At 63.7% G+C, this 113,656-nt stretch carries 103 protein-coding genes, 2 tRNA genes and 2 pseudogenes (1 of these 107 cut by a window edge); 46 read left to right on the top strand and 61 right to left on the bottom strand.

The annotated features are described in order from the left end of the window. Together queG and BMW89_RS14830 are read right to left on the bottom strand one after the other, a co-directional pair. Positions 1-576: the beginning of a tRNA epoxyqueuosine(34) reductase QueG gene (gene queG / locus BMW89_RS14835; RefSeq protein ID WP_092027546.1), read on the bottom strand. 600 nt of this gene lie to the left of the window's left edge; 576 of the gene's 1,176 nt are visible here — the first part of the coding sequence; it begins with the start codon at positions 574-576; its stop codon lies beyond the left edge, outside the window. Continuing rightward, positions 525-1,217 (bottom strand): glutathione S-transferase family protein, encoded by a 693-nt coding sequence (locus BMW89_RS14830; RefSeq protein WP_092027543.1) that lies wholly within the window; start codon positions 1,215-1,217, stop codon positions 525-527. Before BMW89_RS14830 ends, queG begins: the two co-directional genes overlap by 52 nt. A 169-nt stretch (positions 1,218-1,386) precedes the next feature. On the opposite strand from BMW89_RS14830, the gene BMW89_RS14825 reads away from it, so the two are divergent. The 3 genes from BMW89_RS14825 to BMW89_RS14815 all read left to right on the top strand — a co-directional run bounded on the left by BMW89_RS14825 (position 1,387) and on the right by BMW89_RS14815 (position 4,364). Beyond that, entirely contained in the window at positions 1,387-2,193 is an 807-nt protein-coding gene (locus BMW89_RS14825) for an undecaprenyl-diphosphate phosphatase (RefSeq protein ID WP_092027541.1), read from the top strand. A 101-nt stretch (positions 2,194-2,294) separates the two neighbouring features. Beyond that, positions 2,295-3,620 (top strand): FAD-binding oxidoreductase, encoded by a 1,326-nt coding sequence (locus BMW89_RS14820; RefSeq protein ID WP_092027539.1) that lies wholly within the window; start codon positions 2,295-2,297, stop codon positions 3,618-3,620. A gap of 3 nt (positions 3,621-3,623) precedes the next feature. After that, the gene (locus tag BMW89_RS14815; RefSeq protein ID WP_092027537.1) at positions 3,624-4,364 is read left to right on the top strand and encodes an SDR family oxidoreductase; all 741 of its coding nucleotides are present in this window, start codon (positions 3,624-3,626) and stop codon (positions 4,362-4,364) included. Between the two features lie 207 nt (positions 4,365-4,571). On the opposite strand, the gene BMW89_RS14810 is transcribed toward BMW89_RS14815, so the two are convergent. Next, on the bottom strand, positions 4,572-5,537 hold the full coding sequence (locus BMW89_RS14810; RefSeq protein WP_092027535.1) for a complex I NDUFA9 subunit family protein: 966 nt from the start codon (positions 5,535-5,537) through the stop codon (positions 4,572-4,574). Between the two features lie 162 nt (positions 5,538-5,699). Between BMW89_RS14810 and BMW89_RS14805 the strand changes: the two genes are divergently transcribed. From BMW89_RS14805 to BMW89_RS14795, 3 genes are all read left to right on the top strand, one after another. Further along, positions 5,700-5,786: transfer RNA gene (locus BMW89_RS14805), tRNA-Leu, on the top strand. Positions 5,787-5,895: 109 nt separating this feature from the next. Beyond that, complete coding sequence (locus tag BMW89_RS14800) at positions 5,896-6,396, top strand: Panacea domain-containing protein (RefSeq protein WP_092027533.1); 501 nt, start codon at positions 5,896-5,898, stop codon at positions 6,394-6,396. Positions 6,397-6,405: 9 nt separating this feature from the next. Continuing rightward, positions 6,406-7,149 carry a hypothetical protein gene (locus tag BMW89_RS14795; RefSeq protein WP_092027531.1) on the top strand — a complete coding sequence of 248 codons (744 nt, stop codon included), beginning with the start codon at positions 6,406-6,408 and terminating at the stop codon, positions 7,147-7,149. A 36-nt stretch (positions 7,150-7,185) separates the two neighbouring features. On the opposite strand, the pseudogene BMW89_RS38695 reads toward BMW89_RS14795, so the two are convergent. The 6 genes and pseudogenes from BMW89_RS38695 to BMW89_RS14770 form a co-directional block, all read right to left on the bottom strand. Then, positions 7,186-7,458: pseudogene (locus BMW89_RS38695) on the bottom strand (type II toxin-antitoxin system ParD family antitoxin). 156 nt (positions 7,459-7,614) lie between these two features. Further along, positions 7,615-8,646: a hypothetical protein gene (locus BMW89_RS14785; RefSeq protein ID WP_143062767.1), complete on the bottom strand. Its 1,032-nt coding sequence runs from the start codon at positions 8,644-8,646 to the stop codon at positions 7,615-7,617. Positions 8,647-8,864: 218 nt separating this feature from the next. Continuing rightward, the gene (locus BMW89_RS37320; protein WP_143062766.1) at positions 8,865-9,050 is read right to left on the bottom strand and encodes a hypothetical protein; all 186 of its coding nucleotides are present in this window, start codon (positions 9,048-9,050) and stop codon (positions 8,865-8,867) included. Then, positions 9,050-10,093: a serine/threonine-protein kinase gene (locus BMW89_RS14780; RefSeq protein ID WP_092027527.1), complete on the bottom strand. Its 1,044-nt coding sequence runs from the start codon at positions 10,091-10,093 to the stop codon at positions 9,050-9,052. Before BMW89_RS14780 ends, BMW89_RS37320 begins: the two co-directional genes overlap by 1 nt. Then, complete coding sequence (locus tag BMW89_RS14775; protein ID WP_092027525.1) at positions 10,086-10,541, bottom strand: hypothetical protein; 456 nt, start codon at positions 10,539-10,541, stop codon at positions 10,086-10,088. Before BMW89_RS14775 ends, BMW89_RS14780 begins: the two co-directional genes overlap by 8 nt. 103 nt (positions 10,542-10,644) lie before the next feature. After that, the gene (locus tag BMW89_RS14770) at positions 10,645-11,916 is read right to left on the bottom strand and encodes an MFS transporter (protein ID WP_092028045.1); all 1,272 of its coding nucleotides are present in this window, start codon (positions 11,914-11,916) and stop codon (positions 10,645-10,647) included. A gap of 295 nt (positions 11,917-12,211) precedes the next feature. Between BMW89_RS14770 and BMW89_RS14765 the strand changes: the two genes are divergently transcribed. The 8 genes from BMW89_RS14765 to ptsN all read left to right on the top strand — a co-directional run bounded on the left by BMW89_RS14765 (position 12,212) and on the right by ptsN (position 20,404). Next, entirely contained in the window at positions 12,212-13,537 is a 1,326-nt protein-coding gene (locus tag BMW89_RS14765; protein ID WP_092027523.1) for a UbiA family prenyltransferase, read from the top strand. 116 nt (positions 13,538-13,653) lie between these two features. Next, entirely contained in the window at positions 13,654-14,268 is a 615-nt protein-coding gene (locus tag BMW89_RS14760; protein ID WP_092027521.1) for a ribonuclease D, read from the top strand. 144 nt (positions 14,269-14,412) lie between these two features. Then, the gene (lptC, locus tag BMW89_RS14755) at positions 14,413-15,129 is read left to right on the top strand and encodes an LPS export ABC transporter periplasmic protein LptC (protein WP_092027519.1); all 717 of its coding nucleotides are present in this window, start codon (positions 14,413-14,415) and stop codon (positions 15,127-15,129) included. A 5-nt stretch (positions 15,130-15,134) separates the two neighbouring features. After that, entirely contained in the window at positions 15,135-15,872 is a 738-nt protein-coding gene (locus BMW89_RS14750; protein WP_177196059.1) for an LptA/OstA family protein, read from the top strand. A gap of 236 nt (positions 15,873-16,108) precedes the next feature. Further along, positions 16,109-17,107: an LPS export ABC transporter ATP-binding protein gene (lptB, locus tag BMW89_RS14745; protein WP_092027515.1), complete on the top strand. Its 999-nt coding sequence runs from the start codon at positions 16,109-16,111 to the stop codon at positions 17,105-17,107. Positions 17,108-17,198: 91 nt separating this feature from the next. Beyond that, the gene (gene rpoN, locus BMW89_RS14740; protein WP_092027513.1) at positions 17,199-18,821 is read left to right on the top strand and encodes an RNA polymerase factor sigma-54; all 1,623 of its coding nucleotides are present in this window, start codon (positions 17,199-17,201) and stop codon (positions 18,819-18,821) included. 198 nt (positions 18,822-19,019) lie between these two features. Beyond that, positions 19,020-19,619, top strand: a complete 600-nt coding sequence (gene hpf / locus BMW89_RS14735; RefSeq protein WP_092027511.1) for a ribosome hibernation-promoting factor, HPF/YfiA family — start codon at positions 19,020-19,022, stop codon at positions 19,617-19,619. Between the two features lie 323 nt (positions 19,620-19,942). Then, on the top strand, positions 19,943-20,404 hold the full coding sequence (gene ptsN / locus BMW89_RS14730) for a PTS IIA-like nitrogen regulatory protein PtsN (RefSeq protein WP_092027509.1): 462 nt from the start codon (positions 19,943-19,945) through the stop codon (positions 20,402-20,404). A gap of 99 nt (positions 20,405-20,503) precedes the next feature. Here ptsN and BMW89_RS14725 read toward each other — a convergent pair whose 3' ends face one another. Continuing rightward, positions 20,504-21,004, bottom strand: coding sequence for a GNAT family N-acetyltransferase (locus BMW89_RS14725; RefSeq protein WP_244547603.1), 501 nt, complete (start codon positions 21,002-21,004; stop codon positions 20,504-20,506). Between the two features lie 376 nt (positions 21,005-21,380). On the opposite strand from BMW89_RS14725, the gene BMW89_RS14720 reads away from it, so the two are divergent. The 3 genes from BMW89_RS14720 (at position 21,381) to BMW89_RS14710 (ending at position 27,659) form a co-directional block, all read left to right on the top strand. Then, the gene (locus BMW89_RS14720; RefSeq protein ID WP_092027505.1) at positions 21,381-22,343 is read left to right on the top strand and encodes a helix-turn-helix transcriptional regulator; all 963 of its coding nucleotides are present in this window, start codon (positions 21,381-21,383) and stop codon (positions 22,341-22,343) included. Between the two features lie 128 nt (positions 22,344-22,471). Continuing rightward, positions 22,472-23,455 carry an AraC family transcriptional regulator gene (locus tag BMW89_RS14715; RefSeq protein ID WP_143062765.1) on the top strand — a complete coding sequence of 328 codons (984 nt, stop codon included), beginning with the start codon at positions 22,472-22,474 and terminating at the stop codon, positions 23,453-23,455. Between the two features lie 445 nt (positions 23,456-23,900). Continuing rightward, positions 23,901-27,659, top strand: coding sequence for an autotransporter domain-containing protein (locus BMW89_RS14710; protein ID WP_244547597.1), 3,759 nt, complete (start codon positions 23,901-23,903; stop codon positions 27,657-27,659). A gap of 157 nt (positions 27,660-27,816) precedes the next feature. On the opposite strand, the gene BMW89_RS14705 is transcribed toward BMW89_RS14710, so the two are convergent. From BMW89_RS14705 to BMW89_RS14670, 8 genes are all read right to left on the bottom strand, one after another. Further along, positions 27,817-28,089 (bottom strand): BQ00720 family protein, encoded by a 273-nt coding sequence (locus tag BMW89_RS14705; RefSeq protein ID WP_008141241.1) that lies wholly within the window; start codon positions 28,087-28,089, stop codon positions 27,817-27,819. A gap of 51 nt (positions 28,090-28,140) precedes the next feature. Continuing rightward, on the bottom strand, positions 28,141-28,566 hold the full coding sequence (locus tag BMW89_RS14700) for an Hsp20 family protein (RefSeq protein WP_014438749.1): 426 nt from the start codon (positions 28,564-28,566) through the stop codon (positions 28,141-28,143). Positions 28,567-28,900: 334 nt separating this feature from the next. After that, positions 28,901-29,983 carry a sn-glycerol-3-phosphate import ATP-binding protein UgpC gene (locus BMW89_RS14695; protein ID WP_092027501.1) on the bottom strand — a complete coding sequence of 361 codons (1,083 nt, stop codon included), beginning with the start codon at positions 29,981-29,983 and terminating at the stop codon, positions 28,901-28,903. Positions 29,984-29,989: 6 nt separating this feature from the next. Next, on the bottom strand, positions 29,990-30,838 hold the full coding sequence (gene ugpE / locus BMW89_RS14690) for a sn-glycerol-3-phosphate ABC transporter permease UgpE (RefSeq protein ID WP_092027499.1): 849 nt from the start codon (positions 30,836-30,838) through the stop codon (positions 29,990-29,992). After that, positions 30,838-31,719, bottom strand: a complete 882-nt coding sequence (gene ugpA / locus BMW89_RS14685; RefSeq protein WP_092027497.1) for a sn-glycerol-3-phosphate ABC transporter permease UgpA — start codon at positions 31,717-31,719, stop codon at positions 30,838-30,840. Before ugpA ends, ugpE begins: the two co-directional genes overlap by 1 nt. A gap of 45 nt (positions 31,720-31,764) precedes the next feature. Continuing rightward, positions 31,765-33,081: a sn-glycerol-3-phosphate ABC transporter substrate-binding protein UgpB gene (gene ugpB / locus BMW89_RS14680; RefSeq protein WP_092028043.1), complete on the bottom strand. Its 1,317-nt coding sequence runs from the start codon at positions 33,079-33,081 to the stop codon at positions 31,765-31,767. Between the two features lie 216 nt (positions 33,082-33,297). Continuing rightward, entirely contained in the window at positions 33,298-34,515 is a 1,218-nt protein-coding gene (locus BMW89_RS14675) for a CaiB/BaiF CoA transferase family protein (RefSeq protein ID WP_092027495.1), read from the bottom strand. A gap of 144 nt (positions 34,516-34,659) precedes the next feature. Beyond that, entirely contained in the window at positions 34,660-35,085 is a 426-nt protein-coding gene (locus tag BMW89_RS14670; protein ID WP_092027493.1) for an organic hydroperoxide resistance protein, read from the bottom strand. Between the two features lie 154 nt (positions 35,086-35,239). Here BMW89_RS14670 and BMW89_RS14665 point away from each other — a divergent pair, with 154 nt between their 5' ends. Further along, positions 35,240-35,698 carry a MarR family winged helix-turn-helix transcriptional regulator gene (locus BMW89_RS14665; RefSeq protein WP_092027491.1) on the top strand — a complete coding sequence of 153 codons (459 nt, stop codon included), beginning with the start codon at positions 35,240-35,242 and terminating at the stop codon, positions 35,696-35,698. A gap of 74 nt (positions 35,699-35,772) precedes the next feature. Here the strand turns inward: BMW89_RS14665 and BMW89_RS14660 are convergent. Beyond that, positions 35,773-35,848, bottom strand: a tRNA-Ala gene (locus BMW89_RS14660). A gap of 95 nt (positions 35,849-35,943) precedes the next feature. Then, on the bottom strand, positions 35,944-36,357 hold the full coding sequence (locus tag BMW89_RS14655) for a TIGR02300 family protein (RefSeq protein WP_092027488.1): 414 nt from the start codon (positions 36,355-36,357) through the stop codon (positions 35,944-35,946). A 112-nt stretch (positions 36,358-36,469) separates the two neighbouring features. Between BMW89_RS14655 and aroA the strand changes: the two genes are divergently transcribed. The 15 genes from aroA (at position 36,470) to BMW89_RS14580 (ending at position 50,154) form a co-directional block, all read left to right on the top strand. Continuing rightward, positions 36,470-37,855 carry a 3-phosphoshikimate 1-carboxyvinyltransferase gene (aroA, locus tag BMW89_RS14650; protein ID WP_143062764.1) on the top strand — a complete coding sequence of 462 codons (1,386 nt, stop codon included), beginning with the start codon at positions 36,470-36,472 and terminating at the stop codon, positions 37,853-37,855. A 10-nt stretch (positions 37,856-37,865) separates the two neighbouring features. After that, positions 37,866-38,471 (top strand): hypothetical protein, encoded by a 606-nt coding sequence (locus BMW89_RS14645; RefSeq protein WP_092027484.1) that lies wholly within the window; start codon positions 37,866-37,868, stop codon positions 38,469-38,471. Beyond that, a complete protein-coding gene (locus tag BMW89_RS14640) occupies positions 38,449-38,856 on the top strand; it encodes a hypothetical protein (protein ID WP_092027482.1) in 408 nt (135 codons plus the stop codon). Before BMW89_RS14645 ends, BMW89_RS14640 begins: the two co-directional genes overlap by 23 nt. 5 nt (positions 38,857-38,861) lie before the next feature. After that, positions 38,862-39,500, top strand: a complete 639-nt coding sequence (gene cmk, locus BMW89_RS14635; protein ID WP_092027480.1) for a (d)CMP kinase — start codon at positions 38,862-38,864, stop codon at positions 39,498-39,500. Positions 39,501-39,765: 265 nt separating this feature from the next. Further along, entirely contained in the window at positions 39,766-41,472 is a 1,707-nt protein-coding gene (gene rpsA / locus BMW89_RS14630) for a 30S ribosomal protein S1 (RefSeq protein WP_092027478.1), read from the top strand. 190 nt (positions 41,473-41,662) lie between these two features. Beyond that, complete coding sequence (gene sppA / locus BMW89_RS14625) at positions 41,663-42,643, top strand: signal peptide peptidase SppA (RefSeq protein ID WP_092027476.1); 981 nt, start codon at positions 41,663-41,665, stop codon at positions 42,641-42,643. A gap of 172 nt (positions 42,644-42,815) precedes the next feature. Then, positions 42,816-43,121 carry an integration host factor subunit beta gene (locus BMW89_RS14620; protein ID WP_007598410.1) on the top strand — a complete coding sequence of 102 codons (306 nt, stop codon included), beginning with the start codon at positions 42,816-42,818 and terminating at the stop codon, positions 43,119-43,121. Positions 43,122-43,193: 72 nt separating this feature from the next. Then, entirely contained in the window at positions 43,194-43,586 is a 393-nt protein-coding gene (locus BMW89_RS14615) for a lipopolysaccharide assembly protein LapA domain-containing protein (RefSeq protein WP_092027474.1), read from the top strand. Between the two features lie 65 nt (positions 43,587-43,651). After that, on the top strand, positions 43,652-44,311 hold the full coding sequence (locus BMW89_RS14610) for a phosphoribosylanthranilate isomerase (protein WP_092027472.1): 660 nt from the start codon (positions 43,652-43,654) through the stop codon (positions 44,309-44,311). Continuing rightward, complete coding sequence (gene trpB, locus BMW89_RS14605) at positions 44,308-45,525, top strand: tryptophan synthase subunit beta (RefSeq protein WP_092027470.1); 1,218 nt, start codon at positions 44,308-44,310, stop codon at positions 45,523-45,525. The genes BMW89_RS14610 and trpB overlap by 4 nt, the downstream gene beginning before the upstream one ends. Further along, positions 45,522-46,358, top strand: coding sequence for a tryptophan synthase subunit alpha (trpA, locus tag BMW89_RS14600; RefSeq protein WP_092027468.1), 837 nt, complete (start codon positions 45,522-45,524; stop codon positions 46,356-46,358). Before trpB ends, trpA begins: the two co-directional genes overlap by 4 nt. Before the next feature lie 171 nt (positions 46,359-46,529). After that, positions 46,530-47,471 carry an acetyl-CoA carboxylase, carboxyltransferase subunit beta gene (gene accD, locus BMW89_RS14595; protein ID WP_092027466.1) on the top strand — a complete coding sequence of 314 codons (942 nt, stop codon included), beginning with the start codon at positions 46,530-46,532 and terminating at the stop codon, positions 47,469-47,471. Continuing rightward, positions 47,468-48,811, top strand: coding sequence for a bifunctional folylpolyglutamate synthase/dihydrofolate synthase (locus BMW89_RS14590; protein WP_092027464.1), 1,344 nt, complete (start codon positions 47,468-47,470; stop codon positions 48,809-48,811). The genes accD and BMW89_RS14590 overlap by 4 nt, the downstream gene beginning before the upstream one ends. 136 nt (positions 48,812-48,947) lie before the next feature. Continuing rightward, positions 48,948-49,688: a metallophosphoesterase family protein gene (locus BMW89_RS14585; RefSeq protein WP_177196058.1), complete on the top strand. Its 741-nt coding sequence runs from the start codon at positions 48,948-48,950 to the stop codon at positions 49,686-49,688. Positions 49,689-49,719: 31 nt separating this feature from the next. Continuing rightward, complete coding sequence (locus tag BMW89_RS14580) at positions 49,720-50,154, top strand: SRPBCC family protein (RefSeq protein WP_092027460.1); 435 nt, start codon at positions 49,720-49,722, stop codon at positions 50,152-50,154. Between the two features lie 73 nt (positions 50,155-50,227). On the opposite strand, the gene trxA is transcribed toward BMW89_RS14580, so the two are convergent. The 11 genes from trxA to ubiE all read right to left on the bottom strand — a co-directional run bounded on the left by trxA (position 50,228) and on the right by ubiE (position 67,303). Next, positions 50,228-50,548 carry a thioredoxin gene (trxA, locus tag BMW89_RS14575; RefSeq protein WP_092027458.1) on the bottom strand — a complete coding sequence of 107 codons (321 nt, stop codon included), beginning with the start codon at positions 50,546-50,548 and terminating at the stop codon, positions 50,228-50,230. Between the two features lie 67 nt (positions 50,549-50,615). Next, positions 50,616-54,125, bottom strand: coding sequence for a double-strand break repair helicase AddA (gene addA / locus BMW89_RS14570; RefSeq protein WP_092027457.1), 3,510 nt, complete (start codon positions 54,123-54,125; stop codon positions 50,616-50,618). Beyond that, positions 54,119-57,265, bottom strand: coding sequence for a double-strand break repair protein AddB (gene addB, locus BMW89_RS14565; RefSeq protein WP_092027456.1), 3,147 nt, complete (start codon positions 57,263-57,265; stop codon positions 54,119-54,121). Before addB ends, addA begins: the two co-directional genes overlap by 7 nt. A gap of 245 nt (positions 57,266-57,510) precedes the next feature. After that, positions 57,511-58,233 carry a nucleotidyltransferase family protein gene (locus BMW89_RS14560; protein ID WP_092027454.1) on the bottom strand — a complete coding sequence of 241 codons (723 nt, stop codon included), beginning with the start codon at positions 58,231-58,233 and terminating at the stop codon, positions 57,511-57,513. A 139-nt stretch (positions 58,234-58,372) separates the two neighbouring features. Then, a complete protein-coding gene (locus tag BMW89_RS14555; RefSeq protein ID WP_092027453.1) occupies positions 58,373-58,690 on the bottom strand; it encodes a PilZ domain-containing protein in 318 nt (105 codons plus the stop codon). A gap of 77 nt (positions 58,691-58,767) precedes the next feature. Then, complete coding sequence (gene tsaE / locus BMW89_RS14550) at positions 58,768-60,294, bottom strand: tRNA (adenosine(37)-N6)-threonylcarbamoyltransferase complex ATPase subunit type 1 TsaE (RefSeq protein WP_092027452.1); 1,527 nt, start codon at positions 60,292-60,294, stop codon at positions 58,768-58,770. Further along, positions 60,291-62,795, bottom strand: coding sequence for a sensor histidine kinase (locus BMW89_RS14545; protein ID WP_092027450.1), 2,505 nt, complete (start codon positions 62,793-62,795; stop codon positions 60,291-60,293). Before BMW89_RS14545 ends, tsaE begins: the two co-directional genes overlap by 4 nt. A 193-nt stretch (positions 62,796-62,988) precedes the next feature. Continuing rightward, positions 62,989-63,447 carry a dUTP diphosphatase gene (dut, locus tag BMW89_RS14540; RefSeq protein WP_092027448.1) on the bottom strand — a complete coding sequence of 153 codons (459 nt, stop codon included), beginning with the start codon at positions 63,445-63,447 and terminating at the stop codon, positions 62,989-62,991. Then, positions 63,444-64,898: a bifunctional phosphopantothenoylcysteine decarboxylase/phosphopantothenate--cysteine ligase CoaBC gene (gene coaBC / locus BMW89_RS14535; RefSeq protein ID WP_092028042.1), complete on the bottom strand. Its 1,455-nt coding sequence runs from the start codon at positions 64,896-64,898 to the stop codon at positions 63,444-63,446. The genes dut and coaBC overlap by 4 nt, the downstream gene beginning before the upstream one ends. A 72-nt stretch (positions 64,899-64,970) precedes the next feature. Further along, positions 64,971-66,545 carry a 2-polyprenylphenol 6-hydroxylase gene (gene ubiB, locus BMW89_RS14530; protein WP_092027446.1) on the bottom strand — a complete coding sequence of 525 codons (1,575 nt, stop codon included), beginning with the start codon at positions 66,543-66,545 and terminating at the stop codon, positions 64,971-64,973. Then, positions 66,542-67,303 (bottom strand): bifunctional demethylmenaquinone methyltransferase/2-methoxy-6-polyprenyl-1,4-benzoquinol methylase UbiE, encoded by a 762-nt coding sequence (gene ubiE / locus BMW89_RS14525; RefSeq protein ID WP_092027444.1) that lies wholly within the window; start codon positions 67,301-67,303, stop codon positions 66,542-66,544. The genes ubiB and ubiE overlap by 4 nt, the downstream gene beginning before the upstream one ends. A gap of 81 nt (positions 67,304-67,384) precedes the next feature. On the opposite strand from ubiE, the gene mutM reads away from it, so the two are divergent. Next, complete coding sequence (gene mutM / locus BMW89_RS14520; RefSeq protein ID WP_092027442.1) at positions 67,385-68,266, top strand: bifunctional DNA-formamidopyrimidine glycosylase/DNA-(apurinic or apyrimidinic site) lyase; 882 nt, start codon at positions 67,385-67,387, stop codon at positions 68,264-68,266. Positions 68,267-68,525: 259 nt separating this feature from the next. Here the strand turns inward: mutM and BMW89_RS14515 are convergent, their stop codons facing one another. Beyond that, the gene (locus tag BMW89_RS14515; protein ID WP_092027440.1) at positions 68,526-69,263 is read right to left on the bottom strand and encodes a nucleotide-binding protein; all 738 of its coding nucleotides are present in this window, start codon (positions 69,261-69,263) and stop codon (positions 68,526-68,528) included. A 243-nt stretch (positions 69,264-69,506) separates the two neighbouring features. On the opposite strand from BMW89_RS14515, the gene ggt reads away from it, so the two are divergent. Further along, positions 69,507-71,186 (top strand): gamma-glutamyltransferase, encoded by a 1,680-nt coding sequence (gene ggt / locus BMW89_RS14510; protein ID WP_092028041.1) that lies wholly within the window; start codon positions 69,507-69,509, stop codon positions 71,184-71,186. 189 nt (positions 71,187-71,375) lie between these two features. Continuing rightward, entirely contained in the window at positions 71,376-72,473 is a 1,098-nt protein-coding gene (locus BMW89_RS14505; RefSeq protein ID WP_092027438.1) for a sensor histidine kinase, read from the top strand. Positions 72,474-72,560: 87 nt separating this feature from the next. Here BMW89_RS14505 and BMW89_RS14500 read toward each other — a convergent pair whose 3' ends face one another. After that, positions 72,561-73,919: a serine protease gene (locus tag BMW89_RS14500; protein ID WP_177196057.1), complete on the bottom strand. Its 1,359-nt coding sequence runs from the start codon at positions 73,917-73,919 to the stop codon at positions 72,561-72,563. A gap of 91 nt (positions 73,920-74,010) precedes the next feature. On the opposite strand from BMW89_RS14500, the gene BMW89_RS14495 reads away from it, so the two are divergent. Further along, positions 74,011-74,814 carry a HesA/MoeB/ThiF family protein gene (locus BMW89_RS14495; protein WP_092027436.1) on the top strand — a complete coding sequence of 268 codons (804 nt, stop codon included), beginning with the start codon at positions 74,011-74,013 and terminating at the stop codon, positions 74,812-74,814. A gap of 9 nt (positions 74,815-74,823) precedes the next feature. Here BMW89_RS14495 and BMW89_RS14490 read toward each other — a convergent pair whose 3' ends face one another. Continuing rightward, positions 74,824-75,831, bottom strand: a complete 1,008-nt coding sequence (locus BMW89_RS14490) for an aldo/keto reductase (protein WP_092027435.1) — start codon at positions 75,829-75,831, stop codon at positions 74,824-74,826. A 118-nt stretch (positions 75,832-75,949) separates the two neighbouring features. Between BMW89_RS14490 and BMW89_RS14485 the strand changes: the two genes are divergently transcribed. After that, the gene (locus BMW89_RS14485) at positions 75,950-76,861 is read left to right on the top strand and encodes a LysR family transcriptional regulator (RefSeq protein ID WP_092027433.1); all 912 of its coding nucleotides are present in this window, start codon (positions 75,950-75,952) and stop codon (positions 76,859-76,861) included. 139 nt (positions 76,862-77,000) lie between these two features. Here the strand turns inward: BMW89_RS14485 and BMW89_RS14480 are convergent, their stop codons facing one another. Further along, positions 77,001-78,002, bottom strand: a complete 1,002-nt coding sequence (locus BMW89_RS14480; RefSeq protein WP_092027431.1) for a 2-hydroxyacid dehydrogenase — start codon at positions 78,000-78,002, stop codon at positions 77,001-77,003. Positions 78,003-78,327: 325 nt separating this feature from the next. Here BMW89_RS14480 and BMW89_RS14475 point away from each other — a divergent pair, with 325 nt between their 5' ends. After that, the gene (locus BMW89_RS14475) at positions 78,328-78,858 is read left to right on the top strand and encodes an SH3 domain-containing protein (RefSeq protein ID WP_092027429.1); all 531 of its coding nucleotides are present in this window, start codon (positions 78,328-78,330) and stop codon (positions 78,856-78,858) included. A 65-nt stretch (positions 78,859-78,923) separates the two neighbouring features. Here the strand turns inward: BMW89_RS14475 and irrA are convergent, their stop codons facing one another. Further along, positions 78,924-79,415 (bottom strand): iron response transcriptional regulator IrrA, encoded by a 492-nt coding sequence (gene irrA, locus BMW89_RS14470; RefSeq protein WP_092027427.1) that lies wholly within the window; start codon positions 79,413-79,415, stop codon positions 78,924-78,926. Between the two features lie 357 nt (positions 79,416-79,772). Between irrA and fabA the strand changes: the two genes are divergently transcribed. From fabA to fabI, 3 genes are all read left to right on the top strand, one after another. Continuing rightward, the gene (gene fabA, locus BMW89_RS14465; RefSeq protein WP_092027425.1) at positions 79,773-80,294 is read left to right on the top strand and encodes a bifunctional 3-hydroxydecanoyl-ACP dehydratase/trans-2-decenoyl-ACP isomerase; all 522 of its coding nucleotides are present in this window, start codon (positions 79,773-79,775) and stop codon (positions 80,292-80,294) included. Positions 80,295-80,334: 40 nt separating this feature from the next. Continuing rightward, positions 80,335-81,558 (top strand): beta-ketoacyl-ACP synthase I, encoded by a 1,224-nt coding sequence (gene fabB, locus BMW89_RS14460; protein WP_092027423.1) that lies wholly within the window; start codon positions 80,335-80,337, stop codon positions 81,556-81,558. A 157-nt stretch (positions 81,559-81,715) separates the two neighbouring features. Beyond that, entirely contained in the window at positions 81,716-82,516 is an 801-nt protein-coding gene (gene fabI / locus BMW89_RS14455) for an enoyl-ACP reductase FabI (protein WP_092027421.1), read from the top strand. Positions 82,517-82,658: 142 nt separating this feature from the next. Here fabI and BMW89_RS14450 read toward each other — a convergent pair. The 5 genes and pseudogenes from BMW89_RS14450 to BMW89_RS14430 form a co-directional block, all read right to left on the bottom strand. Then, positions 82,659-82,871, bottom strand: a pseudogene (locus tag BMW89_RS14450) (glutathione S-transferase N-terminal domain-containing protein); the annotation flags it as partial. 146 nt (positions 82,872-83,017) lie between these two features. Then, positions 83,018-83,854, bottom strand: coding sequence for a hypothetical protein (locus BMW89_RS14445; protein WP_143062763.1), 837 nt, complete (start codon positions 83,852-83,854; stop codon positions 83,018-83,020). A gap of 9 nt (positions 83,855-83,863) precedes the next feature. After that, a complete protein-coding gene (locus BMW89_RS14440; protein ID WP_092027417.1) occupies positions 83,864-84,691 on the bottom strand; it encodes a hypothetical protein in 828 nt (275 codons plus the stop codon). 93 nt (positions 84,692-84,784) lie between these two features. Next, positions 84,785-85,249 carry a GNAT family N-acetyltransferase gene (locus BMW89_RS14435; RefSeq protein WP_092027415.1) on the bottom strand — a complete coding sequence of 155 codons (465 nt, stop codon included), beginning with the start codon at positions 85,247-85,249 and terminating at the stop codon, positions 84,785-84,787. A 7-nt stretch (positions 85,250-85,256) separates the two neighbouring features. Beyond that, positions 85,257-86,183 (bottom strand): hydrogen peroxide-inducible genes activator, encoded by a 927-nt coding sequence (locus tag BMW89_RS14430; RefSeq protein ID WP_092027413.1) that lies wholly within the window; start codon positions 86,181-86,183, stop codon positions 85,257-85,259. 114 nt (positions 86,184-86,297) lie between these two features. Between BMW89_RS14430 and katG the strand changes: the two genes are divergently transcribed. Then, the gene (gene katG / locus BMW89_RS14425) at positions 86,298-88,457 is read left to right on the top strand and encodes a catalase/peroxidase HPI (RefSeq protein WP_177196056.1); all 2,160 of its coding nucleotides are present in this window, start codon (positions 86,298-86,300) and stop codon (positions 88,455-88,457) included. 115 nt (positions 88,458-88,572) lie between these two features. Here the strand turns inward: katG and pnp are convergent, their stop codons facing one another. After that, positions 88,573-90,729, bottom strand: a complete 2,157-nt coding sequence (pnp, locus tag BMW89_RS14420; protein WP_092027409.1) for a polyribonucleotide nucleotidyltransferase — start codon at positions 90,727-90,729, stop codon at positions 88,573-88,575. A gap of 131 nt (positions 90,730-90,860) precedes the next feature. Between pnp and BMW89_RS14415 the strand changes: the two genes are divergently transcribed. Further along, positions 90,861-91,061, top strand: coding sequence for a hypothetical protein (locus BMW89_RS14415; RefSeq protein ID WP_092027407.1), 201 nt, complete (start codon positions 90,861-90,863; stop codon positions 91,059-91,061). A gap of 133 nt (positions 91,062-91,194) precedes the next feature. Here BMW89_RS14415 and rpsO read toward each other — a convergent pair whose 3' ends face one another. The 7 genes from rpsO to rimP form a co-directional block, all read right to left on the bottom strand. Then, a complete protein-coding gene (gene rpsO, locus BMW89_RS14410) occupies positions 91,195-91,464 on the bottom strand; it encodes a 30S ribosomal protein S15 (RefSeq protein ID WP_092027405.1) in 270 nt (89 codons plus the stop codon). Between the two features lie 2 nt (positions 91,465-91,466). Then, positions 91,467-92,588: a tRNA pseudouridine(55) synthase TruB gene (truB, locus tag BMW89_RS14405; protein WP_092027403.1), complete on the bottom strand. Its 1,122-nt coding sequence runs from the start codon at positions 92,586-92,588 to the stop codon at positions 91,467-91,469. Beyond that, entirely contained in the window at positions 92,585-93,031 is a 447-nt protein-coding gene (rbfA, locus tag BMW89_RS14400; RefSeq protein ID WP_092027401.1) for a 30S ribosome-binding factor RbfA, read from the bottom strand. The genes truB and rbfA overlap by 4 nt, the downstream gene beginning before the upstream one ends. Before the next feature lie 155 nt (positions 93,032-93,186). Continuing rightward, positions 93,187-95,895, bottom strand: coding sequence for a translation initiation factor IF-2 (infB, locus tag BMW89_RS14395; protein WP_092027399.1), 2,709 nt, complete (start codon positions 95,893-95,895; stop codon positions 93,187-93,189). A gap of 72 nt (positions 95,896-95,967) precedes the next feature. After that, entirely contained in the window at positions 95,968-96,651 is a 684-nt protein-coding gene (locus BMW89_RS14390; RefSeq protein ID WP_092027397.1) for an RNA-binding protein, read from the bottom strand. Positions 96,652-96,674: 23 nt separating this feature from the next. Then, the gene (gene nusA / locus BMW89_RS14385) at positions 96,675-98,285 is read right to left on the bottom strand and encodes a transcription termination factor NusA (RefSeq protein ID WP_092027395.1); all 1,611 of its coding nucleotides are present in this window, start codon (positions 98,283-98,285) and stop codon (positions 96,675-96,677) included. Between the two features lie 2 nt (positions 98,286-98,287). Beyond that, positions 98,288-99,043 (bottom strand): ribosome maturation factor RimP, encoded by a 756-nt coding sequence (rimP, locus tag BMW89_RS14380; protein ID WP_092027393.1) that lies wholly within the window; start codon positions 99,041-99,043, stop codon positions 98,288-98,290. Positions 99,044-99,418: 375 nt separating this feature from the next. Here rimP and BMW89_RS14375 point away from each other — a divergent pair, with 375 nt between their 5' ends. After that, a complete protein-coding gene (locus tag BMW89_RS14375) occupies positions 99,419-100,501 on the top strand; it encodes a DUF2336 domain-containing protein (RefSeq protein ID WP_092027391.1) in 1,083 nt (360 codons plus the stop codon). A gap of 27 nt (positions 100,502-100,528) precedes the next feature. Here the strand turns inward: BMW89_RS14375 and trmB are convergent, their stop codons facing one another. The 12 genes from trmB to tsaB form a co-directional block, all read right to left on the bottom strand. Beyond that, on the bottom strand, positions 100,529-101,242 hold the full coding sequence (gene trmB, locus BMW89_RS14370) for a tRNA (guanosine(46)-N7)-methyltransferase TrmB (protein WP_092027390.1): 714 nt from the start codon (positions 101,240-101,242) through the stop codon (positions 100,529-100,531). Beyond that, positions 101,239-102,396, bottom strand: a complete 1,158-nt coding sequence (locus BMW89_RS14365; protein ID WP_092027388.1) for a M20 family metallopeptidase — start codon at positions 102,394-102,396, stop codon at positions 101,239-101,241. The genes trmB and BMW89_RS14365 overlap by 4 nt, the downstream gene beginning before the upstream one ends. Positions 102,397-102,481: 85 nt before the next feature. Next, entirely contained in the window at positions 102,482-102,895 is a 414-nt protein-coding gene (locus BMW89_RS14360; protein WP_092027386.1) for a helix-turn-helix domain-containing protein, read from the bottom strand. A gap of 230 nt (positions 102,896-103,125) precedes the next feature. Then, on the bottom strand, positions 103,126-104,739 hold the full coding sequence (gene lnt / locus BMW89_RS14355; protein WP_092027384.1) for an apolipoprotein N-acyltransferase: 1,614 nt from the start codon (positions 104,737-104,739) through the stop codon (positions 103,126-103,128). After that, positions 104,736-105,854: a hemolysin family protein gene (locus BMW89_RS14350; protein ID WP_244547596.1), complete on the bottom strand. Its 1,119-nt coding sequence runs from the start codon at positions 105,852-105,854 to the stop codon at positions 104,736-104,738. The genes lnt and BMW89_RS14350 overlap by 4 nt, the downstream gene beginning before the upstream one ends. A 1-nt stretch (position 105,855) precedes the next feature. Beyond that, positions 105,856-106,344, bottom strand: a complete 489-nt coding sequence (gene ybeY, locus BMW89_RS14345) for an rRNA maturation RNase YbeY (RefSeq protein WP_244547595.1) — start codon at positions 106,342-106,344, stop codon at positions 105,856-105,858. Positions 106,345-106,427: 83 nt separating this feature from the next. Further along, the gene (locus tag BMW89_RS14340; protein ID WP_177196055.1) at positions 106,428-107,486 is read right to left on the bottom strand and encodes a PhoH family protein; all 1,059 of its coding nucleotides are present in this window, start codon (positions 107,484-107,486) and stop codon (positions 106,428-106,430) included. Between the two features lie 4 nt (positions 107,487-107,490). After that, a complete protein-coding gene (gene miaB / locus BMW89_RS14335; RefSeq protein WP_092027376.1) occupies positions 107,491-108,885 on the bottom strand; it encodes a tRNA (N6-isopentenyl adenosine(37)-C2)-methylthiotransferase MiaB in 1,395 nt (464 codons plus the stop codon). A gap of 195 nt (positions 108,886-109,080) precedes the next feature. Further along, positions 109,081-109,761, bottom strand: a complete 681-nt coding sequence (locus BMW89_RS14330) for an HAD family hydrolase (protein WP_092027374.1) — start codon at positions 109,759-109,761, stop codon at positions 109,081-109,083. Between the two features lie 52 nt (positions 109,762-109,813). Continuing rightward, complete coding sequence (locus tag BMW89_RS14325; protein WP_092027372.1) at positions 109,814-110,269, bottom strand: Fur family transcriptional regulator; 456 nt, start codon at positions 110,267-110,269, stop codon at positions 109,814-109,816. A 38-nt stretch (positions 110,270-110,307) separates the two neighbouring features. After that, positions 110,308-110,793, bottom strand: coding sequence for a ribosomal protein S18-alanine N-acetyltransferase (gene rimI, locus BMW89_RS14320; RefSeq protein ID WP_092027371.1), 486 nt, complete (start codon positions 110,791-110,793; stop codon positions 110,308-110,310). Then, entirely contained in the window at positions 110,790-111,485 is a 696-nt protein-coding gene (gene tsaB / locus BMW89_RS14315) for a tRNA (adenosine(37)-N6)-threonylcarbamoyltransferase complex dimerization subunit type 1 TsaB (RefSeq protein ID WP_092027369.1), read from the bottom strand. The genes rimI and tsaB overlap by 4 nt, the downstream gene beginning before the upstream one ends. Before the next feature lie 345 nt (positions 111,486-111,830). Between tsaB and BMW89_RS14310 the strand changes: the two genes are divergently transcribed. Next, on the top strand, positions 111,831-113,477 hold the full coding sequence (locus BMW89_RS14310) for a methyl-accepting chemotaxis protein (RefSeq protein WP_092027368.1): 1,647 nt from the start codon (positions 111,831-111,833) through the stop codon (positions 113,475-113,477). Positions 113,478-113,656 lie beyond the last annotated feature (179 nt).

Here is a 113,656-nt window from a genome sequence, read left to right as displayed (position 1 = left end):
GGTGTAGATCGCGCCGAGAAACAGCCACGAGCCGAACTCGCGCGAGACGAGATTGGTGTGCTTGCCCTGCCAGCCGAGACCTGCGGTCTGCGCCAGCGGCTTCTCCATGACCGCCGCTGTATCGACGAATACTTTCACTTCGGATGGCGCGGTCGCGACCAGCCAGCGCGCCAGCGCCTTCAGGCGCTTCTTGATGAGGTCGTGATAGTCGTCGCCCTGCGCATAGACCGAGATTGCCGCGTGCGTGTGCTGCTGCAGGATCGCGAGCGGATCGGAGTCGGGACCGTAATTGACGCCGAGCATGATCACCGAGCGCACGTCCTGCCATAGCCCGCGCGGATCGACCCGGCGCTCCGGCTGCGCGGCAAGCCAGTCCATGTCGCCATGGCCGCCGGAGGCGATGAATTCGAGGAAGTATTTGCCGGCGTTGTCGATCGTGCCGGGCTCGGTGATGCCGATGCAGTCGAAGCCGAGCGCGCGCGCCTCGCGTTCAAGCGCCGCCTTCAGTTCAGTCGGATCGGAGTTCAGAAATCCAGGTCCACGTAGGTCCGCGACGCCGGCACGCCGGCCAGCCATTCGCTCAGCAGCGGGCGGAACGACGGGCGGGATTTCACCCGCGCGTACCACGCCTTTGCTGCGTCGTCCTCGCTCCATGGCACGTCGCCCAGATAGTCGATCGCCGAGAGATGGGCCGCGGCGGCGAGGTCCGCGTAAGTGAGCCGGTCGCCGGCGAGGAAGTTACGCGTCTGCGCCAGCCAGCCGATATAGGCCAGATGATAGCGCACATTTGCTTTGGCGGCTCGCATCACGTCGGCCGAGGGCGCGCCACCGCCATTGTCCTCGCTCATGAAGCGTTTGTAGATGCGTTCGGTGACGAGAGGGTGGGAGACCTCCTCGAAGAATTTTTCGTTGAACCAGGCCATCAGCCGGCGCACTTCGACGCGCTCGGCGATCGTCTCCGGCATCAGGCGCTTGGGTCCCATCTCGGTGCCATGGGCCTCGTCGAGATATTCGGCGATGATGGAAGCGCCCGGAATCGGCGATTGCTCCTCGTCCACCAGGACGGGCGTGGTGCCGGCGGCATTGAGCAGCAGAAATGCCTCGCGCCGCTCCCAGCTGCGCTCTTCGACCAGCTTCAGGTCGAGCCCGTATTCGCCCGCGATCAGGCGGATGAAGCGCGAATGCGGACAGAACGGATGATGAAACAGCGTAAACATGAAGCCTTTGACTATTTGATGGCGCTTAAGAATCCATCAATGTTTGTGCAGCGCCACACTAGTCTTTCAAAACCGCGAAGCAAGGGCGTGATGCCGCATTTTGCGATTGCAGCAAAGAGGCGAATAGGCGAGAAGAGCCCCGCTTTTCCAGCGGAAATGGACCGTAAATATGTCAGATGCAATACGGGCAGTGATCCTCGGCATCATCGAGGGTGTGACCGAGTTCCTTCCCGTTTCCTCGACCGGGCATCTGCTGCTCGCGGAGCGTTTCTTCCATCTTGGTGAAGGCGCGTTCTGGGATTCGTTTACGGTTCTGATCCAGCTCGGCGCGATCCTCGCGATCGTCGTGCTGTACTTCAAGAAATTGTGGGACGTCGCGGTCGGCATGTTCACCGGCGACGCCGATGCGCGCCGCTTCGTGATCGGCGTGCTGGTGGCGTTCCTGCCCGCGGTCGTGGTCGGTCTCGTCGCCGGCAAATACATCAAGAGCATGCTGTTCAATCCGTGGGTGGTGTGCTTCTCGCTGATCGTCGGCGGCGCCATCCTGCTCTGGGTCGACAAGCTCGATCTCAAGGCGCGCGAGCATGACGCCACCAAATTTCCGCTGCTGATGTACCTCTATATCGGCATCGCGCAGTGCATTGCGATGATCCCGGGCGTGTCACGCTCCGGTGCCAGCATCGTCGCTGCGATGTTTTTGGGGGCCGACAAGCGCTCGGCGGCGGAGTTCTCGTTCTTCCTCGCCATCCCCACCATGATCGGCGCGTTTGCCTACGATTTTTACAAGAACCGCTCCGAGATGACGATGGACCACATGGGCATTGTCGCGATCGGCTTCGTGGTGTCGTTCATCACCGCGATCATCGTGGTGAAGGCATTCCTCGGATATGTCACCCGCCATGGCTTCGTGGTGTTCGCCTGGTGGCGCGTCATCGTCGGCACGCTCGGCCTGATCGCACTGGCGCTGGGACATTAACCTCTCGAAAACTCAACGACGCGCCTCAACGCAATATAAGCTTTTGATCGGTAGGCAGTTTCCAGAGCAGCGCGCGCGCGCCCCTGCGCAGGAGCTAAGCCATGACCCTCGTCAGCGGCTGGGGGCGTTTCCCGGTCGTCGATAGCGATGTGCTGCGTCCGCGGTCGTTCGAGGCCGTTTGCGAAGCCGTGGTGACCGGCTCCGTGGCGCGGGGTAACGGTCGCGCCTATGGCGATGCCGCGATCGGCGCTGTCAGGACGATCGGGATGACCGGGTTCGACCGGGTCAGGTCGTTCGATCCCGCGACCGGTCGCATCCGTCTCGAAGCCGGCGTCTTGCTGTCGGACCTGATCGACACGTTTGGCGCGCGCGGCTTCCTGCCTTTCGTCGTGCCCGGCACGCGCTTCGTGTCGGTCGGCGGCGCCATCGCAGCCGACGTGCATGGCAAGAACCATCATTGCGAAGGTGGCTTTGGCCGCTATGTCGACAGCATCTTGCTGCGCACTGGCGAGGGCGAGACCATCGAGATCTCGCGCGAGCAAAATTCCGATGCCTTCTTAGCGACCGTCGGCGGTATGGGCCTCACCGGAATCATTCTCGAAGCGACGATGCGGCTGCGGCCGGTCGAGACCGGCTGGATCCGCGAGCGGGTGATCTCCGCGTCGGATCTCGATGCCGCGATGCGCGCGCTCGACGCGGGCGATGCCGCGACCTATTCGGTGGCATGGATCGATTGTGCCGCGCGAGGGCGCGATCTCGGCCGCTCGCTGATCTATCTCGGTGAACACGCGGGCAAAGACGAGCTTGCCGATGGCGCTGCTACATTTCCCGCCGGAAAAAATCCCGAGCTGGCCGTGCCCGTTGACCTGCCGTCGATGACGCTGAATCGTTACAGCATCCGCGCCTTCAACGAGCTTTACTACCGCATGGGCGCACGACGCGCCGGCGGCGATCATGTGGTCTCGCTCTATCCATACTTCTTCCCGCTCGACAGTATCGCCGGCTGGAATCGCATCTATGGCCGGCGCGGCTTCCTCCAGCACCAATGCGTGATCCCGGAAGCGGGGGCGCGCGCCGTGCTCGGTGAGATCCTCGATCGCGTTTCCAGGCGCGGCGATGCCTCCTTCCTCGCGGTGCTGAAAAAACTCGGCCAGGGCGACGGCATTTTGTCGTTCCCGCTGCCCGGCTACACGCTGGCGCTGGATTTCCCGGTGAAGGGCGACATCCTGAATTTCCTCGACGAGATCGACCGTCTCGTCGTGGCGGCCGGCGGCCGGCTCTATCTCGCCAAGGACGCGCGTCAGTCGCGCGCGACGTTCGAGGCCGGCTATCCCGCTCTGTCGCGTTTCAACGCAATCCGCAAATCGCTCGATCCCGCGGGACACATCCGCTCAAAGCTATCACAACGCCTGTTCGATGAGGTTTAAGCCGTGATGTCACGCAAATCCGCAATTGTGCTCGGTGGCTCCTCCGACATCGGCCGCGCCACCGCGCGCGCCTTTGCCAAGGCCGGATACGATGTCGGCCTCGCCGGCCGCGACGTCGCCGCGCTGGAGCCTGACGCCGCGGATCTGCGCGCGCGCTACAACGTCGAAGTCGGTCTCAGCAAATTCGATGTGCTCGACACCGCCTCGTTCAACGGCTTTGTGAGCGGTCTTCCCGCGTTACCTGATGTCGTCATCTCGATCGTCGGCTTGCTGGGCACGCAGGACACCGCGCAGAGCGATCTCGCGCATGCCACCATGATCATGCGCACGAACTACGAAGGTCCGTCGCTGATCCTCGGCCTGTTCGCGGAAAAGTTTTTGGCCCGCGGCAGCGGTACGCTCGTCGGCGTGTCATCCGTCGCCGGCGATCGCGGCCGTGCCTCGAACTATGTCTACGGCTCGGCGAAAGCAGGCTTCTCTGCGTTCCTGTCAGGCCTGCGCGCGCGTGCGAGCCGCGGCGGTGTGCAAATCGTCACCGTAAAACCCGGCTTCGTCCGCACCAAGATGACGGAAGGCATGAAGCTGATCGGCCCGCTCACCGTTGACGCGCCGGTCGTCGGCGATGCGATTCTCAGCGCCGTCGAGAACAAGACCGACGTCGTCTATGTCAGCGGCAAATGGCGCCTCGTGATGCTGATCATCAAGACGCTGCCGGAAGCGGTGTTCAAGAAGCTGAAGTTTTGAGTTTGATGGGATTGCGTTGTCGCCGCAGCGGCAGTGCGCCCCCTCGCCCCGTTCTTACGGGGAGAGGGTTGGGGTGAGGGGCCTCTCTCCACACGTGAGATCGTAGAGAGACTTGTACCCCCTCACCCGGATCGCACCGGACGATGCTGCGCATCGCCGGGGGCGATCCGACCTCTCCCCGCAGGCGGGGAGAGGTAAGAGAAACCCTCACGCGCTCTTGCGCTGGAACTGGCCCTGCGGGCGGAAGCGCCAGAGATATTGCGGAGCGATCGCCTCCAGCGAATCCGCTGTGATGCCGAGCCCTTCCAGCGTGAGCCCTGCGGCCTTCGCCGTATCCGACACCACATTGTCGCGCGCGAGCAGCGTGACCTGGTCCGGCGTCAGCTTCAGCATGCCCGGCGCGAATTGCAGGAAGTTGGCCTGGAAGCGGGCGAGGCCGAACGACAGCGGCACCAGCGCGGGCTTGCGATCGGCGATGGCGACGATGGCCTCGATGATCTCGCGCATGGTCAGCACTTCCGCACCGCCGAGCTCGTAGGTCGCGCCCGCCTTGGCCTTGCCGTCGACAGCATCCGCGATCGCGGTGGCGACGTCGCCGACATAGACCGGCTGCATCTTCGTAGCGCCGCCGATCACCGGCAGCACCGGCGACATCCGCGCCAGCGCCGCAAAGCGGTTGGTGAACTGGTCCTCGGGGCCGAACATCACGGACGGGCGGAAGATCGTGGCCGAGGGGACCGCGGCCAGCACCGCCGCTTCGCCGGCCGCCTTGGCCTTGGCATAGCGCGAGGGCGATTCGGCGTCGGCGCCGATCGCCGAGACATGGATCAGGCGGCTGCCCGCCGCCGCGGCCGCCTTGGCGACGGTCTCGGCGCCCTTGGCCTGGACGGCGTCAAAGCTCTGCGCGCCGCCCTCGACCAAAATGCCGACCAGATTGATCACGACATCCGAATCACGCACCGCCGCCTCGATCGAGGCCGGGTAGCGCAGGTTAGCCTGCACCACGTGGACCTGCCCGACCTTGCCGGAGGGCTGGAGGTATCCGGCCAATTCAGGCCGCCGCACCGCCACCCGGACCCGGTAATCCCGCCGGCACAGCGCGCGGACGACATTCCGGCCCAAAAACCCCGATCCGCCGAAAACCGTGACGAGAGTTTCCGAATTCGATGCCATGGGATCTATTCCTAGGTCCGTTCCTGCGGGAAGAGTGCGTGTTATCAGGCTTGTATCGGGCCGGTGTGCGATGCGCAATCCGCATCCCCACGCACCCTCCAAGCATCATTTGACAACCGCGTCACCGAACCGTAGTAACCGCCTCCGTGCCCCAAACGGCATGCCCAGGTGGTGGAATTGGTAGACGCGCTGGCTTCAGGTGCCAGTGGCTTAACGGCCGTGAAGGTTCGAGTCCTTTCCTGGGCACCATCTTTTCCCGATGATGCTGCGATACTAAGTGTCGACCGCGTCGCCCCCGGCAAGGTTGCTGCCGTCTTCATAATTTTGTAGAACATAGTAGGAACGGCGGAGCGCTCAAATGGCTCATGACGGCCGCGTAATCGCGAACTTCGTTCTAGATGAGTGCGACAAGCGAGGGGTCGAAGTGACGAACCTCTCCCTTCAGAAGATTGTCTACTTCTGCCACGTCTGGTCCCTGATCGAATTAAAAGCTCCCCTGATCGCGCATAGATTCGAAGCATGGGAATTCGGTCCGGTACTTCCCTATCTGTACCGAGAGTTCAAAGCATTTGATCGCTCACCGATTCGGAGCCGAGCGACGCGAATCGACGCATACACCGGCCAGAGTCAAGTTGTAGGTTACACATTCGACAGCTCGACCTCAGATGTGCTCACAAAAATCGTTGAATTTTATTCGCGCCTTCGGGCAGGCGACCTCGTTGAGCTGACTCACGCGAAAGACGGTCCGTGGTATAATGTTTGGAATCACTCGGGTTCGGTGAACCCGGGCATGAAGATCGCAGATGAGGAAATTGTTCGCTTCTACTCCAAGCGCGTAGCGCCGTACAGTTTGCAATGAGAGGTCAACGTGGCAAAACTGAAAGTGCCGTCCGTTCAGCATCTCGCGCGGAATTGGCAGCCCACATCTGAGCGCACCTGCAAAAAGCTGGTAACGCTCGCGAACAGCCCACCAACGTTCAACTATAATTCTTTGTTCTTCGCCGCTCGCGATATGTTGGTGTTCAATCAGCCTTACGACGAGATCGTTGAAGGTATCAGGCGGGCTGTGAAACGTGCCGATGTCCGGCAGAATTTGCTCGGGGTGCTCCCGTTGATCCGGGATCACTTTGCCTCTGTGTCGCCCGACTTCGTACAGTCCATTGATCGTCGGTACTACTCCATTGGCCGCGGGCTGATGGTGCCTTTCGATCCGCCGCTCTTGTACGGAGTGGGGGGACAACTCACGTTCCCTTGGTTCAGCTTCTGGCGGCAGAATCCCCTCGCAAAGGAGCGTCTGTCGCTTTTCGTAACGCTCGTTGATGAGCTTCTGGCAGATGATCCTGATCTTGCAGGCGCCAAATTCCAGATTCTGGATTTCAGCGTGCCAAAGGTGAAAGGCCGTGAGCCGGAGCGCGAACTTCGCGTCATCGATGCCCGTGATATTCCGCGCGTCGACGACAAGACGAAGGTCGAAATGCTCAGGGTCTTCGCTGACGGATACTTCATGGCTGAGGCTCAGCTTGCCGGCCGCCCCACAGCGCCCGCAGAGGAACGCGAGCGGCACGATCCGAGGCAAAGTGATTTCTTCGATGATGACCCGCGGAAGCCCTGATTCCGGGGGGCGACATGTGAAGCGCTGTAGTCGGCTTCAGCTTCCGCGATGATAACGGCGATCACGCCGTCTTGCCGGCTCATTTCGTTCCAGCCGGTCAAAGACTTCGGGGCTGATCTCACCCGATTCGCATCAGCGTCATCGAGGCCACGTGCGATCGCGGCGTCCAATGCAGCTAACCGCGCTTCACGATTCTGAATGAGCCGCACACCCTCCCGCACCCCGCTCTTGGAGTGGTAGCGGCCCGACGCGACCGATTCTGTTATAAAGTTTTCAAGCGGCTTCGCCGAGATCTGCACTTACCGCCATGACCAATATTGGATGGCCTTTCTAGTAAGCGGAACTCCCCTTCAGTTCTTCAGATGGTGGACTTGGCGGACGAACTGGCTCCGGTGCCTGTGTCGCACGGCGGGATTCGCGGAGAGGGGCGGATTCGAAGCCGACAGATGCAAGCGGGGTATTCTACTACGAAGGCAAAAAAGGCTTCATCTCTTTCCGTACTTCGACATAGGAGCTCCATTTCATGTCGGAATGTTCAATCATGTGCCCGATGATTGGACGTAAGTACCCATCCAATTCGCGGAACAACTCTCGGCGAGAACCAGCATCAGGCAGGATCTCTCTCAATCTCTTTCCCAGGTGGACGATCAGGGTCCGATAACCTCTCTCAATTTCGGTTTGCGGATCCTTGTTGCCCGTCAATTCCTTAAAACGTGCAAGTAGATTATGATAATCTTCCGTTGTTTTGGCTACGTACCGCGCGACTGTTTTCTTTACGTCTACAAACTTCTGATAACGGTAAGGATCAGACAAAAATTCAAGTAGTGAAATCGCTTGAACGAACTTAAGCGACTGATCCTCTACCTCTAGCAACGCACCGTATAGCTTCAGGGCATGAGCAACCTGGTGTCCGACCTCTCCGTCCAGAGGCAAAAACGGGGCGTGAAAAGGGTCGACTACCAAGCCCAATCCCCTTGTTGGGAAATGAGTGAAGGCAGCGCCGCCTATAATGCAGCCTTGCTTTATGTCGTTATTGTAGAGCAAGACCCCAGCCATCATGTGATTGTTGTCGATTTGCCCCGCCTTGGCGGGAACGGTGTCGACAAGGTCCAAGCGGCAAAGCTGGAAACGTATGAAATCCAGCGCGAGAGAATCGGCCTTCTCGGAAAGCAACCCGATGAAATCCAGATGGCCTTGGTGGCTGTAGCCGTGCATTGCATCCCAGTCGAAGCTCAAAGGAAACGCTATCAACGTATGATCGACGAAGGTTTCAAGGTCGATGCCCGAAGCAGCGGATTGATACCATGCCAAGCTCCCTTCGGCGCCGTGTTGTTGAATGTTAAGTGAGGCAAACGAGACTTCTCCGCGCGGAAAGATGATTATTTCTTCTACGAATTCGATGGGTTCTTCGACGAGGGCGCGTGCCCACGGCAATACAACCAAATGCACGCCGGGCTTTAGCCAAGCCCCACAATGAGCAAGAATATCGTCGTCCATTATACTTCCACTATTTGGGTTGGCAGCGTGTTCTTCCAAGCGCCACGCGCACCTTGACTCAAGGTCAAACTCGAACGAGCCGACATGAGCTCGCGCGCTTAGCTGATATGCGCCTCATGGCGGGGGATGGGTTCGCCGCTCTTAGAGGCGCCAAGGGCGCGCAGTCCACAGGACACTTATGGCGTTGAACGAGCTTCGGAGGCGGGTGGTAAGACGCCCTAGCGGTTCTTTTGATCCGCGCCTTGGCAGAAGGTGAAATAGAAGTTTGCGTCTATCTCAACGGTCGCGAAATTGCGGTCTTTGGGTCTTCTCTCAGAACCGACTACGACCTTCTTTGCACGCAAAAGCCGCCCCGGCAGATCCGAGCGCTTCACGTACCTTCTTGGTCGATTCTTCAGTTTCATCAATGGCTCCCGAAGAGCTTTTTCAACTCTGGGTCGGTAATTTTTGTCTTGCAAGCATCGCCGACGCGCCTGGCCTTACCGCCATTCACGGATTTCAAACAAACCGAGCTTCCATCCGGGTTAACGGTCAAATCGTATTTTGTTCCATTTTTGTTCTTTGTCCAGAGCCTTGTGGTCCCTTGGGGTGCATAGCACCAATCCAAAGACGGGCCGTCGATGCCGGCCATGGCGTTAGCGACATCGATGGCGGAGCCATACCGGTCCTTCGGATCAACCTGCAGGCACTTCCTGATTACGTTGCGGAGGGTGCTCGGGATATGCGGCAAAAATGATGATCGATCCGGGAACTTGCCATTGCGAAGGTCATATCTAAACGCCGCCTTATCGAAGGTGGCCGGCGGCCCGTACTTCGCGAACTGCTGGTTGAAATGATCGTTTCCGTTAGCCATGCGATATAGCGTCAGGCCAACCTGGTAAATGTCGAATGACCGATCGAAATGATCGGTCACAGTGGCCTCTGGTGGTATCATTTTCCCATAGTGTCGATCCTGCGCGGCAATACCACTGAAGTTCATTTGCTTGGCCTGCCCGAAGTCCGAGACAAGGGCTTCGCCGCGAGGCGAGAGTAAGATGTTGTCCGGCTTTACATCAAAATGGACGAGGTCTTTCGAGTGGATGTTGTGCAGGCCGCTCAGAGTCTGCGTGCCCAGGATCACGATCTCACGGACCGTCAAAAATCTGGTAGCCATCAGCCCTTTGACTGAGCCCTTCTGATAATAGGGCATCGCAATGTAGACGTGGTCAGCATCGAAGCACGCGTAGTGCACCTGAACCACGTTAGGATGCGCGCTGGCATATAGTGCCTGGGACTCGGCAAAAAACTCGGTCGGGGAGTTCAGCTTCGATTTCAATATTTGCTTGGTAACGATCTCTGCGTCCAGCTGATGGTCGCGCGTGATATAGGTCTTTGAATTCTGTCCGTCCTGACCGATCTCCTTGATAATATCAAACGTGAGTTCGGCCTTCTGGTAAGGCTTAAGCATCCTTGGTTCCCATCGCGCAGAGGATTGCTTCTCGCGCTTCCTTCGTCATCTTCTCCCAGTTCTCTACGCCTGGACTATCTTCGCCGGCTACCATGGGCTTGAACCGAGCTCTGTCGAATCCGACTCGGGCCGAGATGGAAGCAATCTGGCCAACGTAGTAGGCTTTGAGGTCGGAGCTGGCGAACGCCTCTTGGATCACGCCCTCGATCTGAATGCGTTCAACGCTCGCACCGTCAGCGCTGGGCTCGGTTACGCGGATTCCTGCACGCTCAACTTCATACTCCCTCAGGATATCGAGCAGATTCGAGCGAACGTATTTTAAGGCGTCCGGCGTTTCGAAGGCGGCAGGAATTTTTATTCTTTCGACGTTGACGATAGAGTTCTGGTCGGTGTCGATGATAGCAAACGTCACAGCGCTCGGTGCCGCGCGAATCCCTATAGCTATCATTACTTCCTCCCGTCTCTAAGTCATCTTAACTGGAATGATTTGTCTAGTGTAAAGTTACAACGCAGTATCATACAATCTATAATTGTATAAGCCTGCTTCCCCCTCACACCACCCGTTTCCCCGCCCGATCCGCCACCGCCTTCTGCACAAAATACATCATCACCATCGTGACGATCGTCGTCGTGACGACGACGTAGCCGATCCGCTCGAAATGCAGCAGCGAACCATCCGGCTGCTGCGCGATGATCGCTGCGGCGAACACCGAGCCGAGGCCGCCGGAGAGTTGCTGGAGTGATGCGCTGACCGCGCTGAACGAGCCGCGCTGGCTCTGATCGGGGATCGCCGAGATCAGCGCCTGCGACGGGATCATGCGCGAGAAGATGCCGACGAACATCAGCACGTTGACGGTGATCGCGATCGCCAGCGAGACGTGGCCGAGATGGGTGTAGATCAGCACCATGATGACGGTCATCACGCAGCCGAACACGAAGGTCGGGTATTTGCCGAATGCGTCGCTGGCACGGCCGACCAGCGGCCCCGTGACGATGCTGAACAGGCCGGAGACGAGATAGATCGTCGGCAGATGCGCCATATCGATGCCGATATTGTTCACGGTGAAGGCGCTGGAATACGGCATCAGCATGTACCCGCCCGTCGCCAGCAGCGTCGTGACCGCGAAGGCCAGCGTGTAGCGCGGCTCTCCGATCGTCGCGATCAGATGATGGAACGGGTTTCTGTCCTGCTTCAGCTTCAGATGCGCATCCACCGGCTCCATCGCGAAGCCGATGACGGCGATCGTCACGATCGACAGGCCGACGATCGCGATGAAGCAGACATGCCAGCTCCAGTGGTTGGCGAGAAACAGTCCGGCGGGAATGCCGAGCACCTGGCTCGCGGCAAAAGCGGTCTGGATGAAGCCCATCACGCGGCCGCGCAGATGCAGCGCGAACAGGTCGGTGACGATGGCCAGCACGACGGAGCCGATCACGCCGCCGAACAATCCGGTCACGATCCGGCCGAGCAGCAGCACATGGTAAGTCTGCGCGGCGGCGCAGAGCAGGGTGCCGAGCGTGAAGCCGACATAGAAGAACAGCAGCAGGCGCTTGCGATCGAAGCGATCGGCAAAGCCGGCGGCGAGAATGCCCGAAAATCCCGCGCTGAACGCATAGGCCGACACCGCGATGCCGAATTGTCCGGTCGTGATGTCGAGCGCCGGCATCAGGATGGCGCCAAGCGGCGACATGATGATGAAGTCGAGGATGATCGTGAACTGCGTGAACGCGAGCAGCGCGATGAGGAGTGACTGGTAGCGCGAAAAGCCGCGCGGGCGTTCCTGTTGATCGTCGATCGGCACAGCTAGCGTCTGTTCGGTCATGACCACCTGATTCATGTTGGGCGCGAAACTGGCAGATAGGGTAGGCCGGGACGATTTCCACGGTGCGCATGCCACAAGGTCGGCTGGAATATGAAGCTCGCGGCGGGTTGTGGGATCCGGGCAACAGCCGGGGGCATCGATTGGACCGGGGCATCGCGTGGCGGCCGCCCCATCTCCGGTTGAATTAAGCCGCTTTTAGCGAATGCCCCCTAGGCTCCCGACCGTCCATTTCCCTGCTCCCCGGCCTCCCCCAGTCCTTGGGCCGGTCATGTTGCGGTCAATAGAGCGTTTTCGGATGGAGCAGCCTGCCCGGCAGTACGATTCTGGCGTCCCCACACCGTCGGCAAGTCCGGCGGCTGCGCGGGCGCTTGTGATCGATCTCGAAGGCGCCTTGCTGCGCTCCGAGCTGCTGATGGAAACGCTGTTCTCCAGGCCTGCCCTCATGCTTGGCCGCTTCGGTGCGGGCGGACGCCCGGGCATGGCGGCGCTCACGGATATTTTGGCGCGGGCCGAGATCGATTACGCCCATCTGCCCTATGATTCCGATGTTCTGAACCAGGCCCTGGCGGCACGGGCGCGGGGGGCAAAAATTTATCTCGTCGCGGGGCGCTTTGCGGGTCACGCGGCGGGCATCGCCGCGCATCTCGGCTTCGATGGCGTCGTGACGCCGGCCGATCTCGCGGCGGGCGAGAAGCTGCCGTTCGATCGCAGCTCGATAGATCGCATCGACAGCCAAAACCGCAGCCGCGCCAGTCTCAAAACCTGGGCGAAGGCGCTGCGGGTCTATCAATACGCCAAGAACACGCTGGTGTTCGTGCCTGTTATCACCGCGCATCAGCTGAATTTTGCCACGCTCGGCTATGCGCTGCTGGCGTTTTTGGCGTTCTCGGCCTGTGCGTCCGGCGCCTATCTGATGAACGATCTCCTGGATCTCGCCGCCGATCGGCAGCATCCGACCAAGCGCCATCGCGCGCTTGCGGCCGGTGATCTCAAGATCTCTTCGGCACTGCTTGCGATCCCCACGCTGTGGCTGTTCGCGGTTGCCGCCTCCCTCTGCATCTCGCCGCTGTTCCTCGGCGTGCTCGGCGGCTATCTCGCCACCACCATCGCCTATTCGCTCGTACTGAAGCGCAAGATGCTGGTCGATGTCGTGACGCTCGCCGGCCTCTACAGCTTGCGCATCATCGCCGGCGCCGTCGGTGTCGGCGTGGTGCTGTCGGAATGGCTGCTGATCTTCTCGCTGTTCGTGTTCACGTCGCTGGCGCTGATCAAGCGCTTCAGCGAGCTCAGCATGCGCGAGACGGCGGGCCTCGCCGATCCCTCCAACCGCGACTATCGCGTCACCGATCTGCACATCATCGGCGCCATGGCGGCGGCGAGCGCGATGAACGCGGTGACCGTGTTCTCGCTCTATGTGTCTTCCTCCGCAGTGATGCCGCTGTACAGCCGCCCCTGGATGCTATGGCTGCTGAACCCGCTGCTGCTGTACTGGTTCGGCCGCGCCCTGATGATGGCGCATCGCCGCGAGATGCCCGACGATCCCATCATCTATGCGTTCCGCGACGGCCCCAGCCGCACCACGGTCGCGGCGATGATCTGCATCATGCTGGCGGCGATCTGAGCTGGCTTTTAAGGGCATCTCGCGCTTGCGCCGCCCGGCTCCAATGGCTAAATCGCAACCCATCCGATTAGCTTATGATGCCGACAGACCGATTCGACCCAAGGTTTTGAAACGCCATGACCGTACGCCTGCACCGCGGCGATTTGCCCGACCTGTCCCGCTACACCTCGGCGGTGGCGATCGACACCGAAACCATGGGGTTGAACCCGCACCGTGACCGGCTCTGCGTGGTGCAGCTGTCGCCCGGCGACGGTAGCGCCGACGTGGTGCAGATCCCCAAGGGCCACACCGATGCGCCGAACCTGAAGGCGCTGCTGGCCAATCCTGAGATCACCAAGATCTTCCACTTCGCGCGGTTCGACGTTGCGGTGCTGTACCAGACCTTTGGCGTCATGACCGGCCCGATTTATTGCACCAAGATTGCCTCCCGCCTGATCCGCACCTACACCGACCGCCATGGCCTCAAGGACCTCGTGCGCGAGGTGCTCAATGTCGACCTCTCCAAGCAGCAGCAATCCAGCGATTGGGGTTCCGATAGCCTGACCGAGCCGCAGCTCGCCTACGCCGCCTCCGACGTGCTGCATCTGCACGCCCTACGCGAGCGGCTCGATGCCATGCTGGTCCGCGAAGGCCGCACGGCGCTGGCAAAAGCCTGTTTCGAGTTCCTGCCGACCCGCTGCCTGCTCGACCTCCAGGGTTGGGAAGAAGAGGACATTTTCGCGCATTCCTGAGCCCCCTAGCGGGAGTTCGGTTAGGGCTGCCGCCCCGTTTCAGACACTTTCATGCGGCCTCTCGCAGGCTGCATATTTTGGCGGTGCCGGGTTACAATGGCCCGCCCTCGAACCAGACAAGGCGAGCGACACCCTGGAGCAGCGGTGAATTCGGCCCACAATCCCACCTACGACGCCGCGCTTGCGGCGAGGTTTGCCAGCGCGGCGCGCCACAGCCGCCTGGTGCGGATTTTGCGCATCGCCGTGCCGGTGACGGTGGCTGCGTCCATGGCCGCGATCGTTGTCGTTTCGACCTTCCTCAATCCGTTCCAGATTCCCATAAAACTCGACTCTGGAAATCTCGTGGTGACGGGCACCAAGATCACGATGGAATCGCCGCACATGTCCGGCTTCACGCCGGATCAGCGGCCCTACGAGCTCTGGGCCAAGACCGCGACACAGGACATCACCGACCCCGATCATGTCGATCTCACCGATCTGCGCGCGAAGGTGCTGATGGAGGATCAATCGACCATGTTCCTCGACGCCCGCACCGGCCGTTTCGACAACAAGCAGCAGCAGCTCGACCTGCACAAGGATATCTTCCTGCGCACCTCGACCGGCTATGAGGCGCGGCTGAACTCCGCCTTCGTCGACATGAACAAGGGCACGGTCTCCTCGGACGAGCATGTCGACGTCAAGCTGACCAATGGCACACTGACCGCCGATCGGCTGCGGATCACGGAAGGTGGCGACGTCGTCCGCTTCGAGGGCAATGTGGTGATGCATCTGGACAAGCTGGATGATCCCGCCGCTCAGCCCGTCGAGCAACCCCCGCCGTCGCCGCCGAAGTCCAAGAACAAGTCTGCCAATTCAAAGTGATTTTCATGATCAGGTTTTTTCCGCGCAACGATGCCAAGTGGTGTGCCATCGCAAGCGCCGCCGCGCTGGCCTTCGGTCTTCTGATCTCAGCCGGTGCGGCCCACGCGCAGAGCTCAGCCAGCGTGCCGAACGCGATGCAAGGCTTCTCGCAAAACCGCGATCAGCCGATCCAGATCGACGCCGCCTCGCTCGAGATGCGCGACAAGAAGAAGGAGGCGACCTTCTCCGGCAATGTGAAGGTCGTGCAGGGCGATACCACCATGACCTCGAAGACGCTGGTGGTGTTCTACGAGTCGGGCGGCGACAAGCCGGCGACACCGCAGCCTGCGCCAGCCCAAAGCGCACCCGCAAAGGGCGCGAAGGCCGCGCCGATGCAGTCGTCGACGCCAGGTCCGGGCGGCAGCTCCTCGATCAAGCGGCTGGAGGCACGCGGCAATGTCGTCGTCACCCAGAAGGACCAGGTCGTGACTGGCGAGACCGCGGTGTTCGACACCAAGACCAACCTCATCACCATGCTCGGCGGGGCCGGGAGCCAGGTGGTGCTGACCCAGTGCCAGAACGTGCTGCGCGGTGACCGCCTGTTGGTCGATATGACCACCGGCGTCTCGCGGGTGGAGTCCGACAGCGGCAGGGTGCAAGGCCTGTTCATCCAGTCCCAGGGCGGACAGAACGGAAAATGCGGGACGCCGGTGGCTCCCGGCGCTGCCCCGCCTTTGCAACTGCCCGGTTCCGGCAAAAAGTAAATTCCAAGCGCGATTTCAACGGCTTGGGCCGGATGCTCCCGATCCGAGGTTGAAGCTTGCCCGGCGAGACTGTATCTAGCGCGCAGGGCTTTCGAAGCGGCGTCCGCCGCTTTTCGGGCGTGTTTCACTGGGCATGAGACATCCCTTCACTCATGCTGTGTCGGCGAATCGAAAAGCCGGCGCGGCAGATCGCGCGGATATCGCGCAGGATCAGCTTGGAAGGCTAGAAGGCGGGGATGGTCGATCTCTTCAGCATGTTCCGTCGGCGCCCCGCCAAGCGCGGCCGGCCAGGATTTGCGCGTCAGGACATCACCGCGCTCGGTGACGGCGTCGGAGGTCTCGTGCCCAGTCCTGTCAGGGACGCGCCGCCGATCGCCCGTGACCAGCCGATGCGTGCACCTGACCAGTTTGAGGCGGACTACCAAGCCGAGCCAGCGCGGGCGCAGGCGGTTCATCCGGTCAGGGCCGCCAGCCGGCCGAACGGCGCTGGCGGGCCGCAGCTTTTGAAGCGTCCGGGCTTCCTGGCTGTGCATAGCGTGGAAAAGAGCTTTGGCAGCCGCCAGGTCGTGCGCGGCGTCAGCATCTATGTGCGTCGCGGCGAAGCGGTCGGATTGCTCGGTCCGAACGGCGCCGGCAAGACCACCGTGTTCTACATGATCACCGGCCTGATCAAGCCCGATCGCGGCGCGATCGAGCTCGATGGTCACGACGTCACGAAACTCCCGATGTATCAGCGCGCGCGACTTGGCATCGGCTATCTGCCGCAGGAAGCATCGATCTTCCGCGGCCTCACCGTCGAGCAAAATATCCGCGCCGTGCTCGAAGTGGTTGAGCCCTCGCGCAAGAAGCGTGAGGCGCAGCTCGACTCGCTGCTCGACGAATTCAACATCACGCGCCTGCGTAAATCACCGTCGATCGCACTGTCAGGCGGTGAGCGTCGCCGCGTCGAAATCGCGCGTGCGCTGGCGACGCGTCCGAACTACATGCTGCTCGACGAGCCTTTCGCGGGCATCGATCCGATCGCGGTCGGCGACATTCAGGACCTCGTCCGCCATCTCACCAATCGCGGCATCGGCGTGCTCATCACCGACCATAACGTTCGCGAGACGCTCGGCCTCACCGATCGCGCCTATATCGTCTATGCCGGTGAAATCTTGACCGAGGGCAGCCCGGATGAGATCGTTGCTGATCCGGACGTCAGGCGCCTTTACCTTGGCGAGGAATTCCGCCTCTAGCCCTTTTTTCCAGTTCGTCAAGCCGTGTACATCGTGCCAAGACTAGGATAAGCAAAAATCGGACCAACTTTTTGGGATCGGTTCTTGCTTCATGGCGCTCACGCAGAGATTAGAGTTCCGGCAATCGCAGTCGCTGGTCATGACGCCGCAGCTGATGCAGGCGATCAAGCTGCTGCAATTGTCCAATCTCGATCTCACGACGTTCGTGGAAGAGGAACTCGAGCGCAACCCGCTGCTGGAGCGGGCCAACGACGAGCCCCCCGCGGGTGAAGCCCCGGCCGAGGCCGGCCAGTTCAGCGATGGCGACGATTTCGGCGGCAGCCACAGCGACGAGCCGGGCGGCGGTCCGGGCGAGGCGTTCGAGCCCGGCCAGGAAGAATGGATGAGCAAGGATCTCGGCACCCGCGCCGAGATCGAGCAGACCCTGGATACGGGCCTGGACAACGTCTTCTCCGAAGAGCCGGCCGAGGCTGCGGCGCGCAACGCCCAGGACGCGGCGCCGACCACCTACACCGAATGGGGCGGCGGCGCCTCCGGCGATGAGGACTACAATCTCGAGGCCTTCGTCGCCGCGGAGATGACGCTTGGCGACCATCTCGCCGAGCAGCTTTCGGTCGCCTTCACCGGCGCGGCGCAGCGCATGATCGGCCAGTACCTGATCGATCTCGTCGACGAGGCCGGCTACGTTCCGGCCGATCTCGGCCAGGCCGCAGAGCGTCTTGGCGCATCGCAAGCCGACGTCGAGGACGTCCTTGCCGTGCTGCAAAAGTTCGATCCGCCCGGCGTCTGCGCGCGCAATCTGAGCGAATGCCTGGCGATCCAGCTGCGCGAGCTCGACCGCTACGATCCGGCGATGCAGGCCCTCGTCGAGCATCTCGATCTCCTGGCCAAGCGCGACATCGGCGCCCTGCGCAAGCTCTGCGGCGTCGATGACGAGGACATCGCCGACATGATCGGCGAGATCCGCCGCCTCAATCCCAAGCCCGGCATGAAGTTCGGCTCGGCGCGGCTGCAGACCATGGTGCCTGACGTCTATGTCCGCCCGGGTCCCGACGGCGGCTGGCATGTCGAGCTCAACAGCGACACCTTGCCGCGCGTGCTGGTCAACCAGATCTATTATTCCCAGCTGTCGAAGAAGATCGGCAAGGATGGCGACAAATCCTACTTCACCGACGCGCTGCAGAACGCGACCTGGCTGGTGCGCGCGCTCGACCAGCGCGCCCGCACCATCCTGAAGGTCTCGACCGAGATCGTGCGTCAGCAGGACGGCTTTTTCACCCATGGCGTGGCGCATCTGCGGCCGCTGAATCTGAAGGCCGTCGCCGACGCCATCCAGATGCATGAATCCACGGTGTCGCGCGTCACCGCCAACAAATACATGGCGACAAATCGCGGCACATTCGAGTTGAAATATTTCTTCACGGCCTCGATCGCCTCGGCCGACGGCGGCGAGGCGCATTCGGCCGAAGCCGTGCGTCACCACATCAAGCAGCTGATCGATGCGGAAGCGCCGTCCGCGATCCTGTCGGATGATACCATCGTGGAACGCTTGCGCGCCTCGAGCATTGATATTGCCCGCCGCACGGTCGCGAAGTACCGCGAAGCCATGCGCATTCCGTCCTCGGTGCAACGCCGTCGTGACAAGCAGAGCGCTCTTGGTAACGTCCTTTCCACCGCAATGTCCGATCGCTCCCGCAACACCGAGCCGGCCTGATTGCACTGGCGCGAAATCGCGCTACTCTCATCCCCCCATTCGCGATCGATCCAAGCACGCGCATGATCCGGAAAAGTGCACAGTGGTTTCCCCTCCCGACAAACGCGGACGGCGTTTGCGGGGAGATCATGCGCAGGGAATAACCTTAGCTGCGATGATTCGTCATCGCAGCTGGGCGCAAACCAAGCGAGGTATCACATGACTCTTCGGATTTCGGGCAAGAGCGTCAGCGTCGGCGAGGCCCTGCGCGGCCGCGTCACCGAACGGACTGAAGAGGTCCTGCGCAAATATTTCGACGGCAATTATTCCGGCCACATCACGCTCAGCAAGGACGGCTTGGGTTTCCGCACCGACTGTGCGCTGCATCTTGATTCCGGCGTTTCGCTGGAGGCCGATTCGAACGCGCCCGACGCCTATGCCAGCGCCGACCAGGCGCTGCTGATGATCGAGAAACGGCTCAAGCGCTACAAGAGCCGGCTCAAGGACCGCTCGGCCCGCAAGGCCCATGTCGCCTCCGCCGCGCTCGCCGCCATGGATGCCACGGCTTACGTGCTGGAGGCGCCCGGCGAGGGTGAGGACGAGGACGAGGTCACCGGCTACAGCCCCGTGATCATCGCCGAGGCCACCACCTCCCTGAGGCAGCTCTCGGTCAGCGAGGCTGTCATGGAACTCGACCTCAGCGGGGCACCCTGCCTGGTATTCCAGCATGGCTCCTCGGGCCGGGTGAACATCATCTACCGCCGGGCCGACGGCAATGTCGGCTGGATCGATCCGCCAGGCGCCAAATCGGGCGGCTAGAGGGTTTTTCCGCGAAGTGGACGCCGGTTCGCGCCGGGAAAACGCGTCAAAACCAGAATCTGGAGCTTCTGCTCCGATTCCATCGGGACGGAAGCTCCAGGCTCGCGCAAGGGCGGCCCCGTATCAACCACAGCCCTTAACAATGACCGTGGCAAAGCCGCACGCGGGAGTTGGCACCGGGATTGCGTTGGAGTAGAAGCGCCCCACATCAGGATCGGGGCTAAGTCCGCCTCCTGCTTCACCTTCTTGACGCCGGCCGGGCTCGATCTGATCGAGCCGGCCAATTCGGAACCTGACGGTTTAATTCACCTCGGAAACCTTCCATGCCGATTACCGATCTGGTCGCGCCCGAGGCGATTCTCCCGGCATTGAAGGTCAACAGCAAGAAGCAGGCCCTGCAGGAACTCGCGGCCAAGGCCGCCGAGCTGACCGGGCAGAACGAGCGCGCCGTGTTCGAGGTGCTGCTCCAGCGTGAGAAGCTCGGCACCACCGCCGTGGGCTACGGCGTCGCCATTCCCCACGGCAAGCTGCCCAAGCTGGAAAAGATTTTTGGGCTGTTCGCCCGGCTCGATCGCCCGATCGATTTCGAGGCGATGGACGGCCAGCCGGTCGATCTCGTCTTCCTGCTGCTCGCCCCCGAAGGCGCCGGCGCCGACCACCTCAAGGCTCTCGCCCGTATCGCCCGCCTGCTCCGCGACCAGGACATCGCCAAGAAGCTCCGTGCTTCCCGCGATGCCCAGGCGATCTTTTCGGTGCTGGCGCTGCCGCCGGCGACTGCGGCGTAATCGGGCAAACCGGCGCGGAGCCTTCATCGCTCAAAATAAAAACGGACACGCCCTCCCCGGGCGATCAGTTCGTTCCTGGCTTGCAGCCCGAAGCGCCAATTACAGCGAGCGTGACAGATAGCGCACCGTCTTGCGTCCATCGTGGATGCTGGCGCTGCCGACTTCGACAAATCCCAACGCGGCATGAAAGGCATCCGACGACGGATTCGGTGGTTGCCGGTTGACCTCGCAAACGATTTGGTCGTGCCCAGCCGTCTCTGCGTAATCGAACAAGTCCGCATACAGCCGCCGCGCGCACCCCTTACCTCGTGCCGATGGCGCGACAACGATTCGGTCGACATAAACAAAGCGGTCGTAGCGGGCTCGAAACCACCGAAAGTTCGGATTGTCGTATTGTCCGTTTTGGTCAAGCGCGATCAGGAAAGCATCGAGATCGCCAATCCTCCGCGCGTAGAAGGCCTGCGCAACGAGATGTTTGATCTGCTCAGGCTCGAGCCACGACAACTCCTCCGCGTGGCTGTTGTTGAGTGCGAGGAGGGCGTCACCAAACGGTTCGCCGGGCGATATCTCGAAGCTGGTGATCGAGATGGGGGCCATCATGTTCATGCCGACGATTCTACCAACAGCAGGATAATAGTAAAACGAGCAAATCCTCGCGCGACGTGCAGGCAGCCTATTCCGCCGGCGCCGCCGCCCGCGACTGCGGCCTGATCTTCCTTGCCGGCTGTGAGAGAGCGTGTGCTGTCTCGTGCGTCCGGAACACGAGAGTTGAGCCCGCCGTAGTCTCACACTCCGTCATTGCGAGGAGCTCTTGCGACGAAGCAATCCAGACTGCCGCTTTCGTCGCGGCGAACGCTGCAACTGCTCAGGCACACATAAATTGTTGCGCCACCAGGAGATGTGAGCAACGATCCGGCTGGCTTGCTACTTCCGTCTTAAAGACCTGAGCCAGTGGAGTTGTCCTTGGAATTGCGCGATGGATAGTCTGCGAATTGATACGGAAGCCTTGCTGCCTGCCCAGCGTTTGGAGATTTTTCGCGAAACATTCGGGCGGCGACTCCTGAAAATCGAGATAGAGCCCGAGGCCGGCACGGATTTTCATGTCGACATGACATTGCAGGCCTTGCCGGGTCTTGGCATTGCCTCGGGATCGCTCTCCCCGATGCAAAATCGCCTCACCAGCGAGTTGATCAACAACGATGATCTCGTTCTCGTCATTCTGGAGAGAGGCGTCGGTACGGCGAGGCAACTCGGCAGAGAGGCGACCATTGGCAATGGTCAAGCGATCTTGACCAGGAATGACGAGGTCGGGAGTTTTGCCGGACATTCGCGCACGCAACTCATCAACCTTCGTTTCGAACGAAAAAGACTTTCTCCGCAGCTTGCAGATGCCGACCCTCTTGCCATTCGCCCGCTCTCGGCGAACAATCCGGCCCTGCGCCTGCTGACGTCCTATCTGCATGCCGTAACCGGCGAACTCGCGCGATCTCACCCAGCCCTGCAGCGAGCTGCCGCGGACCACGTCCACGACCTGGTCGCTCTCGCTCTCGGCGCGACCCGGGACGCCACCGAGATCGCGAAAGGGCGGGGGGTACGAATGGCGCGCCTTCATGCCATCAAGGCGGATACGGTCGCCAATGTTACGTCACGCTGGCTCTCCATAGACGCGCTCGCCGCGCGCCATGGCGTTTCTCCGCGATATGTCCGCTCGCTCTTCCAGAGCGAAGAGACGACGTTCACGGATTTCGTGCTGGGCCAGCGGTTGGCTCGCGCTCATGCGCTTCTCATCGATCCGACGCACAATGATCGCCAGATCAGCACCATCGCATTCGAGGCCGGCTTTGGCGATCTTTCCTACTTCAATCACCGCTTTCGCCAGCGATATGGCGCCACTCCGTCCGACATAAGAGCTGCGGGCCGCCGCAAGTTCGACGGCTAGATAGCAACCGAGAAGCTCGGCTCTGTTCCTCGCAGCCCAAGAAGTCATGCCGTTCAGCCCAAGCGGATGGCCCGCCTCCTCTCGATACTGCGCCCGATGTCGCCGACCAGGCGGCGCGGAGCGCTGCTGTGCAAGAGAATAACGGATTCTTCCGGTTTTCGACCAATGAGTTGCCTGAGCGGGATAGACTTTCAATCTGGCGAGAAGTGTTCGGCCGCAACGTCGTCAAGATGGATATGGAGTCCATCGGAAGCCAGCCGTTTCACAGCGAAGCGAACATCTATGCACTACCGAACCTGACCATTGCGTCGGTCTCAAGTTCTCCCAACCGGATTACAAGGACACGGGCGCTCGCTGCCGACGGCAGCGATGACCTCGTCCTCGGCGTTTTGCTCAGCGGAAGGTGCGTCACGCATCAGGGAAAGAAAGAGGTCGCGTTCCAGGCGCACGAAGGCGTTCTGTGGTCGAATGCATCGCCCGGAGGCGGATTGTACGACGCGTCGATCGATTTTCTGACCATCGCGGTGCCACGAACCGCTCTGACGCAGGCCGTCGCCAATATTGACGATGCCCTGATGCAGCTTATTCCGCAGGGCAACGACGCGATGCGGCTTTTGGTCCGCTACGTCAAAATACTGCAAAATGAATTCAGCCAGATGTCTCAGGAATTGAAGGCGGCCGCGGGTTCGCATGTGCAGGATCTCGTGGCGATGGCGCTTGGCGCAAGCCGGGATGCCGCCGAACTGGCCAAGGGGCGCGGCATCAGGGTCGCGAGGCTACTCGCGCTCAAGGCCGATATTCTTGCCAATCTGACGCGGCGAGATCTGTCGCTCGAAACCCTCGCGTCCCGGCACGGGATTTCGTCGCGCTATATTCGATCACTGTTCGAAGGCGAGCAACAGACATTCACCGATTTCGTATTGAGTCGTCGCCTGGAGCGCGCTCATCGTTGCCTCGTGGATCCGCGCTTTGCCGGCTACATGATCAACACCATCGCCTTTGAAGCGGGCTTTGGGGATCTGTCATATTTCAATCACGCGTTTCGACGGCGCTATGGCGCGACGCCATCCGATATTCGCGCCTCCGCACGAAGCAGCGAATCGGCGCCGTGATCGCGTTTCCTGTCGCCTGCGGACGTCTGTAGCGGCGCGATACGACAGTTGCCGATCCGCAACGTCGGCGCTTCGATGGCCGTTTCTGCCGTCTAGCCCAAATCATCGCGGCATCCAGCCCAAGCGCCGAGCCCAGTCGACCCGGTAATATTTCGCGGTCTGCTGCTCTCGACAGGGATCTTGGAATCCAGATGAACGCCGCACCTCAAAGCGATATCGCGACCAAAGCCCGGCGTCTCGCGCGTCCCAGGCGCGAGGTTGCAATGACCAGGGCAGCGTCGGGGGCCGAAGGCTCTCCCTGAACCGATCGATATCGGCCGCCCGCAAATCGCTGGTCGATGAGACCCGCGGCTCGCAGCCCCTGCTGCCAGACACGTCAATCGCCCGGCATGAGCGACGTCGCCCTGACCGCTCCGCATCCGGATCAATTTGAAAGCTGTTCGTCATGACCAAGCCGCACGCAAAATATCGCGCCCCGCAATCCGCCCGAGCGCGCGGCTATGCTGCGTTGCTGCTCGCCGGCACGGCTCTTGCCGGAATGCCGCTTTCTTCGCCAGCGCAAGCCCAAACGTGGAATGGAGCGGTCTCCACCGACTGGTTCACAACCGGCAACTGGAGCACGAATGCCGTCCCGACCTCCGCCACTATGGTCACCATTGATACAACCTCTCCGCATGCCACGGTTATCGGCACGTCCGCGGCCACCAGCGGATATGTCGACGTCGGGCAGAGCTTGACGGGCGCTTTGACGATCTCCGGCGGCGGCACGCTTAACGCGTCGGGTGGCGTTCATCTCGGCGTCAACGCGGGCGGCTCTGGAACGGTGACGGTGACAGGGGTGGGCTCCTCGCTGACCGAGTCAGGCACTTTAGAGGTCGGCTATTTTGGGACCGGCGTTTTGCAGGTGCAGAATGGCGGCGCTGTCCTTGCCGACAATGCGTCCATTGCTTCCTATGGCAATGGGTCGGTGACGGTCGACGGAGCCGGCTCTTCTCTGCATGTCATCAATGATTTCAGGATCGGCGACGGCGCTAGCGGCGCGTTGACAGTATCCAATAGTGGCACACTGGTGACGAGCTACGCCGCCCTCGGCTGGACTGCGACCGGGACAGGCTTCGCGACCGTGGATGGCGCGGGCTCCGCATGGAATAGCAGTCTTGATCTGGTGGTGGGCGACGCCGGCGGCGGTGTCTTGACAGTCTCGAATGGCGGCTCTGTTACCAACTACAACGGGGTCATCGGCAATCAGGCCGGCTCTATCGGAAACGTGACGGTCGACGGCGCCGGATCAACCTGGGCCAGTAGCCAGCTCCTCTCGGTGGGTAGCTCCGGCACCGGCGCGCTGACAGTTTCAAACGGTGGCGCGGTCAGCAGCACCGGCGCTTCGGTCGGCGATCTTGCCGGCTCCAATGGCAATCTCACCGTGACGGGCGCAGGTTCGACCCTGACCAGCACGGGCGTCGGCAATCAGGTCATCATCGGAAATTCCGGAACCGGCTCGCTGCAGATTGCAAACGGCGGCGTGATCAATGACGCGTACGGCATCGTGGGCAACAGTGTCGGCGGGGCCGGTACGGCGACCGTCGATGGCCTCGGGTCCCAATGGAATAATACCGGCTATCTGATTGTCGGCGCTGCGGGAGGCGGTTCGCTGACGATTGCGAATGGCGGCGTGGTTTCAGACGGCGCGGGTGGCTTTATCGGCACGGTTGCGGGCGGTACCGGATCGGTATCGGTCAGCGGCGCCAATTCGGCCTGGGCGAACGTGGGCGCTGTCATCGTTGGCAATTCCGGGACCGGTACGCTGACGGTCTCGAACGGCGGTACCGTCATGAGCAACGGCGGCACCGCCGGCAACTTTGCCGGCTCGAGCGGCAGCGTGACGGTCACAGGAGCAAATTCGGTCTGGGGCGGCGGCGCAGGTGATATCACCCTTGGTGCGTATGGCTCCGGATCGATGGTGGTTTCGAACGGTGGCAGGATCAGCAATGCCAATGCCGTGCTCGGCCAATTCGCGGGATCGACGGGCACCGCGACGGTGGACGGTGCGGGGTCGTCGTGGACGAATGCCGGTGCCTTTCAGGTCGGCATTGGTGGCAACGGCTCGGTGACAATTTCGAACGGCGGCGCAGTCGTTGCGGCTGACAGCTTTCTGGGCGGTTCGATCGGCACCGTCGGCACAGTCACCGTCACCGGTACCGGTTCGGCTTTTCTGAACAGCGGGAACATTCTGATCGCCAATGCCGGAACCGGCTCGTTGACGGTTGCGAACGGCGGCACTGTGTCCGCAGGCGGATCGATCACCATCGCATCGGCGGCCGGCTCGACCGGCGCGCTCAACATCGGAGCGGATGCGGCGAGCGCCGCTGCCGCACCGGGAACGGTGACCACACCAAGCATCGTGTTCGGGGCGGGCTCAGGGTCGATCAATTTCAATCACACCAGCACTGGCTATGCCTTCACGACGACCGTCAGCGGCGCGGGAACGATCAATCAAATCGCCGGCACTACGATTCTCGGCAACAATTTCAGCACCTTCACCGGCGTGACCAATGTGACGGGTGGCCGGCTGGCCGTGAACGGCTCGCTCGCGGGATCGACCGTGACCGTGTCAGGCGGCACGCTCGGGGGCACCGGGACAGTCGGCAGCACCATCGTCAATGGCGGTACGTTGGCGCCCGGAAACTCGATCGGGACGCTGACCGTGCAGGGCAACCTCGCGTTCACCTCGGCCGGGCACTACTCTGTCGAGCTCTCGCCGACAGCGGCCGATCTCACCAATGTCACGGGGACTGCGACGCTCGGTGGCGCCACGGTGAACGCTTCATTCGGGCCAGGCAGTTACGTCGCCAAGCAGTACACGATTGTGAACGCGACCGGCGGCGTCAGCGGCACCTTCGCTGCGATCGTCAACACCAATCTCCCGTCGGGCTTCATGTCGAGCCTGAGTTACGACGCCAACGATGTCTATCTCAATCTCGGGCTGGGGTTCACGCAATATAGCGGTCTCAACGTCAATCAGCAGAACGTCGCCAACGCACTGACAAACTTCTTCAATACGAACGGGGGCATTCAGGCGGTATTCGGGTCGCTGACGCCGGCCGGTCTGACGCAGGTCTCAGGCGAGACCGCGACCGGCACGCAGCAGACCACGTTCAACGCCATGAACATGTTCATGGGCGTGCTGACCGATCCGTTCGTGGCCGGCCGCGGCGATCCGCGTTCGTCCTTCGGTGCTGCGGGTTATGCGGCCGAGGACAGCGGCGCACTCGCTTATGCCGATCGCAAGCGCACGGGCGCCGAGCGCGACGCCTATGCCGCGATCTCTCGCAAGGCGCCGGTGCAAGCCTTCGAGCAGCGCTGGGCTGTGTGGGCCGCGGGTTTTGGCGGCGCGCAGACAACTGACGGCAACGCGTCGCTCGGCTCCAACACCGCCACCAGCCGCATCGCGGGTGCCGTGGCCGGCGCCGACTACTGGTTCTCACCCTCGACCGTGGCCGGCTTTGCGCTGGCCGGCGGCGGCACCAACTTCTCCGTGGCGAATGGCGGCACCGGCCGCTCCGATTTGTTTCAGGCCGGCGCCTTCGTGCGGCACAATGCCGGCGCGGCCTATGTCACCGGCGCGCTCGCCTATGGCTGGCAGGACATCACCACCGACCGCACGGTCACCGTCGCCGGCGCCGATCATCTGCAGGCGCGCTTCAATGCCAACGCGTATTCCGGCCGGCTGGAAGGCGGCTATCGCCTCATTGCGCCGTGGACCGGCGGTGTCGGCCTCACGCCTTACGCCGCAGCCCAGTTCACCACCTTCGACCTACCGGCCTATGCCGAGCAGGCGATCACCGGCAACAGCACCTTTGCTCTCAGCTACGCCTCGAAGAGCGTCACCGACACCCGCAGCGAGCTCGGCCTGCGTACAGACAAATCCTTTGCCATGGCCGATGGCGTCGCCACACTGCGCGGCCGCCTCGCCTGGGCCCACGATTTCAACCCCGACCGTTCGATCGGAGCGACCTTCCAGGCGCTCCCCGGCGCGAGCTTTGTTGTCAACGGCGCCGCGCAAGCCGCTGATGCCGCGCTCGTCACGGCGTCAGTGGAGAAGACATGGCTGAACGGCTGGTCCACTGCTGCGACCTTCGAAGGTGAGTTCTCGAACGTCACGCGCAGCTACGCCGGCAAGGGCACCGTGCGCTACGGGTGGTGAGATCGGCAGCAGCGGGGCTGCGCGGCTTTGATCGTGGCTTTGATCGTGTCATGGCTCCCGGTCGGAAACCGGGGTTGTTCCCTTGTCAAAGCAAAACGGGCACGCCTTCGTGCGAAGGCATGCCCGCTAAATTTCTATTCGTGCGACGTGCGCGCGCTCAGTGCACGCTTACCGCTTGCAGCTCGTTGCTCCAGGCGTTGGCCACCGCGGCTTCGCGGCTGTCGGTCAGCATGATCGGCGTGCCGTCGGCGGCGTGGAGCGCGAAGAGTTTTAGGCCCGGCGCGATCTTCGGCGCTTCGGGAAACAGGCCCGGAACGTCCTCGGAGCGGATCTGCTTCACATAGGCGATGTGACCTTCGCCGAGGTTTGCCAGCGTCTCGGGCGAGACGTTCTTGGCTTCGTATTCGAATACAACGTGACCTTCACTCATGGTCTCGACTCCTATCTCGAAACTAAGCGGTCGAGTCCGCTACTCGTTCCATTATTCGTGCTCATTGATAGCGATTGTCTTAACGATCCTCTCCGGTTCAGGCCGGGCAAGATCGACCGACAACAGCCCGTTCTTCAGATCCGCACCCAGCACCAGCATCCCCTCCGCCAGCACGAAAGTGCGCTGGAAGTGGCGCGCGGCGATGCCGCGATGGATGTATTGCCGGGTCTTGTCGTCCTGCTGCCGCCCTCGAATCACGAGCTGGTTTTCCTCAATGGTTACATCGAGTTGGTCGCGGGTGAATCCGGCGACCGCCAGCGTGATGCGCAAGCGCTCGGGCTGGCCGTCCGACCGGTCGCACCGCTCGATATTGTAGGGAGGGTAACCGTCGGCGCCTTTGACGACGCGGTCGAGCACGCGCTCGATCTCGTCGAAGCCCAAAAGGAACGGACTGGAAAGCGTGGGAACACGAGACATAGTTTACAAAGTCCTCTCGAAGCGACTTTGGCATTTCAGGGCCCGGAAGCGGCGCCCCTTGGTCAGCAATATGGGCATATCCCCGTGTCGGTTCAAGGACGTAGCGGGGCGCCTGTGGATGCGTCATTCCGCCGTCGTCAGGCCCAGGGATCGTCATGGCCGGGCTTGTCCCGGCCATCCACGACCTTACTCGCGGCTCCAAGAACGTGGATGCCCGGGACAAGCCCGGGCATGACGAAATCTGGGTGTGAATTTTCTCAATGAAAACAGACCCCCCTTCTACTGTGCATGGGGTTGTTTTCGCAGTTTTTGTTTCCCAGCCTGCCGGAACCGATCAGGCCTCGATCCGCGTCCGCCCGTCGCCGCTGAACAGATGAAGCTTTTGGCGCACCGCTGCGACGCGGATCTTTTGGCCGATCGGCGGCGCCTCGGAACCGGGAATGCGGACGATCACTTCGCCGGGCGGGAGTTCTCCGGGCGTGGCGGCGATGCGCTGCTCGTCCTGCTTGCGCGAGCCGTAAATAAAAGTTTCAGCGCCGACGCGTTCGATCGCTTCCACCGTCAGCGGCAATGCCACGCCACCGGCCGGCGTCTGGTCGGTGATGACAAAATCTTCCGGACGGATACCGAGGATGCCGGCGTCGCCTGCGTCACCGAGCTGCGACTTGATCTCATCGGCGCGGATCGACATCAAATTCATTGGCGGTGCGCCGATGAAGGAGGCGACGAAGGTCGTCGCCGGCTTCTCGTAGATCGCGAGGGGATTGCCGATTTGCTCGACCTGGCCGCCGTTCATCACAACGAGAACATCGGCGAGCGTCATCGCTTCGAGCTGATCGTGGGTGACATAGATCGACGTGGTGTTCAGCCGGCGCTGCAATTTGCGGATCTCGACGCGCATCGCGATGCGGAGTTTTGCATCGAGGTTCGACAGCGGCTCGTCGAACAGGAACACCTTCGGCTGACGCACGATGGCGCGGCCCATGGCGACGCGCTGGCGCTGACCGCCGGAGAGCTGGCGCGGCTTGCGCTCCAGCATGGCGGTGAGCTCGAGCACGCGCGCGGCTTCGTCGACGCGGGTCTTGACCTCGGCCTCCTTCATGCCGCGGTTGCGCAGGCCGTAGGCCATGTTGTTGAAGACGCTCATATGCGGATAGAGCGCGTAGTTCTGGAACACCATCGCGATGTCGCGATCGGCGGGCTCGACCTGGTTGACGATGCGGCCGCCGATGTCGATCTCGCCGCCGGTGACGGTCTCGAGGCCCGCGACCATGCGCAGCAGCGTCGACTTGCCGCAGCCGGAGGGGCCGACCAGCACGCAGAACTGGCCGTCGGCGACATCGACATTGACGCCCTTGATGGCCTCGAAGCCGCCGGGATAGGTCTTGCGGACGTTGCGCAGGGTGACGTTAGCCATAACTCTCTACTTCTCGGTCTCGACCAGACCGCGCACGAACAATTTCTGCATGACGACGACGACGAACACCGGCGGCAGCATCGCCAGCACGGCGGTGGCCATCACGATCGGCCATTCGGTCAGCGCGTCGGTGGTGGTGATCATCTTGCGGATGCCGACCTGGATGGTCTGCATGTCGTCGCGCGTGGTGATCAGCAGCGGCCAGAGATACTGATTCCAACCGAGAATGAAGAGGATCACGAACAGCGCCGCCATGTTGGTGCGCGACAGCGGCAGCAGCGTGTCCCAGAAGAAGCGCAAGGGGCCGGCGCCGTCGATGCGCGAAGCCTCGAGCAATTCGTCCGGCACGGTCATGAAGAACTGCCGGAACAGCAGCGTCGCGGTGGCCGAGGCGATCAGCGGCAGCGCCAGGCCCGCATAGCTGTCGAGCATGTGCAGATCGGCGACGATCTTGTAGGTCGGATAGATGCGGACCTCGACCGGCAGCATCAGCGTGATGAAGATGATCCAGAAGATCGGCATCCGGAACGGAAAGCGGAAATACACGATCGCATAGGCCGAGATGATCGAGATCGCGATCTTGCCGACCGCGATCAGCAGCGCCATCACCAGCGAGTTCAGCATCATGTTGCCGACCGGCTCGCGGGTCGAGCCGCTCGTGCCGACGAAGATGGTCTGGTAGTAGACCTCGAAGAAATGCCCGCCCGGCAGCAGCGACATCTGCCCGTTGGCAATCAGCGCGTTGTCCTGGGTGGAGGCGATGATGGCGATGTAGACCGGGAACGCGACGATCGCGATCCCGATCCACAGGATGGCGTGAGCGATATAGCGCCGAAAACCCTCTTCCTCGACCATCAGTAGGTCACCTTGCGTTCGACGAAGCGGAACTGGATTCCGGTCAGCACGATGACCATGACCATCAGGATCACCGATTGCGCCGCGGAGCTGCCGAGATTGCCGCCGAGCAGGCCATCCGAATAGACCTTGTAAACCAGCGTGACCGTCGACGTTCCCGGACCGCCGCGGGTCATGGTGTCGATGATGCCGAACGTGTCGAAGAAGGCGTAGACGATGTTGACGACCAGCAGGAAGAAGATGGTCGGCGACAGCAGAGGAAAGGTCACGGTCCAGAACCTGCGCATCGGACGCGCACCGTCGATCGCGGCGGCCTCGAACACGCTTTTCGGAATCGCTTGCAGACCGGCGAGGAAGAACAGGAAATTATAGGAGATCTGCTTCCACGCGGCGGCAAGGATGATCAGCGATGCGGCCTGGTCGCCATTGAGCAGCGGATTCCAGTCGATGCCCATGTTGCGAAGATAACGCGAGAGCACGCCGAGCGAGGGATGCAGCATGAAGATCCAGAGCACGCCGACGACGGGCGGGGCCACCGCATAGGGCCAGATCAGCAGCGTGCGATAGAGCATCGAGCCGCGCAGCGGCTTGTCGGCCATGACCGCGAGCAGCAGCGCGAAAGACAGCGACGACGCCGCGATGGCGAACGAGAAGACGAAGGTGCGGACGATCGCCTCGAAATAGGCAGCGTCCCTGAAGAGGTCGAGATAGTTCTCGAACCAGACGAAGGTTGTCGAAAGACCGAAGGCGTCCTGGAGCAGGAAGGACTGGATCACCGCCTGCAAGGCCGGCCAATAAAAGAAAATCAGGACGATCGCGAGCTGCGGCGCAACCAGCGCGTAAGGCAATAGTCTTGATTGGAAAATGGCTTGCTTTTGCATGATGGGCGACGCCGGCAGGCCGTGCGGCCTGCCGGCGCCTTCGCCTTATTTTACGGCGGTCTTTTCGAACTGACGCAGCATGGTGTTGCCGCGTTCGACGGCGGCATCGAGCGCCTGCTTGGCGGTCTTCTTGCCGGCCAGCGCCTGCTCGATCTCTTCCGACCAGACGTCACGCAGCTGAACCATGTTGCCGAGGCGCAAGCCGCGCGAATTCTCGGTCGGCTCCTTGTTGGTCAGCTCGAGCAGTGGGGTCTCCAGATAGGGCTGATCCTTGTAGAAACCTTCTTCCTTCGCCTTGGCGTAGGCCGCCTTGGTGATCGGCAGATAGCCCGAAGCCTTGTGGATGTAGACTTGGCGATCGGTGTCCGAGAGGAAGGTCAGGAATTTCGCGACGCCCTTGTATTCTTCGGCCGACTTGCCGCCCATCACCCAGAGCGAAGCGCCGCCGATGATCGAGTTCTGCGGTGCGCCCTTGGCATCCGGATAATAGGGCATCGGCACGGCGGTGAAGTTGAACTTGGCCTGCGCCTTGACGTTGCCGAAGAACGCCGACGAGGTCAGGTAGATCGGGCATTCGCCTGACGTGAAGCGGCCTTCGCCGGTGTTGGTGCGGCCGGCATAGTCATAGGTCTTGGTCTTCTGGAGCTCGACCAGGGTTTCGAGATGCTTGACCTGGAGCGGGCCGTTGAATTCCAGCACGGTGTCGAAGCCGTCGAGGCCGTTGGCCTTGCTGGCGAGCGGCACGTTGTGCCAGGCGGAGAGCTGCTCGAGATTGACCCAGGTGACCCAGGAGCCGGAGAAGCCGCAGGTGTCATGACCGGCAGCCTTCAGCTTCTTGGCGGCCTCGAATGTTTCGGGCCAAGTCTTCGGAATCTCGACGTTGGCCTTCTTCAGCTCATCGAGGTTGACCCACATCACGGTCGACGACGAGTTGAAGGGGAACGACAGCATCTCGCCCTTCGAGGTCGAGTAATAGCCGGTGATGGCAGGCAGGTAGATCTTCGGGTCGAACTTCTCGCCAGCCTCGGTCATCAGCTTGTAGACGGGCTTCACGGCGCCGGTCGCGGCCATCATGGTGGCGGTGCCGACTTCGAACACCTGCATGATGTGCGGGGCGTTGCCGGCGCGGAACGCCGCGATGCCGGCGTTCATCGTATCGGGATAGTTGCCCTTGTAGGTCGGGACCACCTTGTAGTCGGTCTGCGACGCGTTGAAGTCGGTGGCGAGCTTGACGATGACGTCGTTGTTGGCGCCGGTCATCGCGTGCCACCACTGGATCTCGGTCGCAGCCAGCGCCGGCGAAGCCGTCATGCCAACTGCGATTGCAACAGCGGCAGCCGCCCCAAAATGTCGAAGAGCCATCAAGTAACCTCCCTTGGCCGTCAAAAAGATCGCTTGCGCTAGCAGCGCCATATGACGTTCACATGACTGTGTAAGCGGCCGAAACGAAAGCGGCAAGCGCGGCAAAAGGGAAGCCGGCAAATAGGCGGAGACGGAGCACGCAGCCTCCTCCGTTCGCGGTGCACATGCGCGCCCACGCCGCAGTGCGGCATCACTCGTGTGAGGAGGTGCGGGCCCCTAGCGCTTGCGCTCGGGACCGCAGACGGTGCCCTTCTCGACCATCGCGTCGATCTCGGCCTTGGAGTACCCGAACTCGCCCAGCACCTCCTGGGCGTGCTCACTGAATTTCGGCGGCAGCCGGCGCAGGCTCGGCTTGCTGCGGTCGAGCCGGATCGGCGAGGCCACGCCCTTGTACCAATCCTTCTCGATAATATCGCCGCGGGCGATGGTGTGCGGGTTCTGCAACGCCTGGTCGATCTTCTGCACGGGACCTGCGGGCAGGCCTGCCGCGAGCAGGCGATTGCACAGCGGCTCGGCCTCGTGCTGGCTGAACACGGCGGCAAGCTCTGCGCGCAGGGCCTCGCGATTGGCGATGCGGTCCTTGTTGCGGGCGAAACGTGAATCGGTCCCGAGTTCGGGCTTGCCGATCTCCTTGGCAAGCTTGCGGAAGGTGCCGTCATTGCCGACGCCGATGAAGATGTTGTCGGTCTTGGTCGGAAAGATCGCGTAAGGAACGAGGTTCGGATGCTCGTTGCCGGTCAGCGACGGCGGCTTGCCATGCATGAAATAATTCGCGGTGTGCGGATGCATGATGGCGAGACCGGTTTCGTACAGCGTCGTCTCGAGGAACTGGCCTTTGCCGGAGCGCTGCCGCTCCGACAGCGCCATCAGGATGCCGATTGCTGCATAGAGGCCGGTGCCGATGTCGACCAAGGGCACGCCGATCCGCATCGGCCCGCTCTCCGGCGAGCCGGTCGCCGCGATCATGCCGGTCATGGCCTGGATGATGGCGTCATAGCCGGGATTGCCGCCGCGCGGACCGTCGGCGCCGAAGCCGCAGATCCGGCAATGCACGAGGCGCGGAAACTTCTTGCTCAGCACGTCATTGCCGATGCCCCATTTCTCCAGCGTGCCCGGCTTGAAATTCTCGATCAGGACGTCGGCTGTCTCCAGCATCTTCAGCAGCACCACGCGGCCGCCCTCGGAGGCGAGGTCGAGGCCGATTGAGCGCTTGTTGCGGTTGATGCCGATGAAATAGGCGGCGTCTTCGTCGTGGAAGGGAGGGCCCCAGTCGCGCACCTCGTCGCCGGCGGGCGGCTCGACCTTGATCACGTCGGCGCCGTGGTCGGCGAGGATCTGGGTGCAGTAGGGACCACCGAGCACGCGCGTGAGATCGATGACGCGCAGCCCGTTCATTGCGCCCAATGCTGCTCCAGAACTGGCGGCTTCAGTCATGCCTTCGCTTCCCCTGTGTCGATCATTTGATCACAGGCCTAGCGAGGTTTTTTTGCGCCCGCAATGGTCTGCCGGGTAGGGCCGCATGCACTGCGGAAGCGGCCGGCCCGAGGGGGATCCCGGGCCAGCCAATCCGCCGTTGGATCAGACGACCGTCAGGCGAACGTCGACATTGCCGCGCGTGGCATTGGAGTACGGACACACTTGGTGGGCCTTCTCGACCAGCGCCTCGGCTTCCGCACGGGCCAAGCCCGGCAGCGAGACGGCGAGATCGATCTCGAGACCGAAGCCGCCGGCCGCGCGCGGGCCGATGCCGACGGTCGAGGTGACGGAGGCGTCGGCGGGGACCTTGGGGCCGCCCTGCGAGGACACGAACTTCATCGCGCCGATGAAGCAGGCGGCGTAGCCGGCCGCGAACAGCTGCTCGGGATTGTTGCCGGCGCCGCCGCCACCACCGAGTTCCTTCGGCGTGGTGAGCTTGACGTCGAGTGCGCCGTCGAGGGTCGCAGCATGGCCGTCACGGCCGCCGGTGGCTTTTGCGCTGGTCTTGTAGAGGACGTTCACGGACATTTTCGTCTCCTCGGGTGTTCCGGTTGGGGTGCGCTCTGTATCGCAGGCAATTAGATTGTGCGCAATTGAAATTTGCATGCCTCACATTTAATTGTTCGCAATTGAATCTGGCGCCGGCCGGCCCCAGAATGAGGTCTAGCTCGTGAGATTCCTGATGCCCCGGAAATTATCGACCCTGGATCCGCAACGCCTCGACAACCAGATCTGCTTCGCGGTCTATTCGGCCGCGCATGCCTTCAACCGCGTCTACAAGCCGCTGCTGGACCGGCTCGGCCTGACCTATCCGCAATATCTGGTCATGCTGGTGCTGTGGGAGCGCGACGACGTTCCGGTCAAGGACATCGGCGAAAGGCTATTCCTGGATTCGGGCACGCTGACACCGCTGCTGAAGCGGCTCGAGGCGGCTCATCTCGTCAAGCGCACGCGCTCGAGCGAGGACGAACGCCAGGTACTGATCGCGCTGACGCCGCAGGGCCACGCGCTGAAGGAGAAAGCGCGCAGCGTGCCGCCGTCGATCCTGGCGGCGTCGGATTGTTCGGTGTCCGAGCTGGTGGCGATGAAAGACGAGATCGTCGCGTTGCGCGACCGGCTCAATGCGGTGATCGGGGAGTAGGGGATTCTCTAGAGCCCGGCTTCGCCCTTCGGGCTCTGCGCGGCTGCGCCACGCGTAGCCCGAAGGGCGAAGCGTGGTGGAGCCAGGCGGGATCGAACCGCCGACCTCTTGCATGCCATGCAAGCGCTCTCCCAGCTGAGCTATGGCCCCGTAGTCCTTAAATGGAACGATCCTGGTGGATCACTCCAGACCGGCGAGCCTGGTGACTCGCGCGGTGCACCCTTTTTCACAGATCAGGGCTGATCTCAAGTCTCTTCATCGCCCCCGACATCACCAATGATGTCCGTGACGTCCTCATCGCCCTCTTCGTCGTCGGCAATGAAGGTCGAATCATCGTCATCGTCGTCCTCGATGGTCTCGTCGACCTCGATATCGTCCTCCGATTCGGGCACGACGGCTTTGACCTTGCCGCTGTTCTCCTCGGCATCGGCCTCCTCAAGCGAGACCTCCTCGACCTCGGCCGGCTCCGGCGTCGTGTCGGCGGCGGCGGCCGCGGCATGACGGGCTTCGGCGCCACGAGGCACGCGGGCCGGGGCGATGGGCGCGATCGGCACGACTTCGCCGCTATAGGGCGAGATCACCGGAGTCTTGTTGAGGTCATAGAACTTCTTGCCCGTAGTCGGGCAAATACGTTTGGTTCCGAGTTCGGACTTGGCCACGGTGAAGGAATCCTGGGAATGTCTGAAAAGCGGTGTTTCACTTGGCTAGTTGGCGGCCCGCTGTCAATAGCGCATTACGGGAGAACGACATGCCCGTGACGGCGGGAAGCCCATGTGGTACCTGCCCGCGAGCCCAAAAGGCACATCCAAGGACACAATCTTGACCCATTCCGACAAGCCGACGCCGCTTCAGTCGCGCGCAAGCGGTCCCCTGACCGGGAAAGTACGGGTGCCCGGGGACAAGTCGATTTCCCACCGCGCCCTCATCCTCGGCGCGCTTGCGGTTGGCGAGACCAGGATTTCGGGCCTGCTGGAGGGCGAGGACGTCCTCAACACCGCCAAATCCATGCAGGCACTGGGCGCGACGGTCGAGCGCACCGGCGATTTCGCCTGGAAGGTGAACGGCGTGGGCGTCGGCGGCTTTGCTCCGCCCAAGGCTGCGCTGGATTTCGGCAATTCCGGCACCGGCTGCCGGCTGGTCATGGGCGCCGTCGCCGGCTGCCCGATCTCGGCGGTGTTCGACGGCGATTCCTCGCTGCGCAGCCGCCCGATGCGCCGGATCCTCGATCCGCTGGAAAAGATGGGCGCGAAGGTCGTCTCGGGCGGCGAGGGCGGCCGTCTGCCGCTGACCGTCCAGGGCGCACGCGATCCGCTGCCGATCACCTACAAGACGCCGGTCGCCTCGGCGCAGATCAAGTCGGCCGTGCTGCTGGCGGGGCTCGCCGCGCCGGGCACCACGACCGTGATCGAGAGCGAGGCCAGTCGCGACCATACCGAGCTGATGTTGAAGCATTTTGGTGCCGAGATCACCTCGACGCAGGAAGGTCAGCACGGTCGCCGTATCATGCTCAAAGGCCAGCCCGAACTGCATGGCGCCAATGTCGTTGTGCCCGCCGATCCCTCCTCGGCGGCGTTCCCGATCGTTGCCGCGCTGATCGTCGAGGGCTCGGATGTCGTCCTGTCCGATGTCATGACCAATCCGCTGCGCACAGGGCTGTTCACGACGCTGCGTGAAATGGGCGCCTCGATCGAGGAAAGCGAAGTCCGCGGCGATGCCGGCGAGCCGATGGCGCAGCTGCGCGTGCGCGCATCAAAGCTGCGCGGCGTCGAGGTGCCGCCGGAGCGCGCGCCATCGATGATCGACGAATATCTGGTGCTGGCGGTGGCGGCCTCCTTCGCCGAAGGCACCACCATCATGCGCGGCCTGCAGGAGCTGCGCGTCAAGGAATCTGATCGGCTCGAAGCCACCGCCGAGATGCTCCGCGTCAACGGCGTGAAGGTCGAAGTCTCCGGTGACGATCTCATCGTCGAAGGCCGCGGCCACGTCCCCGGCGGCGGCACCGTCGCCACCCACATGGATCATCGCATCGCGATGTCCGCGCTGGTGATGGGTTGCGCCTCCGACCAGCCCGTAACCGTCGACGACACCGCCTTCATCGCCACCAGCTTTCCGGACTTCATTCCGATGATGCGTTCGCTGGGGGCCGAGTTTTCATGAGGCCGCGGCCATGAGCGCAGCCTTCGACCGCGACGCCCTGCTGGATGCTTTCGATTCGATCGGCCGTGCTGCGGCCGAAGCTGGAACCAAGCTCCAGATCGCGGTCTATGGTGGCTCCGCCCTCATGCTCGCCAGCAATTTCCGCTTGGCGACCGAGGACGTCGACGTCTCGAAGCTCGAGCATCCGTTGCCGAACTGGCTGGAGAAGACCATCGCCGAAATTGCCGCAAGGAATGGATGGGGCGCCGACTGGTTCAACGATCATGTCGTATTTCATCTCAGTCCACTGGCTGACCGTGCGGCGGATCATCTCGAATTCGGCACTTTTCCGCGGGACGGCACGCCGCCGGGGCTTGAGGTTTCGGTGCCCTCCGCGGCATATCTGCTGGCGCTGAAATTGAAGGCGTTTCGCATCACGGATCCCGTTCGCGGCGAGACGGAGCGGCTGGATATCTTGAACTTGATGAAAGTGGTTGGAATTTCGACCGTCGAGGAAGCCATCGCTCTGCTTGGCCGGTATTTTCCGGTGAGCGCTGCTTCCTCGGAGAAGCAACGCTTCTTACTGAAGAACATGGACCTCGGGGGAGGAGCGGATGCGCCCAAATACCCTCGCTGAAGCCGTCGACCGCATTCGCGCGGGCGCGCCGCAGGACGCGACGCTGGCCGAATTCGTGGACACGTTCGATCTGGCGGGGACGAGCCGGGCTCAATACGCGACGATCGAGGACGAGCCGGCGCTGACGCAGAACGACCGGCTCGATGCGCTGGTCGGCGCGATCGCCGAATATCTGGCAAAACAACGTCGTCTCGGCCGGGTGCCATCATGGGTTTGCGATCCGGCGCGGCGCCTTGCCGAACCATGGTTCACCGCGTCCTCGCCCTCCGACGCGATGCGCGAATATCTCACTTTTGCGAGTCCCGCGGAGTTCGCGTCTCGCAACATATTTACCGAAGAGCGCCCCCTGCGACGCGCCCGCGGGCCCCAGACAGTCAAGGTTTGAGTGACATGATTATCGCGATCGACGGGCCCGCGGCTTCGGGCAAGGGGACGCTCGGCAAGCGGCTCGCCCATCATTACGGCTATCGTCATCTCGATACCGGCGTGATCTATCGTGCGGTGGCGTACGCCCTGATGCAGTCCGGTCATGATCTCCGGGACGAGGCGGCGGCAGTCGCCGCGGCGCAGGAACTCGATCCCGAAAAGTTCGGCAATCCTGCGCTGAAGACGCAAGCCGCCGGCGAGGGCGCCTCGATCGTCTCGGCGATCCCCAGGGTCCGCGAAGCCCTGCTCAATTTCCAGCGGCAATTCGCCGCCGATCCGCCGGGGGCCGTCCTGGACGGCCGGGACATTGGAACCGTGATCTGCCCCGATGCCGACGTGAAGATTTTTGTCGTCGCCGATCCCAGGGTCCGCGCCCACCGCCGGACCATGGAGGCCAAGGCGCGGGGTGAGGAGGCGGATGAGGCGGCCGTGCTGGCCGACATCATCCGGCGCGACGAACGCGACAAGAACCGGCCGATTGCGCCCCTGAAACCGGCCGCGGATGCTTACTTGCTAGATAACTCCCAACTGGATATAGAAGGCGGCGTCCGGGCCGCCATCGACATTATCGAGGCCGTCCGAGCGGGCCGGTCGCGGGGTTAAGCCGCTGCCGTCATTGGAGGAAGCGCCCGCTCCCGCTCTTTGAGGTCGATACCCCGATCCCCTGCTTGGGACCGGCGCGATCCAGGCTCCGGACACAGAATCCACGTATCGAATGCGCGGGCCTCAGCCGGCCCGCTTCCGCTGTTCCGGCTCCAGGCCGGAGCAACGAGCGGTCGCTCGAAGGTCTTGCGGACCTTCCGACACTGCGCGTGCGATACGCCCTTTAAACCCAACGGCCGGCACGACATCCGCAACTGGAGAACAAATGGCTTCGACTTCTGCTGATACCTATAGCCCGTCGCGCGACGATTTCGCCGCGATGCTCGACGAGTCCTTCGCAGGTGGCAGCCTGCAGGAGAGCTCCGTCGTCAAGGGCACGGTGGTCGCTATCGAAAAGGACATGGCCGTCATCGACGTCGGCCTGAAGACCGAAGGTCGCGTCGCGCTGCGCGAATTTTCCGGCCCAGGCCGTGAAAGCGAGATCAAGGTCGGCGACGTGGTCGAAGTGTTCCTCGATCGCATCGAGAACGCCCTCGGCGAAGCCGTGCTGTCGCGCGACAAGGCGCGCCGCGAAGAGAGCTGGGGCAAGCTCGAGAAGGCCTTCCAGAACAACGAGAAGGTCAACGGCGTCATCTTCAACCAGGTCAAGGGCGGCTTCACCGTCGACCTCGACGGTGCCGTGGCCTTCCTGCCGCGCTCGCAGGTCGACATTCGTCCGATCCGCGACGTTGCGCCGCTGATGAACAATTCGCAGCCGTTCCAGATCCTCAAGATGGACCGCCGCCGCGGCAACATCGTGGTGTCGCGCCGCACGGTTCTCGAAGAGACCCGCGCCGAGCAGCGCCAGGAGCTGGTGCAGAACCTCGAAGAGGGTCAGGTCATCGACGGCGTGGTCAAGAACATCACCGATTACGGTGCGTTCGTTGATCTCGGCGGCATCGACGGCCTGCTGCACGTCACCGACATCGCGTGGCGCCGCGTCAACCACCCGACCGAGGTGCTCTCGATCGGCCAGACCGTGAAGGTCAAGATCATCAAGATCAACCACGAGACGCACCGCATCTCGCTGGGCATGAAGCAGCTGCTGGACGATCCGTGGCAGGGCATCGAAGCCAAGTACCCGCTGGGTTCGCGCTTCACCGGCCGTGTCACCAACATCACCGACTACGGTGCGTTCGTCGAGCTCGAGCCGGGCATCGAAGGCCTGATCCACGTCTCCGAGATGTCGTGGACCAAGAAGAACATGCACCCCGGCAAGATCGTGTCGACCTCGCAGGAAGTCGACGTGCAGGTGCTCGAAGTCGATTCCGTCAAGCGCCGCATCTCGCTCGGCCTCAAGCAGACCATGCGCAATCCCTGGGAGGTCTTCGTCGAAGGTCACCCGACCGGTTCGACCGTCGAGGGCGAAGTCAAGAACAAGACCGAGTTTGGTCTGTTCCTGGGTCTCGAAGGCGACGTCGACGGCATGGTCCATCTCTCCGACCTCGACTGGAAGCAGCCGGGCGAGCAGGTGATCGACAATTACAAGAAGGGCGACGTGGTGAAAGCCGTGGTGCTCGATGTGGACGTCGAGAAGGAGCGTATCTCGCTCGGCATCAAGCAGCTCGAAGGCGACCCATTCGCCGAGCCGGGCGATGTCAAGAAGGGCGCGGTCGTGACCTGCGAAGTGCTCGAAGTGAAGGAAAGCGGCATCGAGGTGAAGATCACCGGGACCGACTTCTCGACCTTCATCAAGCGCTCGGAGCTCGCCCGTGACCGCAACGACCAGCGCGCCGAACGCTTCGCCGTCGGCGAGAAGGTCGATGCCCGCGTGATCCAGTTCGACAAGAAGGCCCGCAAGGTCCAGGTGTCGATCAAAGCGCTCGAAGTCGCCGAAGAGAAGGAAGCCATCGCGCAGTACGGCTCCTCCGATTCGGGAGCGACGCTGGGCGACATTCTCGGCACCGCGCTCAAGAACCGCGATAGCAAGTAAGCGAAACGCTTCCTTTCGCTGACATCAAAGCCCCGGCGCAAGCCGGGGCTTTTTTGTTGGGCGCTCCATCAGGGCTATGCGGTCACGGCCTTGTTTTCTTCAAATTGCGCCGGAATTGATGTATCCAGACAAGCCATTGGTCACGTTGTGACGGCACAACGCGCCTGACCTTTTATTTGGAGATATCCCGATGTCGCTCGATTCGGACATCATCGTCGATCGCCGCAGGATCCGCCGCAAGCTGACGTTCTGGCGTGTGTTCGCCGCGCTGATCGCGATCGCGGCGATCGCGGGCTTTGCGCTGGTCGTGACGCCCGGTGCGCGCGGCAGCTTCACATCCGCCGGCTCGATCGCGCGGGTCCAGATCGAGGGCCTGATCCGCAGCGATTCCGATCGCACGCAGGCGCTGGAGCGGCTGGAGAATTCGCAGGCCGCCGCCGTCATCGTCCACATCAACTCGCCGGGCGGCACCACCGCCGGCTCCGAACAGCTCTACGATTCGCTTGTGAGCCTGAAGGCGAAGAAGCCGCTCGTCGTCGTGGTCGAAGGCCTTGCCGCCTCCGGCGGCTACATCACGGCGATTGCCAGCGACCACATCATTGCCCAGCAGAGCTCGCTGGTCGGCTCGATCGGCGTGCTATTCCAGTTTCCCAATTTCACCGACCTCCTGAAGACCGTCGGCGTCAAGGTTGAGGAGGTGAAGTCCACCCCGCTGAAGGCTGCGCCGAACGGTTTTGAGCCGACCAGCCCCGAAGCGCGCGCCGCGCTCGATGCGCTGGTGAAGGATTCCTATGCCTGGTTCAAGGATCTGGTGAAGCAGCGCCGTGGCATGGATGACACGCAGCTCGAAAAAGTCGTCGATGGCCGCGTTTTCACCGGGCGCCAGGCGATCGATCTCAAGCTGATCGATCAGCTCGGCGACGAGAAGACCGCCGTGACCTGGCTGGTCGAGCAGAAGGGCGTCAAGAAGGGTCTCACAGTCCGCGACTACAAGCTTGAGCCGCGCTTCGGCGATCTGCCGTTCCTCAAGACTGCTGCCGTCGTAACGCTGGAAGCGCTTGGTTTAGGCTCGATTGCGCATCAAATCGGACAAACCGGCGTCGCGCAGGCCGTTGATCGGCTTGGAATGGATGGAATGCTGGCCCTGTGGCAGCCGGCTGCGTCAAATTGACGGGAACCGGGCGAGCCCTGGACCTTTTTCCCGTGTGACGGGTAGAGGTGCAGCCCGCTTTTTCGGCAAATGTCACGTATTTTCGAGACGCTCAACCTTCATTTAGCGTCTTGACAGATCACGGTATTTTCACGGAAATGGTCATCCGCACGCTTCCGGGTCCTATCTCTCGATGATCAAATCCGAACTTGTTCAGCGTATCGCCGAGCACAACCCGCATCTGTACCAGCGGGATGTCGAGAACATTGTGAATGCGATTCTCGAAGAGATCGTAGCGGCTCTCGCACGCGGTGATCGCGTCGAGTTGCGCGGCTTCGGTGCCTTCTCGGTCAAGCATCGCCCTGCACGCGCAGGGCGCAATCCACGCACTGGCGCCCATGTGCCCGTCGACCAGAAGAGCGTTCCGTTCTTCAAGACCGGCAAGGAAATGCGCGAGCGGCTGAACCGCGACCATCCGGATCCCGGCGCGCCCGATTAAAGGCCGTCGTCCGGATTTAACCGAACGGCCGCACGATGCGGCCGCCAGCTTGATTCAAGGCGAGCGATCGCGATGCGAAAATTCCTGACCGCGCTGATCGTGATTCCGCTGGCCCTGATCCTGATGACCTTTGCCGTCGCCAACCGGCATGACGTCACGGTTTCCTTCGATCCGTTCATGGCGAACGATCCGGCCCTGTCGCGCACAATGCCACTGTTTTTGCTCCTGATCCTGGTGGCCGCGCTGGGCGTCATCGCGGGCGGCTGCGCCGTCTGGTTCGGCCAGCGGCGCTGGCGGCGCGCGGCGCGCCGGCATGAGGCAGATGCCCGGGCTGCCCGCGGCGAACTGGCCGGCCTGCGGGCCCAGGCGGCTGTGGCGAAGCCCGAGCCCCAGCGCCTTCCCGTCCCCTCCGGGATGGGTCTTTACGGGCCCGCCGGGCGAGACAAGCAGCGCGCGACGTTGTAGAAGCGGCCCCAACCGAAAACCCGTTTCCCGGCCGCAGCTTGCGGCCTTGACCCGCTTTTGAGACCATGTCCTTGCTCGTCAAAATCTGCGGCCTGTCCACGCGCGAGACGCTCGACGTCGCGCTCGACGCTGGCGCAGACATGGTGGGGTTCGTGTTCTTCCCGCCCTCGCCGCGGCATGTGTCGCTGGAGGCAGGCCGTGATCTCGGCCGGCACGCGAAGCGACGCGCGCTCAAGGTCGCGCTGACGGTCGATGCCGACGATGCCACGCTCGACAACATCATGGACGCGCTGTCGCCGGACATCTTCCAGCTGCACGGCAAGGAGAGCGTGGCGCGGCTGCGCGACATCAAGCAGAGATTAGGTCGCCCCGTGATGAAGGCGCTGCCGGTCGAGACCGCAGCCGATCTTGCCGTGCTGCAGGGGTACGCAGCGGTCGCCGACCGCATCCTGTTCGACGCGAGGCCGCCCAAGGACGCGACGCGGCCGGGCGGGCTCGGCGCACCCTTCGATTGGCACCTTCTCGAAAACCTGGAGCTCGGGCTGCCGTATATGGTTTCGGGCGGTCTGCATGCGGGGAACGTCGCCGAAGCCGTTCGCGTCACCCGCGCCGGCGGCGTCGATGTCTCCTCCGGTGTCGAGAGCGCTCCCGGTGTGAAGGATCCGGAGATGATCAAAGCCTTCATTCGCGCCGCGCGCGCCAGTCAAGAGTTGAGCGTCCGATGAACATCGTCAAACCAAACTCCTACCGCAGCGGGCCCGACGAGCGCGGCCATTTCGGCATTTTCGGCGGACGCTTCGTCGCCGAAACCCTGATGCCGCTGATCCTCGATCTGGAGAAAGCCTACACCGCGGCCAAGGCCGATCCAGCCTTCCAGGCCGAGATGAACGGCTATCTCAAGAACTATGTCGGCCGGCCCTCGCCGCTTTATTTCGCCGAGCGTCTCACCGAGCATCTCGGCGGCGCAAAAATCTACCTCAAGCGCGAAGAGCTCAATCACACCGGCTCGCACAAGGTCAACAACGTGCTCGGCCAGATCATGCTGGCGCGGCGCATGGGCAAGAAGCGCATCATTGCCGAGACCGGCGCCGGCCAGCATGGTGTCGCCACCGCGACGCTGTGCGCGCGCTTCGGGCTCGAATGCATCGTCTATATGGGCGCAGTCGACGTCGAGCGGCAGCAGCAGAACGTCATCCGCATGGAGATGCTGGGCGCAACAGTGATGCCGGTGCAGTCGGGCACGCGCACGCTGAAGGACGCCATGAACGAGGCGCTGCGCGACTGGGTCACCAACGTGCACAACACCTTCTATTGCATCGGCACGGTCGCAGGCCCGCATCCCTATCCAATGATGGTGCGCGACTTCCAGTCGATCATCGGCAACGAGACCAAGACGCAGATGCAGGAGGTCGAGGGACGTCTGCCGGATTCGCTGGTCGCCTGCATCGGCGGTGGCTCGAACGCGATGGGCCTGTTTCATCCCTTCCTGGACGATTCCTCCGTCGAGATTTTCGGCGTCGAAGCCGCAGGCCATGGGCTCACGCAGCTGCATGCGGCCTCGATCGCGGGCGGCCGTCCCGGCGTGCTGCACGGCAACCGCACCTATCTCCTGATGGACGCGGACGGGCAGATCACCGACGCGCATTCGATCTCGGCCGGCCTCGACTATCCCGGCATCGGTCCCGAGCATTCCTGGCTGCACGAGATCGGCCGCGTGAACTATCTCTCTGCAACCGATGACGAGGCGCTTGCTGCGTTCCAGCTGCTCTCGAAGCTCGAAGGCATCATTCCCGCGCTCGAGCCCGCGCATGCCATCGCCAAGGTGATGGAGCTCGCACCGAAGCAGGCCAGAGATCACCTGATGGTCGTCAATCTCTCCGGCCGCGGCGACAAGGACGTCCCGCAAGTCGGCGATATCCTGAGGGGCAAGAGCAAGTGACCACGCGTATCGATACCCGTTTCGCTGAGCTGAAGAAAGCGGGCCGCTCGGCCTTCGTCACCTATGTGATGGCCGGCGATCCCGATCTCACGACGTCGCTCAACATCGTCAAGGCGCTGCCGAAGGCAGGCGCCGACGTCATCGAACTCGGCATTCCATTCACCGATCCGATGGCGGATGGTCCCTCGATTCAAGCGGCAGGTCTGCGCGCACTCAAGAACGGCATGACCTTGAAGAAGACGCTGGAACTGGTGCGCGGCTTCCGCAAGGACGACAATTTCACGCCGCTGGTGCTGATGGGCTATTACAATCCGATCTACATCTACGGCGTCGACAAGTTTTTGGCTGATGCCAAGACGGCCGGCGTTGACGGCCTGATTATCGTCGATTTGCCACCGGAGGAAGACGACGAACTCTGCATTCCCGCGCTGAAGGCGGGCCTGAACTTCATTCGCCTCGCGACCCCGACCACCGACGACAAGCGCTTGCCCGCGGTGCTCGCGAACACATCAGGCTTTGTCTATTACGTCTCCATCGCCGGCATCACCGGTGCAGCGGCGGCGGACGCGAATGCCGTCGGGGAAGCTGTCGCGCGCATCAAGCGGCATACCAAGCTGCCGATATGCGTTGGTTTTGGCATCCGCACGCCGGAGGCGGCACGCGCCATTGCCGAGAAGGCCGATGGTTCGGTGGTCGGCACCGCGCTGGTCGATGCGCTCAAGAACAGTCTCGACGCGGAAGGGCGCGCGACCGCCAAAACCGTTAACGCCGTCGCTGAGCTGACGGCGGCCTTGGCCCAGGGCGTCAAGGGCGCGCAACAGGCGGCTGAATAGGCCATAATTCCGCTTCTCGGGCGGGCGACACGGCGGCTTGCCGGGCGAAGGCCCGGCCGCCATATATTCCTTCAGGCGGTCCCCAGCGGGTTCGCTATTCTTGTTTTGACGCGTTTTCTTACCGCGAACCGGAATCCACTTCGCTTGAAAACGCTCTGATCGGAGCAAACCATGAACTGGCTTACCAATGTGGTCCGGCCGAAGATCCGCAACATGCTGCGGCGGGAGACGCCGGAGAATCTGTGGATCAAGTGCCCGGATTCCGGACAGCTCGTGTTCTACAAGGACGTCGAGGCCAACCAGTTCGTCATCCCCGGCTCGAACTACCACATGCGCATGGGCGCGGTGGCGCGTCTGAAGTCGATCTTCGACAACGAAACCTGGTTCGACGTCGCCCTGCCCGACGTCACGCCCGATCCGCTCAAGTTTCGCGATGAAAAGAAATACGTCGACCGCATCAAGGATGCCCGCGCGCGGACCAACCTCAACGATGCGGTCAAGGTCGGCTATGGCAGGCTCGAAGGCGCTGCCGTCGTCATTGCCGTGCAGGATTTCGATTTCATGGGCGGCTCGCTCGGCATGGCCGCCGGTGAGGCTCTCGTGCGCGGGCTTGAGCTTGCGGTCGAGAAGAAGTCGCCGTTCATCGTGTTCGCGGCCAGCGGCGGCGCGCGCATGCAGGAAGGCATTTTATCGCTGATGCAGATGCCGCGCACCACCGTCGGTGTGCAGATGCTGCGCGAGGCCAAGCAGCCCTACATCGTCGTGCTGACCAACCCGACCACCGGCGGCGTCACCGCATCCTACGCGATGCTCGGCGACGTGCAGATCGCCGAACCGGGCGCGCTGATCGGTTTTGCCGGCGCGCGCGTGATCGAGCAGACCATCCGCGAAAAGCTCCCCGAAGGTTTTCAACGCGCCGAGTATCTGAAAGACCACGGCATGGTCGACATGGTCGTGCATCGCCACGATCTACGCCCGACGCTGGCGCGGCTCTGCCGTCTGCTGACCAGGTCGCCGGCGCAGGAGGGCGCATCGAAATCGGTGCAGCCGGTCGCCAGCCCGGCGCAGATCGTATCGGCCGCCGAGACGGCGCCGGCTGCGCCGCACGCGTGAACGCGCCGTCTGACAGCGCAAAGCCGCCGCTCGGTGAATTGATCGGGCGGCTGTCGGCCCTGCATCAGAAGCGCATCGATCTCGGGCTGGAGCGGATGCACCGCCTGCTCGAGCGGCTCGGCCACCCCGAAAGCAAGCTGCCGCCGGTGATCCACGTCGCCGGCACCAACGGCAAGGGGTCGACCGTTGCCTATCTGCGCGCGACGCTGGAAGCCGCCGGCCTGCGCGTGCACGCCTACACCTCGCCCTATCTGGTCCGCATCAACGAATGCTTCCGGATCGGCCGCGTGGGCGGCGGCGTGCTCGTTGGCGACGACGAGTTGTACGCTGCGCTGGAAGAGGTCGAGCGCGTCAATGCCGGCGAAGCCGCGACCGTCTTCGAGCTGAAGACCGCGGCTGCGTTCCATCTGTTCGCGCAGAACCCGGCCGATGCGGTGCTGCTCGAAGTCGGCCTCGGCGGCCGGCTCGATTCGACCAACGTGGTCGATATCCCGGCGGCCTGCGTGATCACGCCTGTCAGCATGGACCACATGGATTTTCTTGGGGACACGCTGACGTCGATCGCCGGCGAGAAGGCCGCGATCATCAAGCGCGGCGTGCCCGTGATTTGTGCGGAACAGACGGGCGAGGCGATGGCCGTGATCGAGGCGCAGGCCAAGCGCATGCGCGCGCCGTTGTTTGCGGCGAACGAGAGCTGGCACGTCAATGTCGAGCACGGGCGTCTGGTTTATTCGGACGATCGCGGCCTGATGGATCTCACCGCGCCGCGCCTGTTCGGCCGTCACCAGTTCGACAATGCCGGACTTGCGATCGCGACGCTGCGCGCGATTCCGACGTTCAAGATCAACCAGGCGGCATTCGAGGCCGGCATCGTCGGCGCTGAATGGCCGGCGCGGATGCAGCGCATCACTTCGGGCGAGTTGCTCGCTTTCGGGCCGCAGGGCTCGGAGATCTGGCTCGACGGCGGGCATAATGCGGAAGGCGGCCGCGTTGCGGCGGCGGCCCTCGGCGATCTCGAAGAGCGGGTGTCGCGGCCGCTGGTGGTGATTGCGGGCATGATGGCCAACAAGGACGCGCAAGCCTTTCTCGCCAATTTCGCCGGCCTCACCCGTCACATCATCGCGGTGCCCATCCCCGACACCGAGGCCGCGATGCCGGTCGATCGCTTGGCGGATGCCGCGCGCAGCCTCGGCATGCGGGTCGAGATAGCCCCCGGCATCGAGGCAGCGCTGCGCGCCTTGTCGAAGCTCGCATACGAAGTGCCGCCGCGCATTCTGATATCAGGCTCGCTCTATCTCGCCGGCCACGTGCTGGGCCTCAACGGCACGCCTCCTGCATGAACTCTCGTGTCCCGGACAAGCGCAGCGAAGCGGAGCGCTGATCCGGGACCCAGAATGCCGCCACATGGGCCCCGGCTCTGCAGCACACCACTACGTGCTGCGCTGCGTCCGGGGCACGAGAGTGATGAGATTGCCGATGCGTTTTGCCGCGATTGCCGACATCCATGGAAACTACCTCGCGCTGGAGGCGGTGCTTGCCGACATCCGCGCCCTTGGGATCACCGACATCGTCAATCTCGGCGATATGCTGAGTGGTCCGCTCGATGCGCGCCGGACCATCGAGATCCTGATGAAGCTCGATGCCGTGCATGTGCTCGGCAATCACGACCGCTATCTGCTCGACCGTCCCCCGGAGAACATGGGTTCGTGGGATCGTCCCGCCCATGCGCAGCTCAATGAAGCGCAACTCGACTGGCTGCGTGCGCAGCCGATGACGCGCGTGTATCGCGAGCAGGTTTTCCTCTGCCATGCGACGCCCGAGAATGACGAAGTTTATTGGCTGGACACCGTGCATCCCGACGGCACGGTCGCGCTATCGCCGCTCGACCGCATCGAGCAATTCGCCGAAGGCATCACACAGTCCCTGATTCTCTGCGCCCACACCCATCTCGCCCGTGCCGTGCGCTTGCGCGATGGCCGGCTGGTCGTCAATCCCGGCAGCGTCGGCAGCCCCGGCTATCGTGACGTGCATCCGTTCCCGCATGTCGTCGAAGCCGGCACGCCGCACGCGCGTTATGCGATCCTCGAATTGACCGACGGTGCGTGGCAGGTGACGTTCCGCCAGATTTCCTATGACCATGAGACGATGGCCGCGCTCGCACGCCGCAACAATCAGCCGGAGCTTGCGAACGCGCTGGCGACGGGGTGGGTCAAGTAGCCGTATAACCATAAAAAGGGGGGAGCACACCATGGACGACGACAACGTCTGGCGACACGAATACGCCATCGAGACGTCGGCAACCGCCGCGACGATCTGGAGCATCTTTCGCGACGTGCCCGGCTGGAAAAACTGGAACGCGGGGATCGAGCAGATCGACATCGACGGGCCGTTTGCGGCCGGCACCTGGTTCACCATGAAGCCGCCCGGTGAGGAGGCGCTGCGCTCGCAACTGGTCGAGGTTCGCGAGAATGCGTGCTTCGTCGACGAAACCCGGGTTGGAGATCTCGCCATCCTGGTTGCCCATCGCATCGAATCCGTTGGGCCTGCGCGCACACGCGTCGTTTACGCCGTCGATGCCCGAGGGCCGCAGGCGTCCGAGATTGGACCTGCTGTCGCATCGGATTTTCCCGAGGTTCTCGCCAGCCTGGCCAAGCTCGCGGAAGCCAAGTCCGCCGGGAAATAAACCCCGCGCCGGGCTACGCAAAACAAAACGGCCGGCTATTCGCCGGCCGCTGCACAAACTCGGACGTCGCGGATCAGACCGCCGACGTGATCCACTGCTGAAGCTTCGCCTTCGGCGCCGCGCCGACCTGGCGGGAGGCCATCTCGCCGCCCTTGAAGATCATCAGGGTCGGGATCGACATCACGCCATACTTCGACGCGGTCTTCGGGCTCTCGTCGACGTTGAGCTTGACGATCTTGACCTTGTCGCCCATCGCGCCGGCGATCTCGTCGAGCGCGGGTGCGATCATGCGGCAGGGGCCGCACCATTCGGCCCAGAAATCGACGACGACGGGGCCGTCCGCCTTGAGCACTTCGGCTTCGAAGTCGGTGTCAGAAACCTTGCCAACGGCCATGGGAGTACCTCGTTCGGTTGAAAGAATCGGCGCGCATGGGAATCGCGCCCGGGATCATGCCGTCAACCTATGAACGGCCCCTTGCCGGGTCAAGGACGCTCACACTGAGATGAAGGGATGCCAGCGCCGCGTCCAGCGCGGGGGCTGAAATCTCCATATATTCAAGAGCCTCGGTCCAGAGCAGGACCGCCCTGATGGGCTTTTGGGGATAAAGCCGCGCCAGCACCGCCCGGTACAGCGCAAGCTGCCGGACATAGGCGGCGGGCGCCGCGGCCGCGCTTTTGGGCGCCGCCTGGTTGGTCTTGAAATCGACGATCAAAACCTCATCCGGACGAACGACCAGCCGGTCGATCTGGCCCGAGACCAGCGCCGGCGAGCCCCCTGGCCGGTCGAGTTTACCGACGATGGCGACCTCCGCCCGGCTGCCGGCGGCGAATACCGGGGCAAAGCGCGGCTCGGCGATCAAGGCGAGCACCTTATCGGCCAGCGCGGCGCGATCTGCCTCCGCCCAGTCCGAGGCGTTGCGCGCCATGAAGCCGAGCGCGGCCTCGCCCCGGCGCTCAATGGCGATGTCGGGCAGGGATTGCAGCAGGCGGTGCACCAGCGTGCCGCGTTGCAGCGCCAGTGCGCGGGACTGGACTGATTCGCCTGACCGCACGCTGCGGCCTTCCTCGGCCGACTGGCCGGACGGGCGCACCAGGTCGTCGTCGATGGTCTCGCGCGGTGCCGGCGTCCGCAGCCAGTCGGGCAGCGCGACCGATTGGTCCACGGACGTCGCGGGCGTGCCCAGTGCCGTGACATCTTCGGGACGGGCGAACCGCGTCACCTTGCCGAGCGGCGTCTCGATCGTCTCTTTGTCCAGGCCCGAGCCGGTCAGCCCGGTATCGACGAGGTCGTACCAGCTCAGCTTGCGGACCGTCCTCATGTTGCCGGGCATGCAGCCGCCGACGACCAACCGGTCGGCCGCGCGCGTCATCGCGACATAGAGCAGGCGGCGATATTCGTCCTCGGTCTCCTCGATCATGGCCTTGCGCGCGTCGGCGACGGGTTTTGGATCGTCCGCCTTGCGCCCGGCCCAGACCACGACCTCGCCGCCATTGCCGCGCGGCACGTGGATCAGCCGGACCCGCTGCGAATCCGCGGGCGACGACGTGGTGTCGACCATGAACACGACGGAGGCCTCGAGGCCCTTGGCACCGTGCACGGTCATTACCCGCACCTCGTCGCGCGTGATCTCCATGTCGCGCTTCACCTCGGTGTCGGCCGAGCGCAGCCACGCCATAAAGCCTTGCAGAGAGGCCGGCGCCTTGCGCTCGTAGTTCAGCGCCAGCTCCAGAAATTCGTCGAGCGCGTCGTTGGCCTCGTGACCGAGCCGGCGCAGGATGCGCGCGCGGCCGCCATCGCCGCCGAGCAGCCAGGCGTAGAAGGCGAATGGCGTTTCCTCGTGCGCACGAATCTCGCAGGCTTCAAGTCGCCGCAGCACTGTGGCGACTTTTTCGCTTCCAGCAGCCTGCTCGCTGAGCGCGCGCCGCAGCGATCCCTTGCGGCCATGGGCAAGCTGGAACAGTTCGTCGTCATCGAGCCCGAACAGCGGGCTCTTCAGCGCCACCGCAAGCGCGAGGTCGTCCTGCGGCAGCAGCAGCGCGTCCGCAAGGTTCATGAGGTCGATGATGCCGATGTGCTCGGTGAGCTTGAGCCGGTCGGCACCGGCAACGGGGACATTCGCGTGCTTCAGCGCCTGGATCACGGCGTCGAACGCGTTGCCGCGCCGGCGCACCAAAATCAGCATGTCGCCATAGCGCAACGGACGGCGCTCGCCCTCGTGTCCCGTCAGCGTGCCGCTCTCGACCAGCCGCTTGATCTCGGTCTGGATGCGGCGGGCAAGTTTCACTTCTGGGCTGGTGGCGGCGACGCCGTCGAACGGTGCGCGCCAGCCTTCGATCTCCTGCCGGTCGTCGGCGACTGCCAGGTCCCAAAGCTCGATCACGCTCGGACCTGCATCGGCGAGCGCATTGTGCAGGGGATGGCCGATCTCGACCGAATGGATGCTCTTGTAGATCTGGGGTTCGCGGAAGACGTGGTCGACCGAGTGCAGGATCGCGGCGCCCGAGCGGAACGAATAGGTAAAGGCGACGGGATCAAATTTCAGCCCGGCCGCCGTGAACTTCCGATTCAGCTCCCGCTTGCGCGCGTCGAATTCATGGGGGTCGGCGCCCTGGAACGAGAAGATCGACTGCTTCTCGTCGCCGACGGCGAAGACGGTGCGGTTCAGCCCCTCGCGCGCGCCTTCGCCGGCGGTGAATTCCGAGATGATGTGCGCGACGATGTCCCATTGCCGCGGGCTGGTGTCCTGGGCTTCGTCGATCAACACATGGTCGACGCCGCGGTCGAGCTTGTAATGCACCCAGCCCGAGGAGACGCGGTTGAGCATGGCCAGCGTCTTGTCGATGAGATCGTCGTAGTCGAGCAGGCCGCGCTCCTGCTTCTCGCGGCGATAGTTTGCGGCAGCGGCAGTCGCGATGTGCAGCAGGGCCGCGGTGCGGTCGCGCATGGTGACCGCACGGCGCTTCTCGATCAATCCACTGAGGCGCTGCGCTTCGTTCTCGAACAGGCGTGCGACGGAGGGATTGTTCTCGCCAAACTTCTTGGTCAGCACCGCCTTGCGCGGCAGCTTTTCGTCGGTGAGGAAGACGCCGAGATAGGCATCGACCTGCGCAGCCCCGGAAAACACCTTTGCCTCACGAAGCCGGCTCGCCTGATCGTTGTCGGACTTGCTGCCGTTCTCCAGCGCGAATGCGATGTCAGCCCAGCGCGCTCGCGACAAGTACGGGCCGTCGAGAATCTCCGTCTCGACGTCCTCGATGCGGTCGCTCGCATCGACGCCCAGCACGGCTCCCATCTGGTCAGCCGCCGCGCCGGCGTTGCCGGCCTCATCAGTCCAGGCCATGAAATGATCGCGGCTGAGACAGGCCTCGCGTACGACCTCTTTGAAAGTGACGTCTGCGGCGCTCTCCATCGCGGTCAGCAGCGCGCGGCCGGTGACGCTCTCCGGGTCGCGCGCGGCTTCCAGCAGCACTTTCAGATTGGCGCGCTCCATCATGTCGGTCTGGTCGCGCTCGTCGATCACGGAAAAGCGCGCGGGCACATTGGCCTCGAACGGAAACTGCTGGAGCAGGCGCGTGCATAGTGCGTGGATGGTCTGCACCTTCAATCCGCCGGGCGTCTCCAGTGCGCAGGCGAAAAGCTTTCGCGCGTCGCGGCGTATTTTTGCGCTGGGATGCGGGATGCCGACCGCACGGATCGCGGCGTCGAGCCCGGTATCGTCAAGCGTGACCCAATGGCCAAGCGTGGTGAACACGCGCTCGGCCATGTTGGCGGCGGCGGCCTTGGTGAAGGTGATGCAGAGGATCTTTTCCGGCGGCACGCCCGACAGCAAGAGGCGAATCACGCGCTGCACCAGCACATGGGTCTTGCCCGAGCCGGCATTGGCCGACACGAAGGCCGACGCGGTCGGATCGGATGCACGCGCCTGCCGCGCGCGGACCTCGTCGGGGATGGGGCGGGGCAGCTTCACCATTCTTCAATTCCCAGGCCGCCGGCCGCAGACCATTCCTTGATCCGGGCGAGATCGTCATAGGTGCCGTAGCGGTTGGTCCACATCGGCAGGTTCAGCGAGGTGTAGGGCTGGTTCTCGTCGTCGAAGGCGCGGATCAGCACCTCCAGTTTTGCCCGCGCTTCCGCGGCGGCCGTGTCAGGCGGCTGCGGCTCGTCGCCCTGCTTGAACTTGAGCTCGAGGATGCGTTCTTCGCCCGGCGGATTGTTGCCGCTCAGGCGGACATAGACGAGCTGGCTCACGGATGCGCCGGCGTCGATATCAGGAAAACCGCCCTCGCGCAGGATCGCGGCCTCCAGCGTGAGCTGCGGCGACAGGCCCATGCGGACCTGCTTGCCGGTCGGTGGCTGGCCGGTCTTGTAGTCGAGGATAGCGTAGCCGCCGCCCTGGCGCCGCTCGATGCGGTCGGCGCGGGCGGACAGCTTGAAGTTGCGCGTACTGTCGAGCGGGATCGAAATCTCGCCGCGGGTCTCCGCGGTGATGGCCTCGATCACGCCGCGACGCGCCGTCTCCCATTCGCCGAACCAGCGCGCGATACGCTGGAAGCGCGGCCACCACAGCGCGCGCGCCTCGGGCCGCTCCATCAGCGGCGCAAAATACTTTTCGCCGATCGCGCGTAGCACCCGGGCGGGATCGTCGGGCAGGCGCGCGGCGTAGGTCTCGGTGAACTCGCCGAGCGCATCGTGGATCGCCGAGCCGCGGTCGGCGGCCGACAACGGCATGTCGACGGGGTCGAGCGCATCGAGCCGCAGGATATGTTTCGCGTAGATCGTGTAGGGATCGCGCAGCCAGTCCTCGATCGCGGTCACCGACATCTTGAGCGGCCGCGTCGCGCGGGGCGGCCGTGGCTCGGGCTGCTTGATCGGCTCGACCTTGTCGGGCTGGTCGAGCGCATCGGCGAACTTCACGTACTTCTCGCCGGCGCGAATGGCCGTCTTCCAGAGTTCGGCGCCCGCGACCGCCTCTAACCGGTGCAGGAAGCGCGAGGCCACCGCCGGCGCGCCGCCGGCCTTGGCGGAATGAGTGAGGATCACCTCGCCGCCGCCGAGCAGTTGTGCAAAATCGTGGGCGGAGAGGCCGATGCGCCGCTCCGGCAGGTCGAGGCCAAGCTCGTGCCGCATCGGCCGGCTGAGCCAGGGATCGATGCGCGGCGCCGGCGGCCAGACGCCCTCGATCAACCCGCCGACGATGATGCGGTCGGCCTGCATCAGGCGCGATTCGAGCGGGCCGTAGATCTGCAGGTGAGCACCGGGCTTGTCTCGCCGCCGTACCGCGCGGTCATTGAACGCCGTCTGGAAGACGTCGGCGTAGTCGGGCAGCGTCACCATCAACCCACTGGTTGTGCCGCCGCGCAGGAGATCGTCGAAGGCACTCGCGAGCGCAAGGCCCTCGCGTTCCTCGAAGGCAAGCGGAATGCCCTGCTCGTCGCGCGTCAGCTCGATCATGATCTCGCGGTGCCGGTGCGCGAGCTCGGCGAAGTCGAACGGCTTTGACGATGCGAGGCTCTCGATCGGCGCCAATGCTTTTTGCAAGGCATCGATCAGCGCCTGGATGCGGTCGAGGTCTTCTGCCTTGAGACGCGCGCGCGTCTCGGCGTGATGGAGCGCGGAAACCTCCTTGCGCTCCAGCTTGGCGAGCTCGTCGCGAAAGCGGTTGAATTCGCGCAGCAGGCCGGCCGTGCCCGCGGGCGGACGCGTCCCGCGCAGGAGCGCGAGCTCCAAGCCTTCGATCGCCGCTTTCCACGCGCCAGGCAGCCGGCCGAGCCGGCACAACGGATGCTTCAGCATCGCCAGCAGCGTCGGCGGCTCCAAGCCCTTTGTCGCAGCCTCTGCCGTGAGCCGTGCAAAGATTCCGGCGGAGGTTTCCATCAGGACGTCGCCGCCGGAATCGTCGAAGGCGAGATCCCATCGGGTGAGCGCGGCCATCACCCGTCGCGCCAGCGCGCGGTCCGGCGTCACCAGCGCTGCCGATTTGTCGAGATGCCGTGCCTCGCGCATCGCGATGGCAATCGCGAGCGCTTCCATTTCAGGATTGGGAGCTTCGACGACCGCGAGGTTTTTCATGCCGCCGGTGATCTTCGCGGCGACATCGGGCTGCTTCAGCCGGTCGTGCCAAACTTCCGTTTTGGCAGACGGCCGCATCGATTCCGATGCGAGCAGATCGCGGCCGCCTTCGGCCGGCGGCTGGAGGATGTCGACGTCGCTGCGCTTGATGCCGAAGCGATCGAGCAGCGCATGCATGGCGTATTGCGGATGGTTCGACGCCGGATGCTCCGCGAACTTGCCGAGTGAATCGCGCACGCCGCCGATGCTCCGCCAGGAATCGTCGTCGAGATCGGTGTCGAGCCCCGGCAGCACCACGGCGCCATGCGGCAGCGAGGCGACCGCATGCAGGAATTTTGCGGTGGCCGGCATCGAGCCGGTCGAGCCGGCCGCGATCACGGGGCCATGGGGATGCGCGGTCAGCCGTTTTGCTTCCGCCGCAATCAGCAGGTCGCGCCGCGCCGCAGGCTCGATGCGGTTGATCTCGGCGAGATGGCCCGGCCAGGCAATGCGCGCGATACGCAAGAATTCAAGCGAGTGCTGCCAGTAGCGATCAAGCATGTCAGGCACGAGCCCATCGAGTGCGCTCCAGTCGACGCCGCGCGTCACCATGTCGTCGATCAGGCGCGCGAGATCGCCGGCCAGCGCCAGCGTCGAGGCGGGACCGCCGACCACCAGCGGCGACAGCACCGGGCCCTTGGCCCAGGCCGCGACGAGCTGCGCCAGCGTCAGCCGCCGTTCGAGCTCACCGAGCCGCGGCGGAATGTCGAGCGGCGTCGCTCCGGAAAACTGTTCGCCTTCGTCGGCAAACGCGAGCTCGTCCTCGTCGATATCGCCAAGCGCGACGATGCGCGGCAGCACCACGGCGTCCGCCTTCATCTCGTCGAGAAAGATCTCGCGGACGACGCGCATGGCGCGCCGGGTTGGCAGGTACAGCGTGACGTCCGCCAGCCGCGCCGGCTCCTTCCGCGCCTCGAATCCGTCGACCAGCCGGCCGTCCAGCAGGCTTGATACGATCGTGCGCAGGAACGGAACTGAGAGGGGAACGCTGAAGACGCGCATGGGCTGCCTGATTCGGGGATCAGGCGCCAATATAGGGACGGAGCCTCAAATAGACATGGGCGAGGTAAGGTCATCCCCGCTGTTCGCCGAGCGGCACCGGTCTCGTGCCCCGGACGCAACGCGGCATGAAATGACGCGTTGCTGAGCCGGGGCCCATATTGCGTCATAACGGATGCGGCTGTGTGGGTCCCGGCTCTGCGGAGCGGCACTTCGCGCCGCACCGCGTCCGGGACACGAGAGCGGGGTTACGCCACGCTCTCCAGAAACGCCTCTTCCGCGGCGTGCACTGCATCGGGCGTGCCGACATGCATCCAGACGCCGTCGAGGCGCAGGCCGAACAGGCGCTCCTGCTCGTTGGCGCGGTCGAACATTTTGGTCAGCGAGAACTCGCCCGTCGGCGCATCGGCGAAGATCGAGGGCGACAGGATCGCCGCGCCCGCATAGACGAACGGGACGACCTCTTTTTCCTTGCGCTTGCGCAGGGCACCATCTGCCATCATGCCGTAGTCGCCGCGGCCGTTATAGCCGATGCTGGTCGCGGTCGGCGCCATCAGCAGCAGGATGTCCATGCGCTCAGGGTCGAAGTTTTCTGCAAGCCGCGCCAAATTGGAGCGCACGCCGTCGATCCAGAGCGTGTCGGAATTGACGTGGTAGAACGGCGCATCGCCGAGCAGCGGCAGCGCCTTGACCACGCCGCCGCCGGTGCCGAGCACCTGGTCGCGCTCGTCGGAGATGGTCACGCGCGGAAGCTGGCGCGATGCGGTGTGATTGATGATCTGGTCCGGCAGGTAATGCACGTTGACCACCGCCTCGGTCACGCCGGCGTGGCCGAGCTTGTCGAGCACATGGTCGAGCAGCGGCTGGCCGGCGACCGGCACCATCGGCTTCGGCATCTTGTCCGTCAGCGGACGCATGCGCAGGCCGAACCCTGCGGCGAGCACCATGGCTTTGGTCGGCTTGACGGACATCCTTTGCTTTCTCAGATTCTTCTGTCTCGAACCAATTGATTTCGCGTTTGCAGCAATCCTAGCACGGGACTCAATCAGCCGCACCGCGTCTTGACCGCCTTAATCACCTGCGGTGACGGTTGTACGACGGGTGTTGCCGTCACGCCCCAACGCTTGTGGAACGTGCCTTTTTCTTCTTGTCGCCGATCTTCAGGAAATTGACGCCGATCTGGTCACCATTGACCCAGGCCAGCTCGCAGCGCCGGTACGCTAACCCGGTGGACGACAGCAAAAGAAAGAATTCCTTCAGATGCAGGCCTTCGACCGAACCGTCGATGGTCAGCTTGGCACCGCTTTCGGAGACATCCTCCATGGTGCATTCGCGCCGCCAGGTGCCGTCGATCCCCATCATCTGGGCCGCAATCCCGCGTTCGAAAACAACCCGGCTGTTTCCTCGATGGTCCGTCTTGACCGCCATCTGCCCTTGCTCCAGCCCCGTATTTGTCCGGCGGCCTGCGGGCGATGATACCGATACGATGGCTAACAGCCGGTAAATCAGGTTCCGGATTGCGGCGGCGGGACGTTGGCGAGATACCAGTCGCGCAAATGCTCAAGCGCCGGATGCGCCAGCGAGCGCTGGAGATAGGTCCAGATCCGCGGCTGGTGGCGCAGATAATGCGGCTTACCGTCGCGGCGGTTGAGCCGGGCGAAGGTGCCGAGCAGGCGCGTGTTCCGCTGCGCCGACATGATGGCGTAGAGCTCGGCGAAGCCGGCCGGATCGAAGCTCGCATCATCGGCGCGCCGCGCCTTGATGTAGCGCGACAGCAATGTCAGCTCGATGTTTTCGGGCACGTCGATGCGGGCGTCCTGGAGCAGCGACACCACGTCGTAGGATTTTGGCCCGAGCACGGTATCCTGGAAATCGATCACGCCGACGCGCGCGATGCCCGAGCGGTCGCCGAGCCAGATCAAATTGGGCGAGTGATAATCGCGGATGATCCACGTCTTCGGCGCGGCCAGCGGCTTCTTCAGCAGCTCGCGCCACATCGCGAAAAATTCTGCGCGCGTCTCATGGCTCAGCGGCGCGTTGCGGTCGGGCAGATACCATTCCGGCATCAGTCCGATTTCGATCAGCAACGCCTCGATGTCGAAGACGGGAATGGCGTAGCTCTGCCCGTCCAGCGGCAGCGTCCCTGGCAGCGTCTTGCTGTGCAGCATGGCCAGCAAATCGGTCGCGGCTTCGTAGCGCTCGGGAATCGGGCGCGGCGGATCGCCTTCGATCACGCCCTCGCTGCCGAAGTCCTCGCTGATCAGGAAGCCGTGGTCGAGATCGAAATGGTGGATCGCGGGCGCGGAGATGCTTTGCGCACGCAGGCCTTCGTCGATCGCGACGAACGGCCTGACGTTTTCGGCCAGATGCACCGCAGCGCTGTAGGATTTTCCATTGTACATCGCAGCGCCATCCGGCCGCTGCGGGGAGTTCATGAGGATGACGATCGCGTCGTCGCGCCGCAGCCGCGCATAGGAGCGGGTCGAGGCATCGCCGGCCATGCGCTTGCGCGTGGCGTCGATATAGCCGGATGCGTCCAGGAACTCGCGCAGCGCCTTCAGCCGCGCAACAGTGGCGGCGGCGTTGCCGTGACCGGTGATGTCGGCGGCGCGCGCGTTCGAGCCCAGCGCCGGCCGGTGCGTCAGGACGATGTCGATGCGATCCCCAGGCATCGCCGACGGCGCCCGCTCGGGCCATTCGATTAGCACCAGCGTGGCATCGGGCAGCGGCGACAGCCCGATCTCCTCGAGCTCGCTCTCGTCCTCGACGCGGTAGAGGTCGGCATGCATCACCGGGTAGGGCGGCAGCTCATAGCCCTGCACCAGGGTGAAGGTCGGGCTCGGAACCTCCAGCTCTTCGTCGTCTGCGAGGTAGCGAATCATGGCGCGGGCGGCCGCTGTCTTGCCGGCGCCGAGATCACCGGTGAGCGTGATGACGTCGCCGGGGCCGACCAGCAGCGCGAGGTCGGCCATCAATTGCGCAGTCGCCGTCTCGTTGTGAAGCGGGACGGAGAATGTGGTGGACGCGATCATTCGGCGGCGTCGCGATGCGCCGCCTGGTCGGTCGGGAAGTCGCAGATCACGACCGTGCCCCGGCCGACGATCGAATCCACCCGCACCTTGCCGCCATGCAGCTCGACGAAGGAGCGCACCAGCGACAGGCCGAGGCCGGCGCCGCGGTGACGCGAGCCCTGCGAGCGGCTTTCGAACCAGTTGAACACCTTGTCCTTCATGTCGGCAGGTATTCCAGGCCCGGAATCTGTCACAGTGAAGACCACACTGCGTTCAGTTCGGCGCGCGCTGATGCCGACGGTGGAATCCTGTGGAGAAAATCCGACGGCGTTGGCGAGGAGGTTATAGAGCACCTGCACCACGCGCTTCTCGTCGCCGACGAAGTTGCCGACGTCAGGCGCGATCTCGACCTTGAGCCGGATGCGGTCGGTGGCGAGACGATCCTGGATGCCCTCGGCGGCAAGCTCGATGGTCTTGCTGACGTCGACCGAGCCGAGTTCCAGCTTCATCGCGCCGGCGTCGATGGTGGCGAGATCCAGAATGTTGTTGGTCAGCGCCAGCAGCGCGTTGGTCGATTTGGTGACGTAGTCGAGATATTCGGCCTGTTTCGGCGTCAGCGGCCCGGTCGAGGGATCGCTGAGGAAATGGGCGAAGCCGATGATGGTGGTGAGCGGCGAGCGCAGCTCGTAGGAGACGTGGTGGACGAAATCCACCTTCATCTGGTCGGCGGTCTCCAGCGCCTCGTTGCGCTCGCGCAGCGCACGCTCGACATTCTCGGTGTCGGTGATGTCCTGGAACGTCAGCATGGTGGCGCCGTCAGGCAGCGGCCGGATCATGCCGTCGAGCACGCTGCCGTCCTTGCGCTCCAGCTTGAGCGGCACGTCGGCGCGGCTCTCGATCGAGGTGACGGCCTCGCGGATCTGGCGCCAGACCGCGGGATCGTCGAACAGCTGATGGCACCAGCCTTCGACGGTCTGGATATGCGGTTCGTCGCGCATGGCATCGCTCGAGAGCTTCCACATCCGGACAAAGGCCGGGTTGAACAGCTGCGCCTTGCCGTTGCTGCCGAACACGGCGACGCCCTCGGCGAGGCTGTCCAGCGTCTCGCGCTGAACCCGGATCATGCCGTCGAAGCGGCGGGCGAGCTCGAGGCCCTCGGTGACGTCGTCGAACAGATAGGTGACGCCGCCTTCCGGATTCGGTGTGGTGACGACGGAGAGCGCGCGGCCGTCGGGCAGATACCAGGTGTCTTTTGCTGCCTCGACCGCACGATAAGCCTCGTGCAATTTTGCCTTCCAGGCCCGGAAATCCGGCTGCTCCGGCAGCTTGCGCGCGGCGCGGAGCTTGTCGAGCACGCTGGAATCGTCGGGATTGGCGTCGAGGAAGCTGCGGTCGAGGTCCCACAGCCGCCGGTACGAATCGTTGTAGAAGGCGAGCCGGCGCTGGCCGTCGAACACGGCAACGCCCGAGGAGAGCTGGTCGAGCGTGCGGCGATGCGCCTCCGCCATCCGCACCAGCGCCGAGCTCAGTCCATCGGCTTCGCTGGCGTCGATGGCGACGCCGACACTGCCGCTGCCGACATTGACGGCGCGAACGTCGTAGATGCGCCGCTCGCCGCCGATCACGATCGGCAGTCGCGAGGTGAAATTGGCGGCGTCCTTCAGGCCCCGCTCCATGGCCGTGCGGTCAGCGCTGTCGAGCAGCTCGAGCTTGCGTTCCTGGGCGTCAGTGACGCTGGCCGCCTCGGTCGCGCGCACATAGGCCGGATTGGCGAAAGTCAGCGCGCCGTTTTCACCCTTGGCCCAGATCGGCCATGGCGCAGCAGTGGCGAAGCCGCGCAGCATCTCGGTTTCGTCCGAGAGCGCCTTGTAGCGCAGATTGGTTTCGGCGAGATCGCGGCGCAGGCCTGAGAGTTCGCGAATCCTGACAATGGCTTGGCCGCCGATGGCGCGGCCGAGCGCTTCAAGCGTGTGACCGTTGGCGGTGGTCAGCGTCAGCTGGAAGCCGTCGCCGCGATCGCGCAGCGCATCGACCGCGTGGTCCATCTGCAGCGCGGGTTCCGGCGGCAGCCAGGTTCCGAACGCCAGCACGCGCTGCGGCGTGGGATCGCGCGGCAGCACCATCGCGATGTCGCCGGAAATCTGCGCGCGGTCGTCGCCGGCGGGCCAGGAGATCAGGATCTGCGGCTCGGCGAACAGCAGCGCGCCGAAACGGTCGGACTGGAGCTGCAGTTCCCGAACCCGCGCGCGCAGCCGCGCCTCGTTCTTCGCCGTGCGCACGCGTGTGCGCATCAACAGGATCGCGGCCACAACGGAGAAGCCGAGCAGGGCCAGCGCGGTGGCGAGCACCGCGAGTTCCTGCCGGTTGAAGTCAAGCATGATCGAGAGCGTGTCGATGAGATCGGCGGCCTCAGCCGGCGCAGCCGGCAGCAGCGCCGCGAGAGCGCCTCCCAACAGGCCGTTGCGCGCCAACGAGGTGCACGACAACAGCGTCCGACGCATCGACACGATCACGCCTGACATAGTTGCCCCAAGACCGCACAGATTTACGCGCGACGACCCCCGTCACGCGCGCGAATCAAACGACAATACCCTCACCGTGACTCCAGCGGTAAGAGTCCAGATCGTGAACGCAAAGGCAGCCCCACAAAAATGCCGGGCGCGCTGTTCCAACCCACGTAGTTCTTCGGGATGATTCGGCTGGAATTTTCGTGTGTTAGCGGCCGGTGGAGCCGAAGCCGCCGGCGCCGCGATCGGTTGCGGACAATGTCGCGACCGGAACCAGCGCGGCCTGCACGACCGGCGCGATCACCATCTGCGCGATGCGCTCGCCGCGCTTGATCACAAAGGGGGCCGCGCCGTGGTTGATCAGGATCACCTTGATCTCGCCGCGATAGTCCGCGTCGATCGTGCCGGGCGAGTTCAGCACGGTGACGCCATGCTTGGCGGCAAGCCCCGAGCGCGGACGCACCTGGGCCTCGTATCCGGGCGGCAAGGCGATCGCGAGCCCTGTCGGCACCAGCGCATACTGGCCGGGCGCGAGCGTCATCGGCTCGCTCTCCGGCACCGCGGCCATCAGGTCGAGGCCGGCGGCTTCCGCCGTTTGATAGGCGGGCTGCGGCAGGCCCTCGGCGTGGGCCAGCTGCTGCAGTTCGACGGTGACTTTCGTGCTCAAGATGCCGACTCCAGGGCTTTGTCGTCCAAGGATTTGCCGGTCACGCTCTCGACGACATGCGCGACCAGTTCGATGGCGACCTGTTCCTTGGTCATCACCGGCCAGGAATCAACTGCAATCTCACCCTCCTTGCGGGTTATCAAATGCACGGTGTTGCGGTCGCCGCCCATCACGCCGGTGGCGGGCGAGACGTCGTTGGCGACGATCCAGTCGCAGCCCTTGCGCGCGAGTTTTGACTTGGCGTTGTCGATGAGATGCTCGGTCTCGGCGGCAAAGCCGATCACCAGCGGCGGGCGCCTGTCCGTCAGCTTCGAGATCGTCGCGAGGATGTCGGGGTTCTCGACCAATTGAAGCGGCGGCATGCCGGCGGAGGTCTTCTTCAGCTTCTGCTCGCCTTCGCTGGCGACGCGCCAGTCGGCGACGGCAGCGGCGAAGATCGCGATGTCGGCGGGAAGCGAGGCCTGCACCTGCTCCAGCATCTGCCGTGCTGACTCCACGTGCTTCACTGTGACACCGGCGGGATCGTTGAGATCGACCGGGCCGCTAACCAAAATCACCTCGGCGCCAGCCGCCTGCGCGGCGGCGGCAATGGCAAAACCCTGCTTGCCGGAGGAGCGGTTGGCGATGTAGCGCACCGGATCGATCGGCTCGTGCGTCGGGCCTGCGGTGATCAGCACGCGCTTACCGGCGAGCGGGCGCGGCACCGGCGGTCGCAGCAGCCGCTCGGCGGCGGTGGCGATCTCGATCGCCTCCGACATGCGGCCGACACCAGCTTCGCCCGCTTCGGCCATCTCGCCGGAATTGGGTCCGATCAGCACCACGCCGTCGCGCTGAAGCTGCGCGACATTGCGGCGGGTCGCAGCGTTGTTCCACATCAGCGGATTCATCGCCGGCGCCAGCAGGATTTTTCGGTTGGTCGCGAGCAGGATGGCGCTGGCGAGATCGTCTGCATGGCCATTGGCCATCTTTGCCAGGAGGTCGGCGGTCGCAGGCGCCACCACAATCATGTCGCAGTCGCGCGCGAGGCGGATATGGCCGGCGTCGAACTCGCTCTGGGGGTCGAACAAATCGGTGTAGACGCGCTCATGCGAGAGCGCGCTCACCGCCAGCGGCGTGACGAATTGCTGCGCCGCCTTGGTCAGCACGCAGCGGACCTCGATGCGGCGCTCCTTCAGCCGGCGGATCAGGTCGAGCGACTTATAGGCCGCGATCCCGCCGCCGATGATCAGGGTGACACTGGCCTCAGGGACGGCGCCAGTGCGCTGGATCGTGGCGGCGGTGGATGGGGCCGGCGGCGCCGAAAACGGCGTCAGCGGCTCCTCGCGGCCCTCGATCAGCTCGCCCAGGATGACCCGGACCTCTTCCTCGACCGACCTGCGGTTCCTGGCCGAGCGCAGGCGCAAATAGGTCTTGATGCCCTCATCGAGCTTGCGGATGGTCAGGCTAGCCACGATGCCCTCCAGCACGGAATGATAGCGATGCTATCACTCGCGTGATTGCACTGCAATCAAGTATTTTGGCAATCATAGATTCCGGACGGCGACCAGGATTCCAATGAAGGTCGCGGCGATGATCCAGAGCGCCACGGTGCGCCAGCGGTTCTTGCGGCCCTCGCTGCGGCCCATCGCCGCGATGCTCTCCGGCGACAGCCGAATGCCCTCCCGCGTCATGGTCTCGAGCTGCTCGAGCACCGCGACCGAGCGCTGCGCGATATCGGGCAGACGCATCAGCACGCGGGCGAGGTCGCCGCCGCCGGCCAGTGCGCCCTGCACCCGTCCGATCGGTCCGAGATTGCGTTCGATCCATTCGCGCACGACGGGGTCGGCGACTTTCCAGATGTCGAGCCTGGGATCGAAGCCGCGCGCCACGCCCTCGACCACGACCATGGTCTTCTGCAGCAGGATCAGCTCGGGCCGCGTCGTCATGTCGAACAGGCCGGTGACCTCGAGCAGCAGCGTCAGCAGCCGCGCCATCGAAATCTCTTCGGCGGTGCGGTTGTGGATCGGCTCGCCGATGGCGCGGATGGCTTGCGCAAAGTTCTCGACCGAGTGATGCGCGGGCACATAGCCCGCCTCGAAATGCACCTCGGCGACGCGGCGATAATCGCGGGTGATGAAGCCGAGCAGGATTTCGGCGAGGAAGCGCCGCTCCTTCATCCCGAGCCGGCCCATGATGCCGAAATCGACCGCAACGAGGCGGCCGGCGTCATCCAGGAACAGATTGCCCGGATGCATGTCGGCGTGGAAGAAGCCGTCGCGTAGCGCGTGGCGCAGAAAGCTCTGGATCACCTTGCGGCCGAGATCGGGCAAATCGACCCGCGACTCTGCCAGGCGCTTGTGGTCGTTCAGCGCGATGCCGTCGATCCACTCCATCGTTAGCACGTTGTGGGTGGTGCGATCCCAGTCGACGGTCGGCACGCGGAAATCGGGATCGTCGCGCGTATTTTCAGCCATCTCCGACATCGCGGCGGCTTCCAGACGCAGATCCATCTCCATTGCGACCGAGCGCGACATGGTGTTGATGACCTCGATCAGGCGCAGGCGGCGCGCCTCGGACGAATAGGCCTCGGCCTTGTGCGCGACAAAGAAGAAATCGGAGAGGTCGCGGCGGAAGCGCGAGGCGACGTTGGGTCGCAGCACTTTCACGGCGACCGCCTTGCGGATGCCGTCGTGCAAAACCTCGCCGCGATGAACCTGTGCGATCGAGGCGGCCGCGACCGGCGGACTGAGGCTCGCGAACACATCCGTCAGTGGCCGATCCAGCGAGGTCGCGATCGCAGCTTCCGCTTCGGCTTGCGAAAACGGCGGCAGGCGATCCTGGAGGCTTTCGAGGTCGCGCGCCATCATGACGCCGACCACGTCGGGCCGGGTCGCCAAAAATTGTCCGAGCTTGAGATAGGCCGGGCCCATGCGAGTCAATGCGCGCGTCAGCCGCGGTCCGTGCTTCGGGCCGCGCCGTTCGATGAGGCGCGCAAGCTTCAGCGCGAGCTGTCCGGGCGGCGGCACCAGGCTCGGATCGACCGAGCCGAACACGCCCTCGCGGGCGAACACGAACGCGGCGCGGATCAGGCGCGAAATGTGGGTAATGGCAGAGATCACAAACGCCAGCCCGAATGCAGTGCGACGATGCCGCCGGACAATGTCTGAAAGCTCACGCGCGAGAAGCCGGCGTCGCGGATCATGTCGGCGAAGGCGTTGGGCTTCGGAAACTTGCGGATCGATTCGACCAGATACTGATAGGACTCGGCGTCGCCGGTGACCATGCGGCCGAGCGGCGGGATCACCTTGAACGAGAACAAATCATAGATCCGGTCGAGGCCGGGCATCTCGACGGTGGAGAATTCCAGGCAGAGGAAGCGGCTGCCGGGTTTCAGCACGCGGTAGGCCTCAGCCAGCGCCTTGTCGATCTGCGGCACGTTGCGAATGCCGAAAGCGATCGTATATGCGTCAAAGCTGCCGTCGGCGAAAGCGAGCGCCTCGGCGTTGCCTTCGACGAAATCGACCTGGGTCTCGAGATGGCGCTTCGCGGCGCGCTCGCGGCCGACGTCGAGCATCCCGGAATTGATGTCGCAGACCGTGGCATGGAAGCCGGGGCCTGCGGCCTTGGCGGCGCGGAACGAGATGTCGCCGGTGCCGCCGGCAACGTCGAGCAGCGCGAACGGCCGGTCGCTTCTGGGCGGGTTGAGCGCGTTGATCATGATGTCCTTCCAGACCCGGTGCAGGCCGCCGGACATCAAATCGTTCATCAAATCATAGCGCGACGCCACGCTGTGAAACACATCGTTCACCAGCGTCTGCTTGTCCCCCAGGGGAACGTCTTTGAAGCCAAAATGCGTGGTTTCGCCCGGCCGATCCATTACTCTACTCCACGACGCCGACCATAGCGCGGCCGCCGCAATGGCGCTATCACACCGCCCTCATAAGGTGAATGCCTGACCATGCCTGAATTGCCCGAAGTCGAGACCGTCCGCCGCGGCCTTCAGCCGGTCATGGAGGGCGCGAAAATCCTCGTGGCCGAGGCCCGCAGGCCGGATCTGCGCTTTCCGTTCCAGCCGGACTTCGTGGCCCGGCTCCAGGGCCAGGTCGTCACGGGGCTCGGCCGGCGTGCAAAATATCTCATGGCCGATCTCGCCTCCGGCGACGTGTTGTTGATGCATCTGGGCATGTCGGGCTCGTTCCGCGTCATCAAGCCGGACCACGTGGCGGCACCGGGCGAGTTTCACTATCCGAAGGCCAAGGACTCCACCCACGACCACGTGCTGTTTCGGATGTCCTCGGGCGCCGACATCATCTTCAACGATCCGCGCCGCTTCGGTTACATGAAAGTGATCGCGCGCAACGCGCTTGAGGATGAGCCGCTGCTCCGCGGGCTCGGTCCCGAGCCGCTCAGCAATGAATTCGATGCCGCGATGCTGGCGCAGGCCTGCGAGGGGAAGAAAACCAACTTGAAGGCAGCGCTGCTCGACCAGCGTGTGGTGGCGGGGCTTGGCAACATCTATGTCTGCGAAGCGCTGCATCGCTCGCATCTGTCGCCGCGGCGGATTGCTGCGACGCTGTCGACGAAGAAGAGCGAGCCGACGGACCATGCGAAGAGACTGGTCGGTGCGATCCACACCGTGCTGAACGACGCCATCAAGGCCGGCGGCTCCTCACTGCGCGACCACCGCCAGACCTCGGGCGAACTCGGTTACTTCCAGCACTCGTTCAAGGTCTACGACCGCGAAGACGAGACGTGTACGACGCCTCGCTGTGGCGGCACGATCAAGCGCTTCACCCAGAACGGCCGGTCGACCTTCTGGTGTCCGAAATGTCAGAAGTGACGTGGCGCGGTACGAAAGCGCGCGCACGGCCATTTTGACCGACAAGTCAGATATCTACGCGCCGCCGCCGTGGCACGGCGGCCGGCAGCCGTTCTACTGTGCATGGGGTTGTTTTCGACATCTTTGTGCGAGGGCATGCTTGCCGTCGTCAAAAAAACGCGAAGCGAAGCAATCCGGCCGGGCTGGTGGCCGGATTGCTTCGTCGCTGGGGCCCTTCCGGATGGCGAAGAGCCCGACTGCCGTCTGAGCGATCGCCCGCTCAGGACGCCAGTGTTTCGTCTGCCGCAAGCTCGGTGGCGGCATGGACCATGCCGTCTGCGGCCGAGATGACCTGATCGATCAGGTCATTGGTCGTGGCTTCGAGCTCGAGACGGGTCTCGATCCAGCGCCAGAGGCCGCGGATCTCGTCCGCCGACTTGCCGTTCGGCGCGAATTCGCTGACGGCGAGGCCCGAGGCGAGCGAGTCCTGGTGGTCGTTGCGCATCACGATCAGCGGGCGTGCGAGCACCTCGACGAGATCGAGGGCTGCTTCCTCGGCGAGCGTGTTGGCCGCGTTGTCGATGCGCTGGCCGCGGATCGGCGTCTGGTTCAGCACGAAGCTGTAGGGACGCTTCCAGGCGCGCGCGACGCTGAGGGTGGAGACGGTCGCCTCGATGTCGGCGACGCTCGGGCGGGCCGGAATCAGGCAGAGGTCGGAATGGCGGATCGCGGCGGTCGTCGCGGCGCTGAGGCCGGCCGCGGTGTCGACGATCGCGAGCTGGAGGCCGCTGTCGGCCAACATCTTCAGGCGCGGCTCGATGTCGGCAGCGTGATAGATCGGCTCGACGACGAGATCGTCGTTGTTGCGGCGGCGCTGCCAGTTGGAGAGGGTGCCCTGCGGGTCGGTTTCGATCAGGCGGACGGTGAAGCCGGCCTGCTTGGCTGCGAGCGCGAGGCCGATGGCGAGCGTGCTCTTGCCACTGCCGCCCTTTTGGGTGGCCAGTACGATCGTGTGCATTTGAAGATCAATCCTTTGGAGTGCTTGGGTCTCGGGATAACGCCACGCGAACGTGCATCGCTTCTCGATGCTGAGCTCTTCTCGCTCAGGACGTGCCCTGCCCGATCCAAAGGGGACCGCGGATGTCCGAATCAACAGGTGCAATGATGGCAGAATCGGGAATGCCAGCCAATCCGTACCAACACTGGACCCGTCATCGTGCGCGTGATGTGCTCGCCGCCGTGCATTGGAAAGGCAGGCGGCATGAGCAGAAACTGGCGCGACCGGACGGCAACGAGTTTTGAATGCCAGAAGATGCCGGCGGTCTCGAGCCGCGGCATGGTGGTCAGCAATCACCCGCTGGCCTCCAGCGCCGGCGCCGAAATGCTGGCCGCCGGCGGCAACGCCATCGATGCCGCAATCGCAACCCTGTTCACGCTGACTGTGGTCGAGCCGATGATGGTCGGCATCATCGGCGGCGGCATGGCGCACATACGTCTGGCGGACGGCAGCCACCGCTTCATCGACGGCCAGAGCACGGCGCCTGCGGCGGTGCGCGACACCAGCTACACCTCCAAGCCGGGCTCGGCGCATGACGTGTTCGACACGGTCGGCAACGAGAACCTCAACGGGGCGAAGGCGGTCGCCACGCCGGGCTCGCTGAAAGCCTGGTGCGAGACGCTGCGCCGATTCGGCACCATGTCGCTCGCCGATGTCATGCAGCCAGCGATCAAGCACGCCGCGCGCGGCTATGCGGCGACGCCTTATCTGCACGAATGCATCAGCGAGAGCGCCGCCGAGATGCGCAAGGACAAACCGATCGCGGCGATCTATCTGCCCGATGGCGAGCCGTTGAAGGTCGGTGAGCGCGTGGTGCAATCAGAATATGCCGAGACGCTCCGTTACATTGCCGACCACGGCGAGACAGCACTCTATGAGGGGCCGCTCGGCGACATCCTCGCCGACTACATGGAGAAGACCGGTGGCTTTATCCGCCGCACCGATCTCACCAATTACAAGACCGTCGAACGGCAGCCGATCCGCGCCGATTATCGCGGTTGGACCATCTTTGGCCCGCCGCCGCCCGCGGCCTCCGGCGTACACATCGCGCAGATGCTGAACATCCTTGAGGGCTACGACATCGGCGGCCTCGGCTTCGGCACGCCGGAGACCATCCACTATCTTGCCGAGGTCCTGAAGATCGCCTTCGCCGATCGCGCCGCTGCCAGCGGCGATCCTGACTATGTCGGCGTGCCCGTGGAGAAGCTGACGTCCAAGGCCTATGCCGAGGAGCGCCGCCGCGCGATCGATCCGGCGCGGGCGCAAGCCTGGAGCGCTGGCGTTTCGCCGCTCGAAGGCGCGCACACCACGCACATGACGGCGGCGGACGCTTTCGGCAACGTGGTCGCGACCACGCAGACCATCAACAATTTGTTCGGTGCCAAGATCATGATCCCGGGCCTGGGCGCGATCGCCAACAATTACATGAACCTGTTCGATCCGCGGCCGGGCCATGCGCTGTCGCTGGCGCCAGGCAAGCGCGTGACCACCTCGATGTCGCCGATGATGGCGCTGAATGGAGGCAAGCTGCGCTACGCGCTCGGCCTGCCCGGTGGAAAGCGCATCTTCCCAAGCGCGATGCAGGCGCTGGTCAATCTGATCGACCACGGCATGAGCTTGCAGGAAGCGGTCGAGGCGCCGCGGGTCTGGACCGAGGGCAACGCGCTCGAGGTCGAGCAGAAGGTGCCGGAGGCCGTGCGTGCGAAGCTCGCTGGCATGGGCCACAAGGTCCAGCCCGTCGCGACGGTCGCCGGCGGCATGAACGGCATCGCCTTCCACGACGACGGCACCATGACCGGCGCCGCATGTTGGCGCGCGGACGGGACACCGGTTGGAATTTCCGGTGGCCTCGCGCGCAGCGGCGTGCGGTTCAGGCTGACTTAGCCGTCAGTCCCGGAGCGCTCTGGCGGTTTTTGAACATCATTGGCAATTTTTGGACAACGGCATTTGCTGATTTCGGCAGATGTCGCGGGGGCGGCCTGACCGAAGCGGATGACGACATGAGTCGTGCGCTGTATGCTACGGAACTCCCACGACGGGCTTGGCGCTCGGTGTCCGGGTAAGGTTGTGCGTATGGGTGAAGATGAAGTCAGTGACTTTCTGGCCGAAGGCGGCGAGATGGGCGCTTTGACGCGCGCGTTCGACTGGTCGAACACGTCGGTGGGCCCCCCGGAAACCTGGCCTCAAAGTCTTCGGGTTACGGTGCGGCTCGTTCTGACGTCGCGCCACCCGATGTTCATCTGGTGGGGGCCCGACCTCATCCAGTTCTACAACGACGCATACCGGCAGACGATGGGGCCTGAAAGGCATCCAAGCGCTCTGGGAGCGCGTGGCCGCGAATGTTGGGCTGAAATCTGGGACATCATTGGGCCCCAGATCGAGCACGTCATGGCCGGCAAGGGCGCGACCTGGAATGAGGACCAGCTGGTACCGGTGACGCGTCATGGTCGCCGCGAGGACGTTTGGTGGACGTATAGCTTTGGACCGATCGATTTCGAGCGCAAGGTGGGCGGCGTGCTTGTGGTCTGCAAGGATGTGACGTCCGAGCATACGGCAAGAGAAGCGCTGGGCCTCATCAACGAAGAGCTGAAGCACCGCGTCAAGAATACGCTTGCCGTCCTGAGCGCGATCGCCGCCCAGACATTTCGCGAGCCATCGAGCAAAGCCGATCTCGAAAAGTACCAGGCACGGCTTGGCGCGTTCGGACGCGCGCATGACCTGTTGACCGCAGCAAACTGGGCGGTCGCTCCCCTTCGAGATGTGATCGACACAGCTCTCATCCCTTATCGGACAGGCGAAGGCCGCTTCACGGTTTCGGGGCCGCCACTCGTCGTCAAGTCTCGACAGGCTCTCGGTCTGTCCCTGGCGATTCATGAGCTCGCGACCAATGCTCTGAAATACGGTGCACTGACCGTGGCGCGCGGCGGCGTGTCGATTACATGGACGGCAGCCGATCAGGACGGAGAGCCAAAGTTCATTTTTGTCTGGCGGGAATTCGGCGGGCCAATGGCGTCGAAGCCCACTCGCGTGGGCTTTGGGTCACGCCTCATTTCCAGGGTGCTCGAAGACGATTTCGGAGGCTCCGTCGACGTGTCCTATGACTCGACCGGTATCGTCTGCCGCCTGACAGCTCCCCTGGAGAATCTGGCGACTTCCTCAAAAGCCTCGTGAGGCACAGCGGAAGCAGCATGGCTCGGCGGCGCGACATGCCTTTGGGCGGGCGCATCGAGAGGAGACGAAGCGCGGGCGTCGTCTGAATTACTTCCTCACGCAGATCACGCGGACGACGGCAGCTTTCGCATCCGTTGACGTGCCGTTCGCCGCAACGCCGTTCGCCTTCAGGAAATCGCGCACCGTCTCCGCCGAGACCATCACGGCCTGCGATGCCGGCACCGATGTCGCGGGACCCGCGACCATCGCCGGCTTCAACAGCGCGACGCCGGCGAACTTGCCGTCGCCATCGATGGCCGGGCTGCCGGAGAATCCGACCGCGGGCGGAGGCGACAGTGCGGTATCGCTGCTCGTGACCGGCGCCAGCGCACCCTTGAGGCTCGACACGGCTGCCGCGCCACCCTGGCTCTGTGGATCTGCGATACCGATGACATCGACACTCGTCTTCACCGCGCCGCCTGTGAGGCTGAGCGGCTTCAGGCCGCGCGCGCCGTAGATGTGCAGCAGCGCGAGATCGTGCTCCTTGTCCTCGGCGAGACGGTCGGCGCTGCCGTAGCCGGCGATCGTGATCGCGAGGCAGCTGTCGGTGACGAGGCGATCAGTGACGATCGCACCGTCGTCGCTGACGACGATGCCGGTACCGTATTCGACGGTTTTGCGCGGCGCCGGTCCGGCCTGCGGTCCCGCCGGAAAGGCATTGAAGGCGCTCGACATCGCGATCACGACCGGCTCGACCGTGTTCTCGGTCGCCTGGTCGTAGAGGATCGTCATGATCCGGACTTCGTCGCCTTTGAACGTACCGCGCACGTAGAACTTTTTCAGGCCCTGAAGTCCCGACAACACGAAGAAATCAGGCTTCACCACGGTGTAGTCGACTTTGCGAGCCGGCTCCTTCTTCTCCGCGTCCGCGAGCTTGGCCGTGGTCGGGCCCGCCTCCTTGCGGCGATTGAGCAGCACCTGCACCGTGCCGGTCGGGGAGGTCCATTTCGAGCCGTTGGCGTCGGTCGCCTGCTGCGGCACCAGTTTTGAGGGAATGCCGAGCCGCGCGCCGCTGGTCATCTCGGTCACGATCTTCCAGCCGACGCCGTCCTGCTTGCGCCGTGCGGTTTCGGCGAGCGCGGCGCGTTCCTGCGGATTGAGCACGCCGGTCGGCTTGCCGCCCTTATTCTTCTGGTACTCCTTGATGGCGTCGACCATGCGCGCGCTGACGTCGCCGGTGATGGCGCCGTTATATTGGCCGACCCAGGCCAGATCCGACTGGAGCGCCAGCCGCTCCGCCTGCGCCATGCCGTCCGCCGTCTCCGACGGCGTCTGAAGTGCGGGCGGGCGGATCGGAACGGTCTGGACCACCTTCGGCTTGGTGCCGGAGATTTGTGGCGTCGTCATCTGGGCGTTCGCGCCTGTGGCAGATGCAAACATCAGTGTTGCCGCAAGCATCGATCTCATGACAAATCCAGCCAGCCCATTGAACGCAATGCCATTGAAGCACATCTCGTTGGTCGCGAACAATGTTGGGGTGGTTCAGGAGTAAGAGAAGGTGCTGAGCCCGGACGAACTCGAGCGCTATGCCCGCCATATCGTGCTGCGCGATGTCGGTGGTCCCGGCCAGACTGCGCTGAAAAAGGCCTCCGCGCTGGTGATCGGCGCCGGCGGGCTCGGCGCGCCCGCGCTGATGTATCTGGCCGCGGCCGGCATCGGCACGCTCGGCGTGGTCGATGATGATTTGGTCTCGCTGTCCAACCTTCAGCGCCAGGTCATCCACACCACGCCCGATATCGGCCGGCACAAGGTCGAGAGCGCCGCGGAGCGGATATCGGCGCTCAATCCGCATGTCCGCTTCGTCGGCCACGCCACCTGGCTCAACGCTGATAATGCGCTCAGCCTGATCGGCGGCTACGATCTCGTGCTCGACGGCTCCGACAATTTCTCGACGCGCTATCTGGTCTCCGACGCCTGCTTCTTTGCGAAGCGGCCGCTGATCACGGCGGCGCTCGGCACTTTTGACGGCTCGCTCACCACCATCCGTGCGCATGAGACAAACGAGCAGGGCGTGTTCAACCCGACCTATCGCTGCCTGTTCCCCGAAGCGCCGCCGCCCGGCACGGTGCCGGCCTGCGCCGAGGCCGGCGTCATGGGCGCGCTTGCGGGCGTGATGGGCTCGATGATGGCGCTGGAGGCGATCCGCGAGATCGTCGGTTTTGGCGACGGCCTCGTCGGCCGCCTCCTGATGATCGATGCGCGCGCGATGCGTTTTGAGACGCTGCGCTACGCGCGTGATCCCGCCAATCCGCTCAATGGCGATGGGCCTGTGATCACTGACCTCAGCACCCATCGCACTTAGTTATTGCCGTTACCTCGTGGCCGGCTTCTCGCTGTCGAGATGCGCCATCTGCTCGGCCGCGTAGCGCGTGCCGGCGGCGACGTCAGGCGGGAAGGCTTTTGCAAGTGCAGCGAGATGAGCCTGCGTCAGCGTTACCTTGGTCGCGCCGAGCGCTTCGCTGAGACGGTTGCGGGTGCGGGCACCGACCAGCGGCACGATCTCCGTGCCTTGCGCCGCCACCCAGGCGATCGCGACCTGTGCCGGCGTCGCGCCGATCTCGGCAGCGATGGCGCGCAGTTGCTCCACCAGCGCGAGATTGGTCTCGAGATTTGCGCCCTGGAAGCGCGGCGTCATCAGCCGATAGTCGCGGCCAGCCTTGCCGGAATCCTTCGACCAATGGCCGCTGATCAGGCCGCGCGCGAGCACGCCGTAAGCGGTGATGCCGATGCCGAGCTCGCGGCAGGTCGTCAAAATGTCGCGCTCGATGCCGCGTTCGATCAGCGAATATTCGATCTGGAGATCGGCGATCGGATGTACGGCGTGTGCGCGGCGGATGGTGTCGGAGCCGACCTCGGACAGGCCGATATGCCTGACGTAGCCGGCCTTCACGAGATCGGCGAGGCCGCCGATCGTCTCCTCGATGGGAATGTTGGGATCAAGCCGCGCCGGGCGGTAGACGTCGATGTAGTCGGTGCCGAGGCGTTGCAGCGAATAGGCAAGAAAATTCTTGGTCGCGGCGGGCCTGGTGTCCATTCCGATGAAGTCGCCGGCGGGGCCTCGCAGCGCGCCGAACTTGACGCTGATCTGCACTTTTTCGCGCGGCACATCCTTCAGCGCCTCGCGCACTAGCATCTCGTTGTGACCCATGGCGTAGAAATCACCGGTGTCGAGCAGCGTGATGCCGGCATCGAGCGCCGCATGCACCGTGGCGATGCTCTCGTCGCGATCGGCGGGGCCATAGACCTCCGACATGCCCATGCAGCCGAGACCGAGGGCTGAGATGTTGGGGCCGGTTGAACCGAGTTTGCGCTGTTCCATGGGGGCTCTCCTCAAAAGGCGGCGGGCGGTGGCGCCGCGTGACGAGGGGAGATATGCGCCTGATCGATTACCTCGATAAGCTGGACAATCCAGAATAGCTTGTTCACAGTAGCGAACAATGGCCGATCCCGACCTGCGCGATCTCGACGCCTTCGTGGCGGTCGCCCGCACCCGCAATTTCAGGCGCGCGGCGGTCGAAATTCGCGTGTCGGTGTCGAGCCTTAGCCAACGGCTGCGGGACCTGGAGGAGCGCCTCGGCGTCCGCCTGATGAACCGCACCACCCGCAGCGTCGCGCTGACCGAGGCCGGCGAATTGCTGCTGTCGCGCGTGGCGCCGGCCCTGCGCGATGTCGGCGATGCGCTGGATCAGGTCCGCGGTCTGCGCGAAGTCGCCTCGGGCCGCCTGCGCATCAACGCGCCGCCGCCGGCGGTCGATCTCGTGCTGGCGCCGATGGTCGGCCCGTTTCTTAGCGCCCATCCGCAGGTCGATCTCGACATCGTTTCCGAGAGCGGGTTCGTCGACATCGTCAGTGGGGGCTACGATGCCGGCGTGCGCTATGGCGAGCATCTCGCGCAGGACATGGTCGCGATCCCGCTCAGCGGCGCGCAGCGCTATGTCGTCGTCGCCTCGCCCGGTTACGTCGCGCGCCGCGGCAAGCCGAAACATCCGAAGGACCTGCTCGACCACGATTGCATCCGTGCCCGCTATTCGAGCGGCGTCATGCATGATTGGGAATTCGAGAAAGCGGGCCAGCTCGTGAAGGTCGATCCACCGGCCAAGTTGATCTCGACCAATATGGGTCTTGCCATGCGCGCGGCGCTCGACGGCGCCGGCATCTGGGCCACGCTCGATGGCTACGTCCATGATGCCGTGAAATCCGGCGCGCTGGTCAGCCTGATGGAAGATTGGTGCGAGCCCTTTCCGGGCCCGTTCCTGTACTATCCGAGCCGGCGCCAGACGCCGCCTGCGCTGCGCGCCTTCATCGATTTCGTCGCGGACTGGCGCAAGCGCAGCGTATCGCGACCTTAAACCCTCATGGTGAGGAGGCGCGAAGCGCCGTCTCGAACCATGCAGGCCCGGATCTTCCCTGTGGCCATCCTTCGAGACGACCGCTGCGCGGTCTCCTCAGGATGAGGAGATGAGGTTGCGGCGCGCGAAGGCCGAGGCCTCAGAGCATACTCGGCAGCACGCGGTCCGGCGGCTTGTGCGCATCGAGGAAGGTGCGGATGTTGATGATCACCTTCTCGCCCATCTCGACGCGGCCCTCGATCGTGGCCGAGCCCATATGCGGCAGCAGCGTCACCTTGCCGGCCTTGGCCAGCCGCACCAGCTTTGGATTGACCGCGGGCTCGTGCTCGTAGACGTCGAGGCCGGCGCCGCCGATCTCGCCGGCTTCGATCAGCTTGACCAGCGTGTCCTCATCGGTGACCCCGCCGCGCGCGGTGTTGACGATGTAGGCGTCTTTCCGGATCAGCTTCAACCGCCGCGCCGACAGCAAATGATAGGTCGCCGGCGTGTGCGGACAGTTGACCGAGATGATGTCCATCCGCGCCAGCATCTGGTCGAGGCTTTCCCAATAGGTCGCGCCAAGTTCTTCGGCGATGACAGGCGCGACGGGACGGCGGTTGTGATAGTGGATCTGCAAGCCGAAGGCGCGGGCACGGCGCGCCACGGCCTGGCCGATGCGGCCCATGCCGATGATGCCGAGGCGCTTGCCGCCGATGCGGTGGCCGAGCATCCAGGTCGGCGACCAGCCGGCCCAGGGTTTTCCTTCCGTGAGAATAGAGGCGCCTTCGATCATCCGGCGCGGCACAGCGAGGATCAGCGCCATGGTCATGTCGGCGGTGTCTTCGGTCAGAACCTTTGGCGTGTTGGTGACGGTGATGCCGCGGGCATGCGCGGCCTCGACGTCGATATTGTCGACGCCATTACCAAAATTCGCGATCAGCTTCAGCTTGCAGTCGGGCTGGTTGACGATGTCGGCGCCGATGTGATCGGTGACGGTCGGAACCAGCACGTCGGCAGTGCGTGCGGCTTCGGCGATCTGCTCGGCCGACATCGGGGTGTCGTCGAGATTGATCCGCGCGTCGAACAGCTCGCGCATCCGGGTCTCGATCGAGTCCGGCAGCTTGCGCGTCACCACGACGAGGGGCTTTTTCTTCACCGACATGTCCTGCCCTCATGAGGCGTTGCAAGCCGCCTCTGTCACCAAAAGCCGGCCGTTGAGGCCTCATTAACCCGGTTGTTCGACACTGCCCTTTGCCGTGTCGTCCCCGGCGTTTCCTTCAAGCTCTCCCGACATTTCCGGCCGGAAAATCGGGACAAACTGGTTGTTCAGATGTCCGTCCTCTCTAGCAGAAGGCCGGGCCAAGACAAGAACCACGGGTTTGGCTTGGCGGAACACCCGCGTGGGGCGGGCGGGGGTTGCACGGCAGGCATTGGAATTCGGGGTGAGGACCTGGCTTAGGCCTGGATCTTCGACAGGAGACGGGTTGATGGCGTTGGGGCGGTTTTGTTCGGTGATGGCGCTCGTTTGTACCTGGTTGAGCGTCTCGGTCGGCCCCTCGCATTCGGCCAAGGACAGCACACCCCAGACCGCCAGCGGCCTTCCAGTGCCGCGCTATGTCAGCCTCAAATCGGATCACGTGAACGTCCGCGCCGGTCCGACCAAGGACAATGACGTGGCCTGGGTCTACACCCGTTCCGGCTTGCCGGTCGAAATCACCGCCGAGTTCGAGAACTGGCGCCGGGTGCGCGATTCCGAAGGCGCCGAGGGCTGGGTCTATCATTCGCTGCTGTCGGGCCGCCGCACCGCGGTCGTCACCATGAAGCACAAGGACGAGCTCGCCCCGATCTACGACCGCGCCGATCCCGACAGTGCGGTTGCGGCGAAGCTTCAGGTTGGTGTCGTCACGCAGGTCAAGAAGTGCACCGCAAACTGGTGCCGCGTCACCGGCAACGGTTTTGACGGTTGGATCCAGCAGGAACGCCTCTGGGGCGTCTATTCGGACGAACAGGTCAACTGAGGCCTGAAACGACAATGGCCGGGAAATCCCGGCCATGACGATCAAATCAGCGATGTAAGACGATCTCAGCGCTTCTTGCGCAGGCGCACGACCATGTCGATGCGGGCGATCTCGTAACCTTCAGGCACCTCCGGCATCTTGGACAGCGCCAGATGCGGATCCTCGATATCGACCAGCTCGTGGCTGTTCTCGAGGTAGTAGTGGTGGTGCGTGGTGACGTTGGTGTCGAAATAGGTCTTGGTGCCGTCGACACTGACCTGGCGCAGCAGGCCGGCGTCGGTCAGCTGGTTCAGCGTGTTGTAGACGGTCGCCAGCGACACCGGCACCTTGGCGAGCGTCGCTTCCTCATAGAGCATTTCGGCCGTGAGGTGGCGCGCGCCCTTGCCGAACAGCAGCCAGCCGAGAGCCATGCGCTGACGCGTCGGGCGGAGGCCTGCGGACTGCAGCATTTCGTTGACGTCGTGCCACGGGCAGCCGGTCAAAGCCGGCTGGCGGCCGGACAGGAGGGCCGCGGTGTGGACGTCTTCGTCGTGATGAAGCGTTGTATTCTCGCTCATTTCCAGATTTCGGGCACGCGTGGACACTGTATCTATCTGCAATATAAGGACAGATAGATGCAGATGCAAGTTTCTCGCAACTAGAGAGGTTCTAATCGGGCTTGGAACCGTGCAGGCGCCCCGTCATTTTACCTTCATGAGATCGCTTTGCCACCCGAAAAGGCCTGTGTTAGAGAGCGCGCGGTTCCGCTTAGCCGATTTTGGCGCGGCCGGGCATTGAGGCCGGGTTCGCAGGTCCATCCGGACTTTCGGCATTCGCGCTTGCTGACGACGGCAAAAGGCGTTGCTTTCCGAACAGAACGGGACCCATTTTTGCCAGAAACGCCGCTCAATCGGGGTTAGAACAGAGGCTTCCGCATGCTGAACAGGCGAAACGGCTACGAATACGAAGATCTACTGGCTTGTGGCCGCGGCGAGATGTTCGGTCCGGGCAATGCCCAATTGCCGCTACCGCCGATGCTGATGTTCGACCGCATCGCGGAAATTACCGAGAATGGCGGCGAGTACGGCAAGGGCGTGGTGCGCGCCGAGCTCGACGTGAAGCCCGACCTCTGGTTCTTCGGCTGCCACTTCAAGAACGATCCGGTGATGCCCGGCTGCCTCGGCCTCGATGCGCTTTGGCAAATGGTCGGCTTTTTTCTGGGCTGGACCGGGGGCGAAGGTCGTGGCCGCGCGCTTGGCCTGAACGAATTGAAGTTCAGCGGCCAGGTGCTGCCCGAGGCACGCAAGGTTGTGTACAACGTCGATATCAAGCGCGTGATGCGTTCAAAGCTGGTGCTCGGCATCGCCGACGGATGGCTTTCGGTCGATGACCAGATTATCTATCGCGCAAAGGATCTGAAGGTCGGCCTGTTCAAACAGGGCACGAGCCTGAGCTAACGCGCATCACCAAGAAGACAACGATTTAGGCGAGGCTGTCATGAGGCGGGTTGTGGTCACCGGGATGGGCATCGTCTCGTCCATCGGAAACAACACCCAGGAAGTGCTTGCAAGCCTTCACGAGGCGAAGTCGGGCATTTCTCGGGCTGAGAAATATGCCGAGCTCGGCTTCCGGTCGCAGGTGCAGGGTGCGCCGACGATCGATCCTGCGACGGTTGTCGACCGCCGCGCGATGCGCTTCCTCGGCCAGGGTGCCGGGTGGAATCACATCGCGATGGAGCAGGCGATCCAGGACTCCGGTCTCGGCCCTGACGAAATCTCCAACATCCGCACCGGCATCATCATGGGCTCCGGCGGACCGTCGGCGCGCACCATCGTCGAAGCCGCCGACATCACCCGCACCAAGGGACCGAAGCGCGTCGGACCGTTTGCAGTGCCGAAGGCGATGTCGTCCACGGCCTCCGCGACGCTCGCGACCTGGTTCAAGATCAAGGGCGTCAACTATTCGATCTCGTCAGCCTGCGCGACCTCGAACCACTGCGTCGGCAATGCCTATGAGACGATCCAGATCGGCAAGCAGGACATCATCTTCGCCGGCGGCTGCGAGGAACTGGACTGGTCGCTGTCGGTGCTGTTCGACGCCATGGGTGCGATGTCCTCGAAATATAACGACACGCCCGCCACCGCCTCACGTCCCTACGACGTCAACCGCGACGGTTTTGTCATCGCCGGTGGCGCGGGAGTCCTCGTGCTCGAAGAGCTCGAGCATGCCAAGGCGCGTGGCGCGCGTATTTACGGCGAGATCGTCGGCTACGGCGCGACGTCGGACGGTTACGACATGGTCGCGCCGTCAGGCGAAGGCGCCGAGCGCTGCATGCGCATGGCGATGTCGACGGTGAAGACCAAGGTCGACTACATCAATCCGCACGCCACCTCGACGCCGGCCGGCGATCCGCCGGAGATGGACGCGCTCCGAAGGGTGTTTGGGGTCGGCGAGAAGTGCCCGCCGATCTCGGCGACCAAGGCGCTGACCGGACACTCGCTCGGCGCCACCGGCGTGCAGGAGGCGATCTACTCGCTGCTGATGATGAACAACGGCTTCATCTGCGAGAGCGCGCACATCCAGGAGCTCGATCCCGTGTTCGCCGACATGCCGATCGTGCGCAAGCGCATCGACAACGTCAAAATCGGCACCGTGCTGTCGAACTCGTTCGGCTTCGGCGGCACCAACGCCACGCTGGTGTTCAGCCGGCTGGATGTGTGACGCCCCGTGCGCTGTCATGCCCCGCGGAGGCGGGGCATCCAGTACGCCGCGGCTTCTCGATTTGTCACGACCGCCTCTGGAATACTTGATCGCCCGCCCCAGTGCGCAAGTGCGCACAAGGCGGGCGATGACACCTGACTAGAGGAGCTAGCAGACGATGGAAGGTTTGATGAAAGGCAAGCGCGGTTTGATCATGGGCATCGCCAATGATCACTCGATCGCCTGGGGCATGGCCAAGACGCTGCATGCCCATGGTGCCGAGCTTGCCTTCACCTTCCAGGGCGAGGCCCTTGGCAAGCGCGTCAAGCCGCTGGCGGAGCAGCTTGGCGTCGATCTGGTGCTGCCCTGCGATGTCGAGGACATCGGCAGTGTCGATGCCACGTTCGACGTGCTCCGCGAAAAATGGGGCAAGCTCGATTTCGTCATCCACGCGATCGGCTTTGCCGACAAGAACGAGCTGAAGGGCCGTTACGCCGACACCAGCCGCGAGAACTTTTCGCGCACCATGGTGATCTCCTGCTTCTCCTTCACGGAGATCGCAAAACGCGCCGCCGAGCTGATGACCGAGGGCGGCAGCATGATCACACTGACCTTCGGCGCCTCCGAGCGTGCGATGCCGAATTACAATGTGATGGGCGTGGCCAAAGCAGCGCTGGAAGCCTCGGTGCGCTATCTCGCCTCCGATTTCGGGCCGCGCGGCATCCGCGTCAACGCGATCTCGGCAGGCCCGATCCGTACGCTCGCGGGTTCGGGCATCGGCGAGGCGCGCGCGATGTTTGCCTACATGCAAAAGCATTCGCCGCTCCGCCGCGGCGTCACGCTCGACGAGCTTGGTGGCTCCGCGCTGTATCTGTTGTCGGATCTTTCCGGCGGCGTGACCGGCGAAATCCACTATGTCGATTCCGGCTACAACACCGTCTTGATGCCGAGGCCGGACGATCTGAAGACGCCGGAGTAGCCAAGATTCCGTAGGGTGGGCAAAGGCGCGCAAGCGACGTGCCCACCATCTCTCAACAATTGCGATACAGGTGGTGGGCACGCTTCGCTTTGCCCATCCTACGGGATTTGGTCTATCCCGCCGCGATCTTCTCGGCGCGCTGAAACGCCAGCCGCGCCATGCAGCGCACGAGACAGGCATCGCCGTCACTGAGTGCCGGCACCTTTCCCATCGGATTGACCTTCAGATAATCCGGTGCCTTCTTCGCACCCGTCGAGATATCGGTCAGCACGCGCTCATAGGGCAGGCCGCTTTCCTCCATCAGCCAAAGCGTCGAGAACGAGCGCGATCGGGGCGACCAATAGAGCTTGATCATGGGAACCGACCTTTCATCGGCGGGAGGCAAGCAGCGCAATTCACGGCGCGCTTGCCGCGCATTCGCAGCGCGCTACGTCTGGGCAAGAGGGTTGCTGCGCGAACGACATGTTGGTCGACCCGACAGGTTGACGGCGTTGCTCTCAATCAGCGCGCGGGCTGTCCCTGGTGCCGGAGCAAGGGCGGCAATGTCTTGTCGAGACTTGCCGTCAGCATGGCACGCACGCCGTCGCGCAATACCGGATTGTTGACAACATCCGCAGGCTTCTCCGGAAACATGGCCCGATCCAGCTCGCGCGACGGTCCGCCAAATGGATTGCGCAGCAAGCGATCGATGTAAGTGTCGTCGGTCATCAAGGCCTGCGCCTCCTTGATCAACGCGAAAGTCCCGCCGTCATAAACACGGATGTACATCATCGCGGAGAGCTGCACGGGTCCGTTGTATGGATACTGCGAGATTCCAATGCCGTATTCGCGATGCGTTCCGCCGTGCCGGTGCACGACGACGTAACGCTCGCAACGGAGTCTCGGTGCGAGAAACCGAACGAAGTCCGCGATGTCCACTTCCGCGTGGTAGAAGAACGGATTTTGCTCCCGCCGGCCTCCAGATTTCAGTTCCTCCCTTGTGTAGGCGATTCTGCGCACGGAGCTGCCGGGCGCGGCCGCACGAACGCGGGACACGACGAGGTCGTCGAGTGCCCACGCGGCGACGGAAGTGTGCGAGTATTTGTCGAGGAACTTCAGCGGACCGAATTTCTTGATCGTGAACAGATCGCCGGCGATCGGGATGACGCCAATCTGACATGGGCCGCTCTCTGCTGGCATCGTTGGGGACGTCGCGCTCGTGGATTTTGCCGCGCTCCTCTTCGGCACAGCCTGCGCCCCGGCTCCCGTCGTTGAGAGCAGAAGAGCCGTGGCAATCATGGCGAAGGCCAGCATTGCCACGCGCGACGCTTTCTTAGATGGTCCGCCTTTTGTCATCATCGTCGGGCGTCACTGTGCGAAATACGGCGGCAGGATCTTGTCCAACCGCTTCGTCAGAAAGTCGCGGGTGGTATCGCGCAAGGCGGTGTTATTGGCGGCGTCCGCGGCCGTCTCCGGGAATACGGACTTGTCCACCTTCCGCAGAAACTCGTTGTCGACGAAATTGTCGGCCAGATGCTTCATGACCCCCTCGAACGTCACTGCGGGCCCCTTCCTGATTTCGAAAGTCTGGCCGTCGACGACAATCACGCCGACATAGACGAAGACATACGCGTAGGAGATCGGACCGACACCCCGGCTGAAGATGCCGACGCCGCTGAGCGTCTGATTCGTCCCGTCAAGCTGCCCTTCATTGCGCATGACGACGACATAGCGCTCACAGCCGGCATTGCCGGCAATTCCGCGGACCAGGTTCGAAAGCTCATCGCGCCGGTTGCGAAACAGGCCACCCTTCGGATGATAATAGGAATCGAAGGCGCCCTTGGCGTAAGGGATCCGACGCACCGGCGTTGTCCCGGCGGCCGCGCGCACCCGGGCGAAAGTGAGGTCGTCGAGACCCCATGACACCGGCACTTCCGCGTAGTCGTTGCCGAACACGGTCAGGCCGATCTTCTGGACGACGAACAGGTCCTGCGTCGCCGCGATGACGCCGATGCCGCAGGGACCGGCAGTCGCCTGCTCTGCGGGCTTTGCTGGTGCCTTCGGCTTCGCTGCTGCCTTTTTGGCAGGCGGCTTTGGTTGTGTGGCGGATTGGGCAGAGGGTGCAGGAGGGGTCTGTGCGGCTGCCGGAGTCAGAAGGGACAACAGAGCAAGCAGCGAAGCGGCAAATCGAACCATGGATTCCAGGAGATCAGCGAGAGAAAAAAACGCAGGACGCGCCACACTAGGTTGAGAACATGACAACCGCAAGCTGCACCCGCCCATTGCTGCCTATCCGGTGGGCCGCTGCCTCTTCCACCGATAGCACTTCATCGTAAAACCCGTCACCGGGGAGATGTCTTCGGTCTCGAACACAAAGCCTTCGCGCTCGTACCAGCGCCAGGCCTTTTCGTTCTCGCGCACGCAGCGCAGTTCGATCTCATTGGGCATCTGGCTTCGCGTGAAGGCGAGCAAGTGCCGGCCGAGCGACTGGCCCTGATAGGCAGGCGCGACGAACAGCTGGTCGAGATAGAGCTTTGGCAGATGTAGCGCCAGCATCGCGGCGATCGTGCCATTGTCGTCGGCGACGAACAGGGTCCAGCCGTCCTCGATCTCGCGCTGGACGCGCGCGCGCAGGTTCGCCAGCAGGAAGTTGCTGGCCTCGGCAAGCCCGGTCGAGACCCAGCTTTCCATCCAGACACGGCCGATCTCGTCATATTCGTCAGTGCGGGCGGGGCGGATGATGGGATGCGACATCGAGGCTCTACGCCCGTTGGCCGCGGACGGATTGCCGCGCGCGCACCTTGCCGGCCGACAGGCAGACCACTTCGGAGATTTGCAGGAGCTGCCGCGCCAGCGGACTTGTTTTGCGCCAGACCATGCCGATGGTGCGCGAGGGCTCGGGGTCGCGGAAGCGCGACAGCGAGACCGAGGCGGATCGCGTCTCCACGGACACCGCCATCTCCGGAATCAAGGTCACGCCGATGCCGGCGCTGACCATCTGGACCAGCGTCGACAGCGAATTCGCGTCCAGCATCTCGCGCGGTGGCGCCGATTGCATGTTGCAGAACGACAGCGCCTGGTCGCGGAAGCAGTGCCCCTCTTCGAGCAGCAATAGCCGCATCTCCCGCATCATCTCGCGCGACGGCGCCGGCGTGCCCTCATCGGAGCCCGGGCGTACCAGCAAAAATTTCTCGTCGAACAGCGCGACCTCGGTGAGCGAGGGCTCCGACACCGGCAGGGCAACGATGGCGGTATCGAGCCGGCCTTCGATCAGCTCCTGGATCAGCCGCGGCGTCATCGTCTCGCGCACGCGGATGTCCAGTTCCGGATGCATGCGTGTGAGGTTTTTGGTGATGGTGGGCAGCAGATAGGGCGCGATCGTCGGGATCATGCCGATCCGCAGGCGACCTGAGAAGCGGTCCTGCGACGCGCGGGCGAAATCGCCGAGCTCATCGACCGAGCGCAGGATGTCGCGGACACGTGGCGCGAGCTCTTCGCCGAACCGGGTCAGCGCCACCTGCCGGGCGCTGCGCTCCAGCAGCAGGCCGCCGAGCGCCTCCTCCAGTTCCTTGATCTGCATCGACAGGGCTGGCTGCGAAATCGAGCTTGCCTCAGCCGCCCGGCCAAAATGGCCGTGGCGCGCCAGCGCATCAAAATACCGGAGCTGGCGCATTGTCACGTTGGCCATCAGAAAATCCTATCGCAGCGATCATTAAAGTCAACTTCCCCTGATGGAATGAGAAGCTTAGAGTGTTTCCACCTGGTCAAAGGCGCGAGTTCGACGCCACCAGAGGAGGTATTCATGGACGACTCTTCAAAGTGCCCGTTTTCGGGTGGAAAACGCGTGCCGGCGAACCGCGATTGGTGGCCAACCCAGCTCAGCATCGAGATGCTGCACAAGAATTCAGCCCTGTCCGACCCGATGGGCAAGGACTTCGACTACGCCAAGGAATTCAAGACGCTCGACCTCAACGCGGTCGTCAAGGACCTGACCGCGCTGATGACGGAGTCGCAGGAATGGTGGCCCGCCGATTTCGGTCACTATGGTGGCCTGATGATCCGTATGGCCTGGCACAGCGCGGGCACCTATCGCACCACGGACGGCCGCGGTGGTGCCGGCGCCGGACAGCAGCGTTTCGCGCCGCTCAACAGCTGGCCCGACAACGCCAACCTCGACAAGGCACGCCGTCTGCTGTGGCCGATCAAGCAGAAGTATGGTCGCAAGATTTCCTGGGCCGATTTGATGGTGCTCGCCGGCAACGTCGCGCTGGAGTCGATGGGCTTCAAGACCTTCGGTTTCGCCGGTGGCCGCGCCGACGTCTGGGAGCCGGAAGAACTTTATTGGGGTCCCGAAGGCACCTGGCTGGGCGATGAGCGCTACAGCGGCGAGCGCGAACTCGCCGAGCCGCTCGGTGCGGTGCAGATGGGCCTCATCTACGTCAATCCGGAAGGCCCGAACGGCAAGCCGGATCCCGTCGCCGCGGCAAAAGACATCCGCGAGACCTTCGCCCGCATGGCGATGAACGACGAGGAAACCGTAGCCCTGATCGCCGGCGGCCACACCTTCGGCAAGACCCATGGCGCAGGTGATCCCTCGCTGGTCGGAGCGGAGCCGGAAGCCGGCGCGCTGGAAGATCAGGGCCTCGGCTGGAAGAGCAAGCACGCGTCGGGCCATTCAGGCGATACCATCACGAGCGGTCTCGAGGTGACCTGGACGACGACGCCGACGAAATGGAGCAACAACTTCTTCGAGAACCTGTTCAAGTACGAATGGGAACTGACGAAGAGCCCGGGCGGCGCGAACCAGTGGACGGCCAAGGGCGCCGACGCCATCATTCCTGATGCCTTCGACAAGTCGAAGAAGCATCGGCCGACGATGCTGACGACCGACCTCTCGCTGCGCCTCGATCCGGCCTACGAGAAGATCTCGCGGCGCTTCCTGGAGAATCCCGATCAGTTCGCGGACGCCTTTGCCCGCGCCTGGTTCAAGCTGACCCATCGCGACATGGGCCCGATCCAGCGCTATCTCGGCCCGCTGGTGCCGAAGGAGACGCTGATCTGGCAGGATCCGATTCCGGCCGTGAATCACGAGCTGGTCAGCGATCAGGACATCGCTGCGCTGAAGACCAAGATCCTGGCCTCGGGCCTCTCGGTCTCCGAGCTGGTCTCGACCGCCTGGGCGTCGGCTTCGACGTTCCGTCGTTCGGACAAGCGCGGTGGCGCCAACGGCGCGCGCATCCGTCTTGCTCCGCAGAAGGATTGGGAGGTGAACCAGCCGGCTCAGCTCTCGAAGGTGCTCGGCAAGCTCGAAACGATCCAGAAGGAGTTCAGCACCGGCGCGAAGAAGGTTTCGCTCGCCGACCTCATCGTCCTCGGCGGTTCTGCCGCGGTCGAGAAGGCCGCGAAGGATGCCGGCGTCGACGTGAAGGTCGCGTTCACAGCGGGCCGCATGGATGCTTCGCAGGAGCAGACCGACGCTGCTTCCTTTGCACCGCTGGAGCCGCGGGCTGACGGCTTCCGCAACTACGTCAGCAAGAAGCATCAGTTCCTCCAGCAGGAAGAAGCGCTCATCGATCGCGCGCAGCTTCTGAAGCTGAGCGGACCTGAGTTGACGGCGCTGGTCGGCGGCCTTCGTGTGCTCGGCGCCAATGCGAACGGGTCGAAGAACGGTGTCCTCACCGCGAAGGTGGGCACGCTGAGCAACGACTTCTTCGTCAATCTGCTCGACATGAGCGCGCAGTGGACGGCGGCGGCTGATGGCAGCTACGAGGCCCGCGACCGCAAGACCAACGCGGTGAAGTGGACCGGCACGCGTGCCGATCTGATCTTCGGCGCGCACTCGCAGCTCCGCGCCTACGCCGAGGTCTATGCCACGTCGGATGCCAAGCAGCAGTTCGTGCAGGACTTTGCCAAGGCCTGGACCAAGGTGATGAACCTCGACAGGTACGACATCGCGGCCTGAGGTGTTGCACCTCTCCCGCTTGCTTGCGGGCGAGGGAGCGCATATCGCCCGGGACGAACACAAACAAAAAGGGCGGCCTTTCGGCCGCCCTTCGTTTTTTCTGAGGTCGCGAGACTTACTCGCCGGCCGCTTCGCGAGGAGCCTTCTCGCCGTCGCCGCCCTTGCCCTCGAGGTCTTCGCCAGTCTCCTGGTCGACCACTTTCATCGAGAGGCGGGTCTTGCCGCGGTCGTCGAAGCCGAGCAGCTTGACCTTGACCTTGTCGCCTTCCTTGACGACGTCGGAGGTCTTCTGCACGCGCGCCGAAGCGAGCTGGCTGATGTGGACGAGACCGTCCTTGGAGCCGAAGAAGTTCACGAAGGCGCCGAACTCCATCACCTTGACGACGGTGCCCTCATAGATCTGGCCGACTTCCGGATCGGAGGCGATCGACTTGATCCACTTGATCGCGGCCTTCATCGCCTCGCCATCGTTGGAGGCGACCTTCACGGTGCCGTCGTCCTCGATGTTGACCTTGGCGCCGGTCTTCTCGACGATCTCGCGGATCACCTTGCCGCCGGTGCCGATCACTTCACGGATCTTGTCGGTCGGGATCTTGAAGGTCTCGATGCGCGGCGCGTATTCGCCGAGCTCGGCGCGGGCGTTGGTCAGCGCCTTGGACATCTCGCCGAGGATGTGGATACGACCATCCTTGGCCTGACTGAGCGCGACCTTCATGATCTCTTCGGTGATGCCCTCGATCTTGATGTCCATCTGGAGCGAGGTGATGCCCTGCTCCGTGCCGGCGACCTTGAAGTCCATGTCGCCGAGATGATCTTCGTCACCGAGGATGTCCGAGAGAACCGCGAAGCGCTTGTCTTCGAGGATCAGGCCCATCGCGATGCCCGCGGTCGGCCGCTTCAACGGCACGCCGGCATCCATCAGCGCGAGCGAAGCGCCGCAGACCGAAGCCATCGAGGACGAGCCGTTCGATTCGGTGATCTCCGACACCACGCGCGTGGTGTAGGGGAACTCGTGATGCGGCGGCAGCACCGGGTGGATCGCGCGCCAGGCGAGCTTGCCGTGGCCGATCTCGCGACGCTTGGTGCCGCCGAGGCGACCGGTCTCACCGACCGAGTAGGGAGGGAAGTTGTAGTGCAGCAGGAACGTCTCTTTGTACGTTCCGGACAGCGCGTCGATGTACTGCTCGTCCTCGCCGGTGCCGAGCGTGGTCACGACCAGCGCCTGGGTCTCACCGCGGGTGAACAGCGCCGAGCCGTGGGCGCGGGGCAGCACGCCGACTTCGGCGATGATTTTGCGCACGGTCTTGCTGTCGCGGCCGTCGATGCGCTTGCCGGTATCGAGGATGTTCCAGCGAACGATCTTGGCTTCGAGCTCCTTGAACACGCCGCCGATGCGCAGCTTGTCGTATTTCGGCTCCTGCCCTTCGGGGAAGTAATGGGCGATCACCTTTTCCTTGACCTTGCCGACCGCGGCGTAGCGATCCTGCTTGACCGGAATGGCGTAGGCGGCGCGCAGTTCCTGCTCGACCATGCCGAGCATTTCCTTTTCGAGCGCCGAATTGTCGATCGTGGTGACTTCGCGCGGCTCCTTGGCGGCCTTCTCGGCGAGCTCGATGATCGCTTTGATGACCGGCTGGATGTGGCGGTGACCGAACATCACGGCGCCGAGCATAATCTCTTCGTTCAGTTCCTTGGCTTCCGATTCCACCATCAGCACGGCGTCGGCGGTGCCGGCGACGACGAGGTCGAGCTGGGTGTCGACCATCTCGTCGAGCGTCGGGTTGAGGATGAACTCGTCATTGGCGAAGCCGACGCGGGCTGCGCCGATCGGGCCCTTGAAGGGCGCGCCGGACAGGGTCAGCGCAGCCGACGACGCCACCAGCGCGACGATGTCGGGATCGTTTTCCATGTCGTGCGAGAGCACGGTCACGATCACCTGGGTCTCGTTGCGCCAGCCGTCGACGAACAGCGGACGGATCGGACGGTCGATCAGGCGGGAGACCAGCGTCTCCTTCTCGGTCGGACGGCCCTCGCGCTTGAAGTAGCCGCCGGGAATGCGGCCGGCTGCGTAGGTCTTCTCCTGGTAGTCGACCGTCAGCGGCAGGAAGTCGACGCCTTCGCGCGGCGTCTTCGCCGCGACGACGGTGGCGAGCACCACGGTCTCGCCATAGGTGGCGACGACGGCGCCATCGGCCTGGCGCGCGATCTTGCCGGTTTCGAGCTTGAGGGGGCGTCCACCCCAGTCGATCTCGACTGAATGCTTATTGAACATGGAGGTCTTCTTTCATGGGTTCTCGAAAGAAAGGACGGCTCGAAAAACAAAAACCATGCGCAAGATTGCGGGACGTTGATCGAAGCGGGCGATCAGCGTCCTGCGATCCTGCCATGGTTTTTGGATTTCGGATGGCGTCCATCCTCTCGGGTCATACGGGCGCCTTGCCCGTTGTGCCCAGCCGCCGGATTGCTGCTGGACTGTCAGTCGGCATGAATGCGAACGCCGAATCTTCGGTCTTCGCCCATCATGCCCCGGATGCGAATCATCGCTCGAGTATGATCCGGAAAAGTGCGAAGCGGTTTTCCGACAAGATCATGCTCAAGCAATAATCCAAAGTGCGACTCTTATTGCGCTTTGGGCCGCACCCGACGCGCACGCAGCCTCGATCAAAAACCTTTGAACAAACGCTTTCGTTCGAAACCACACGCGAAAACGCGCGCCGTTGGGCGCGCGCAAGAACTCTTAACGACGAATGTTGTGCTTCTCGAGCAGCGCCTTATAGCGCGCCTCGTCCTTCTTCTTCACATAGTCGAGGAGCGAGCGGCGGGTCGACACCAGCTTCAAGAGGCCGCGACGCGAATGGTTGTCCTTCACGTGGGTCTTGAAATGGCTCGTGAGGTTGGCGATGCGTTCCGAAAGGATCGCGACCTGAACCTCGGGCGAGCCGGTGTCGCCGGCTTTGTTGGCATTCGTCTTGATGACTTCCGCTTTGCGTTCTGCGGCAATCGACATCGTCAATTTCTCTCGTTGCGAACGGCGCTGGCAGTCAGGCCGGTCAGGTTGAACACACGCTTGGGGATGATTTCGCCATTGCCGACTTCAGCAAGCGCCAAAAGGCGGCCTGCCACCGTGACATAGACTGTGCCGCTACTAGTGGGCGCATCCCGTCCGCGCAATAAAACGGCTTGGCCCCGATGGAGCCTTGCCGCATCAGCCCGAGTGACGGCCAGTGCCGGGATGTCGTCCAGCGCGGTCTCAACGGGCATAAGCGCGTCGGCGAGGCTCCCCTCGCCGGACGCGGCTCTATCGCATAAAGCCTCCAGCTGATCCAGCGGAATCATGTCGTTCTCGCCAAATGGGCCGACCAGGGTCCGCCGCAGCGCGCAGATATGGCCGTAAGTGCCGAGAATCCGGCCCATATCGCGGGCGATCGCGCGGACATAGGTGCCCTTGCCGCACTCGGCTTCGAACACGGCCCGGTCGTTATCCGGTTGATCCACAAGGGTTAATTGATGAATTTCGACCGGGCGGGGGGCCAGTTCCACGATCTCGCCGTCGCGGGCGAGGTCATAGGCGCGCTCGCCCTGGACCTTGATCGCGGAATAGCGCGGCGGGGTTTGCTGGATCACGCCGGTAAAGCGGGGCAGCAGGGCCTCGATGGCCTCCCGGGTCGGGCGCTGGTCGGACGTCGCGGTCGCCTTGCCCTCGATATCGTCGGTGTCGCGTTCCTCGCCCCAGCACACGGTGAAGCGGTAGCGCTTGCGGCCGTCCATGACGAAGGGAACCGTCTTGGTGGCCTCTCCAAGCGCGATCGGCAGGCCGCCGGAGGCGAGCGGATCAAGCGTGCCGGCGTGCCCGGCGCGCTTGGCGTTGAACAGGCGCTTGAGCACGGCAACGGCTTGCGTCGACGTCATGCCGATCGGCTTGTCGAGCACCACCCAGCCATGGACGTCGCGGCGGTCGCGGCGCTGCTGCTGCTGGCCCTTCTGCTTGTTGGCGCGCGGATCGTTGTTGACGCGGCGCGGCTCCTGGTGCGGCGCAGAATTGTCGCCGGGATCCGCAAAATTATTTTTCTGCACGTCGCGCTGATCGGCGTCTTCGCCGCCGATCGTGCCGTGAGCCGGGTCCATCGTCATTGTTCTTCTTCCCGATCCGAATCCGGATTCTGTTCCAAGTCCTGTTCGAGGTCCTTCTGCACCGCAGGTGTTCGCAAAAGTTTCTCGATCCGTTCCGCTTCGTCGAATCGTTCATCGACGCGGAAGCGAAGGTCAGGTGCAAATTTCAGGTTAACGCGCCGCGCGACTTCGCCACGCAGGAATTTCTTGTTGCGCTCGAGCGCAGCGATGATGATCTCGGTGTCGCGGCCACCGAGCGGCATCACATAGACTGTCGCGAGCTTCAGGTCGGGCGACATCCGCACCTCCGGCACGGTGATGATGTGACCTTCGAGGTCCTCATCATGCACATTGCCTTGCGCCAGAATCTCGGCCATCGCGTGGCGAACCTGCTCGCCGACGCGCAACTGACGTTGCGAGCCTCCGCCTGGTGCGGAACTTTTCTTCTGATGATGGCTGGGCATGGTCGAAAATCACCTTGTCATGCGCGTGTATGGGACACGAGCATTGTCATTTGTCCTGTTGAAACGAATGCGGTGCGATGGCCGGAATAAATCCGGCCATCGCACTCCCGCAATTTCAGCTCAAAAAGATCCGGGCGCTTCGGTAAGATTTGGACTTACAGGGAGCGCTGGATCGTCTCTACGCGGTAACACTCAATCACGTCACCGGCGCGCATGTCGTGGTAGTTCTCGAAGGCCATGCCGCATTCCTGACCGGACTGGACTTCCTTCACTTCGTCCTTGAAGCGCTTCAGCGTCGACAGCTTGCCTTCGTGTACGACGACGTTGTCGCGGATCAGGCGCACGTTGGCGCCGCGTTCCACGGTGCCGTCGGTGACGCGGCAGCCGGCAACCTTGCCGACCTTGGAGATGTTGAAGATCTCCAGGATCGAGGCATTGCCCAGCATGGTTTCGCGCAAGGTCGGCGCGAGCAGGCCGCTCATCGCCTTCTTCACGTCGTCCACGAGGTCGTAGATGATGTTGTAGTAGCGGATCTCGATGCCGTTACGCTTGGCGGCCGCAGCGGCCTCCTTGTTGGCACGAACCGAGAAGCCGATGATCGCGGCGTTGAAACCTTCCGCGAGCGTCACGTCGGATTCCGAGATGCCGCCGACACCTGCATGCAGGATGCGGGCTGCGACTTCGTCGGTACCGAGCTTCTCCAGCGAGCCGAGGATCGCTTCCAGCGAGCCCTGCACGTCGGCCTTGATGATCAGCGGGAATTCCTTGCGGCCCGCCGTCTTCAATTGCGACATCATCTGCTCGAGCGAGCCGCGCATGCCGGAGATCGAGGCAGCCGCGTTCTCGCGCTTCTGGTGCGCGCGGTAGCTGGTGATCTGGCGGGCGCGGGCTTCGTTCTCGACGACGGCGAGACGATCGCCGGCTTCCGGCGGACCGTTGAAGCCGAGCACTTCGACCGGCACCGATGGACCTGCCTCCTGCACGGTCTCGCCCTGATCGGAGATCAGCGCACGGACGCGGCCCATCTCGGCGCCGGCGACGATGATGTCGCCGATCTTGATCGTGCCGCGCTGGACCAGCACGGTCGCGACCGGGCCACGGCCGCGATCGAGCTTGGCCTCGATCACGGTGCCTTCGGCCGGTCGCTCCGAATTGGTTTTCAGGTCGAGGATATCGGCCTGGAGCGCGATCATTTCGAGCAGCTTGTCGAGATTGGTCTTGTTCTTGGCCGAGACTTCGACGTCGACGACATCGCCGCCGAAGGATTCGACCTGCACCTCGTGCTGGAGCAGCTCGGTGCGTACGCGCTCGGCCTTCGCGTCGGGCTTGTCCATCTTGTTGATGGCAACAATGATCGGCACGCGCGCCGCCTTGGCGTGGTTGATGGCTTCGATCGTCTGCGGCATCACGCCGTCATCGGCCGCAACCACCAGCACGACGATGTCGGTGACCTTGGCGCCGCGGGCACGCATCGCGGTGAACGCGGCGTGGCCGGGGGTGTCGATGAAGGTGATCTTCTTGCCGCTCTCGGGTGACGTCACCTGATAGGCGCCGATGTGCTGGGTGATGCCGCCGGCTTCACCTGAGACGACGTTGGCATGACGGAGCGCGTCGAGCAGCGAGGTCTTGCCGTGGTCGACGTGGCCCATCACGGTCACGACCGGGGAACGCGGCTCGTTGTCGGTGGAATCGTCGACGGCGTCGAACAGACCCTCTTCGACGTCGGAGGCGGCCACGCGCTTCACGCTGTGGCCGAGTTCCTCGGCGATGAGCTGTGCGGTGTCGGAGTCGATCACGTCCGTGATCTTGTGCATCGCGCCTTGCTTCATCAGCATGCGGATGACATCGACCGCGCGCTCGGCCATGCGGTTGGCCAGCTCCTGGATCGTGATGGCTTCAGGAATGATCACCTCGCGGATCAGCTTTTCCTTCGGCTCGTTCGCCGCGTGGCCCTTGAGGCGTTGGGTACGGCGGCGGAACGAGGCGATCGAACGCTCGCGGACGTCGCCGGCACTGAACGCGGTGACGACCGTCAGGCGTCCGCGCTCCTTCTGCGGGCCGGGCTTGTGGGTGGGCTTGGGGGCGACAACGGGACGCGCAGCGCCGCCGGGACCGCGACGGATCTGGCGTGGACCTTCGTCCTCGTCCGGTCCGGCTGCGACCGCGGGAGCACGACCCAACGGGCCGCCCCCCGGCCTGGCCGTGGTCGTTCCGGGGCGTGCGGTCGTGGTTCCTGGGCGTGGTGCCGTGGTGGTGGTGCCGGGGCGCGCTGCGGGGGCGCCGGGACGCGGTGCGGGAGTGGCCGGGGCCGCCGTTGCGGGACGCGGAGCGGATGCCGGCTGCTCGCCTTCGCCGAAACGCTTCTTGGCTTCGGTCTCGGCCTTCCGTTTGGCTTCGTCCTCGTGACGATGGCGCTCTTCCTCGGCCTTGCGGCGGGATTCCGCGGCCTCGCGGTCGACGCGTTCGGCGGCTTCGCGAACAGAGCGGCGTTGGGCCTCTTCCTCGGCCACGCGGCGCTCTTCGACTTCGCGCACCTTGGCATCGGCCAGCGCGCTGGCGCGGGCGGAACGTTCGTCCTCGGTCAGCGTGCGCAGCACCACGCCGGAGCCGGCGTTGCGCGGCGGCGCCGGGCGCGCGGGAGCGGGTGCAGGCGCGGCCGGTGCCGGCTTTGCAACAACCGTGGGAGCCTGCGGCTCGGGGCTGCCGTCGATACGGCGCTTGCCGCGCTTCTCGACCACGACCTGCTTGCTGCGGCCATGGCTGAAGCTCTGGCGCACAGTGCCCGTTTCGACGCGCGGCTTGAGCGACAGCGTCTTGCTCGGAGCGCTCAGCTTTTTGTCGTCAGGGGTCTTGGTATCAACCATTAAGCAGTCCTAATCCTGATCTTTGTTAACGTTGTGCGTTGCCGCACCGTCCTATCGGGTGGTCGTTGTCTCTCAGAAATCCTGGCCGGGCTTTTCGGCAGTCTTGTCAGCGTCCGCCATCCGGTATCGGACCAGCATCTGGCTACGTGACAGGAATGACTTGCTCGCCGGGCCCGCGAGCAGGGCAGCATGTATCACATTTGACCGGGTAAGTGCCAAATCCAATTCTATCGATTTCAGTGCGGTGACGACGGGAATCGGCGGTTTGGCACCGCGATTTCCGTCATTTTGACGCGCCAGCATGTCCAATTTGCGGATTCCGTCCGCGGCCCCGTCGCTGGCATGGATCAGGACCTCGACCGTACCTTCCTGCAGGGCGCTCTCGACCTTGCCGAAACCGGCGACGATCTGGCGCGCCTTGGCCGCGATCCCAAGGACCTCGGTCACACTCCGGACCAGGAGCGCCTCGATGTCGGCAGGAAACGTCTGGGGAATGCGCAGCTCGCGCTTGAAGGCCTTACCAAAATGGTGACGCCGCACGGCTTCCGCAACCACCTCGCGTGAGGCGGTGACCCACATGCCGCGCCCGGGCAGCTTGCGCTTGAGATCGGGAACTACCGCGCCTTGCGGCGAAACGACGAAGCGGATCAGCTCGTCGATCGGCCGGACCTCGCGACTGACCGCGCACATCCGCATGGTCGCGGACCTTTCGGTCCGCGGGCCATTGTCGAGATCGTGGTCAGTATCTGCGAGCATCCGGGCGACATTCTCCCTTGCCCTTAAGCCGGCTGATCTTCAGCCGCCTCAGCCTCTTCGGCCGGCTTGGCCAAGTCAGCCTCGGTGATCCAGCCGGCCTTGACGCGGGCCTGCATGATCATGGCTTCGGCATCGTCACGGGAGATTTCGAGACCATCGAGCGCGCCGGCGAACTTGGTCTGCTCGCCGCCTTCCTTGCGCTCGGTCCAGCCCACCAGATCGTCGGTGGCGCAGCCGGCAAGGTCGTCGACCGTCTTGATGTCGTTCTCGCCGAACTTCACCAGCATCTTGGAGGTCACGCCGGGCACGTCCTTGACGGCGTCCTCGACGCCGAGCTCCTTGCGCTTGGTCTCGATCTCGGCCTCCTGCTGCTCGAGATATTCGCGGGCACGGTTCTGGAGTTCTTCCGCGGTTTCCTCGTCAAAACCCTCGATGCCGGCGAGCTCCTTGAGGTCCACCATCGCGAGTTCCTCGACCGAGGTGAAGCCTTCGGACGCCAGCAGCTGGCCGACCACCTCGTCGACGTTGAGCGATTCCATGAAGACGCGGGTGGAGTTCTCGAAGTCGGCCTGGCGGCGCTCCGATTCCTCCTGTTCGGTCAGGATGTCGATGTCCCAGCCGGTGAGCTGCGAGGCCAGACGCACGTTCTGGCCGCGGCGGCCGATCGCCAGCGAGAGCTGGTTGTTGGTGTCGGGCACCACGACCTCGATGCGCTCGCGGTCCTCGTCGATGACGACCTTGGAGACTTCCGCCGGCGCCAGCGCGTTGACCACGAAGGTCGCAATGTCGGGCGACCAGGGAATGATGTCGATCTTCTCGCCCTGCAGTTCGTTCACCACAGCCTGCACGCGCGAGCCGCGCATACCGACGCAGGCGCCGACCGGATCGACCGAAGAATCGCGGGAAATCACGCCGATTTTCGCGCGCGAGCCGGGATCGCGGGCCACCGCCTTGATCTCGACGATGCCGTCATAGATCTCAGGCACTTCCTGCGCGAACAGCTTTGCCATGAACTGCGGATGAGTGCGGGAGAGGAAGATCTGCGGGCCGCGGGTCTCGCGCCGGACGTCGAAGATATAGGCGCGGACGCGGTCGCCGTTGCGGAACACTTCGCGCGGCAGCATCTCGTCGCGGCGGATGATGGCTTCACCGCGGCCGAGATCGACGATCACGCTGCCATATTCGACGCGCTTGACGACGCCGTTGACGATGTCGCCGATGCGGTCCTTGAATTCCATATATTGGCGGTCACGCTCGGCCTCGCGCACCTTCTGCACGATGACCTGCTTGGCCGACTGCGCGGCGATGCGGCCATATTCCAGCGGCGGCAGGGTGTCGGCGATGGTGTCGCCGACCTGGGCGCCGGGATTGGCGCGCTGCGCGTCCACCAGCGAGATCTGGTTGGAATGGTTTTCGACCGTCTCGACGACCAGCATGTGGCGCGACAGCCGCAGCTCGCCCTTCTTGGGGTCGATCTCGGCATGAACGTCAGTCTCGCTGCCGTAACGTGCCCGCGCCGCCTTGGCGATGGCGTCCTCCATCGCCGCGATGACGATGCCGCGGTCGATTGATTTCTCGCGCGCAACGGCGTCGGCGATCTGGAGCAACTCAAGTCGATTGGCGCTGACTGCCATGGCTAGTCTCCTTCGTCAGGATCGATCTCGCCCCGCCGCACGCGGTCGGCGGCCAGGCGATGTTTCTTGGTATTGGTCGGGGCCGGCTTCTTCGTCGGCTTGGTGTTCTTGGTGGTCTTTTCGCTGATCTCGGCATGCGGTGCCTTCGGCGGCTCGATGCCGAGATCGCGGCGCATCTCGCGCGCCGCGGCCTTGCCGCGGCGCATGGATTGCGCGATCAGCTCGTCGGTCAGTACCAGGCGTGCCTCGCCGATATCTTCCATCGCCAGGAGAACGTCGATGTCGTTGCCGGCCTTGGCGTCGTCGCGGCGCAGATGCACGCGGTCGCCTTCGACAGCACCGAGCGTCCCGCGGAACCGCTTCCGCCCGTCATGGGCGACCGCCATATCGATCTTCACGAGATGCCCGACATAGCGTTCGAAATCGGAACGACGCACCAGCGGACGGTCGATTCCCGGCGAGGAGATTTCCAGCCGGTAGGCGCGATCGATGGGGTCGGCGACGTCGAGCACGGGCGACAGCGCTCGCGAGATCGCCTCGCAATCCTCGACCTGCATCGATCCGTCCGGCCGCTCGGCCATGATCTGCACGGTGCAGCCCGCTTCCCCGGAAATGCGGATACGCACCAGACGGTAGCCCATGCCTTCGAGCACCGGACCCGCAACCGCGGACACCCGCGCAGCCGCACCCGGCTCGACCACGAGCCTTGGTTCGGCCAGCAACTCGGCATCCGTGGAACCAGCGTTCGGTTCGGTCATATCAGGGGTCAAGGCGCTCGTTCGTTAACGCTTGGGTTAAGGCTTGGTTAAGACTCCAAAGCCCGCTTCGGAACTTTCCCGACAGCGCGTCGGGCCGCATCTTCCGCCAAGCCGCGTTCAGGTAATAAAAAAGAGCGGGTCCTTTCGGGCCCACTCTCACTACGCGGATCGTATGAGAAGATGAATTGGCGCTGATATAGCCCGTTCCGCCCTCCCGGACAAGGCCCATCGCGGGCCAGACGTGGCTTTTTGCGGCCGGCCTGTGGCCCCCCTCGCGCAACGCTTCCTTCACCTCCGAGGCCTAAATTCCCTGACTGTGGGGCGGCTTGGACCAAGGGCGCACCCGCGGCGTGCCCTATACGAGTTTGCGTTTTCATGACCGTTGCCACGTCGCTCATTCCCGGACTGGACGATATCGTCAAACGCGGCGACCCCCGGCGTCGCGGCGAGATCGCGCGCGCGATCTCCCAATTGTTCTTCCAGGACGCCGAGAAGCTCCGTCCCGATCTCGTCGACCTCTTCGACAATCTGCTGATCGATCTGGTCCCGCATGCCGAGCTTGCCTCGCGTGTCGACCTCGCCGAACGCTTCTCACGCCTGAACAACGCGCCGCCGCATCTGGTCACTCAGCTCGCGCGCGAAAACGAGATCGCGGTGGCGGGTCCTGTGTTGCGCCGTTCGCCGGTGCTCGACGAAGCAGCGCTGGTGGAGATCGCGCGGCTGAAGGGCCAGGGTCATCTGCTGGCGATGACGGAGCGTCCCGTTTTGCCGTCCGTCATCACCGACGTGTTGGTCGAGCGCGGCGATCGCGATGTGGTGCGTCGCGCCGCCGGCAATGCCGGTGCGGTGTTCTCGCCTGGCAGCTATTCCGAGCTGATCAAGCGCGCGTCGCAGGACGGTGTGCTGACGCTGAAGATCGGCCAGCGCAATGATCTCTCGGGCGATCACCTGAAAGAGCTTCTCAACGGTACGCTCGACGTCATCCGCCGCCGCCTCTCCAGCGTGGTCAATCCCGCGCGCCAGGTCGAGATCAAGCGCGCGATGGCCTCGATCGAGGAGGCGTCGCTGCCGCCGGGGCCGCGTCGCGATTTCTCTGCGGCGCAGCGCACGGTGCTCGCCCTTCATCGCGAGGGTCATCTCGGCGAAAGCGCGCTGCTCGGCTTTGCCAAGGCGCACAAATACGAGGAATCGATCGCCTCGCTCTCGGCGATGGCCGGCGTTCGTCTCTCGATCCTCGATCGCCTGATCGCGGGAGACCGCTACGATCCGATTTTGATCCTGGGGCGGATGCTGAATCTCGGCTGGCCCACGGTACGCGCAATGATCCTGATGTGGTACGGTTCACATCGCACGCCGGCTGATGCCGATCTCGAGCAAGCGCGCGTGAACTTCACGCGCCTGATGCCGTCGACGGCCGAGCGCGTCGTGAAATTCTGGCGCAACCGGCAGACGATCTAGCTTCGCGCTCCGTCATTGCTCTGACGGCTAGCCGTCCCGCCTGAACCGCAGATACGTCGTCTTGCGACCTTCGCGCGTGGCTTTGCGGCCGTAGCGCGTCATGGTGTAGCCGTCCCATGGTTGCCGGAAATCGTCGGCGCGCTCCGCGAGCCATTTGAAATCCGGTGAGCGCGCAAGATGCGACAGCGTCCACGCGCAGTAATCGTCGATGTCGCAGACGAAGCGGAATTCACCGCCGGGCTTGAGCACGCGCGCCATCGCGGCGATCGTCCGGTCCTGGACGAAGCGCCGCTTCCAGTGCCGCCGCTTCGGCCAGGGATCGGGATGGATCAGGTCGATCCGCGATAGCGAGGCCTTCGGCAGCCAGGCCAGCAGCTCGGCGGCATCGCCGGCGAACAGGCGGATGTTGTCAATGTCGACGGCTTCGATCTGCGCGAGAATCTTTGCCATGCCGTTGACATAGGGCTCGCAACCGATGAAGCCGGTTGTGGCGAAGTTCTGCGCTTCGGCCGCAAGATGTTCGCCGCCGCCAAAACCGATTTCGAGCCGCACATCGTCCGCCGCGGGATCGAAGATCTCGTTGGCGCTCGCCGGCGCTTCGCCCTCGATGTCGAGCGCGAGCTGCGGCAGCAGATGACCGATCAGCTCGGCCTGGTGCTGCCTGAGCTTGTGGCCCTTGCGGCGCCCGAAGAAGGCGCGCTCGCTGTCGTCGCGGTCGGGGTCCGACTTGCGCTCGCTCATCGCAGCGTCTGATACAGGCGATAGAGCAGCCGTGCGCGCGGCTCGAGCGACGAGACATAGAGCTGCTCATAATGGGTGTGTGCGCCCTTGCCGTCGACGCCGAGCCCGTCGAGCGTGCCGGTGTAGGGCGCGGTAAAATTGCCGTCCGAGCCGCCGCCGGTATAGGTGTCGATCAGTTCGAAGCCGATCTCCGTGGCGAGCGTCTTGGCATGCTCGTACAGCGAGGCTCCTGCATTGCCCTTCTCATAGGGCGGACGGTTGAGCTCGCCGGTGACCTTGACGGTGACGCCCTCGGTCTTCGATGTCAGCCCGAGGATCTTGCCGACGAATTCGTCCGCGTCGCTGAAGCTCGGGACGCGCAGATCGATTTCGGCATAGGCTTCTTCCGGCGTCACGTTTGGGCGCGTGCCGCCGCGCACCAGGCCGACATTGACGGTGACGCCGCGCGCCAGATCGTTCATCGCCTCCAGCGTCTGGATGACGTTGGCGAGTTCGCGGACGGCGCTGCGGCCGTCTTCGGGCCGCGAGCCGGCATGTGCGGGCACGCCCGTGATGAAAACCTTGAAGCGTCCGACACCCTTGCGTCCGGTGACGATCTTGCCGCCGTCGCGCGCGGGCTCCGTCACCAGCACGTATTTGGCCTTGCGCCCTTCCTTCTCGATCAGTGCGCGCGAGGTGGGGCTGCCGATCTCCTCGTCGGAGGTGAACATGTGGGTGATGCCGAGCGGCGAACGATTTGCGTCGGCACAGAGCGCACGAAACGCGTGATGGGCGATATAGGCGCCGCCCTTCATGTCGTAGATGCCGGGGCCGAACGCGCTGTCGCCTTCGACCTTGAACGGCAGGCGTTCGATGAATCCCAGGGGATGAACGGTGTCGAGGTGGCTCAGCACCAGGATGCCCGGCTGCTCCTGTCCCCAGGTCGAGCGTGCCAGCAGATGATCGCCGCAGCCGTCGACGCCGGCGACGCGCTCGAGCGTGACGGGCAGATCGCGGTGTTGATCCGCGACCAGCGACACGAGTTTGTTGACTTGTTCAGGAGCTTCCGTCGGCGTCTCGATCTCCACCCAGCGGCGGATGCCATCGAGAATAGTTTGGGAATCGAACCAATTTGAGCTGGCCATGGAAGTATCTGTGCCTTTGAATCGCATCATCTGAGAGGGCGCGCATCAATACGCGACCGCAAATGACGACATAGGCCAGATTTGGCGCAGCCTCAAATCGGATTGAGCTGGCGCGTCAGCGCTTGTCGGGACCTTCGCGGGCAGCGATCTGCTCGACGAGATCGACGATCGAGCGGCGCATCTTCGAATCGGCGATTCGGGTGAACGCCTTGGTCAGCGCGAGACCTTCGGAGGTCGCGAGGAAGTCCGAGACGTAAGAGGGCGAAGCACCTTCTGCAAAGCCGTCCGGCCCGGCGACGCCGCTCGGGCCGCCCTCGAACAGGAACGACACCGGCACCTGCAGAATCTCGGAGATCTGCTGAATGCGGCTCGCGCCGACGCGATTCGTGCCCTTCTCGTACTTCTGAACCTGCTGGAAAGTCAGGCCCAAAGCTTCACCAAGCTTTTCCTGGCTCATGCCCAACATGATGCGGCGCATGCGCACGCGGCTGCCGACATATTTGTCAACAGGGTTGGGCGCTTTCGACATTTCCTCAGCCTCCAAACACCACCTTCAGCGCAATCGAGAGAATGCCTCAGGTGCCAGCAGCGTAAAAATCAAACCCTGTTATTGAGAAACATTGCGGAGAAATTTAGCAATGCCGACTGTCTTTCGCAGCGGGTGCAGAATGAGGAACCCGCGTGCAGTCTGTCAACCGTGGGACTACGGTTGTCAAAGGATTCCGGCGGTTCGACCGAAAACCGCTAGCGACGGTGTGATCACGGGTGCCGTTTGGCAACACGTCGACGGACTGCGAGAATCACGGCCAGCGCGACCAGCATGGCTGCGGGTACGTCGCCGACCCGCGCATAGATAGTCGGCGGGATCGCTGCAGGCAGGCTTGCATCCAAAATGCCTTCGGTTCCGAGTCCGAGGCTGGCGATAGTTCGTCCCACCGGATCGATCACAGCGGAGATGCCGGTATTGGCGGAGCGGACCAGCGGCAATCCCAGTTCGATCGCGCGCATCCGCGACTGCTCCAGATGCTGATAGGGGCCGGTCGAGATGCCGAACCAGCCGTCATTGGTGAGGTTCACGATCCAGCCTGGACGCTCGTTGCGTCCGGCAACCTCGCCGGGAAAGATTGCTTCGTAGCAGATCAGTGGGAGTGCGCTTGGTGCGCCCGGCACGATGAGCGCGTGCCGCACAGTTCCGGGAATGAAGCCGCCGCGCATCCGCGTGAGTTGCTCGAAGCCGAGCTTCTCCATCAGATCCTGGAAGGGCAGGAATTCGCCGAACGGCACCAAGTGCAGCTTGTCGTACACAGCGAGCACGCTGGCGTCGTGATCGATCACATAGATCGAATTATAGGCACGCGTGACCGGCGTGCCCCGCGGCAGATCCGGCGCGCGGACCGAACCCGTGATCAGCACCGTGCCCTTCGGCAGCAGCTCGGCGATTTGCGCCATCGCGTCGGCTTCGCGGGTCAGGAAGAACGGAAAGGCGGATTCCGGCCAGATCAGGATGGTGGCATCGCGTACGCCGGTCGATTGCGGTCCGGAGGCGCGGTCCGACAACGCGAGGTACTTCTTCATCACCTCCGTCTTGGCGGCGTAGTTGAATTTCGCATCCTGCTGGAGGTTCGGCTGCATCAGGCGCAGCTTGGTGCCCGCGACCATCGTGGTCGGATGCAGCGACAGGCGGACCGCGCCGAAGATGCTCATGACAATCAGAAGCGCGACTGCCGCGGCCGGCGCGCGCCACGCCGGGCGGCGATCAGGCGTGCGATCGATCAGCGACGCCGGGCTCGCAAAGATCGCGATGCTGAGGAACGTCATGCCCCACAGGCCGAGCAACGACGCGGTCTGCGCCAGCGGCAGCGGCTCGGACAGCGCATAGCCGAACGCGTTCCAGGGAAAGCCGGTCAGGACGTGACCGCGCAGCCATTCGGCGATTGTGAGGCTTGCGGCGAGCGCGAGGATGCGCGTGGCATCCTTGGTCCAGAGCAGGCGGGCCAGCGCAAAGCCGATCGCGGTGAAGATCGAGAGATAGGCCGGCAGGCCGAGCACGGCGAACGGTGTCAGCCAGGCGAATATATCCGCGTCGACGAAGAAGGCCTTGCCGATCCAGTAGAGGCCGGGCACGAAATAGCCGAGCCCGAACCAGTAGCCGGTCAGCGCCGCGGCGGGGACGCCGTTGTAGCGTCCGGCGCCGGCGCCGTCGATCAGCCAGACCATCACGGGCAGGGTGAGGAACAGCACCGGGAAGATATTGAACGGCGCCAGCGCCAGCACCGACAGTGCGCCGCACCCCATCGCGATAAGCGCGCGCTTCCATCCCCAGGTCAGGATGATGGCAAGCGCAATCTGCCGAAATCGCTGGAACACGCTCACTGCGGACCAGTCCTGTCGGATGGCGGCGGGGCGGGCGTGTCGCTGGACGGCGGCTGGCCGCTCTCCGGTGCGGGATCGCGGCGACGGCTCTCGCGCTGGGTGCGCGGTGCGGGGCGTTCCTTCCGGGTCGAGATCCGCAACCGCTTGACCCGGCGCGGATCGGCATCGAGCACTTCGACCTCGTAATGGCCGGGGCCCGAGATCACCTCGCCGCGCACCGGCAGGCGTCCGACGAAGCTGACGAGATAACCGCCCAGCGTCTCGACTTCCTCGCCGGCTTCGCCAGTGACGAAATCTGCACCGATCACGGTGCGGACGTCATCGAGGCTGGCACGGGCATCGGCGATGAAGGCGTTGTCGGGCAGGCGCACGATCGAGGGCGGCTCGTCGCTGTCGTGCTCGTCGTCGATCTCGCCGACGATCTGCTCGACGATATCCTCCAGCGAAACCAACCCGTCGCTGCCGCCATATTCGTCGACGACCAGCGCCAGATGGATGCGCGTGGCCTGCATCTGCGCCAAAAGGTCGATCGCCCGCATCGACGGCGGCACATAGAGCAACTTGCGGATGATGCGCGCGTCGCCAAGCGGCAGCGCGAGATCGACGGTACGCAGATCGAGTCCGGACGGCAGTGGTTTCTTGCGCTTGGTCTTGGTGACGTCCGACACGCGCGCGCGGGCGGTCATGAACGTGAGCAGGTCGCGGATGTGGACGATGCCGACGGGATCGTCGAGCGTCTCGTTGTAGACCACAAGGCGCGAATGGCCGGCGCTCTCGAAGCGGCCCATCAATTCGCCGAGCGGGATGTCGCGCCTCACCGCGATGATGTCGGCGCGATGCACCATGACGTCGGCGATGCGGCGCTCGTGCAGACCGAGAATGTTGCGCAGCATGGTGCGCTCGACGGTCGAAAAACCGGTGTCATCAGGCGTCGTGGCATCGAGCACGACCTGGAGATCGTCTCGCACCGAGCCCGCCTTCCAGCCGAACAGCGTGCGGATGGCGCGCAGCAGCCAGCCATCCGCGGTCGGTCGCAGGACCTCGCCCGGCGTCACCACGGCCGGCAGGTTCGGCGTGTTGCGCGGATTGTCGTGGATCGGTTCGGAATCCGGCATCTCAGTGCGTCCCTGCGCGGTCAGCATAGGGATCGGGGATGCCGAGATGAGCCAGGATCCGCGTTTCCAGCGCCTCCATCTCCTCGGCGTCGCCGTCGTTCTCGTGGTCGTAGCCGACCAGATGCAGGAAACCGTGCACGGCGAGATGGCTCAAATGATGCTCGAACGACTTGTGCTCCTCGTCCGCCTCGCGCCGCATGGTCTCGTAGGCGATCGCGATGTCACCGAGCATGCGTGGCGCATCGCCCGGCTTCCATTCGCCCTCCGGCTGGAGCGCGGGAAACGACAGCACGTTGGTCGGCTTGTCGATGCCGCGCCAGTTGCTGTTGAGCGTGCGGATACCGGCATCGTCGGTCAGCATCACCGCCACTTCGGCGTCGGCAACGTCTTCGTCGACAGATTCGGCGGCAGCCGCCACTGCGCGCTGGATCACGGCTTCGGAATCAGGTTCGCGCTGCCAGCAATCGGCAACGACGAGGACCTCGGTCATGGGAAGGTTGGGGTGTGACATTGTCTTTGTTCGGAACGAAGGGGCGACATGTCCGCGCCCCCTATGGTCCGGCTGTTGTCTCGTCAGGATTTACCGGCGGCCGGCCGCTGCGGCTGCCCTTCATAGGCAGAGACGATTCGTGCCACGAGTTCATGGCGGATCACGTCTTCGGCTTTGAAATGAACTTGCGCAATGCCTTCGACACCGTTGAGCAGGCGCGTCGCCTCGGCGAGGCCCGAGGTCTGGCCGTTCGGCAGGTCGATCTGCGATGGATCGCCCGTCACGATCATGCGGCTGTTCTCGCCCAAACGTGTCAAAAACATCTTCATCTGCATCGATGTGGTGTTCTGCGCCTCGTCCAGGATGATGGCGGCGTTGGTCAGCGTGCGGCCGCGCATGAAAGCGAGCGGCGCGATCTCGATCTCGCCGGTCTGGAGCGCGCGCTCGACGATGCGTGCATCCATGAGGTCGTAGAGCGCGTCGTAGATCGGGCGAAGATAAGGATCGACCTTCTCGCGGAGATCGCCGGGCAAGAAGCCGAGCCGCTCGCCGGCTTCCACCGCCGGGCGCGACAGGATGATCTTGTCGACTTCCTTGCGCTCGAACAGTTGGGCGGCATGCGCGACGGCGAGCCAGGTCTTGCCGGTACCGGCCGGGCCGACGCCGAACACCAGCTCATGCCGCTTCAGCGCGCTTATGTAGGAATTCTGCGCGGCGGTGCGTGCGCGCACCGGGCGCTTGCGCAAATTGATACTGTCGAAGCTCGATTTGGCCGATTTGGCGTCGAACTCGAACAGCGAGCCTTGGGCGATCACGGCGCGGATCGCGCCTTCGACCTCGCCCTGGTCGAGGTCCTGTCCCTTCACCGCCTGGGCGTAGAGCGTCTCCAGCACGCGGCGGGCGGCGTCGCAGCCGTCGCGTGAGCCGCCGATGGTGATGTGGTTGCCCTTGGAGTCGACCACGACACCGAGCCGCCGCTCGATCTGCGCCAGATGCTGGCCATAGGGGCCGACCAGCGCGGACGCGGCGCGGTTGTCGTCGAAGTCGATGACGACCTGGGTTTCGGGCGGAACTTGCATGTCGCGATCAAATTTGCGGCTGGGAGCAATAGAAGAAGACGAATCCGATGCACTTTTGGGCAAGGGTTCAGGCTCCACTGGCTTGCGATAAAGCGGGCTCGCGCGCGTTGCGCGGCGTCACGAGCTCGCCGAGGAAGCTGTAGCGCTCGAGGCTGTCGATGCGCACGGGCAGGATTTGTCCGATGATGTCGGGCGAGGCCATTACATGGGCGGGCTGCAGGAATGCGGTGCGGCCGACGATCTGGCCGTCCTTGCGGGCCGGACGTTCGAACAGCACGTCCACCGTTGAGCCAATCGCAGCCTTGTTGAAGGCCGATTGCTGGCTGTCGATCAGTTCCTGGAGCCGCTCCAATCGCTGGTCCATCTCGGCGGGGGGCACCGTCTCCTGCATATCCGCGGCCGGCGTTCCCGGCCGGGCGGAGTATTTGAACGAATATGCAGCAGCGTAGCCGATTTGCGTGACAAGCGCGAGAGTGGCGAGAAAATCTTGCTCGCTTTCGCCAGGGAAGCCCACGATAAAATCTGATGAAAAAGCAATGTCTTGGCGCGCGGACCGGAAACGGTCGATAACTCCTCGATAATCATCGGCGGTATGCTTCCGGTTCATAGCGGAAAGAATCCGGTCCGAACCCGACTGTACCGGCAGGTGCACGAACGGCATCAGCTCGCCGAGATCGCGATGAGCCGCAATCAAACTGTCATCGACGTCGCCGGGATGGCTGGTCGAATAGCGCAGCCGCGCAATGCCGGGAATTTTCGCCAGATGTTCGAGCAATCGGCCAAGCGGCCAGGTTTTTCCGTCAGGCCCCTCGCCATGATAGGCGTTGACGTTCTGCCCGATCAGCGTGAGCTCGCGCACGCCGTTGTCGGCGAGCCGCTTCACGTCGTCGACGATCTTGGTCACGGGACGCGAGACTTCCGAGCCCCGCGTGTACGGCACGACGCAGAAGGTACAGAATTTGTCGCAGCCTTCCTGCACGGTGACGAACGCGGAAATGCCGCGCGCGCGGATCGCATCGGGTTTCGGCTGGGCCAGGAAGCCGAACTTGTCCGCGGCGGGAAACTCGGTCTCGATCGCGCGGCCTTCGTCGCGCGCGCGCTTCAAAAGCTCCGGAAGGTGATGATAGCTCTGCGGACCGACCACGACGTCGACGGCAGGCGCGCGGCGTGTGATCTCCCCACCTTCGGCCTGCGCCACGCAGCCCGCGACCGCGATCTGCATCGCGCGGCCGTTGCGCGCGGCCTCGTCCTTGGCGACGCGTAAGCGCCCGAGCTCGGAATAGACCTTTTCTGAGGCCTTCTCGCGGATATGGCAGGTGTTCAGGATGACGAGGTCGGCGTCCTCGGCGTTGGCCGTCTCCACGAATCCTTCCGGAGCCAGCGTGTCCACCATGCGCTGGGCATCGTAGACGTTCATCTGGCAGCCATATGATTTGATGTGCAGCTTGCGCGGCGGCTTCATGGAACCCGGAATTGAGGTGGAGGACGACCCTCAGATATAGGCTGGAGGGGCGAAAATCCAGCGAAGGGAGCCGTTTGGATCGTCATTCCGGGGCGCTCGCGGCGCGAGCGAACCCGGAATCCGGAGGTTTTGGCCGAGATTCCGCCCCTCATGCGGGTTTACGCATGCCCCGGAATGATTGCGAGAGGACCAAAATCAACCTGCCGGAGCGTCCGTCGCGGCCCGCCGGACCAGTTCCGGCAATTGCCGCATATCGTCAAAGGTCAATCCGGCGCCTGCTGCCCGCAGCCTGTCGGCGTGGCCGGGCGGGCAGTGGCTGCCGCCGTGAAAGCCGAGCACGGTCATCCCGGCGGCGTGCGCACCGGTGACCCCGGGGACGCTGTCCTCGATCACGACGCACCGCTCGGGAGCGACTCTCATTTGTTTCGCGGCAAACAGAAACAGATCGGGCGCGGGCTTGCCGCGTGCGACCTGGCTCGCCGAAAAAATGTTCGGAGCGAGCAAGTCATACAGCCCGGCGCAGGTCAGCCCGTGATGGATCTTCTCCGGCGTGCCGCTCGATGCCACGCATTTTGGCAAATCGATCGCGCGGATCGCGGCAGCGACATGGGTGATCGGCTGCAAATCGCTGGCATAAAATTGCAGCGTGGCTGCACTCACTTGGCTCTCCAGATCGTCCGGGAGACTGCGGCCGATTTCCTGCTCGACCATCCGCCGCGCGTCCTTCTCGGACACGCCGAGGAAGCGGACCAGCACCTGCTCCGACGTGATCGGATAGCCGTGTCGCGTCAGCACATCCGCATGCGCACGACAGGAAATCACCTCGCTGTCCACGAGCACGCCGTCGCAGTCGAAGATGATGAGGTCGACAGGCACTAAGGCATGATCCGGAAAAGTGTGAAGCGGTTTTCCGACAAGATCATGCCACTTATGACGTCGGCTTGTCGTCGTCGAGCGGGACGCAATAGAGCTCGAGCCGGTGATCGACCAGCTTGTAGCCGAGCTTGCGGGCGATCTCCGCCTGAAGTTTCTCGATCTCTTCGGAGGTGAACTCGATCACCTTGCCGTCGCGCAGATTGATGAGGTGGTCGTGATGGCTGTCGCGCATCGTCTCGTAGCGCGCACGGCCCTCGCGGAAATCATGGCGTTCGATGATGCCGGCATCCTCGAACAGTTTGACGGTGCGATACACGGTCGAGATCGAGATCTTGTCGTCGACCGCGACACAGCGGCGGTACAATTCCTCGACATCGGGATGGTCGACCGCCTCCGCGAGCACGCGGGCGATGACACGGCGCTGCTCGGTCATGCGCATGCCGGTGGCGGCACAGCGGCTTTCGATGCCGGACGCCTTGGATGCGGGGGAAGATTTAAGTCCAGTCATGTGTTGTCTGCCTGAGGGGGCGCTTTCTGCCATCAATATTACGACAAGTCACGGCGCATCAGAAGTGCGTTCAATTGTTCCCCGTTCGGCTGCTTATAGTAGCGTTCGCGGCGCCCGACCACCATGAATCCGGCCCGGTCGTAGAGCCGCCGCGCCGGCTGGTTATTCTCCTCGACTTCGAGAAATATGATGCGCACGCCGCGCCCTGCGAGATGGCCGAGATGGGTCATCAGCAGCGTGCGGGACAGGCCGCGGCCGCGATGGGCCTGGTCGACCGCAATCGAGAGGATTTCCGCTTCGTCCGCGCCGATCCGCGACACCGCAAAGCCGATCGTCTTGCGGCCAAGGCGCAACCGATGCACGAGCGTGTTGCGCTCGCTGAGCATGGTCTCGAATTCGCCTTCGCCCCAGCCATGCGCGAAGGAGGCGCCGTGAAGCTGTGCGAGCCGTGCGGCATCGCGCGCGGAGGCGGGCTCGACGGCGGCGGTGCCGCCGCGCCACCATTCCGACAACCATCTCATCATGAGCTTGCGGCTTGTACTGCGAGCGGCGGAAGTCGCGCCGGTTTTGCGTCGGGCGCCTTCAGATAGAACGGCCGCGCCGGCGTGGTCTCGGGATTGGCCGCGGCGCCGAGCCAGGCGACCCAGCTGATGTCGGGGGCGGGTTGGTCGTTGACCGCAACCGGCTGCGGCCCATCCTTCGGCCAGCGATCGGCAAGGATTTTTGCGGCGTTGCCGACCAGATGCGGCGCCCCGAATTGCGAGGCCGCGATCGCTTCGTCGATGGACGCGACGCCCGGCCGCACCAGCTGGCTGCCGTCGCCGGCGACGATCTGGAAATAGACGTGATCGTGCCGCGCATCGATCGCCGAGATCACAGGCGCCGTTCCGCTCTGACCGACGACGGTGGCGGCATAGGCGGATAGCGTCGTCAGGCCGACAGCGGGCCGCTTCGCCGCGAGCGCAAGGCCGCGCGCCGCCGAGATGCCAACGCGAAGGCCGGTAAAACTTCCGGGGCCGACGGTGACGGCGATGCGGTCGAGCGCCGTGAAGGCGAGGTCGGCCGATTGCATCACGCGCGCGATCATCGGCATCAGCGCTTCGGCGTGGCCGCGCTTCATGAGCAACTGCTCCTGCGCAAGGAGCTGGCCGGCGTCGGTGTCGAGCACGGCGGCCGCGCACGCCTCCAGCGCGGTATCGATGGCAAGGATCAGCATCGAATCAGCTTAGTCGGTTCCGCCACGGTCGAACCAGTCCAAGTTTGATTTCTCGACAGGCGCACGATCGGCCCCGTAATTCTACGTGCACGGGAATCGGCAAAAGCTCTCGCGCCCGCTTCTTGAAGCAGATGCATCAAATTGCAACCTCTGAGTTGTCTAAGTATTTGAAATATTTCCATTTTAAGGAAAGGTTAGCAATCATAAGACACCTTTCAGGCGCGGAAGGCGCGTTAGCGACGACCGGAACGAAACATTCGAGCGGTCAAACCGCGCATCGTCCGGTCCTTTGGAAGGGTTTCTTTTATGTCTTTTTGGCGAGGCAGATCTTCCGCGCGCGAGGCGATGGCTCAGGTCAGTGCGCTCTCGAAATCCCAGGCGGTGATCGAATTCAATCTGGACGGCACCATCCTCACCGCCAACCAGAATTTTTTGGGCGCGATGGGCTACCGGCTCGACGAGATCCAGGGCAAGCACCACAGCATGTTCGTGACGCCGGACGAGCGGGGCAGCGCGGCCTATCGCGAGTTCTGGGCGTGTCTTGGCCGCGGCGAATACCAAGCCGCCGAGTACAAGCGGCTCGGCAAGGGCGGCCGTGAGATCTGGATCCAGGCGTCCTACAATCCGATCATCGACGAGGCCGGCAAGCCGGTGAAGGTCGTCAAGTTCGCCACCGACATCACCACGCGAAAAATCCGCAGCCTCGAGGATGCCGGCAAGATCTCCGCGATCGGCCGCGCGCAAGCCGTGATCGAGTTCAATCTGGACGGCACCATCATCACCGCCAACGAGAATTTCCTGGCCACTGTCGGCTATCGTCTCGACGAGATTCAGGGCCAGCATCACCGAATGTTCGTGGGCGCAAGCGAGCGCGACAGCGCCGCCTACCGCGAGTTCTGGGCGAAGCTTGCCCGCGGCGAATTCCAGTCGGCCGAGTACAAGCGCTTCGGCAAGGGGGCTAAGGAGGTCTGGATCCTCGCCTCCTACAATCCGATCCTCGACGACGCCGGCAAGCCGTTCAAGGTGGTGAAGTTCGCCACCGACATCAGCGCGCAGAAGCTGACGAATGCAAATTTCGCCGGGCAGATCGAGGCGATCGGCAAGTCGCAGGCCGTGATCGAGTTCGATATGGACGGCAAGGTTTTGACCGCCAACGAGAACTTCCTCGGCGCGCTCGGCTATACGTTGTCCGAGATTGCCGGCAAGCATCACAGCATGTTCGTGAGCGCTGATGAGCGCGAGGGCGAGGCTTATCGCGCCTTCTGGGCTAGGCTGAACGCCGGCGAATTCCAGTCCGGCGAATATCAGCGCGTCGGCAAGGGCGGCCGGCAGGTGTTCATCCAGGCCTCCTACAATCCGATTCGCGATCTCAACGGCAAACCGTTCAAGGTCGTGAAATACGCGTCCGACACCACGGCGCAGGTGATCGCGCGCAAGCGCAGCGAGAAGGTGCGCAGCATGATGGAATCGGTCGCCGCCGGCGCCGAAGAGCTGAACGCTTCGGTACGCGAGATCGCCGAGGCAATGACCCGCTCGCGCGAGACGGCGTCGACCGCCGTCGTCAAGGTCGAGGTGGCTGACCAGCAGGCGCATCGGCTGACTCAGGCGGCGGAATCGATGAGCACGATCGTGCAGCTCATCGGCAACATCACCGGTCAGATCAATTTGCTGGCGCTGAATGCCACCATCGAATCCGCGCGCGCCGGCGAAGCTGGTCGCGGCTTTGCTGTGGTTGCGTCCGAGGTGAAGAACCTCGCCAACCAGGCCAAGCAGGCCGCCGACCGGATCGAGCAGGAGATCAGCAATCTCAACGGCATCTCGGTCGACGTCGTCGCCGCGCTGGAGCAGATCAAGGGTGCGATCCAGGGCGTCAGCGAGTACGTCTCGTCAACGGCCGCGGCGGTCGAGGAGCAGAGCACGGTGACCCAGGAAATGTCGGCGAGCATGCGCCGCGCCGCAGAGGAAGCCGCCAGCATCGGCCAAGCGGCGTAGCGAGATTTCGTAGGGTGGGCAAAGGCGCTCTTGCGCCGTGCCCACCACTTCAATCGTCGTCGTAAAGAAGGTGGGCACGCTTCGCTTTGCCCACCCTCATATGAGGGCTTTTAAGTCAAGCGTGCCGAACGGGGCTTGGGTATAGATCTTTGCATTTGGCGTGGAGGCGGCGCGCGGAG

Source organism: Bradyrhizobium sp. OK095, assembly GCF_900109945.1.
Taxonomy (GTDB): domain Bacteria; phylum Pseudomonadota; class Alphaproteobacteria; order Rhizobiales; family Xanthobacteraceae; genus Bradyrhizobium.
Note: the sequence above shows the minus strand (reverse complement) of the source record. Positions and strands in the feature narration are given on the sequence as shown.

Bases quoted from the DNA above. Each gene is read 5' to 3' on its own strand.
- BMW89_RS14700 (WP_014438749.1), bottom strand. From the start codon at position 28,566: ATGTCTCGTGTTCCCACGCTTTCCAGTCCGTTCCTTTTGGGCTTCGAC.
- BMW89_RS14365 (WP_092027388.1), bottom strand. From the start codon at position 102,396: ATGATGCGATTCAAAGGCACAGATACTTCCATGGCCAGCTCAAATTGG.
- BMW89_RS14310 (WP_092027368.1), top strand. From the start codon at position 111,831: ATGGCTCAGGTCAGTGCGCTCTCGAAATCCCAGGCGGTGATCGAATTC.
- BMW89_RS14545 (WP_092027450.1), bottom strand. From the start codon at position 62,795: ATGTCAGGCGTGATCGTGTCGATGCGTCGGACGCTGTTGTCGTGCACC.
- BMW89_RS14760 (WP_092027521.1), top strand. From the start codon at position 13,654: ATGACCGTACGCCTGCACCGCGGCGATTTGCCCGACCTGTCCCGCTAC.
- trxA (WP_092027458.1), bottom strand. From the start codon at position 50,548: ATGGCCGTTGGCAAGGTTTCTGACACCGACTTCGAAGCCGAAGTGCTC.
- BMW89_RS14375 (WP_092027391.1), top strand. From the start codon at position 99,419: ATGACCGTTGCCACGTCGCTCATTCCCGGACTGGACGATATCGTCAAA.
- BMW89_RS14640 (WP_092027482.1), top strand. From the start codon at position 38,449: ATGCGCCCAAATACCCTCGCTGAAGCCGTCGACCGCATTCGCGCGGGC.
- BMW89_RS14505 (WP_092027438.1), top strand. From the start codon at position 71,376: ATGGGTGAAGATGAAGTCAGTGACTTTCTGGCCGAAGGCGGCGAGATG.
- rpsA (WP_092027478.1), top strand. From the start codon at position 39,766: ATGGCTTCGACTTCTGCTGATACCTATAGCCCGTCGCGCGACGATTTC.
- BMW89_RS14785 (WP_143062767.1), bottom strand. From the start codon at position 8,646: ATGGACGACGATATTCTTGCTCATTGTGGGGCTTGGCTAAAGCCCGGC.
- katG (WP_177196056.1), top strand. From the start codon at position 86,298: ATGGACGACTCTTCAAAGTGCCCGTTTTCGGGTGGAAAACGCGTGCCG.
- addB (WP_092027456.1), bottom strand. From the start codon at position 57,265: ATGCGCGTCTTCAGCGTTCCCCTCTCAGTTCCGTTCCTGCGCACGATC.
- BMW89_RS14725 (WP_244547603.1), bottom strand. From the start codon at position 21,004: ATGATGGCCCCCATCTCGATCACCAGCTTCGAGATATCGCCCGGCGAA.
- sppA (WP_092027476.1), top strand. From the start codon at position 41,663: ATGTCGCTCGATTCGGACATCATCGTCGATCGCCGCAGGATCCGCCGC.
- rbfA (WP_092027401.1), bottom strand. From the start codon at position 93,031: ATGCCCAGCCATCATCAGAAGAAAAGTTCCGCACCAGGCGGAGGCTCG.
- BMW89_RS14780 (WP_092027527.1), bottom strand. From the start codon at position 10,093: ATGCTTAAGCCTTACCAGAAGGCCGAACTCACGTTTGATATTATCAAG.
- BMW89_RS37320 (WP_143062766.1), bottom strand. From the start codon at position 9,050: ATGAAACTGAAGAATCGACCAAGAAGGTACGTGAAGCGCTCGGATCTG.
- ggt (WP_092028041.1), top strand. From the start codon at position 69,507: ATGAGCAGAAACTGGCGCGACCGGACGGCAACGAGTTTTGAATGCCAG.
- miaB (WP_092027376.1), bottom strand. From the start codon at position 108,885: ATGAAGCCGCCGCGCAAGCTGCACATCAAATCATATGGCTGCCAGATG.
- ugpE (WP_092027499.1), bottom strand. From the start codon at position 30,838: ATGGTCGAGGAAGAGGGTTTTCGGCGCTATATCGCTCACGCCATCCTG.
- ybeY (WP_244547595.1), bottom strand. From the start codon at position 106,344: ATGACCGAGGTCCTCGTCGTTGCCGATTGCTGGCAGCGCGAACCTGAT.
- BMW89_RS14475 (WP_092027429.1), top strand. From the start codon at position 78,328: ATGGCGTTGGGGCGGTTTTGTTCGGTGATGGCGCTCGTTTGTACCTGG.
- nusA (WP_092027395.1), bottom strand. From the start codon at position 98,285: ATGGCAGTCAGCGCCAATCGACTTGAGTTGCTCCAGATCGCCGACGCC.
- accD (WP_092027466.1), top strand. From the start codon at position 46,530: ATGAACTGGCTTACCAATGTGGTCCGGCCGAAGATCCGCAACATGCTG.
- BMW89_RS14770 (WP_092028045.1), bottom strand. From the start codon at position 11,916: ATGACCGAACAGACGCTAGCTGTGCCGATCGACGATCAACAGGAACGC.
- BMW89_RS14585 (WP_177196058.1), top strand. From the start codon at position 48,948: ATGCGTTTTGCCGCGATTGCCGACATCCATGGAAACTACCTCGCGCTG.
- tsaB (WP_092027369.1), bottom strand. From the start codon at position 111,485: ATGCTGATCCTTGCCATCGATACCGCGCTGGAGGCGTGCGCGGCCGCC.
- aroA (WP_143062764.1), top strand. From the start codon at position 36,470: ATGTGGTACCTGCCCGCGAGCCCAAAAGGCACATCCAAGGACACAATC.
- BMW89_RS14800 (WP_092027533.1), top strand. From the start codon at position 5,896: ATGGCTCATGACGGCCGCGTAATCGCGAACTTCGTTCTAGATGAGTGC.
- truB (WP_092027403.1), bottom strand. From the start codon at position 92,588: ATGACGATGGACCCGGCTCACGGCACGATCGGCGGCGAAGACGCCGAT.
- BMW89_RS14445 (WP_143062763.1), bottom strand. From the start codon at position 83,854: ATGATGACAAAAGGCGGACCATCTAAGAAAGCGTCGCGCGTGGCAATG.
- BMW89_RS14560 (WP_092027454.1), bottom strand. From the start codon at position 58,233: ATGTCCGTCAAGCCGACCAAAGCCATGGTGCTCGCCGCAGGGTTCGGC.
- BMW89_RS14765 (WP_092027523.1), top strand. From the start codon at position 12,212: ATGGAGCAGCCTGCCCGGCAGTACGATTCTGGCGTCCCCACACCGTCG.
- BMW89_RS14665 (WP_092027491.1), top strand. From the start codon at position 35,240: ATGCCCCGGAAATTATCGACCCTGGATCCGCAACGCCTCGACAACCAG.
- BMW89_RS14825 (WP_092027541.1), top strand. From the start codon at position 1,387: ATGTCAGATGCAATACGGGCAGTGATCCTCGGCATCATCGAGGGTGTG.
- irrA (WP_092027427.1), bottom strand. From the start codon at position 79,415: ATGAGCGAGAATACAACGCTTCATCACGACGAAGACGTCCACACCGCG.
- rpsO (WP_092027405.1), bottom strand. From the start codon at position 91,464: ATGTCGATTGCCGCAGAACGCAAAGCGGAAGTCATCAAGACGAATGCC.
- BMW89_RS14810 (WP_092027535.1), bottom strand. From the start codon at position 5,537: ATGGCATCGAATTCGGAAACTCTCGTCACGGTTTTCGGCGGATCGGGG.
- BMW89_RS14610 (WP_092027472.1), top strand. From the start codon at position 43,652: ATGTCCTTGCTCGTCAAAATCTGCGGCCTGTCCACGCGCGAGACGCTC.
- BMW89_RS14350 (WP_244547596.1), bottom strand. From the start codon at position 105,854: ATGCCGGATTCCGAACCGATCCACGACAATCCGCGCAACACGCCGAAC.
- rimP (WP_092027393.1), bottom strand. From the start codon at position 99,043: ATGACCGAACCGAACGCTGGTTCCACGGATGCCGAGTTGCTGGCCGAA.
- BMW89_RS14490 (WP_092027435.1), bottom strand. From the start codon at position 75,831: ATGGAACAGCGCAAACTCGGTTCAACCGGCCCCAACATCTCAGCCCTC.
- BMW89_RS14360 (WP_092027386.1), bottom strand. From the start codon at position 102,895: ATGTCGAAAGCGCCCAACCCTGTTGACAAATATGTCGGCAGCCGCGTG.
- BMW89_RS14675 (WP_092027495.1), bottom strand. From the start codon at position 34,515: ATGACTGAAGCCGCCAGTTCTGGAGCAGCATTGGGCGCAATGAACGGG.
- fabI (WP_092027421.1), top strand. From the start codon at position 81,716: ATGGAAGGTTTGATGAAAGGCAAGCGCGGTTTGATCATGGGCATCGCC.
- BMW89_RS14555 (WP_092027453.1), bottom strand. From the start codon at position 58,690: ATGGCGGTCAAGACGGACCATCGAGGAAACAGCCGGGTTGTTTTCGAA.
- pnp (WP_092027409.1), bottom strand. From the start codon at position 90,729: ATGTTCAATAAGCATTCAGTCGAGATCGACTGGGGTGGACGCCCCCTC.
- BMW89_RS14645 (WP_092027484.1), top strand. From the start codon at position 37,866: ATGAGCGCAGCCTTCGACCGCGACGCCCTGCTGGATGCTTTCGATTCG.
- fabA (WP_092027425.1), top strand. From the start codon at position 79,773: ATGCTGAACAGGCGAAACGGCTACGAATACGAAGATCTACTGGCTTGT.
- BMW89_RS14430 (WP_092027413.1), bottom strand. From the start codon at position 86,183: ATGGCCAACGTGACAATGCGCCAGCTCCGGTATTTTGATGCGCTGGCG.
- infB (WP_092027399.1), bottom strand. From the start codon at position 95,895: ATGGTTGATACCAAGACCCCTGACGACAAAAAGCTGAGCGCTCCGAGC.
- fabB (WP_092027423.1), top strand. From the start codon at position 80,335: ATGAGGCGGGTTGTGGTCACCGGGATGGGCATCGTCTCGTCCATCGGA.
- ptsN (WP_092027509.1), top strand. From the start codon at position 19,943: ATGCCGATTACCGATCTGGTCGCGCCCGAGGCGATTCTCCCGGCATTG.
- ugpB (WP_092028043.1), bottom strand. From the start codon at position 33,081: ATGGCTCTTCGACATTTTGGGGCGGCTGCCGCTGTTGCAATCGCAGTT.
- lptB (WP_092027515.1), top strand. From the start codon at position 16,109: ATGGTCGATCTCTTCAGCATGTTCCGTCGGCGCCCCGCCAAGCGCGGC.
- BMW89_RS14480 (WP_092027431.1), bottom strand. From the start codon at position 78,002: ATGTCGGTGAAGAAAAAGCCCCTCGTCGTGGTGACGCGCAAGCTGCCG.
- BMW89_RS14695 (WP_092027501.1), bottom strand. From the start codon at position 29,983: ATGGCTAACGTCACCCTGCGCAACGTCCGCAAGACCTATCCCGGCGGC.
- BMW89_RS14390 (WP_092027397.1), bottom strand. From the start codon at position 96,651: ATGCTCGCAGATACTGACCACGATCTCGACAATGGCCCGCGGACCGAA.
- BMW89_RS14615 (WP_092027474.1), top strand. From the start codon at position 43,194: ATGCGAAAATTCCTGACCGCGCTGATCGTGATTCCGCTGGCCCTGATC.
- cmk (WP_092027480.1), top strand. From the start codon at position 38,862: ATGATTATCGCGATCGACGGGCCCGCGGCTTCGGGCAAGGGGACGCTC.
- ubiE (WP_092027444.1), bottom strand. From the start codon at position 67,303: ATGGATCGGCCGGGCGAAACCACGCATTTTGGCTTCAAAGACGTTCCC.
- BMW89_RS14720 (WP_092027505.1), top strand. From the start codon at position 21,381: ATGGATAGTCTGCGAATTGATACGGAAGCCTTGCTGCCTGCCCAGCGT.
- BMW89_RS14500 (WP_177196057.1), bottom strand. From the start codon at position 73,919: ATGAGATCGATGCTTGCGGCAACACTGATGTTTGCATCTGCCACAGGC.
- BMW89_RS14705 (WP_008141241.1), bottom strand. From the start codon at position 28,089: ATGAGTGAAGGTCACGTTGTATTCGAATACGAAGCCAAGAACGTCTCG.
- rpoN (WP_092027513.1), top strand. From the start codon at position 17,199: ATGGCGCTCACGCAGAGATTAGAGTTCCGGCAATCGCAGTCGCTGGTC.
- BMW89_RS14710 (WP_244547597.1), top strand. From the start codon at position 23,901: ATGACCAAGCCGCACGCAAAATATCGCGCCCCGCAATCCGCCCGAGCG.
- BMW89_RS14325 (WP_092027372.1), bottom strand. From the start codon at position 110,269: ATGACTGGACTTAAATCTTCCCCCGCATCCAAGGCGTCCGGCATCGAA.
- trmB (WP_092027390.1), bottom strand. From the start codon at position 101,242: ATGAGCGAGCGCAAGTCGGACCCCGACCGCGACGACAGCGAGCGCGCC.
- hpf (WP_092027511.1), top strand. From the start codon at position 19,020: ATGACTCTTCGGATTTCGGGCAAGAGCGTCAGCGTCGGCGAGGCCCTG.
- mutM (WP_092027442.1), top strand. From the start codon at position 67,385: ATGCCTGAATTGCCCGAAGTCGAGACCGTCCGCCGCGGCCTTCAGCCG.
- BMW89_RS14620 (WP_007598410.1), top strand. From the start codon at position 42,816: ATGATCAAATCCGAACTTGTTCAGCGTATCGCCGAGCACAACCCGCAT.
- BMW89_RS14435 (WP_092027415.1), bottom strand. From the start codon at position 85,249: ATGTCGCATCCCATCATCCGCCCCGCCCGCACTGACGAATATGACGAG.
- rimI (WP_092027371.1), bottom strand. From the start codon at position 110,793: ATGATGAGATGGTTGTCGGAATGGTGGCGCGGCGGCACCGCCGCCGTC.
- addA (WP_092027457.1), bottom strand. From the start codon at position 54,125: ATGGTGAAGCTGCCCCGCCCCATCCCCGACGAGGTCCGCGCGCGGCAG.
- BMW89_RS14670 (WP_092027493.1), bottom strand. From the start codon at position 35,085: ATGTCCGTGAACGTCCTCTACAAGACCAGCGCAAAAGCCACCGGCGGC.
- trpB (WP_092027470.1), top strand. From the start codon at position 44,308: ATGAACATCGTCAAACCAAACTCCTACCGCAGCGGGCCCGACGAGCGC.
- BMW89_RS14485 (WP_092027433.1), top strand. From the start codon at position 75,950: ATGGCCGATCCCGACCTGCGCGATCTCGACGCCTTCGTGGCGGTCGCC.
- BMW89_RS14830 (WP_092027543.1), bottom strand. From the start codon at position 1,217: ATGTTTACGCTGTTTCATCATCCGTTCTGTCCGCATTCGCGCTTCATC.
- BMW89_RS14515 (WP_092027440.1), bottom strand. From the start codon at position 69,263: ATGCACACGATCGTACTGGCCACCCAAAAGGGCGGCAGTGGCAAGAGC.
- BMW89_RS14775 (WP_092027525.1), bottom strand. From the start codon at position 10,541: ATGATAGCTATAGGGATTCGCGCGGCACCGAGCGCTGTGACGTTTGCT.
- BMW89_RS14440 (WP_092027417.1), bottom strand. From the start codon at position 84,691: ATGGTTCGATTTGCCGCTTCGCTGCTTGCTCTGTTGTCCCTTCTGACT.
- BMW89_RS14415 (WP_092027407.1), top strand. From the start codon at position 90,861: ATGGCGTCCATCCTCTCGGGTCATACGGGCGCCTTGCCCGTTGTGCCC.
- tsaE (WP_092027452.1), bottom strand. From the start codon at position 60,294: ATGATCGCGTCCACCACATTCTCCGTCCCGCTTCACAACGAGACGGCG.
- BMW89_RS14820 (WP_092027539.1), top strand. From the start codon at position 2,295: ATGACCCTCGTCAGCGGCTGGGGGCGTTTCCCGGTCGTCGATAGCGAT.
- BMW89_RS14580 (WP_092027460.1), top strand. From the start codon at position 49,720: ATGGACGACGACAACGTCTGGCGACACGAATACGCCATCGAGACGTCG.
- BMW89_RS14750 (WP_177196059.1), top strand. From the start codon at position 15,135: ATGATCAGGTTTTTTCCGCGCAACGATGCCAAGTGGTGTGCCATCGCA.
- ugpA (WP_092027497.1), bottom strand. From the start codon at position 31,719: ATGCAAAAGCAAGCCATTTTCCAATCAAGACTATTGCCTTACGCGCTG.